Annotated in this window: 89 protein-coding genes, 2 pseudogenes and 2 riboswitches; of the genes and pseudogenes, 75 read left to right on the top strand and 16 right to left on the bottom strand. The window is 52.0% G+C overall.

Annotated elements, in window-relative coordinates; all coding sequences use genetic code 11:
- From PXY01_RS10510 to PXY01_RS10500, 3 genes are all read left to right on the top strand, one after another.
- Nucleotides 1-388: restriction endonuclease fold toxin (locus tag PXY01_RS10510; protein ID WP_281277875.1), on the top strand; the 388-nt coding region annotated here is incomplete at its 5' end.
- A 24-nt stretch (nucleotides 389-412) separates the two neighbouring features.
- The gene (locus PXY01_RS10505) at nucleotides 413-817 is read left to right on the top strand and encodes an Imm7 family immunity protein (RefSeq protein WP_127569799.1); all 405 of its coding nucleotides are present in this window, start codon (nucleotides 413-415) and stop codon (nucleotides 815-817) included.
- 466 nt (nucleotides 818-1,283) lie between these two features.
- On the top strand, nucleotides 1,284-2,144 hold the full coding sequence (locus PXY01_RS10500; RefSeq protein WP_127569798.1) for a replication initiation factor family protein: 861 nt from the start codon (nucleotides 1,284-1,286) through the stop codon (nucleotides 2,142-2,144).
- On the opposite strand, the gene PXY01_RS10495 is transcribed toward PXY01_RS10500, so the two are convergent.
- Complete coding sequence (locus PXY01_RS10495) at nucleotides 2,107-2,313, bottom strand: helix-turn-helix domain-containing protein (RefSeq protein WP_127569797.1); 207 nt, start codon at nucleotides 2,311-2,313, stop codon at nucleotides 2,107-2,109. The genes PXY01_RS10500 and PXY01_RS10495 overlap by 38 nt on opposite strands.
- 170 nt (nucleotides 2,314-2,483) lie before the next feature.
- Between PXY01_RS10495 and PXY01_RS10490 the strand changes: the two are divergent.
- The 4 genes and pseudogenes from PXY01_RS10490 (at nucleotide 2,484) to PXY01_RS10475 (ending at nucleotide 5,791) form a co-directional block, all read left to right on the top strand.
- Nucleotides 2,484-3,261: pseudogene (locus tag PXY01_RS10490) on the top strand (recombinase family protein).
- 124 nt (nucleotides 3,262-3,385) lie between these two features.
- Nucleotides 3,386-4,624, top strand: coding sequence for an IS110 family RNA-guided transposase (locus PXY01_RS10485; RefSeq protein WP_262385135.1), 1,239 nt, complete (start codon nucleotides 3,386-3,388; stop codon nucleotides 4,622-4,624).
- 142 nt (nucleotides 4,625-4,766) lie between these two features.
- Nucleotides 4,767-5,156, top strand: a complete 390-nt coding sequence (locus tag PXY01_RS10480; protein WP_127569796.1) for an ADP-ribosyltransferase family protein — start codon at nucleotides 4,767-4,769, stop codon at nucleotides 5,154-5,156.
- Nucleotides 5,157-5,167: 11 nt separating this feature from the next.
- Nucleotides 5,168-5,791 carry a pentapeptide repeat-containing protein gene (locus PXY01_RS10475; protein ID WP_127569795.1) on the top strand — a complete coding sequence of 208 codons (624 nt, stop codon included), beginning with the start codon at nucleotides 5,168-5,170 and terminating at the stop codon, nucleotides 5,789-5,791.
- Here the strand turns inward: PXY01_RS10475 and PXY01_RS10470 are convergent.
- A pseudogene (locus PXY01_RS10470) lies at nucleotides 5,739-6,482 on the bottom strand (IS256 family transposase). The gene PXY01_RS10475 and the pseudogene PXY01_RS10470 sit on opposite strands and share 53 nt — an antisense overlap.
- Before the next feature lie 548 nt (nucleotides 6,483-7,030).
- On the opposite strand from PXY01_RS10470, the gene PXY01_RS10465 reads away from it, so the two are divergent.
- The 11 genes from PXY01_RS10465 to PXY01_RS10415 all read left to right on the top strand — a co-directional run bounded on the left by PXY01_RS10465 (nucleotide 7,031) and on the right by PXY01_RS10415 (nucleotide 18,353).
- The gene (locus tag PXY01_RS10465) at nucleotides 7,031-7,510 is read left to right on the top strand and encodes a hypothetical protein (protein WP_127569794.1); all 480 of its coding nucleotides are present in this window, start codon (nucleotides 7,031-7,033) and stop codon (nucleotides 7,508-7,510) included.
- A gap of 150 nt (nucleotides 7,511-7,660) precedes the next feature.
- The gene (locus PXY01_RS10460; protein ID WP_127569793.1) at nucleotides 7,661-7,879 is read left to right on the top strand and encodes a hypothetical protein; all 219 of its coding nucleotides are present in this window, start codon (nucleotides 7,661-7,663) and stop codon (nucleotides 7,877-7,879) included.
- 85 nt (nucleotides 7,880-7,964) lie between these two features.
- Complete coding sequence (locus tag PXY01_RS10455) at nucleotides 7,965-8,312, top strand: hypothetical protein (protein WP_127569792.1); 348 nt, start codon at nucleotides 7,965-7,967, stop codon at nucleotides 8,310-8,312.
- 696 nt (nucleotides 8,313-9,008) lie between these two features.
- Nucleotides 9,009-9,365, top strand: a complete 357-nt coding sequence (locus tag PXY01_RS10450; protein WP_127569791.1) for a hypothetical protein — start codon at nucleotides 9,009-9,011, stop codon at nucleotides 9,363-9,365.
- A gap of 56 nt (nucleotides 9,366-9,421) precedes the next feature.
- Nucleotides 9,422-9,964 carry an RNA 2'-phosphotransferase gene (locus PXY01_RS10445; protein WP_127569790.1) on the top strand — a complete coding sequence of 181 codons (543 nt, stop codon included), beginning with the start codon at nucleotides 9,422-9,424 and terminating at the stop codon, nucleotides 9,962-9,964.
- A gap of 73 nt (nucleotides 9,965-10,037) precedes the next feature.
- Nucleotides 10,038-10,631 (top strand): helix-turn-helix domain-containing protein, encoded by a 594-nt coding sequence (locus PXY01_RS10440; protein ID WP_127569789.1) that lies wholly within the window; start codon nucleotides 10,038-10,040, stop codon nucleotides 10,629-10,631.
- Nucleotides 10,615-11,328: a YhfC family glutamic-type intramembrane protease gene (locus PXY01_RS10435; protein WP_127569788.1), complete on the top strand. Its 714-nt coding sequence runs from the start codon at nucleotides 10,615-10,617 to the stop codon at nucleotides 11,326-11,328. The genes PXY01_RS10440 and PXY01_RS10435 overlap by 17 nt, the downstream gene beginning before the upstream one ends.
- A gap of 30 nt (nucleotides 11,329-11,358) precedes the next feature.
- Nucleotides 11,359-12,165 (top strand): phosphotransferase family protein, encoded by an 807-nt coding sequence (locus PXY01_RS10430; protein ID WP_127569787.1) that lies wholly within the window; start codon nucleotides 11,359-11,361, stop codon nucleotides 12,163-12,165.
- Between the two features lie 162 nt (nucleotides 12,166-12,327).
- A riboswitch (ZMP/ZTP riboswitch) is annotated at nucleotides 12,328-12,406 on the top strand.
- 68 nt (nucleotides 12,407-12,474) lie between these two features.
- The gene (locus PXY01_RS10425) at nucleotides 12,475-13,056 is read left to right on the top strand and encodes a DJ-1/PfpI family protein (RefSeq protein WP_127569786.1); all 582 of its coding nucleotides are present in this window, start codon (nucleotides 12,475-12,477) and stop codon (nucleotides 13,054-13,056) included.
- 285 nt (nucleotides 13,057-13,341) lie between these two features.
- Entirely contained in the window at nucleotides 13,342-17,301 is a 3,960-nt protein-coding gene (locus PXY01_RS10420; RefSeq protein WP_127569785.1) for a hypothetical protein, read from the top strand.
- Nucleotides 17,302-17,465: 164 nt separating this feature from the next.
- Complete coding sequence (locus PXY01_RS10415) at nucleotides 17,466-18,353, top strand: DNA-3-methyladenine glycosylase family protein (RefSeq protein WP_127569784.1); 888 nt, start codon at nucleotides 17,466-17,468, stop codon at nucleotides 18,351-18,353.
- A gap of 137 nt (nucleotides 18,354-18,490) precedes the next feature.
- Here the strand turns inward: PXY01_RS10415 and PXY01_RS10410 are convergent, their stop codons facing one another.
- Complete coding sequence (locus tag PXY01_RS10410; RefSeq protein WP_127569783.1) at nucleotides 18,491-19,243, bottom strand: hypothetical protein; 753 nt, start codon at nucleotides 19,241-19,243, stop codon at nucleotides 18,491-18,493.
- Between the two features lie 190 nt (nucleotides 19,244-19,433).
- On the opposite strand from PXY01_RS10410, the gene PXY01_RS10405 reads away from it, so the two are divergent.
- Nucleotides 19,434-20,423, top strand: coding sequence for a hypothetical protein (locus tag PXY01_RS10405; protein ID WP_127569782.1), 990 nt, complete (start codon nucleotides 19,434-19,436; stop codon nucleotides 20,421-20,423).
- An 82-nt stretch (nucleotides 20,424-20,505) separates the two neighbouring features.
- On the top strand, nucleotides 20,506-20,667 hold the full coding sequence (locus PXY01_RS22330) for a hypothetical protein (RefSeq protein WP_164744377.1): 162 nt from the start codon (nucleotides 20,506-20,508) through the stop codon (nucleotides 20,665-20,667).
- A 72-nt stretch (nucleotides 20,668-20,739) separates the two neighbouring features.
- Here PXY01_RS22330 and PXY01_RS10400 read toward each other — a convergent pair whose 3' ends face one another.
- Nucleotides 20,740-20,937: a hypothetical protein gene (locus PXY01_RS10400; protein ID WP_127569781.1), complete on the bottom strand. Its 198-nt coding sequence runs from the start codon at nucleotides 20,935-20,937 to the stop codon at nucleotides 20,740-20,742.
- A gap of 254 nt (nucleotides 20,938-21,191) precedes the next feature.
- Here PXY01_RS10400 and PXY01_RS10395 point away from each other — a divergent pair, with 254 nt between their 5' ends.
- The 5 genes from PXY01_RS10395 to PXY01_RS10375 all read left to right on the top strand — a co-directional run bounded on the left by PXY01_RS10395 (nucleotide 21,192) and on the right by PXY01_RS10375 (nucleotide 27,296).
- Nucleotides 21,192-22,754: a glycoside hydrolase family 43 protein gene (locus PXY01_RS10395; RefSeq protein ID WP_127569780.1), complete on the top strand. Its 1,563-nt coding sequence runs from the start codon at nucleotides 21,192-21,194 to the stop codon at nucleotides 22,752-22,754.
- A gap of 359 nt (nucleotides 22,755-23,113) precedes the next feature.
- Nucleotides 23,114-24,355 (top strand): MFS transporter, encoded by a 1,242-nt coding sequence (locus tag PXY01_RS10390; RefSeq protein WP_127569779.1) that lies wholly within the window; start codon nucleotides 23,114-23,116, stop codon nucleotides 24,353-24,355.
- A 286-nt stretch (nucleotides 24,356-24,641) separates the two neighbouring features.
- A complete protein-coding gene (locus PXY01_RS10385; RefSeq protein ID WP_127569778.1) occupies nucleotides 24,642-25,769 on the top strand; it encodes a metallophosphoesterase in 1,128 nt (375 codons plus the stop codon).
- Between the two features lie 59 nt (nucleotides 25,770-25,828).
- On the top strand, nucleotides 25,829-26,455 hold the full coding sequence (locus tag PXY01_RS10380) for a fumarylacetoacetate hydrolase family protein (protein ID WP_127569777.1): 627 nt from the start codon (nucleotides 25,829-25,831) through the stop codon (nucleotides 26,453-26,455).
- 214 nt (nucleotides 26,456-26,669) lie between these two features.
- Nucleotides 26,670-27,296, top strand: a complete 627-nt coding sequence (locus PXY01_RS10375; protein ID WP_127569776.1) for an FMN-dependent NADH-azoreductase — start codon at nucleotides 26,670-26,672, stop codon at nucleotides 27,294-27,296.
- A 161-nt stretch (nucleotides 27,297-27,457) separates the two neighbouring features.
- Here the strand turns inward: PXY01_RS10375 and PXY01_RS10370 are convergent, their stop codons facing one another.
- Nucleotides 27,458-27,766 carry a winged helix-turn-helix transcriptional regulator gene (locus tag PXY01_RS10370; RefSeq protein WP_127569775.1) on the bottom strand — a complete coding sequence of 103 codons (309 nt, stop codon included), beginning with the start codon at nucleotides 27,764-27,766 and terminating at the stop codon, nucleotides 27,458-27,460.
- Nucleotides 27,767-27,983: 217 nt separating this feature from the next.
- Here PXY01_RS10370 and PXY01_RS10365 point away from each other — a divergent pair, with 217 nt between their 5' ends.
- The 4 genes from PXY01_RS10365 to PXY01_RS10355 all read left to right on the top strand — a co-directional run bounded on the left by PXY01_RS10365 (nucleotide 27,984) and on the right by PXY01_RS10355 (nucleotide 31,101).
- Nucleotides 27,984-28,754 carry a dioxygenase family protein gene (locus PXY01_RS10365; RefSeq protein ID WP_127569774.1) on the top strand — a complete coding sequence of 257 codons (771 nt, stop codon included), beginning with the start codon at nucleotides 27,984-27,986 and terminating at the stop codon, nucleotides 28,752-28,754.
- A 216-nt stretch (nucleotides 28,755-28,970) separates the two neighbouring features.
- Nucleotides 28,971-29,747, top strand: a complete 777-nt coding sequence (locus PXY01_RS10360) for a MerR family transcriptional regulator (RefSeq protein WP_127569773.1) — start codon at nucleotides 28,971-28,973, stop codon at nucleotides 29,745-29,747.
- Between the two features lie 293 nt (nucleotides 29,748-30,040).
- Nucleotides 30,041-30,187 carry a hypothetical protein gene (locus PXY01_RS22325; RefSeq protein ID WP_164744376.1) on the top strand — a complete coding sequence of 49 codons (147 nt, stop codon included), beginning with the start codon at nucleotides 30,041-30,043 and terminating at the stop codon, nucleotides 30,185-30,187.
- Complete coding sequence (locus PXY01_RS10355) at nucleotides 30,184-31,101, top strand: NAD(P)/FAD-dependent oxidoreductase (RefSeq protein WP_127569772.1); 918 nt, start codon at nucleotides 30,184-30,186, stop codon at nucleotides 31,099-31,101. The genes PXY01_RS22325 and PXY01_RS10355 overlap by 4 nt, the downstream gene beginning before the upstream one ends.
- 24 nt (nucleotides 31,102-31,125) lie before the next feature.
- On the opposite strand, the gene PXY01_RS10350 is transcribed toward PXY01_RS10355, so the two are convergent.
- Entirely contained in the window at nucleotides 31,126-31,902 is a 777-nt protein-coding gene (locus tag PXY01_RS10350) for an AraC family transcriptional regulator (RefSeq protein WP_127569771.1), read from the bottom strand.
- 123 nt (nucleotides 31,903-32,025) lie between these two features.
- Here PXY01_RS10350 and pyk point away from each other — a divergent pair, with 123 nt between their 5' ends.
- From pyk to PXY01_RS10170, 37 genes are all read left to right on the top strand, one after another.
- Nucleotides 32,026-33,441, top strand: a complete 1,416-nt coding sequence (gene pyk, locus PXY01_RS10345; RefSeq protein WP_127569770.1) for a pyruvate kinase — start codon at nucleotides 32,026-32,028, stop codon at nucleotides 33,439-33,441.
- A 295-nt stretch (nucleotides 33,442-33,736) separates the two neighbouring features.
- A complete protein-coding gene (locus PXY01_RS10340) occupies nucleotides 33,737-35,416 on the top strand; it encodes a sensor histidine kinase (RefSeq protein ID WP_246027865.1) in 1,680 nt (559 codons plus the stop codon).
- On the top strand, nucleotides 35,413-36,642 hold the full coding sequence (locus PXY01_RS10335; RefSeq protein ID WP_127569768.1) for a response regulator transcription factor: 1,230 nt from the start codon (nucleotides 35,413-35,415) through the stop codon (nucleotides 36,640-36,642). The genes PXY01_RS10340 and PXY01_RS10335 overlap by 4 nt, the downstream gene beginning before the upstream one ends.
- Nucleotides 36,643-36,724: 82 nt before the next feature.
- Nucleotides 36,725-37,015 carry a hypothetical protein gene (locus tag PXY01_RS10330; protein WP_127569767.1) on the top strand — a complete coding sequence of 97 codons (291 nt, stop codon included), beginning with the start codon at nucleotides 36,725-36,727 and terminating at the stop codon, nucleotides 37,013-37,015.
- A gap of 373 nt (nucleotides 37,016-37,388) precedes the next feature.
- A complete protein-coding gene (locus PXY01_RS10325) occupies nucleotides 37,389-37,859 on the top strand; it encodes a NanQ anomerase/TabA/YiaL family protein (RefSeq protein WP_127569766.1) in 471 nt (156 codons plus the stop codon).
- 58 nt (nucleotides 37,860-37,917) lie between these two features.
- Nucleotides 37,918-39,336: an ABC transporter substrate-binding protein gene (locus tag PXY01_RS10320; RefSeq protein WP_127569765.1), complete on the top strand. Its 1,419-nt coding sequence runs from the start codon at nucleotides 37,918-37,920 to the stop codon at nucleotides 39,334-39,336.
- A 119-nt stretch (nucleotides 39,337-39,455) separates the two neighbouring features.
- Entirely contained in the window at nucleotides 39,456-40,331 is an 876-nt protein-coding gene (locus PXY01_RS10315) for a carbohydrate ABC transporter permease (RefSeq protein ID WP_127569764.1), read from the top strand.
- Nucleotides 40,332-40,342: 11 nt separating this feature from the next.
- The gene (locus PXY01_RS10310) at nucleotides 40,343-41,188 is read left to right on the top strand and encodes a carbohydrate ABC transporter permease (protein WP_127569763.1); all 846 of its coding nucleotides are present in this window, start codon (nucleotides 40,343-40,345) and stop codon (nucleotides 41,186-41,188) included.
- A 20-nt stretch (nucleotides 41,189-41,208) separates the two neighbouring features.
- A complete protein-coding gene (locus tag PXY01_RS10305) occupies nucleotides 41,209-42,129 on the top strand; it encodes an ROK family protein (RefSeq protein WP_127569762.1) in 921 nt (306 codons plus the stop codon).
- The gene (locus tag PXY01_RS10300) at nucleotides 42,107-43,042 is read left to right on the top strand and encodes a dihydrodipicolinate synthase family protein (RefSeq protein WP_127569761.1); all 936 of its coding nucleotides are present in this window, start codon (nucleotides 42,107-42,109) and stop codon (nucleotides 43,040-43,042) included. Before PXY01_RS10305 ends, PXY01_RS10300 begins: the two co-directional genes overlap by 23 nt.
- Complete coding sequence (locus PXY01_RS10295; RefSeq protein WP_127569812.1) at nucleotides 43,035-43,712, top strand: N-acetylmannosamine-6-phosphate 2-epimerase; 678 nt, start codon at nucleotides 43,035-43,037, stop codon at nucleotides 43,710-43,712. Before PXY01_RS10300 ends, PXY01_RS10295 begins: the two co-directional genes overlap by 8 nt.
- A gap of 787 nt (nucleotides 43,713-44,499) precedes the next feature.
- Nucleotides 44,500-46,821, top strand: a complete 2,322-nt coding sequence (locus PXY01_RS10290) for an ATP-binding protein (protein ID WP_127569760.1) — start codon at nucleotides 44,500-44,502, stop codon at nucleotides 46,819-46,821.
- A gap of 22 nt (nucleotides 46,822-46,843) precedes the next feature.
- The gene (locus PXY01_RS10285) at nucleotides 46,844-47,428 is read left to right on the top strand and encodes a Pvc16 family protein (protein ID WP_127569759.1); all 585 of its coding nucleotides are present in this window, start codon (nucleotides 46,844-46,846) and stop codon (nucleotides 47,426-47,428) included.
- Nucleotides 47,425-48,288, top strand: coding sequence for a carboxypeptidase-like regulatory domain-containing protein (locus PXY01_RS10280; protein ID WP_127569758.1), 864 nt, complete (start codon nucleotides 47,425-47,427; stop codon nucleotides 48,286-48,288). The genes PXY01_RS10285 and PXY01_RS10280 overlap by 4 nt, the downstream gene beginning before the upstream one ends.
- Nucleotides 48,289-48,325: 37 nt before the next feature.
- Complete coding sequence (locus tag PXY01_RS22790; RefSeq protein ID WP_246027864.1) at nucleotides 48,326-48,835, top strand: hypothetical protein; 510 nt, start codon at nucleotides 48,326-48,328, stop codon at nucleotides 48,833-48,835.
- A gap of 102 nt (nucleotides 48,836-48,937) precedes the next feature.
- Entirely contained in the window at nucleotides 48,938-49,870 is a 933-nt protein-coding gene (locus PXY01_RS22785; protein ID WP_246027863.1) for a phage tail sheath family protein, read from the top strand.
- A 40-nt stretch (nucleotides 49,871-49,910) separates the two neighbouring features.
- Entirely contained in the window at nucleotides 49,911-50,348 is a 438-nt protein-coding gene (locus tag PXY01_RS10270; RefSeq protein WP_127569757.1) for a phage tail protein, read from the top strand.
- Between the two features lie 154 nt (nucleotides 50,349-50,502).
- Nucleotides 50,503-50,871, top strand: coding sequence for a phage tail assembly protein (locus PXY01_RS10265; RefSeq protein ID WP_127569756.1), 369 nt, complete (start codon nucleotides 50,503-50,505; stop codon nucleotides 50,869-50,871).
- 11 nt (nucleotides 50,872-50,882) lie between these two features.
- Nucleotides 50,883-51,047: a DUF6760 family protein gene (locus tag PXY01_RS23145; protein ID WP_307719375.1), complete on the top strand. Its 165-nt coding sequence runs from the start codon at nucleotides 50,883-50,885 to the stop codon at nucleotides 51,045-51,047.
- Between the two features lie 21 nt (nucleotides 51,048-51,068).
- Nucleotides 51,069-51,512, top strand: coding sequence for a phage tail protein (locus tag PXY01_RS10260; RefSeq protein WP_127569755.1), 444 nt, complete (start codon nucleotides 51,069-51,071; stop codon nucleotides 51,510-51,512).
- A 2,122-nt stretch (nucleotides 51,513-53,634) separates the two neighbouring features.
- Nucleotides 53,635-54,270 (top strand): CIS tube protein, encoded by a 636-nt coding sequence (locus tag PXY01_RS10250; protein WP_127569753.1) that lies wholly within the window; start codon nucleotides 53,635-53,637, stop codon nucleotides 54,268-54,270.
- Between the two features lies 1 nt (nucleotide 54,271).
- On the top strand, nucleotides 54,272-55,357 hold the full coding sequence (locus PXY01_RS10245; RefSeq protein ID WP_127569752.1) for a phage late control D family protein: 1,086 nt from the start codon (nucleotides 54,272-54,274) through the stop codon (nucleotides 55,355-55,357).
- Nucleotides 55,354-56,004, top strand: a complete 651-nt coding sequence (locus PXY01_RS10240) for a phage baseplate assembly protein V (protein WP_127569751.1) — start codon at nucleotides 55,354-55,356, stop codon at nucleotides 56,002-56,004. The genes PXY01_RS10245 and PXY01_RS10240 overlap by 4 nt, the downstream gene beginning before the upstream one ends.
- Nucleotides 56,005-56,049: 45 nt before the next feature.
- Nucleotides 56,050-56,340 carry a PAAR domain-containing protein gene (locus PXY01_RS10235; RefSeq protein WP_127569750.1) on the top strand — a complete coding sequence of 97 codons (291 nt, stop codon included), beginning with the start codon at nucleotides 56,050-56,052 and terminating at the stop codon, nucleotides 56,338-56,340.
- Nucleotides 56,341-56,397: 57 nt separating this feature from the next.
- Complete coding sequence (locus PXY01_RS10230; protein WP_127569749.1) at nucleotides 56,398-56,793, top strand: GPW/gp25 family protein; 396 nt, start codon at nucleotides 56,398-56,400, stop codon at nucleotides 56,791-56,793.
- A 19-nt stretch (nucleotides 56,794-56,812) separates the two neighbouring features.
- On the top strand, nucleotides 56,813-59,956 hold the full coding sequence (locus PXY01_RS10225) for a putative baseplate assembly protein (RefSeq protein WP_127569748.1): 3,144 nt from the start codon (nucleotides 56,813-56,815) through the stop codon (nucleotides 59,954-59,956).
- Between the two features lie 79 nt (nucleotides 59,957-60,035).
- A complete protein-coding gene (locus PXY01_RS10220) occupies nucleotides 60,036-62,144 on the top strand; it encodes a putative baseplate assembly protein (RefSeq protein ID WP_127569747.1) in 2,109 nt (702 codons plus the stop codon).
- A complete protein-coding gene (locus tag PXY01_RS10215; RefSeq protein WP_127569746.1) occupies nucleotides 62,131-64,209 on the top strand; it encodes a phage tail protein in 2,079 nt (692 codons plus the stop codon). Before PXY01_RS10220 ends, PXY01_RS10215 begins: the two co-directional genes overlap by 14 nt.
- Before the next feature lie 30 nt (nucleotides 64,210-64,239).
- Nucleotides 64,240-66,867 (top strand): hypothetical protein, encoded by a 2,628-nt coding sequence (locus PXY01_RS10210; RefSeq protein ID WP_127569745.1) that lies wholly within the window; start codon nucleotides 64,240-64,242, stop codon nucleotides 66,865-66,867.
- Nucleotides 66,868-66,890: 23 nt separating this feature from the next.
- Entirely contained in the window at nucleotides 66,891-67,976 is a 1,086-nt protein-coding gene (locus PXY01_RS10205) for a hypothetical protein (protein WP_127569744.1), read from the top strand.
- Nucleotides 67,969-68,784 (top strand): hypothetical protein, encoded by an 816-nt coding sequence (locus PXY01_RS10200; RefSeq protein ID WP_127569743.1) that lies wholly within the window; start codon nucleotides 67,969-67,971, stop codon nucleotides 68,782-68,784. The genes PXY01_RS10205 and PXY01_RS10200 overlap by 8 nt, the downstream gene beginning before the upstream one ends.
- A 144-nt stretch (nucleotides 68,785-68,928) precedes the next feature.
- Nucleotides 68,929-69,819, top strand: coding sequence for a peptidoglycan-binding protein (locus tag PXY01_RS10195; protein ID WP_127569742.1), 891 nt, complete (start codon nucleotides 68,929-68,931; stop codon nucleotides 69,817-69,819).
- Between the two features lie 196 nt (nucleotides 69,820-70,015).
- The gene (locus PXY01_RS10190) at nucleotides 70,016-71,152 is read left to right on the top strand and encodes an ABC transporter ATP-binding protein (RefSeq protein WP_127569741.1); all 1,137 of its coding nucleotides are present in this window, start codon (nucleotides 70,016-70,018) and stop codon (nucleotides 71,150-71,152) included.
- On the top strand, nucleotides 71,142-71,954 hold the full coding sequence (locus PXY01_RS10185) for an ABC transporter permease (protein ID WP_127569740.1): 813 nt from the start codon (nucleotides 71,142-71,144) through the stop codon (nucleotides 71,952-71,954). Before PXY01_RS10190 ends, PXY01_RS10185 begins: the two co-directional genes overlap by 11 nt.
- The gene (locus PXY01_RS10180; RefSeq protein WP_246027862.1) at nucleotides 71,951-72,790 is read left to right on the top strand and encodes an ABC transporter permease; all 840 of its coding nucleotides are present in this window, start codon (nucleotides 71,951-71,953) and stop codon (nucleotides 72,788-72,790) included. The genes PXY01_RS10185 and PXY01_RS10180 overlap by 4 nt, the downstream gene beginning before the upstream one ends.
- The gene (locus PXY01_RS10175; RefSeq protein WP_127569739.1) at nucleotides 72,787-73,860 is read left to right on the top strand and encodes an ABC transporter substrate-binding protein; all 1,074 of its coding nucleotides are present in this window, start codon (nucleotides 72,787-72,789) and stop codon (nucleotides 73,858-73,860) included. Before PXY01_RS10180 ends, PXY01_RS10175 begins: the two co-directional genes overlap by 4 nt.
- A gap of 241 nt (nucleotides 73,861-74,101) precedes the next feature.
- Nucleotides 74,102-74,500, top strand: coding sequence for a hypothetical protein (locus tag PXY01_RS10170; protein WP_127569738.1), 399 nt, complete (start codon nucleotides 74,102-74,104; stop codon nucleotides 74,498-74,500).
- 148 nt (nucleotides 74,501-74,648) lie between these two features.
- Here the strand turns inward: PXY01_RS10170 and PXY01_RS10165 are convergent, their stop codons facing one another.
- The 3 genes from PXY01_RS10165 to PXY01_RS10155 form a co-directional block, all read right to left on the bottom strand.
- On the bottom strand, nucleotides 74,649-75,743 hold the full coding sequence (locus PXY01_RS10165; RefSeq protein WP_127569737.1) for a matrixin family metalloprotease: 1,095 nt from the start codon (nucleotides 75,741-75,743) through the stop codon (nucleotides 74,649-74,651).
- 538 nt (nucleotides 75,744-76,281) lie between these two features.
- Entirely contained in the window at nucleotides 76,282-77,901 is a 1,620-nt protein-coding gene (locus PXY01_RS10160) for a sensor domain-containing diguanylate cyclase (RefSeq protein WP_246027861.1), read from the bottom strand.
- 205 nt (nucleotides 77,902-78,106) lie between these two features.
- A complete protein-coding gene (locus PXY01_RS10155) occupies nucleotides 78,107-78,985 on the bottom strand; it encodes an AraC family transcriptional regulator (protein ID WP_164744375.1) in 879 nt (292 codons plus the stop codon).
- A gap of 215 nt (nucleotides 78,986-79,200) precedes the next feature.
- Between PXY01_RS10155 and PXY01_RS10150 the strand changes: the two genes are divergently transcribed.
- Entirely contained in the window at nucleotides 79,201-80,592 is a 1,392-nt protein-coding gene (locus tag PXY01_RS10150) for an MATE family efflux transporter (RefSeq protein WP_127569734.1), read from the top strand.
- A gap of 226 nt (nucleotides 80,593-80,818) precedes the next feature.
- On the opposite strand, the gene PXY01_RS10145 is transcribed toward PXY01_RS10150, so the two are convergent.
- From PXY01_RS10145 to PXY01_RS10130, 4 genes are all read right to left on the bottom strand, one after another.
- Nucleotides 80,819-81,703 (bottom strand): AraC family transcriptional regulator, encoded by an 885-nt coding sequence (locus tag PXY01_RS10145; RefSeq protein ID WP_127569733.1) that lies wholly within the window; start codon nucleotides 81,701-81,703, stop codon nucleotides 80,819-80,821.
- A gap of 33 nt (nucleotides 81,704-81,736) precedes the next feature.
- On the bottom strand, nucleotides 81,737-82,759 hold the full coding sequence (locus PXY01_RS10140) for a SepM family pheromone-processing serine protease (RefSeq protein ID WP_127569732.1): 1,023 nt from the start codon (nucleotides 82,757-82,759) through the stop codon (nucleotides 81,737-81,739).
- A 207-nt stretch (nucleotides 82,760-82,966) separates the two neighbouring features.
- Nucleotides 82,967-83,464, bottom strand: coding sequence for a preQ(1) synthase (queF, locus tag PXY01_RS10135; protein WP_127569731.1), 498 nt, complete (start codon nucleotides 83,462-83,464; stop codon nucleotides 82,967-82,969).
- 20 nt (nucleotides 83,465-83,484) lie between these two features.
- Nucleotides 83,485-83,522: riboswitch (PreQ1 riboswitch) on the bottom strand.
- A 137-nt stretch (nucleotides 83,523-83,659) separates the two neighbouring features.
- Nucleotides 83,660-84,988 (bottom strand): FAD-dependent oxidoreductase, encoded by a 1,329-nt coding sequence (locus tag PXY01_RS10130; protein ID WP_127569730.1) that lies wholly within the window; start codon nucleotides 84,986-84,988, stop codon nucleotides 83,660-83,662.
- A gap of 877 nt (nucleotides 84,989-85,865) precedes the next feature.
- Here PXY01_RS10130 and PXY01_RS10125 point away from each other — a divergent pair.
- On the top strand, nucleotides 85,866-86,783 hold the full coding sequence (locus tag PXY01_RS10125) for a TauD/TfdA dioxygenase family protein (protein WP_127569729.1): 918 nt from the start codon (nucleotides 85,866-85,868) through the stop codon (nucleotides 86,781-86,783).
- 487 nt (nucleotides 86,784-87,270) lie between these two features.
- Here the strand turns inward: PXY01_RS10125 and PXY01_RS10120 are convergent, their stop codons facing one another.
- Both PXY01_RS10120 and PXY01_RS10115 read right to left on the bottom strand, forming a co-directional pair.
- Entirely contained in the window at nucleotides 87,271-88,728 is a 1,458-nt protein-coding gene (locus PXY01_RS10120; RefSeq protein WP_127569728.1) for a SulP family inorganic anion transporter, read from the bottom strand.
- A 170-nt stretch (nucleotides 88,729-88,898) separates the two neighbouring features.
- Complete coding sequence (locus tag PXY01_RS10115; protein ID WP_164744374.1) at nucleotides 88,899-89,765, bottom strand: M23 family metallopeptidase; 867 nt, start codon at nucleotides 89,763-89,765, stop codon at nucleotides 88,899-88,901.
- 191 nt (nucleotides 89,766-89,956) lie between these two features.
- Here PXY01_RS10115 and PXY01_RS10110 point away from each other — a divergent pair, with 191 nt between their 5' ends.
- The 7 genes from PXY01_RS10110 to PXY01_RS10080 all read left to right on the top strand — a co-directional run bounded on the left by PXY01_RS10110 (nucleotide 89,957) and on the right by PXY01_RS10080 (nucleotide 98,911).
- Complete coding sequence (locus PXY01_RS10110; protein ID WP_127569726.1) at nucleotides 89,957-92,125, top strand: DNA topoisomerase III; 2,169 nt, start codon at nucleotides 89,957-89,959, stop codon at nucleotides 92,123-92,125.
- 148 nt (nucleotides 92,126-92,273) lie between these two features.
- Nucleotides 92,274-93,761 (top strand): nicotinate phosphoribosyltransferase, encoded by a 1,488-nt coding sequence (locus PXY01_RS10105; RefSeq protein WP_127569725.1) that lies wholly within the window; start codon nucleotides 92,274-92,276, stop codon nucleotides 93,759-93,761.
- A gap of 362 nt (nucleotides 93,762-94,123) precedes the next feature.
- On the top strand, nucleotides 94,124-94,984 hold the full coding sequence (locus PXY01_RS10100) for a carbon-nitrogen hydrolase family protein (RefSeq protein ID WP_127569724.1): 861 nt from the start codon (nucleotides 94,124-94,126) through the stop codon (nucleotides 94,982-94,984).
- Nucleotides 94,985-94,991: 7 nt separating this feature from the next.
- A complete protein-coding gene (locus PXY01_RS10095) occupies nucleotides 94,992-95,678 on the top strand; it encodes a GNAT family N-acetyltransferase (protein ID WP_127569723.1) in 687 nt (228 codons plus the stop codon).
- 23 nt (nucleotides 95,679-95,701) lie between these two features.
- On the top strand, nucleotides 95,702-96,370 hold the full coding sequence (locus PXY01_RS10090; RefSeq protein ID WP_127569722.1) for a GNAT family N-acetyltransferase: 669 nt from the start codon (nucleotides 95,702-95,704) through the stop codon (nucleotides 96,368-96,370).
- 134 nt (nucleotides 96,371-96,504) lie between these two features.
- On the top strand, nucleotides 96,505-98,172 hold the full coding sequence (locus PXY01_RS10085) for a glycoside hydrolase family 9 protein (RefSeq protein WP_127569721.1): 1,668 nt from the start codon (nucleotides 96,505-96,507) through the stop codon (nucleotides 98,170-98,172).
- Between the two features lie 49 nt (nucleotides 98,173-98,221).
- The gene (locus tag PXY01_RS10080; RefSeq protein WP_127569720.1) at nucleotides 98,222-98,911 is read left to right on the top strand and encodes a DUF421 domain-containing protein; all 690 of its coding nucleotides are present in this window, start codon (nucleotides 98,222-98,224) and stop codon (nucleotides 98,909-98,911) included.
- 109 nt (nucleotides 98,912-99,020) lie between these two features.
- On the opposite strand, the gene PXY01_RS10075 is transcribed toward PXY01_RS10080, so the two are convergent.
- Nucleotides 99,021-99,827, bottom strand: coding sequence for a hypothetical protein (locus tag PXY01_RS10075; RefSeq protein WP_127569719.1), 807 nt, complete (start codon nucleotides 99,825-99,827; stop codon nucleotides 99,021-99,023).
- Nucleotides 99,828-100,083 lie beyond the last annotated feature (256 nt).

Here is a 100,083-nt window from a genome sequence, read left to right as displayed (position 1 = left end):
TGATGCTGCTTCTAGATTAATTAGCGGTAAAGGTATCTACACCCAGTATTCAGGTGGACTGAGGCAAGCGGCTAAAGAAGATGCAGGTGCAGATTTGCTTGCAAAAAAACTTGGTGGACAGTCTCGAATGATATTCAATAATGACCCCAAAGGTCGAGAATTTGATGTGATTTCTGACCAGTACATTGGTCAGACCAAAACTTCAATGAATAGTCTGAGTTCCCAATTTAGGGAACAGGCGAAGGCAACCATTGAAGCAGCTATTGAAACAGGTAGGCAGGCTTACTTTCATTTTGAAACTGCACCTGCTGATAAAGTAATTAGACAATTAAGGGAATACGAGAAGAGATATAATGTTGAGATTGTTATTGACATCTCGCCATTTTAATAAAGGACTAGAGAGGTGCTAAGTATGTATCAATATCACGGTTGGGCGGTCGTTTCAGAAAGTACTGGTGAAGAAACTAGTAACGAAAGAGAAAAAAATATTTTTGAATCAATCAAAAAGTTTATCGAGGATTTGCAACCGAATGTAGATGTGTTAGAGATGAAGGCGATAAATGGACAATATCATCTTTGGATGACGGGCTTATGGAATCGTGAGCCTTCATCAAAATTCCATCCAGTGGAAATAATGAAGAAGGTAGGGGATTTTGCGCCTGGCTCATATGGAATGCTCTATGTTTTTAATGATGAGCACCCAAAACATTTTAATGAATTTAAAGTTTACGTTCTTGCGAGGGGTAACATTGAAGAAAAAGACGACCCATTCTTGTCGCCATTAATACCTGTTGTAGCTGATGACTCTGAATTTTAGAATTATCAAAACTTTAAAAGTGATTAGGGTGGTCGCCAACTAATTGGGGGCTACCCAGTACCGAATGAACTCATCATTCAACCAATAACACATCTAACCCATGTAATACCCGTATAAAGATTTCATCATTTCATTTGTACGCACATAAAAGCTTGAATTTTATACCCTAAATAACGTTATTTCGTTACATTGGACAGGTCGATTATGGTCAGATACCACCATGATTGACCTGTTTTTTGTTATCTTCGTTTTCTCACAGGTTTTTCAAAATAAACGCAACTTTGCGAATATATAGGGCGATGGATATAGTGTCGGAAGGTTCGCAACGATTTACTGAGATAGCCCGACAACTATATTGTCAGGACTTAACTGAACATTTATTAACGGGAAGGTCATGTGTTAAAGGCTAGCCACCTGCCCCTCTAATATAGCCCGAAATTCATGAAAAAATCGGGAGGGGCGGCACATGAACGGGGTCACTGTCATTGACCGTATTGTCATTGACTTCACAGGAGTATACTGGGATTTCTTCAATCCCTTCATGCTCCGAATATGTCATTTCTACGGAGTCAGGATGTATACGAAGGAGAAGGGTTTTATCTATCATATCAACATCAATACCGGAGAACATTTCTTGCATATCTCCTATCAGTTGGCTTTTGCCCCCAAGTCTAGGAAGCACACTCTACGAATCGAAGCGTACCCTGAGTCATTGGCATACTTCAAGGATTGGTTGATGCAGATTCAGACAAAAGCCAAGGAAGTCCTGTTCGTTCGGTGTGATGTTGCATATGACATTCCTTACAACATCAAGGATGTGTTTACCTTGTCACTGACAGGGCGCAAGCTAAGGCTATTTCGGGGAACTCGTTACTACAACGGGGGACACCAACGTAGGGAGAACGGTTATTGTCGGGTGTACGACAAGAAACGTCAGTTGTCGGAGACAAGGCGGCAGGAAATTATAGGGGAGCAAACGAGGATAGAGATTGTATATGCTCCGAAGGGGCTTAGGATACCGATTGCTTCACTAGCCCAGTATCCGCCGCAGTTTAACAGTAAGTATCTATGTGCTGTGCTGACGGACTTGTCCAAGTTTGCCCCGAAGGTGGGGCGACTTGTTCAGGAGATTCAGCAAGGAGAACTTCTACCACAAGACACAACCCCTTACTACCGCAAGCAAATTCAGGAACAGATGAAAACGCAGGATGTTATTGACCTGAATGTACTAGCGGCGGAGCAATGGCAGGAAGCAATAACGCTTCCATGTGCCGTTCTATCAGGTAAGGTTAGTCATCTTCCATTACAAGAAGTTCGTTCAGGCTGATGTTAAGCGTTCTGCAAATCTGCTCCAACGTATCGAAGTATGCCGCATTGACTTTATCGGAGCAAAGATGACTGACCGTGCTTGGTCTTATGTTCATCCTTCGTGCAAGTTCACGTTGACTGATACCTTGTGCTTCTAGGATTTCCTTTAATCTTAACCGGATTGGCATAGTGTCCCCCCCCCCATAACGCAATGCAGTTACGAAATAATGTGGATTTCTTTCATCTTATCACCTGAAATCTCTTGTGTGCAACGGTATACCGTAATATAATCGAAGTATGTTACGGAGTACCGTTACAAAAATTGAGATTTCTGTAACGGTGGGGGGAGAGGAACGGCATGAACGTCATCGGTTATGTCAGAGTGTCAACGAGTGGACAAGCCAAGGATGGTTTCAGTTTAGCGTACCAACAGGATGAAATCCGCTCCTATTGTCAGGAGCAAGGATGGAATCTGATGAACATATACAGCGATGAAGGTATTAGTGGGGCGAAAGTCGATGAAAGAAGCCCTTGAAGTGGACAGAGCTGGCTTTCAGAGCATGCTAGCCGCCCTGTCTACCCAAACCATTGATGCAGTTGTCGTCCTCAACACAAGCCGTTTATGGCGGTCTGACATTGTGAAAGTGTTGGTACATCGTGAGTTTAAGAAGCATGGGGTTGATGTTCGGAGCATCGAACAACCGACCTACAGCATTTACAAGAAAGACCCGAATGACTTCCTAATTAACGGCTTGATGGAACTGCTTGACCAGTACCAACGGCTCGAAATCGCCCTCAAGCTAGGCAGGGGGCGGTACAAGAAAGCGGAGCAGGGCGGCTATGCCGGAGGGAGAGCCACCTTTGGTTACAAGGCAAAGAAAGGTCAGAAGTGCATCCAAGTGGACGAGAAGCAAGCCATAACCGTCCGCAGAGTGTTTCAGCTAAAGGAGCAGTATCCATCATGGACGCTGACCCAAATCGCTGAGAATTTGAATCAAGAAGGCTTTACAACGCAACAAGGTAGACTGTTTACAAAAGTGCAAATCAAGCGAATCTTGGACAAACGTGATTTTTATAGCGGCACATACCGCTATGGAAATATAGAAGCTGATGGCTTACATGAAGCCATACTGTGACAAGTATTGATTGGAGAGGCTTGCGTCCCGTTGCGAACCGAAAGGTTAACGCTTGAACTGAGGTTGCCCCCATTCATTACTCATCACGCCGACTAACAATCCGTACATAGGGGTGATTTCTTTTATGCACTACAAAATGCGTCATGTTTACGTTGGTTTAGACCTGCATAAAGCCCACCATACAGCAGTTATCATCAACTGTTGGCATGAGCGGCTAGGCGAAATCCAAATCGAGAATAAGCCATCTGCCTTTGACGACTTGATGAAGTTCGTCAAGAAGCATACGTCAAAAGAAATGACCCCTGTCTATGGATTAGAAGATACGGGCGGTAACGGCAGAGCATTAGCCGTTCACCTTGTCGAGAAGAATCAAATCGTTAAAGAAGTCAATTCCGCTCTGTCCTACAATGAACGTATGAGTAATGCAACGACCCAAAAGAGCGACAGTTGGGATGCGTTTTGCATTGCGAAGGTTCTGTTTGCAAGGCTCGATGACCTGCCGGATGCGAATCCGCAGGATATGTATTGGACAATCGGGCAACTGGTGGCAAGACGGAACTCTATCGTCAAACATGCCGCTACGCTAAAGAATCAGCTTCATCAGCAGTTAAGCTATCACTATCCGTCATACAAGAAGTTCTTCTGTGATATTGACGGTAAGGCGGCTCTTGCCTTTTGGGAGAAGTACCCTGCTCCACATCACTTAGAATCGGTGGGGGCGGAGGAACTTGCGGTCTATCTCCGTAAAGCTAGCCATAACACCTGTTCTACTCGTAAGGCAGAGGAAATCTTGGAACTGGTGAAGAAAGACGGGGAGACGAAGCGGAACTACCAAGCATCAAGAGACTTCCTTGTCGTGAACATGGTGCAGGATATGAAGCGGAGTAGAGAGTTGATTAAGCAGACGGAAGAACAGCTTCGTCAGGTACTGTCTGAAACGGACTATAAGCTTGATTCGATGGATGGAATCAGTACCGTTACAGCGGCGGAACTGATAGCCGAAATCGGAGACATACGCCGTTTCTCCAACGCTGATAAGCTAGCCCGTTTTGCAGGTGTTGCTCCTATCCGCTTTAGCTCGGGCGGCAAGGGCAAAGACCAAGCAAGCGGACAAGGAAATCGCGTACTGAACGCCATATTTCATAACCTTGCCGTTCAGCAAATCCAAGTGGCTAAAGGTGACAATAAGAAGCAAAGGAATCCCGCATTCTACGAGTATTACCAACGCAAGCTAGCAGAAGGCAAGACGAAGAAGCAAGCCCTAATATGCGTCATGAGAAGGCTTGTAAATATCATTTACAGCATGGTGAAGCACAAGACAGAGTATCGAGCGGCAACGCTAACAGAACGCCAAGCAAGCTGATATAATGGTGGTAATTGGAAAACCAGTTGCCACCTTCTTTATTCCCCAGTTTAATATTACAACTTAGGGGACGGGACAAGGTAATAAGTCTAACCTTTTTGATAAGGCTGGGAATTATACGGGTGGCAGGACGCAAAAGGAATTGGATGATTTAGCAGGCGATCCTTCACATGGCGGTAAAATTAGGGATCAAGGTTTGAAAGAAAGAGAGATAGGACCAGATTTGGAACAACAAGGAAAACTAGGGAAGATAGTACGTGACCCGCAAGGAAACGGAGGAGCAGAATTTATTGATACAACAAATAACGTTAAATGGGACGTTAAAAGTTTCGTATCTTATCCAAATGGTCATACTTCACCCAAGAAAGGCGCATTTACAGTAAATAACGGGATGAAGGCAATTAATAAAGAACTAGATAAAAATTACAATGTAATTGTGGATACAAGAGAGATGGCTCCTGAACATGTAGAACAGTTAAAAGAGGCAATTGAAAAAGCTGGAGTATCGGATAGGATTATTTGGTATCCATAGGAGGATTAGGTATGACAACTGATATCAAAGAAATTATGACTCGATTAGAATTACACCGTCTTTGGATTGAAACCATTGGAGAACAAGGCGAAAAACTCGGTATAGATGAAATTGATTTGCGAAATGTGGATTTGTCAAAATACCCATTAGACCAAGCATATATAACAGCTTGTATCTTTGATGGAATGAACTTAAACCACAAAGATTTCTCTTCATCCTTACTAAGTTCATCAACTTTTATATCTACAAATTTAGAGGGGGCAGACTTTTGTAAGTCTAATGTATCGTATGTGGACTTCACAAATGCGAATATTAAAGCTGCTAGATTTGCTGATAGTGAATGTATTGAGACGGTGTTTGTTCAAGCTGATTTATCAGATGCTAATTTAGTAGCTGGTCTTTTTGATGAAACGGATTTTCGCAATGCAATATTGTTTAATGCTGATGTGCGGCTAGCTACGTTTGAAAGAGTATTGCTAAAAGGAGCTAAATTAACAGGGATTCGGGGGCTAGAAGAGGCTTTTATAAAAAGTATCAATATTGGGACGCCAGAACAACCAAATATTTTAGTAGGTGAAGAAGCTAGAAAATGGTTACAAGATAATCAAGTAGCCCCTCCCCCTCTGTCAGAATAGTTGTCGTACCCCAAATGTAAAGGTATAGTTGGGAGAAACGAGAACGAGGTGGAGGATATGGGTCGAACTTCGAGGACTCGTTCTCACCCATCCACATGCCCAGTACGTCCTTATTTCCATCCAGATCAATGCCGATCACCATGTACGCTGCTTTGTTGACAATGGCACCCTCTTGCTTCACTTTGAAGTGGATAGCGTCGAGAAAGACAACCGCATATACGCTCTGCAGCGGCCGATTCTGCCATTCCTTAATAAGCGGCATGATCTTATTGGTGACATTGGAGATGAGTAGCCGAAACGTCGATGCCGTATAGCCCGTTCAGGTGATCTTGAATCTCCGTGTCGTTACCCCTTTGGCATAGAGCGCAATGATCTGGTCCTCAATGCCGGTTACGTTGGTCGGATGCTTCTTCACCACAAGAGGCTCGAACTCACCATTACGGTCGCGTGGAACGGAAATCTCCTGCTCACCGTATTCACTTACAACCGTCTTACGACTTTTCCCGTTTCGGCTATTGGTCGTTGCTTTGTTCTTCACCTCGTGCTTCTCGTAGCCAAGATGCGTGTCCATCTCGGCCTCCAGCATTTCCTGGATCGTCTCGGCAAAGAGATCCTTCAAAGCGTTCTGCGCATCTTGAGCCGTGACCAGTTTCTCTCTTTGATAAACGCTCGCAGCTGCTCCTTCGTCCACAGTCCCATGTGTTCTCCTCCAACCTTTCTATATATTTTCATTTTAGTAGGTTTTGGAGTTTACACAAACTATTTTACAGACTCGGAGACCTTGATTGGCTTCGTGCCTTTCAAGGTTTCTTTTTTGGAGGGGGGTGACGAATGAAATTACCATTCAGCCAATAACAAATATAACCCATGTAATACTCGTATGAAGATTTCGTCATTTTGATTGTACGCACATCAACGCTTTAATTTTATTACCTAGATAACGCTATTCCGTTACATTGAACAGGTCGATTATGGTCAGATGCCTCCATGATAGACCTGTTTTTTGTTATCTTCGTTTTCTCACAGGTTTTTGAAAATAATCGCAACTTTGCGAAAGGATATAGCGATGGATATAGTGTCAGGAACATCGCAACTAATATATCGGATAGTCCGACCACTATATTGTCAGGACATATCTGAACAAACGGGAAGGTCATGTGTGAAAGGCTAGTCACCGATTCCATCATTCCTATAATACAAGCGGCAAATCCGTCAAAAGTTTTGCCAGTGGGGGAACACATGAAAAACGTACAACTTTCCATAGATAAAATTGCAGTTGAATACCATGGTGTAACGGTCAAGTTTTACAATCAACTCGCACTTTCATTTCGAGATTGGTTTGATATTAGACCTGCAATACGACACAAAGGCTATGTATATCACTGGAATCTGGGTATTGATGATGCGTATCTGTATTTACGGTATCAACCTTGGCGGCAGAAGAAATCGAGAAAGTACAGCCTTCAAATCGAAACCCATCCCGACCACTTGGTAAAGTTTCAACGGCTGCTTGATGTTCTGTATAGTCATACGCAGAAGGTTTCCTTCTCTCGATGTGAGTTAGCCTATGATTTCCCGTATCCAATGAGCAATGTATTTATTGCATCTAATACGGGGCGGAAGTTTGAAAGCAAAGACCATGCGTTTTGTCGTAACTATGATAAAAAAGCTCAACAGGGCGGCGGCAACTCCAACAGAGCGTCAGGCAAGCTGATATAATGGTGGTAATTGGAAGAACCCAATGCCACCTTCTTTATTCCCCAGTTTAAGATTACAACTTAGGGGACGGGAAAAGTTACATCCATTAACCCCAATGAGATTAGGTTCAGTCAAAGCTCTGTAAATGGTGCTAAGGAAATAACAGATAGCATGAAAGCGAATGGTTGGCAGGGTTCTCCTATCGACGTTGTTAAAATGCCTGATGGGAAATTAACAACTGTTGATAACACTAGGGTTCTTGCCGCCAGAAACGCTGGGATTAACGTGGAAGCTGTTGGCACAATGCAAGTGACCCAATTCCGGCGAATGTTGCACAAAGATTTGTATCTAAAAGCGGTCAAGTACCAAAAACATGGGGAGAAGCAGTGATAAACAGAATAAACAACCAAAATTCTTCCTACAGAACGACGTATCCAAATGGTTCAAATATCACAAGTTGGGACGGTGAATAAATATGGATTTTAAATCTCTTTCAAAATCACCATATGATTTCAATTATCCGGAATCTCTTTTGAAAGTAGTCAGGCTAAATCTGGTTAATCTTGACCCTTGGCGTATGATGGACTGCGACCAGGTTGTTTCAAGAATAGAGGGATTAAGGAAGCGATACCCTTCAAGAGAACTAATTCCATTTGCGAGAAAGTTAGATAACGATGATTTGGCTTGTTTTGAACCGTTAAAAGGGCAAAGAGTACAAGTCATCCATGATTTTGCTTCCTCTGGTTACGAGCAAAGAAAAGAGTATGCCGATTTCTGGGATTGGTTTCGAGATGCTGTGGATGAAATGATTGAATTTGATTAAGGAAGAAGCTTATGGTGAGGAAGTAATCTATTCTATTAACGTTGATAGTCATGCATTAAGCAGTTTCATTCTTAATGTGTCGTAAAGGGTCATCAAGCTAATTGTTGAAAAACAATGGATTATGAGTGATGCTGTTTTAGAACTGAAGAAAATAATATCGTCGTAGTATTATTTCATCTAGCCTTGGAGTTTCGATACTCCAAGGCTTTTTCTATGCCATCCAGTACCAAATGAATCGGGCGGCACGCCCCACTGAGATGGAAACCTTATAACCCCCGTTTGATCATCCTGATGTTAGATTTAAAATTGGACACAGAAAACCGAGTATGGGAGCAGGAAATTTCGGATTAAAGGAAATCTATGGTATTCTTAAGGACGACTTTGATAACTCCGGCATTCCTTATGCAGTTTGGTTTACTCTAAAACAAAGAGAAGAAATTGACCTGCCACGAAATTTATTGTAAATAAAAAAGTTTATAGAGCGTAAGGGTCACCTGCATGAGTCGAACAAGCTGGATACCGAATCCAAATACTATTCTTTTGGATAAAGTAGATGATTCGTTCAGTTCTTTGCACTGGTTTAACGAATAATTCTTTAATGGAGAATTGGAACAAATGATTACAAAGATGATAAAGTTATTATTACAGAGATTGATTTGAAACATCAGAGTTAACCAAGAAGGAGAGGAGATTGTTGTGCCATTTACGCATGTTATCGTTGAAGTACATTGTTTGAATGGTTTGGATGAGGGTCTAAAAGTTGGGATTGTTCCTGAGTACTGCACATATGGAGTTAAAAATCCTGGCTATCATTGTTTGAAAAACGATTGCTCGTATGTTGGGCATACTCCTGCTCCGCATGAAATAGCCTATTCGGGTGAAAACGGAAATGTAAAAGATGATTCTTGGATAGGTTTTGGTGGGGAGATGGAGCCAGAAGTTTATGCTAAGAGCAAAGTTAATGAGCTTAAGAGACTTTGGAAAGAGGTCTGCAAAGAAAAGATACAAGAAGCATACGATGAATACATGAATAAAAAGCCAACTGAAAAGTGAAAGTTCTTAAGACCTTGAGAATCCTCAAGGCATTCTATTAAGAAAGAAGGCTAACTATGGACTATTCTAAGCTTAGTAAAGAGGTCTCTTATGCCTTAAGGCATGCTCCTTGGGAGTACGAGTTAGAGCTAGATCATGAAGGTTGGGTAGACGTAGAACAGTTGTTACAGGCATTACGCTTTGACAATCAGTGGAAGCTTGTGAACGAGCATGATTTAAGCATGATGATTAAGGTGTCGGATAAAAAGCGGCATGAGATGATGAATGGCAAGATAAGAGCATTATATGGTCACTCTGTTCCTCAAAAAATACGGAAGGACGTGGATACTCCTCCCTCAATACTTTATCATGGCACGGCGAGACATCTTGTGGAACACATTTTATTAGATGGGCTTCGACCAATGGCAAGGCAATATGTTCATTTGTCCGCTGATCTGGATACGGCTAAATTGGTGGGAAAACGTAAAGATTCAATGCCTGCTCTGTTAGTGATTCAGGCGGAGAAGGCTTCAAATGAAAGTGGCATAAGATTTTACCGAGGAAACGATGTTGTTTGGTTAGCGGATTACGTTCCTGGTCCGTATATTTCTCAGCTATAAGAACCCTTGACTTCCTTCAACACAATCGTTATCATTATCAATAACGATAACAATAGAAATAAAGGAGTTAATCATGGAACAATCACAAGCCGATCTTATTCTGAATCCGATTCGGATGCGAATCATTCAGGCGCTGCTGTCGGACAATCGGACGACGCTGCAGCTGGCAGAACGGCTGCCCAGCGTTCCGCAGGCGACGCTGTACCGGCACTTGAACACGCTGCTGAAGGCGGGACTCATTCATGTCGTTGAGGAGCGTCGAGTTCGAGGGACGAAAGAGAAGGTATATGCGCTGGCTGCCAACGCAGCCGAACTGACGCCGGATGATGTGACGGAAGCGTCCTCCGCCAAGCATATGGAGCTGTTTCTGAAGTTTGTTGCATCATTACTTGGGGATTTCGGTGCTTATGTCAATCAGGAGAAGTACAACTTGAAGGAGGATGGCATCTCGTTCCGTAAGGTCGAGCTGTATTTGACGGACGAAGAATACATTGGGCTGCTGACGGAGCAGCGGGAACGAATGAAGCAGTATGCAGACAACGGCCCGTCAGATGGCAGAAGGCTGCGGATGATTTCCACGGTCGTCATTCCGGAAGCCCGTAGTGGAACGACACAGACCAATCAACATGACCATGAAGGAGATGGAAACGATGAGCACGGCGATTGAACGGAACGAGCATTTTGATGACAAGCTTGCGAACGCATCCCGTAAGGCGATACTCAGCTTCCCGCTGTATATCGCAGTGCCTGTATTATTCGCTGTCTCATTCTGGATAGCCGGATACGAGGTGGAGTGGGGGGCATACGGTCTAGGAGCGCTGGGCTGGGTGATAGCTCTGTTCCTGCGTGGACCGATTAGCGCGCTGGTGATGAACATGCCGCAGGAGCGGGCCAAGACGATCATGGTCGCCAGCTCCGGTGTAACCGAGGAATCGGTGCGTCTTGTGCTGCTCGCGCTCACTTCTTTCGGCCCAACCTGGGCGCTCTCGGTCGGTCAAGGGTGGGCAGCGGTTGAAGTGCTGTTCGTATTGATTAATATTGTGGCGATCAGATCGCTGGCCAATCGCACGGACGAGAAAGCGATGCAGGCGAAGCAAATGCTGGAGGCTAGCGGCAATATTCAGAGCAGCCCGCTATGGGGCGTACTGGAGAGAATATGGGCATCTGCCATCCATATCGGCGCGACTTTGATCGTCGCGTACGAACCATGGACAGTCGTTGCTCTGATCCCGGTACACAGCGCCATTAATTTTATCGGGGTCCGGTTAGCGGCGAAGTCGCTCTTGAGGTCGAGTGTATTTGTTGCGGCAGTTGGCTGTGCGCTGCTATTGCTAGGTGTTTATTTCCAATTTATACTAGGTTAATAAAAGAGCCTGCAATAGAGAGGTGCTGTATTGAGCAAAGGCGCATTAATCGGCAAAGGAATGACAGCGGACGTCTACGAATGGGGAGAAGGCCGCCGCGTTGTGAAGCTGTATAACGATTGGTTCCAGACGGATTGGATTCATCAGGAAGCAAGCATAAATCAAGCGATCCAGGAAGCGGGAGTGCATGCCCCGGCTGCATTGGAATATGTAGAGGTTGAGGGCAGAAGAGGGCTGGTCTATGAGAAAATTATAGGCGTCTCTCTCCTGAAGCTGATCGAGGCTTCCCCACAGAGGATTGAGGAATATGCGGGGGCAATGGCCCGGCTGCACAGCAGCATTCACCAGTGCAGGACGACGCAGCTTCCCAGGCAGAAGGAACGACTTAAGAATTTCATCTGCCAGTCGCAATCGGTGCTCGGGGAGCGGACCGAGCGGATATGCCGCTATTTGCTCAGCCTGCCGGGAGGCGACTCGATATGCCATGGCGATTTTCATCCCGACAACATTCTGATGACGGAGGATCGGTCGTACGCGATCGATTGGGTCGATGCCAACATCGGCGATCCGATGGGAGATGTCACCCGAACGTCACTTATGATTCAGACGCCATATAATCCGACGGATATTCCGGCTGAGATGCTTAGGCAGTTGAAGGAGAAGCTGAACCGTACTTATTTGGAGGAATATTTTCGGTTGACCGGAACTAGTGAGGAGCAGCTGGAGTGTTGGATATTGCCGGTTGCGGCAGCGAGACTTAGAGAGAATATTCCCGGCGAACGTCAGTGGCTGCTTCACATGATCGACAGCAGGCTGAAGCAGCTGGAGCTAGCGTAGTAGTGCCGGGTCATAGAAGCCTCCATCCGTTTGACAGAGGACGGAGGCTTGCTGTGTGGATGACAATGTTACAATCGTCTACTCGCGCAATGGATAATTGTTTAAAAATTGTAATTTAGGTGTTGTAAATTTCCATTAATCGCTATATAGTGAGTTTAGAACTAAACGGTGTGTTACTGGCGTAAACATGGATAACCATGAGGGAGCACATCGATATTCGCCGTACGCCTGGGCAAAGTATGCGATCATACACGATCGGATGCTTTTTTTTGTTTTCATCATAATTAGGAGAGGGTATGGTGAAGCGTAATGAAAATGGTGTTCGTAATGTTTGACGGTTTGACTTCTCTGGATTTTGTCGGATTCTATGAGGTTGTAACATGGCTCGGCGTTCTAGGCGTGGATGACAACCTATCTTGGCAAATGTGCGCGGTGAGCGAGCAGGTGACGGATGACCGGGGGATGACGATCAAGGCGCATCAAGTGAAGCCGGATCTATCGCAGTTCGACCTCGTATTCGTTCCAGGCGGATTCGTAACGAGACAGCTCCGCTTCGACGAGCCGTTCATCGAGTGGATTCGTACGGCGCGCAATGCCGAGTACCATGTATCGGCCTGTACGGGAGCTTTGCTGCTTGGAGCAGCCGGGCTGCTGGAAGGACGAAGGGCGACGACGAATTCGAAAGCTTACGAGCTGCTTGAGCCATACTGTGCCGAGGTCGTGCGGGAGCGTTATGTGCGGGACGGCAATGTCTTTACGGGCGGCGGTGTGTCGGCCTCGATCGATCTGGGGCTTTACTTCATTGAATCGGTGGCGGGAGCAGACGTTGCAAGGCAGGTGCAGCAGCGGATGGAATATCCGTATTATCGCCCGGGAGCAGCAACCGATTGAATAGCTGCAATAGGTAACATTTAGCGAAAATCTATAACATCGTAAGGCTGTTCCTTGTAACAGGGGACAGCCTATTCTGTTGTTTTCATATGTAAGAATGTAGAAACGAAACCAAAGATATGGGTCGATAGACCTTGAGAACAGGCAGAGATGTTAGGGTGAATTGTGTCGAACGTAGCTTGTTGCTTTGTAAGCGCTATGATACAAAATACGTAACGCATTGCGGAGAATGCGTGTAGGACTGCGGACTCGGCAGTGCTTTATTCATCATTTAAGGAGGGTGTCATGGTTTCGATTATCAATCAGAACGCATCCGATGAGCTGCTTGAATGGGTCCGCACGGAGTACCGCAATCTTCCGATTCGAGAACTGCTGCGATTGTCACCGCATGTGCTGCTTGGTGTGAGCCAGAAGGCGGCGGACGCGCTGAAGCTGCTTGAAATCAACACGCTGTTCGATCTGGCGACGTCGAGCGTATTCGATGCCGCGTCGAAGCTGCTGAATGCGGCTTCGGATATTCATTCCGCGCTGAGTCAGCATGGAACGCCGACAGCTGATCTCGTACGGGAATCGGTAGCAGCTGGTGTGAAAGTGAACGAGCTGCAGTTCCTCCCGATCAGTGCGCTGCAAGGCGTCCCGGAGAGCGAAGCAGCTGGGCTGCAGCAGGTGCTGGATGTGTCGACGATCCGGGATTTCGCGCTGTATCCACCTTACCGGGCGGCATTGAGGCTGCTGAATGTCGTCTATTTTCCGGAGAATGCTCCGAACTACGACCCCGAGCGTCCAGCCGATCTGCTTCCGAAGACCGGGGAATATCCGACCGAGCGTGTACAATATACGACGCTTCTGATGGATCAAATTCATGACGATAATGAAAAGCTGATCGACATCGCTAGTCCCAGCTTCAAGCCGATTGATATCGGTGCGCTGGCGGCAGGCGATGCAGGGTTCAAAAAAATTGCCTTCGGCGCCCTGCTGACCTTCAATCAATCCTGGTACGCACAAGGGGTTACACTCGGTCAGCTGCTGCACAGCACGGCGCTGGCACCGGGCGAAAGCACGCGGATTGCCGTCATCGATTGGTCGCGCAGAAGCCGGGCCGGCGAGACGGAGACCATTAGCGAGGTTGACGATCTGACGAATGATACGACGCATAACCGGTCGATCAGCGAGGTGACGGAGGCGGTTGCTCGCGAGGCGCAGAGCGGGTTCTCCGAAACGAATGCGACGAGTACCTCGAGTGCAAAAGCAACTGCCTCTGCCGAAGAGCTGTCGGCGCCGCTCGGCGGCTTGTTCGGAGGACCGAGCGGCTCGGCTGGACAGACGAGCAGCACAGCCTCCACGACCTCAGCGGCGGAAAGCTACTCCACCTCATACGGTCACCGTGAAATTGGCAGCACGATGCTGCAGAACGTAAACGACAGGACGCATCAGCATGCTCATAGCAGCCGCAGCCGCCGCGCGTCGGTTGTGAAGGAAGTGTCGCAGTCGGAGCATGAAGGGGTAAGTACGCGAGTGATCGCGAACTACAACCATATGCATGCGCTGACGATCCAATATTACGAGGTCGTACAGGTGTACCGGGTTGAGACCGCTATTGTCAAAGCCGATAAGGTCGTGTTCATCCCGATTGAATTGATTGATTTTAATAAGGATGCGCTCGTCAGGCGCTTCCGGAGCATTTTGTCGCGGGCCGCTCTGACCTATTCCATACGCGAGGCGCTTATTAATCTCGATGTGCTGGAGATTGTGCCGAACCAAGATACGTTCTTCATTAATATTAATAACCGAATTAATGTACTGCTGCGCGAGGCGTCGATTTCCCGCACCGGCTATCCGGTGAAGCCAACAACTACGACCCAGCCGACGAGATCGACAACTCAGCCTGCTGTAACGCAGCAGTCAACTTCATCGACGTCGGCCAATACTCTGTCGCTGATGAAGGGCGACAGCACAGATGCACAAGCTCAGCTGAATGCGGCGATGGCCGTTAACATGCCATCGTTCAGCTTGTCGCACACGCTGCCGGTTTTCCAGCAGGTGAATGATGCGCTGTGGACGATCGAGCATTCCGCTCGTGTATCTAGACTGTTGAACCGCGCCATTCTTCGCTCGAACAGCGCATCGACGTATCTGCCGACCGATGTGACGATTGAAGGCGTCGTTGTGAATGCCGGAGGCACACCGCTCGCGCCCGTATTTCATACGCTGTCCGGCAAGGCGGTCACGACGGTCGATTCGGCGCATCCGCTCGATATGAGCGACGTGAGCCAGATTGGCGTCATCGGCAGCAGTCCGGAGGCGGATTTGTCCGTGCGGGTCGTGCTGACGCTTAACCGCAATGGCGTCCGGTTTCCGTTCGAGCTGCCGTTGTTTAAAGTGTACAAAGGCGCTGCTGGTGAGACGACCGTCGTTCAGATTAAGCTCGGCGGCGTCGACGCGAATTTGAAGGAGCATCTAAGCGAGAATCGGATGCACTACAGCCAAGCGGTTTACCGGTCGCTGGACAGCACGCAGCTTGCGTTCCTGCTTGCCGGTTATGGCGTAGAAGTGGGAGGGAAAATGGTCCCCGTCTCGCAGGTCGTAGAGCCGCGCCCGATCCGGTACATCGGCAACTACCTCGCATTCAAAATGAACACGGACAGCGTGAACGATCCAGAGTGGGCCAAGTGGCTCGACGAGCACGGCATTCATCTGGGGCATGCGAAGGAAGATATTATTCCGCTGCCGTCGGGCGGCACGTTCGCCGAAGCGGTGCTTGGGCGCTCGAACAGCGCAGAGAAGCTCGACATTACGCGGTTCTGGAACTGGCAGGACTCGCCGATTCCGCTGCAGGCGATGGAGATTGCTGCCATTCAGACGGGCAGCCGCGCGATGCCGGAGGACGTCAAGCCAGGGCAGCTTAGCAATCCAATTATCAACATCACGTCGCCAACCTCACTTCCAGATCCGACCGGAACGGCGGCGATATTGGCTGCGATTCAGAACGGCAATCTGTTCCGCGACATGAGCGGCCTTCAAGGAACGATCGGATTGGCGCAGGCCGCGCTGCAGGCGACGAGCGCTGGCGCGGCGACGGCAGGACAACAAGCGGGAGAGAACATGAACAATTTATTGAAGGCGAATACGGAACGTCAGCGCATCGCAGCCGAGATGATTACGAGCCTCGCGAAGACGGCCGCATCCGTCTATTCCGGCGGTCTTGCAGGCGGAGGCGGCGGAGGAATCAGCGGCGGCAGCAATCATTCGCAGGACGGCGCCAAAATCAACTACTTCGATAAGACGCAGGGTCAAAATGGCGCCGCGAGCGGCGGGGCATCCGGCGGAGGCGGGGGCGCCGTCGCCCCAGTTAGCGGCGGCGGTTCAAGCTCCGGCGGAACGCCAGCTGGCGGAGGCGCGGGCTATTCGCAGAATCCGGCTGCGCTTGCCGCGACATGGGGAGACAGTCAGTCGAGGTCCGGCGTTGTCAGCCAATTCCTCGATAAAGTATCGGGCGCGATTAACGGCAGCGCAGGGGACTCTCCGGCAAGCTCGCCGCTGGAAGCCCGCAAAGCGTGGCCGAAGCTCGATCCGACGCAGGTGCTGACGCGTATCGAGCAGCTGAAAAACAACGCTAACCTGTTCAATCAAGGTAGAATCGGGTTGTGCACAGCGGCGTGCTTCTATCATCATATCATCCAGAAGGAGCCGGCTAAGTTCGAATCGTTCGCCAAGGCGCTTTATGGCGGCGGCATTGGATTCCTGGGCAATTTGAAGGTTGCACCGGATTATGATCTTCGTAATGCCGACTATAATGCACTTGCCAGCCAATGGCCGAATATGCCGCCTCAGGCCGATTGGATGCTCATGTCGGCGTTGCGCGACAGCGAGAACTGGTTCTTCGATTATGAGGGCGCGCCGGATGAAGATATAGCGATGGAGACGCCGACCAAAGAATTGTGCGAATGGTATAAGAAAACGGGCTTCTATACCGACGCTGTTTTTAAAGAAGATCGGAGTATTACCGGTATTAAAGCGATCAATAAGACGGCGAACAATCATATTGTGTTGTGGATTCGCACGGCGCTGCTGCAGCCAGGCGACGGCACGCACGTCATTACGCTCGAAAGCCCGATTACAGTCGATGAGGCGAATGACAAAATTACGTTCGACTACTGGACTTGGGCGAATCCAATCAAGACGATGAGCACGTCGCTGTCGAACTTTAAGGCAAATTACTTAGGGGCGATTACGGCGACATTCTAAAAGTTGTGAAGGCACGTTCCGATCGGGGAGGGACGTGCCTTTTTGGCGCGATGATGCTTTTTCATATTGGGTTGAATGGGGGGGAATGTGGAAAGGATGAAGCGTGAGTATCGATATGCTGCGGATGTACGGGAGCCATTTGTATAAGGGGAGGAAATGACGGGATGAACGAGGCTCGGATTGAGATACCGCCGTATTTTTCGTTTGAGCAAAACTTGGGTTATCTGACTCGTTCTGCAGACGAAAGCATGTTTCAGGTAGAAGAGGGGCGGGTGTACCGTTGGATCGAAGCGGGAGATGAGAGGCATGCGGTAGAAATTACGGATGGTAATGAGGGGCATATTCGGCTACGGTTCAAGGATGAGCCTTCGACCGAAGGACGGGATAGGATCGTTCGATATGTGCGGGATTGGTTCGATACGGACACAGATTTGGCCCCGTTCTACGCAATGGCGGAGAAGGATCTGCTGCTTCAAGAAGCGGTCGTTCGTTATCGGGGGCTTCGGCTTATCGGCATCCCGGATCTGTTCGAGGCGCTGTGCTGGGGCATACTTGGGCAGCAGATCAATTTGAAATTCGCGTTCAAGCTGAAAAAAAGATTCGTCGAGCTGTTCGGCTCCCACCTGGAGTGGGAGGGGCGGACGCTTCATCTGTTTCCGACACCAGAAAGGGTGAGAGAGCTTCGCGTCGAGGATCTGACAGCTTTGCAGATTACGACGCGCAAAGCGGAATATATGATCGGGGTAGCCGAGCTTATGGCCAGCGGCGAGCTGACGAAGTCGTCGCTTCGGGCGGCTGGAAGCTTGAAGGAGGCAGAGCGGCGGCTCGTCAGCATTCGCGGCATCGGTCCGTGGACGGCTAACTATGCGTTGATGCGCTGCTTGCGGATGCCGAATGCTTTTCCGATTGACGATGCCGGCTTGCATATCGCGATTAAGCAGCGGCTGGGCCTCTCGGAGAAGCCATCCGTGAAGCAAATTCGGGAGCTGTCTGCTGGCTGGGCGGGCTGGGAGTCGTATGCGACGTTCTATATGTGGCGCACGACGTATTGAAGTAGTCTTGTTAATGTGCTGCTATCCGCGCAGTCGAGCCCGGTCCTGTAGTCTAATGCAACAGCGCCCGCAGCAGAGTACTACAACCAATAACCCATATGAAACGCGACAGCGCTGTTTCATATGGGTTATTGGCATTAGCAGAAAGCGAACAGAATCGTGAAGTCCGGGATGATGCAAGGCGTCAGCGGGAAGCAGTGGCCGATCACGAAGCCGAACAGGTTAGCGACCGGAAACATGAGGAAGACGTTGTTAAAGGTGAATATGAGCGACCAGCGGTTGTAGCAGAAGCCGGGCAATACCCGGTCCTCGTCCTCGCGAGGCCCCATTGTGCCGAATTGGGCGAATTGTACGGCTTGCTGGAGCGTCTGCGGCCGCTGGCGGATGAATGCTTGCAGCATTTGCGGATTGCTTCGCAAGTAATTGTACAGGAACAGCATTTCCGCCGGCGGCTGGCCTACTGGGCGGGGATATTGAGCGAGCACCGCAGGCAGGTTCGCTTGCGACAGCTGTGCGGGAACACCGCCGGCTCCCTGTCCTGGCACAGGCAGCACACCGCCGCCCTGTCCTGGCACGCCTTGCGGGGTAAATATGCCGCCGCCTTGGCCTGGTAATCCTGGAAAGCCCGGCAGGCCGCCTGGTGTAGGCGTAACGCCCCCGCCGATACCTGGAATCCCGCCCGGCAAAGGTAATAAGGTCCTGTCGTCTTGAACCGGCACGTTCTCGTACTGAACAGGCTGTACTGGCTGTACCGGCTGTGCCTGCTGTATCGGCTGAACGAGCTGCGGATGATAAACGAGCTGTACAGGCTGTACAGGAACTTGCATTTGGAAGTAACGCGGGTCATACACGACCGTTTGGGCGGCCGGAGCTTGACAAGAGCATCCCATTCAAGCAGCATCCTTTCGAGATGTAATAGCTCTATATCGTATGCGGCATTCGCCCAAAGGTGCGATGTCATCGAATCGACACGAACCGCGCCTCGGAATGTGACGAATGTATCATGACGCTGGCGCGCTCGGATGGTAAACTCATGGTGGTCAGGTAAAATGAGGCAATCCGCTCCGGCGAAGCAAGAGCATGCTCACCATACTTATTGCGGATCACAACCGGAATATGGAGGGATGGCATGGGGTAAAAGACTGGCTCTTGCGTATCAAATATATGCAAGCTCTATACGTCATTGGCATCGTACTCATCGTTATGCACGGTGCATGGTCGATCTGGACCTTGAAACACCCGTATGCACAACCTGCCATGCAATCCATTCCGACGATCACAAAAGCGACGCCCGCAGCAGCCGCTCCCATGCCGGCAGCGCCTGCCGTGCAGAGTACAGGTACCGGCGCAGGCAGTGAGCCTAATACGATTACGACGCTTGTAATTAAACCGATCGTGACATCGCCTGTCAATCGGGTTATTTTTCGTAGCCTGTTCTATCTGTTTGTCTGGGTGCTGCTGTTTCTGGTCGTGCCCGTTGCGTTCCTGCGACTGAAGCGGTTCAAGTTTTTTAACGTGGAATTCGAGGTCGAGGGCGAGCGTGCAGCGATTCAGCAAGCGATTATTACGACGTCCAAAGCGTCATTGATGGAATATCTGACGGGCAGAGATGCATTTATTAAAACATTGAGCTGTATGCACGGCAACGTCATCACGTTCTCTGACGTGTTGCGTGTCCTGTTAGACGATATTCAGGCGGCGTACAGAGATACGTTCAACGCCGGCTTTACGATCGAAATCTATGAGGACGAAATTCCTCCCAAATATGCGCCGATGGCACAGCACTCGAAGGAAACCGGTCACTCCTCGCTCTGGAACAGGTCGGAGACCGATCATCCGTTCAAGCCGAACCGAATGGTATATTATTATCCACTTAATGAAACAAACTTTCTGCTTACAGTACTGAGCAGCTATGCGACGCAGTTCGATGCGTTCGACAAGCATGTACTGCCCTTACTCCATAATGTCATCAGCACGAATATCGAATCCATCGAGCTGATGGTCGTTGCTACGAATCCAAATCCAACGTCGAACCCATCCCCCAACTCGTCGGAAAATCCAGAGTCCTAGAGAGTAAATTTTGTTTGCAATGGTTGACCGGCTTGTCCGGAAGCTAATACAATATGGTCCAAAAGAATGGAGGGATCGGAGCTTGAACAAGAAGAGGAAGCCCATTAATGCAGCTGAAGTCATTAGACGCGCATCCGCTGTGCTGTCCGGCCCCCGCGTTCCGGAGAAGACGGCCAAGGATGCCATGAGGAATGTGAAAGTAGAGAAAGACGACCCGCTAGTGAAACGATACGCGTCTCGATAATGAGAGTTGAACCTCCGAAGTCGCTAAGCTTGATGCGGCCGGAGGTTTTTTGTTGGATATAGGGGGACAAGGCTATCGTCGAAGCCACGGCTCGACTAACGAATGCCAGTGCTTGCGGATTATTCGTTGCAGAACAGGCGAGTTCGCAATCAGCTCGGAGGGCTGACGAATGTCCAGCTTATGACGACTCAGCTCCTGAAAGGAGCGGGCATGCAGGCTTTCGCCGTGCTGGTACTGCTGAAACAGGCTGCGCATCGTTCGATTGTGCATTTTCTTTCACCTCGACCATCCATCCTATGCACCCGCTCGAGGGAAAGCGACGGCGTAAATAGGCTGATGAAGCTCTTATTATGACTTTATCGCCATTCTATCTCTTCTTTAGACCTAGCTGTGATTAGGTCTATCCTTAATTTTATGAAGTAAAAGCTATATTTCACCGGGTTAAGCTATGCGCGCTTTCTCATTTATGATTACAATAGGGTGAGGGTTAAACACAAAACATTGTGACCGGAGGAGACGCAGTAATGAACAGTATAGCAGTTAAATACGAAAACCCGGTCATTCCGGGCTTTTTCCCGGACCCGAGTGTGATTTGGGTGGATGGCTATTACTACTTGGCGACTAGCTCTTTCGAGTATTTCCCGGCGGTCCCGATCTTTCGCAGCCGCAATCTAGTCGAATGGGAGCAGATCGGGCATGTGCTGACGAGAAGCAGCCAAGTAGACATGACGAAACGCAACAGCTCGGAAGGCATTTATGCTCCGACACTTCGGTATCATGATGGTGTGTTCTATTTGATTACGACTGATGTGTACGGCATAGGAAATTTTTACGTAACGGCTACTGATCCGGCAGGACCATGGTCGGACCCGATCCGCATTCCATACGGCAATATTGACCCATCGCTGTTCTTCGACGAGGATGGCAAAGTATATGTGACAGTTCAGAATGGCGCTGACCTGGAGTCGCATATTATCACCTACGAAATCGACATCGCGACGGGTAAAGCGTTGAGCGAGCCGGTCGTCGTATGCCGCGGAGACGGCGGCGTATGGACGGAAGGGCCGCATTTGTACCGTATTCATGGTATTTACTATTTACTCTGCGCGTGCGGAGGCACGGGTCGTGACCATCGTGTGCTGGCAGCTCGGAGCGAGTATCCGACCGGTCCGTTCGAACTGCTTGACCATCCGATTCTAACTCACAATAAGCTGCCGGATCATTCGCTGCAGAACCTCGGTCATACCGATCTGATCGAAGATGAGGCGGGTAACTGGTGGGCGCTGTTCCTTGGCGTACGTCCGGTGGACAGCCGATACAGTGTGCTTGGCAGGGAGACCTTCCTTGCGCCGGTCATTTGGACGGAGGATGGCTGGCCTATGATCGATAACAACGAGGGCACTGTTCAACCGATTATGAATGTCGAAATTCTCGCAGGAGGTGCGGGACTCGTATCGCGGCACGGCTTGTTGAGCTCAGGGGCTTACCGGGAGAGATTCGACGGCAAGTCGTTAAGTCCACGGTGGGCGGCCCTTCGTACGTTCGATGAGGAACGAATGTCGCTTACGAAGCGGCCTGGAACGCTTGCGCTGACGGGTCATTCCTACACGCTGAGCGATGCGGCCCCAACGGTGTTCGTCGGCGTTCGTCAGCAGCACGTACAGATGAAGGCGGAGACGCGTGTGGCGTTCGAACCAGTTCGAGATGGAGAGGAAGCGGGCCTGTCTGCTCGTCTTCATGAGAAAGCTCACTATGAGATCGGTATTCGCCGTGAAGGCGGCGCTGATTATATCATCGTGTCGCTTACGTCTAACGGTTCTACGACTGTTGCGGCGAAGCAATTGCTTGATTCGGTTAGTGGAGGGATCGGACTAGCGATTACGTCGGATGCCTATACGTACCGTTTCGCTTGGTCGGCCGACGGCAGTACGTGGCATGAGCTTGCACAAGCGCTCGCGGATGTGCTGTCCTCGGAAGTAAGCGGCGGCTTCACAGGCGTATGCATCGGCTTGTATGCGACAGGTAATGGAACGCCATCTACTGCGGTGGCATATGCAGAGTGGCTGGACTATACACCGCTGTCTTAGCGGAGCTTAATGAGGATTGTCCTTACGCAGCATAAATATGCGGCTTAAGGACAATCCTTTTTTGCTTTGGTTAGGATTGAGAGCAGGCGGCAGACTAAAATATTTTATCATTTTCCAAAAACCGGAATTAGATCATAGGAGTGGTTCTAGAGTGGTAATTCTTTATTTTTGATCGGAATAAGGGGGAAATTACCTATATTTGCTTTGTCGGGTTATCTCGCTTCATTTTAATTGTCGAATCGGGTATATACGGCAGATTACGGCTGAATACTGTCCCACAGGGACTTTGAATGATGCAGGGCACGGCGTTATATTGAATCTGACGTATAGAACGGATAATAGAATGAAGGTGAGCGGCAATGGAATCGTGGCGGCGGCAAATGTGGATTTTATGGTTCGGTGTATTGTTATGCAGCTCCAGCTACACGATGGTGATCCCGCTCCTCCCGCTGTTTCTGCCGGAGCTCGGTGTCACGGACGATTCCGTCTATTGGTGGGCTGGAATCGTACAATCGTCCTCGTTTCTAATTGGAGCCGTTATGGCTCCGCTGTGGGGCTCGCTGGCGGACAAATACGGCAAGCGTAAAATGGTCATCCGGGCCGGATTAAGCCTTGCGGTTGTATACTCTTTAATGGCGTTCGTTCACAATCCGTGGGAGCTGGTCGGCATCCGGCTGCTGCAAGGCTTCGTTGCCGGCTTCGTGCCAGCCTCGATGTCAATCGTCGCTTCGATTGCACCGGAGAACAAGCTCGGCTCAAGTCTTGGCACGATGCAGGCAGCTTCGATGTCCGGCAGCATTATGGGACCGCTGCTCGGCGGCTTGCTGGCGGAGACGTTCGGCCAGCGGCAGTCGTTCGTCGTAGCGGGCATATTTCTGATGCTGGCGACAGCTGCAGTATTCTTCTTCGTTCATGAAGGGAAGACGGGGACAGCGAGCAAAGGTGCGGCTGCGTCTCCGAGAACAACGATGCTCGGCGATTACCGCAATGCCCTTCATAACAAGCAGCTGCTTAATTTGCTTCTACTGCTGCTCCTGTTCCAGATGTCCGTAAGTATGGTGCAGCCGCTGCTGACGCTTCATATCGCCGATTTGCAGGGAGGCGTGGAGGATGCGGCGGCGACAGCCGGCTTCATTTTGTCGCTGATCGGCATTGCCGGCATTCTCGCATCGCCGCAGTGGGGCCGAATCGGCGAGAAACAGGGCTACACGCGCGTGTTAATCTTTTGTCTCATCGCTTCGGGGTGCGTCATTTGTACGCAATATTTTGTTCATCAGCTGTGGCTGTTCACCGTTGTCCAGTTTTGCTTCGGCTTGTTCCTCGCAGGTATCGTACCGGTCATCAACACGCTTGTCGTGCAGAACACGGACCAGTCGTTCCGCGGCCGTTCGTTCGGTATGACGACGAGCGCCAATCAACTCGGGCAGCTGTTCGGTCCGTTGATCGGCGGAGGGATGGGCATGTTCCTCGGCATTGAGTGGCTGTTCGTTACAACGGGCTTATTGCTAGCCTCCGCTGGCGTTGCCGTATCGCTTCGTTTGGCGATGAAGAAGGTTCCACGCGTACAGCCGCAACCGGGTTATTCTGATCAGCGGAGGTAATGGCGCATAGCGTTTACTTTATTGATACACAGCTCAGATCGATAAGCAGCCGCTTGCCGAAAGGCAAGCAGGCTGCTTATTTGTGTGCAGTAGCAACACGAAGACTGATTTGTTATAACATCCTCGCTGCTGCTGCATCACAAAAAGTGTCACACCAGAGAGCTACAAGAGTCTACCATGCACAGAAGCTGCACTTATTTGGTTTGGCCCGCCTGATATGTTACATTCATACTAGCAACCGGAGTAGGTTAGCTTGAAAGATTACGAGAGTAGAGGAGTCTGACATGTGTTCCTTCGACTACTGCCCTTTCTAATATTACTGGCGATCATCAATTTCTATATTGGCTGGCACGGGGATCTAGTGCTTCGCCATGCAGGCTTGGATGCCGCGCTCGGCATTTACTGGCCGTTGTTCGGTGTGCTGTCTTTCGGCTATTTGCTTGGTAGAACGCTGAAGCTAGGTCCGATCGGTCGGCTGCTTAAAGTCGTGGGCTCCTATTATGTAGCGCTTATCGAGTTCTCGCTGCTGCTGCTGCCCGTCGCGGATCTGGCGGCATGGATTATGGGAGCAGCGGGTATGGAGCGTACAGATACCGTACTGATTTTGTTCGGTATCGTAGCTGCGATTCTGCTGGTCGTTCTGCTGCGCGGTTCCTATAACGCATGGTCACCCGTTGTGCGCAAGCATGTGCTGACGGTGGACAAGCCGGCTCCAGCCGGGAAGCCTAATGAGCTGCGGGTCGCCATGGCGTCTGATCTGCATCTAGGCAATATCGTCGGCAATCGTCACCTGCGCAAATTAATTGAACGAATTAACGCGATGAATCCGGATGTTGTGCTGCTGGCGGGCGACGTGCTTGACGATTCGATTGAGCCGTTCCTGCGCAACAATATGGCTGCTACGCTTCGGCAGCTCAAAGCGAAGCATGGCGTGTATGCCGTGCTCGGCAATCATGAATATTATGGCGGCGATATTGAACAATATGTTCAGATGATGAACAGCATTGGCATTGCTGTGCTTCGGGACGAGACCATTACGGTTAATGGGATGTTTCATGTCGTCGGGCGCAAGGACAAGACGGCGGAGTCGGGCAGCGGCAGGCTGCCAATGAATGAGCTTACCGCTTCGCTGGATAAGACGCTGCCGATTCTGGCGATGGATCATCAGCCATACGGATTTACGCAGGCGGCAGAGGCGGGGGTCGATCTGCTCATGTGTGGACACACGCATCGGGGACAATTTTTTCCGAATCATTATGTTACTCGCCGGCTGTTTGAACTTGATTGGGGCTATATGCGCAAAGGACTTATGCATGTCATCGTATCGTCCGGATTCGGCTCCTGGGGTCCCCCGATTCGTCTGATGAGCCGTTCGGAGATGATTGAAATTACGCTGCAGCTTCGAAATGCGTAATGATGCACTAACCGCTTGAGCGGATACGAATACATGGTCTGAGAGAAGGGTGGAGTACAATGAATAACATCCGCAACATCTATTGTGTTGGCCGAAATTACGCGCTTCACGCCCAAGAGCTGGGCAACGACGTGCCGGAGGAGCCGATGATCTTCTCGAAGCCGACGCATGCGCTGCATCCGGCAGAAGGAGAGCTGCGCTTGCCTTCCGGCATCGGCGCCATTCATTATGAGGCAGAGCTAGTAGTTCGGATCGGGCGTACGTATGAGCCGGGGATGTCCGTTGATCAAGCGGTTGATGGTCTGGCGATCGGCATTGATTGGACAGCACGCGACGTACAGGACAAGCTGAAAGAGAAACGTCATCCGTGGCTGCTTGCCAAAGGGTTCAAAAACGCTGCCGCGCTGTCGCCGTTTCGGCCGTTCCCTGGCGCAGCAGCGTTCCAGGAGCTGACGTTCAGCTTGCTGATTAACGGTGTTGAGGTGCAGGCAGGGAGCCCCCGGGACATGATTTTTCCGCTGGAGCGGCTTGTTCGTTACATTGGTGACACCTTCGGCCTTGATGCAGGCGACATTATCTACACCGGTACGCCTGCTGGAGTCGGCGTCGTGAAGGATGGCGATGAGCTGACGCTGCTTCTCGGCAGTGAGCGATTCGGCCCGCTGCGCGTAAGGATACAGGTGTGAGACGTACGGTCGAGAATATGCTGCCAGACTGTCGAACAAGAGGCTTCTACGACTTTAGTCGTAGAAGCCTCTTTGGTATTACAGACGAAAGAAGTAGGCAAGTCTCCGACCATTCACTGAAGATTGTGCGCTGCTCCCTCGCTATAATGAGGACATAGATCACACAGTTACTTACTCATTTAGAGCAACGCAACGTATTTAGGAGGAGCAGATAATGACGAACGTATTGTTTATTAAAGCCAATGACCGTCCTGCTGATCAAGCGGTAAGCGTACAGCTGTATGACGCTTTCGTGGCAAGCTATAAGAAAGCAAACCCAGATCAGCAAATTACGGAGCTTGATCTGTACAACATGAACCTGCCGTATCTGAATAACACGATGATTACGGGGATGTTCAAAGCGGCGCGCGGCATCGAGATGACGCCAGAGGAAGCGGAAGCGGCGGCAATCGCCAACGGGTATCTCGACCAATTCATGGCGGCTGACAAGATCGTCTTCGCCTTCCCGCTCTGGAATATGACGATTCCAGCTGTTCTCCATACTTACATGGATTACTTGAACCAAGCCGGCAAAACATTCCGCTACACGGCTAACGGTCCGGAAGGTCTGCTTGGTGACAAGCAGGTTGTCATTCTGAACGCCCGCGGCAACGTGTACTCCGAGGAGCCTTTTGCAGCTTCCGAGATGGCGGTGAACTATGTCGAGAACCAACTGCGCTTCTTCGGCGTTCACAATATCGAGAAAATTATCGTAGAAGGCCATTCGAAATTCCCAGACCAAGCAGAAGCTATTATCGGTGCAGGTTTGGAGAAAGCGGCAGCAGTGGCAAGCTCGTTCTAATTAAGCGAAGTCGTCCTATAAAATTAATAAAAGAGCAGCGGTGCATGATGCACGGCTGCTCTTTGTGTACCGAGCGAAAACAAAACAGCCCTGCATGGGTCGGACGACGGAGTCCTTCCTGCACAGGGCACGGAGCTTGCTTCATATTCAAGGAAATAGCTTTACAGCCAGTTCGACGACCAAGTTCCGATCTCGCTCAGCACAGGGGAGAGCGCCCGGCCCTTGTCCGTTAACGAGTACTCGATACGAACCGGCGTTTCTGGGAATACTTCTCTTCGAACGATGCCTTCTTGCTCCAGCTCCTTCAGCCGCTCCGACAGCAGCCTGCCGCTAATATTCGGTAAGGAGGCCTCCAGAGCACAAAATCTCCGAGGTCCCGGAAGCAATTGATATACGATTAGCGAGACCCAGCGTTTGCTCAAAATTGCTACCGCTTTCTCGAAGCGAGGACATATAGCCGTCTCGTTCATCCTCATCACCTCAATGTAAATTATTATATCGCAAAGACACTAAAATAAATATAGTTGGTTTGAAAAGGAAACGGTGGACCGCATCTTATTCGGGTTGACTTCAATAAGAGGAGATCATATACTAACTTACATAAAGTAAATGATTAATATTAAGTAACTAATCGATGTGACTCGTTACTTTATCGAATACGATATATACACATAGGGAGGCCATTTTATGATGCCGGCTTTATTTATCGGCCACGGTTCACCAATGATGGCGATTGAAGATAATGAGTGCGGTCTGTTTTTATCCCGATACGGTTCGGTAATCGGTAAGCCGAAAGCGATCGTGCTGTTCACGGCGCATTGGGAAACAGACGTTCTAACCATCTCGTCCGTGAGCGGCACCTACGATACGATACACGATTTCGGCGGATTTCCCCGCGAATTATTCGAGATCCAATATCCGGCGCATGGCGCCCCGGCGCTTGCGCAAGAGGTAGGCCGCAGGCTCAGCGAGCATGGGATTCCAGTGCAGTACGACTTGCAGCGCGGACTTGATCATGGTTCATGGGTTGTTCTGAGAAGACTGTTCCCGGATGCTGATATACCGGTTGTGCAAGTGTCCGTGCAGCCATTTCAGACGAATGAGTACCAGTACCGGGTTGGCGAGGCGCTGCGCGGATTGGATGTACAAGATGTTCTAATTATTGGCAGCGGTGCGACTGTGCATAACTTCCGTCAAATGAAATGGGGCGGTGGAGAGCCGGAGCAGTGGGCGATCGATTTCGACGATTGGCTGGTGGACCGAATGACGGAGCGCGATTTGCCTTCGCTGTTCCGCTTCGAGGAGAAGGCGCCGAACGCCATGCTGGCCGTGCCGCGTCCGGAGCATTTTGTCCCCTTGTATATTGCTTATGGAAGCGGAGACCCGGAGCATAAGCCGGAAGTAATTCACCGAAGCTATGAGATGGGAACGCTCAGTTATATTTGCTTGAAATTCTAATTGAAATGAATACGAGTGTTTATAATAATGGGACCGGGGCTTGCGACAATGGCAGCCTCGGTTTTCTTTTGGGTGTAAAAGCAAAAGTTATCCCGATAGTTATCCACATTATACACAAGTTCACTTGGGGATAAAATCTGTATAACATTCTCCACAATGGAGCATTGACACTCACGTTACGTGATCCCTTACGATGATGGCAGAGGTGATGCAACGATGCACTATAAGGTGAAGGAAGTGGCCGCAATCGCGGGTGTGAGCGTTCGGACGCTGCACCATTATGACGAGATCGGGCTGCTGAAGCCGTCGGAGGTAAGAAGTAACGGTTACCGGTACTACAGCGACGAGGATTTGGAGCGGCTCCAGCAAATTTTATTTTTCAAGGAGCTTGACCTGCCGCTGCAGCAGGTACGTGCAATTCTTGATGACGAGCGGTACGATCGGCGTCGGATGCTGCTTATCCACAAGGAGCTATTGCTGAAAAAGAAGCATCGCCTCGAGCAAATTATTAAGTCGGTGGAGCAGACGCTCCAATCGATCGAAGGAGGTGTTGTAATGAGTAAGCAGGATATGTTTGAACCGTTCGACATGAAAGAGATTGAGGAGCATCAGAAAAAGTACGGACAAGAAGCGGAGCAGCGCTGGGGGAATACGGAGGCCTATAAGGAGTCGGCACGCCGAACGGCTAAGTATACAGAGGTCGATTGGAGCCGGATCAAGCAGGAAATGGCTTCGGTGTACGAGGGACTAATTGCTCGTATGGCGTATGGCCCGGATGACGAGGAGGTGCAGAGGATCATTACCGGTCATCGCCAGCATATTACGGATCACTTCTATGAATGCTCGACCGAGATTTACCGCGGGCTCGCCGATATGTACGTAAGCGACAGCCGATTCGCCGATAATATCGACAAGCACCAGCCGGGCCTTGCTGCTTTCATGAGTGAAGCGATGCTTATCCACTGCGATCGGGTCGATTCTCATAAGGCGTAACTACGGAATTGAATCGATTCGCGCACATTTTGTCCACATTATCCACAACTTAATATGTGGATAATAACTGAATAACACGCCTGCACGATGTGCAGGCTTTGTTATTTGTCGGAGCAAACGTTTCTCAATTGTGAATGTGACAAGGCATCGCGGTACAAATTAATGAAATGGACAGGATGAGCACGAAATCGAAGGTGTAACAGCAGCAGCGCAGAGATAATAGTGGATGGTGACGAATAAATAAGTCCACGAGTCCTATTTTTATTTATATGAATAAGTGTGGAGGTGCGGGAGTGGTTAAGGGGACGATGGAAGAGGTTTTGGCCGCAAAGCAGCAGGCGCAGGATGACGACAACGGGGTAAATCGAGAGCGGCTTCTTGAAGAAGATCAGAAGGCAACAGCCTACGGTGTCTTTATCTTGCGGCGGGCGGTCCGATGAGCAGTCCTTCCGTAACGAACGATGTTGTCATCGTAGGCGGCGGGCCGGCCGGCTTAAGCGCGGCACTCGTATTAGGAAGATCGCTTCGCTCGGTCGTAGTTATCGACGAAGGGAAGCCGAGAAATGCGTCGGCACGGCGGTCGCACGGCTATTTGACAAGAGACGGCATCGAACCGGAAACGCTGCGAATGCTGGCCAGAGAGGAGCTGCGGCGCTACGAGACGGTTGACCTCCGGCATGATACAGTCGTAGAGGTCAGCTTGACCGAAGGAAGGTTTCTGACTAGTATGGCAAGCGGAAGCTCGGTTATAAGCCGGGTCATCGTATTCGCTTCGGGAATGAAGGAGCAGCTGCCGTCATGGCACGGCCTGTCCGACGTATACGGCCGGTCAGTGTTTCCGTGCCCTTATTGTGACGGCTGGGAGCTGCGGGGGAAGCCTCTTGCTGTGCTTGGCGGCGGTGCGCATCTACTGTCGCATATTAAGCTGATCCATCATTGGAGCCGGGATTTGGTTGTATGCTCGGATGGACCTGCGGAGCTGAAGCGTGAGGAGCGGGAGCAACTCGTACAGCGGGACGTTGCCCTATATGAGCAGCCCATTGCGAGACTGGAATCGTCGGCGGACGGTCAGCTGACGCATATTGTGCTGGCGGACGGGATGCGAATTGCGCGCAGCGGCGCATTTCTGACAAATTCGGGCGCGCATCAAGCGACCGATATTCCTCGGCAGCTTGGCATACCGCTCGACGAAACGGGCGTATATAAGACCCATTCGCACGGGCTGACCCGTATACCCGGCCTCTATATTATCGGCGACGCGAAGCAGTCGTTCTCGGGTCTGACCGGCGCAGCGAGCGAGGGCTATGAGGCTGGCGTTGCGATTAACCGCGCTTTGGTGGAAGAGGACTGGTGATTGCCGTTAGCCGATACTAGAACGTTATTTGGTGTATGAGGCCGGCGTCCGTCCGGTCGTTCGTTTGAACACACGTTGAAAATAGGAAACGTCACGATAGCCTAGATAGTCAGATATTTCGGCTACGGTCAGCAGGGAGTCGGTAAGCATATAGATAGCCGTCTTCATTCGTGCCGCATGTACGGCCTCGCTGATCGTCTGTCCGGTTGCTCTTCGAAACAAGGAGGCGGCATAGTTCGGCGTCCGATTAATGCATGCGCCGAGCTCGACTTTCGTAATTCTCTCCCGATGATATTGCTGAATGTACTGCTTCATTTTGTCGACGAGCTTTTGAGTGCCTTGTGCCATCGGTGCCTGATCGTATTCGCGGTTCCAGAGCGCGAGCAATTCGGTTATGACGGCTGAACCGCGAATGTCGGCATAAGGGGCTTTGTCCGTCCATTCCGCATACGCCTCGCGAAGTCGTTCTAGCATCCATTCGAACCGTCCTGGCCTGCCATGGGCGAACGGCTTGGTGAGAAGCAGCGGGAGCTGCTTCTCAAGCGGCAGCTGCTCCGTCTTGAAGCGGATAACGAGCTTCTCGTGGAACACGGTCGGGACTGTCTTGCCGTAGTAGTCTGCGTCTGGCGGAATAAGGAGAACGTCGCCTTTTTCCAGAATGAGCTTGTCGCCTCCAATCCAATAGACGCATTTGCCGTAGCTGACGAGTACGAGCGAGTATGCGGCCTCTGTTTTCGTTCCTTTGGAGTTGCCGTACCAGTTCATGCTTTGGTCCATATTCATGTCGAGTAGTTTTAACATGGTTAAATCTCCTGGGCTAAAAATCGTACTATAGTATTAATAGAATACTATAGTTCATATGCGAATGAAAGTTTCAGCAGTACAATGAATACATACAGCACAATTCAGGAGGCGTCACTCATAATGCGTAGAACCAAAATCGTATGTACAATGGGCCCGGCTTGTGAATCGGTCGAAACTTTGAAGGATATGATGAAAGCAGGCATGAACGTTGCGCGTCTGAACATGGCGCACGGCGAATTGGAGGATCACAGCGCACGTATCGCATCGATCCGCGAAGCGGCAGCCGCTACCGGCTCGAACGTATCGATACTAATGGATATTAAAGGTCCGGAAATCCGGATTGGCAAGCTGAAGGAAGCTTCGTATGAGCTGAAAGCCGGACAAGCACTCACGCTCGTAACCGAAGAACAGCTCGGCGACAGCGAGAAGCTGTGGGTTAACTATGCGGATATGCCGAAGGTCATGGAGCCTGGCGGCGTCATTCTCCTCGACGACGGCTTGATCGAGCTTCGCGTCAATTCGGTTGATGAGAAGAACATCTACTGTACCGTTGTGAACGGCGGCGTCATCAAGCCTCGCAAAGGCGTGAACCTGCCAGGCGTTCGCACGACGCTTCCGGGTGTAACGGAACGTGACGTTATGCACATTAATTTCGGTATTAAGGAGAACGTCGATATCGTGGCGGCATCGTTCGTCCGTCGTGCGGAGGACATTCGCGAAATTCGTCGTCTGCTTGAAGAGGCTGGCGCAGGACATATCCAAATCGTGTCCAAAATCGAAAACCAAGAAGGCGTCGAGAATCTGGATGAAATTATCGAAGCGTCCGACGGCATCATGGTTGCCCGCGGCGACTTGGGCGTTGAGATTCCGGTCGAAGACGTGCCGCTCATTCAGAAAGTGATGATCGACAAATGTAACGCAGCCGGCAAGCCGGTAATCGTTGCAACGCAAATGCTCGACTCCATGCAAGTGAACCCTCGTCCTACGCGCGCCGAAGTAACGGACGTTGCGAACGCCGTACTGCAAGGCACGGATGCGGTTATGCTGTCGGGCGAGACCGCTGCCGGCAAATATCCGGTTGAGTCGATTCGGACGATGGCGACGATCGCTGTCAAAACGGAATCGATCATGGAATATGGCGGCAATCTGACGAAAGAAGGCTTTGGCCAATCGTCCAGTGTGACGGAAGTTATCAGTAAGTCCGTTGTAGGTTCGTCACTCGAGCTCGGTGCTAAAGCAATTCTGACACCGACGGAGAGCGGCTTTACGGCTCGCATGGTGTCCAAATACCGTCCGAAAGCGCCGATTATTGCGATTACGTCGGATGAGCGTATTAAGCGTCGTCTTGCTCTCGTATGGGGTGTAACGGTAGTAAGCGGCGAGAAGGTCGCGTCCACGGACGAGCTCTTCGACTTGTCGCTTGAAGCAGGCCGCGCAACGGGCATCCTTGAATCGGGCGACACGGTCGTCATTACGGCTGGCGTGCCGATCGGCAAGTCCGGTGCGACGAACCTGATTAAGATTGCTCAAATTTAATAAAGCTCAAGAAGCTGCTGATGGACCAAGGTCCGTCAGCAGCTTTTTTTCATTGGTTAATGCTTATCTCTACCGTAAGAATAAGAAGTCGTTCGATCGTGATGGTTGAACGGCTTCTTGCTGCGTGAATCGAGGTTATCGTGGGAATGCTAAATGTATATAGATGTATTGTAAGGGGATGAAATATATTCGATTTTCTCGGTTTTGGTATGGCCGTTGGAATTCAATTCGCAATAAAGTATTTATCTCCACATTGGTATTCCTTATTATTCCATTTATAATAACATTCAATTGGATGAACAAGACGCTGGAGAACGTCATTGAGCGTAAAATCGGCAGCTCCGCGCAGGAGTCGCTTCATCTCGTTAATCTGAATATCAATTTGTTCCTGGAGGATATGCTTCGTTCATCTGTCGATATCGCCACGAATCCCAGCATTACGAAGCTGCTTAAAGAGCCGCAGTCCTATTCGCCATATGAGAAGCTGCGTTTGAACGATACCGTGTTGAACCGGCGGCTGTACAGCTCTTACTTTACCAATACCTATACTACATTATTCGATCGGGAAGGCAACTGGCTGAGCACCAGCTTCTTGCCGGAGCAGCTTCGTGAGCAATATGTCGGTGCGAAGTGGTATCAAGACATGATGAGTAAGCCTTACCAGCAGAAATGGATGTTCAATAATAACGAGCGGCTCTATTTGGACCGCAAGCCAATCGTGACTATTGTAAAGACGATAACGGAGCTGCAATCTGCCCGTAACATCGGCATGATTGTGTTCAGTGTGACGGAGACGGATCTGCGGCGTTATCTCAGCGGGTTAACTGGCGAAGTGTACTTGGCCGATCAGGAGGGCACGATCGTATCCAGCTTGACCGAGTCGATGGTTGGCCAAAACCTCTCTGACGAAGGGTACATGAATATTGTTCAAGCCAGCGACCATGGGCAGCAGATTATAAAGATGGACGGAGACAAATGGATCGTCAATTACGGTACGATCAGCATTAACGGATGGAAGCTTGTTCAGTTAGTGCCCTATGATACTGTGTTCAAGGAGATATTCGATACCCGCTATACGAATTGGGTCGTATTCGTGCTCATTCTGATCGTTTTTCTGCTTATTACATTATCGGTGTCGTACCGCATTTCAAGGCCGCTTCTTCTGCTTCGCAAAAGAATGCAGGAGCTGGAGGAGAAAGGCTTCCACTCGACGCTGTCTGTGTCTGGACCGGAGGAGATCGCTTCGCTGATTGAGACGTACAACCGAATGGTGAAGGAGATACGCGGGTTGCTCACTCGGGTAAAGGATGAATATAAGCAGAAAGAGGACATGCGGTTTCGGGCGCTGCAGGCGCAGATCAATCCCCATTTTCTTCTGAATACCATCAATAATATTAAGTGGATGGCTTATCTTCGTCAGGATGGGGAGGTTGGGGACATGCTGTCGAATCTCGGCGGTATTCTGGAGGGCAGTATTGGGCGAGGAGGAAGCCTTATTCCGCTCCGGCAGGAGCTTGATTATATCGACAATTACGTTGGGCTCATGCGCATGAAGTTTCATGATATTGAGCTTGTCATTCAGGTGCCTGAAGAGCTGATGGAACAAGAGGTTATCCAAATTATGCTGCAGCCGGTAGTGGAGAACAGTCTCATCCATGGCATTGAGCCACTAGGCGCTGCAGGGCGTATAACGGTGGAAGCACGTGTGGAGAACGCGACTTTCGTGCTGGATATTACAGACAACGGCGTTGGTATGTCGAATGAGAGGCTGGCTGAGATTCGAGCGGGACTAGAGGCGGAAGCTGATGCCGATAAGGAAGCGCCTATGCGAATCGGCATTAAGAACGTGCATGATCGGCTGCGGCTTCAATACGGGGAAGAGTATGGGATTCGCATTTACAGCGAGGCGGGTAGAGGGACGACGGTCCGGTACGTGCTGCCGGTGCGATTCGCATCGAAGGAGGGAGCGACGTGAAGCTTAAAGTGATGCTGGTCGACGATGAACTGCTGGTGAGGCTGGGCATCAAGTCGTTGATCGATTGGGAGAAGCACAATTTTGAATTTATCGGCGACGCCGGGGACGGAGAGAAGGCACTGGAGCTGATGGAGCGGCAGGTACCGGACATTCTGCTGACTGATATCGTCATGCCGCGCATGGATGGCTTGGCTTTGATCGAGACGGTGAAGCAGCGTTATCCCCGTATGCTCGTATTCGTCCTCAGCAGTCACAATGAATTCGATTATGTACGCAAAGCGATGAAGCTTGGAGCCCGGGACTACTTGCTTAAAACCTCCTTGAAGCCAGCGGAGCTGCTGGACTTACTGGTTGAATCTTCAAGGCAGCTGGCGGAAGAGCAAGCTCAGGCAGCTTCCAGAGATCGGTCGGACCGTCCCGTAGATGATCGTAGGGCGAGATTATCCCGTATGCTGTCGCAGCTGCTGCGAGAGGAGCAAGGTTCAGAGCATGCCAGCGAGCTAACCGAGGAGCTGCCATCAGGGTGCGCGCTGCTCGTGCTGCGTGTACAGAGCAGGCATGACGGCAGCGCACTGGACAAATCGGTATTTCGGCTGCTGGAGCATCTGATCGAATCGGAGCTGGATCGTATGCTGGAGAGCCAGCCTGTAAAGGTACAGGACGGCGATATTGTCGTTATGCTTGCTGATCGGAACGGAAGCGGAGAGACTGGTCCTATGAGGGAGCGGGCAGTCGAGCAGCTGGCCAGTGCTGCAAGCCGTCTGCTTGGGCTGTCGCTACAATTGGAGATGAGCGGTGAGCTGGCGAGCTGGGCGGAGGCGAAGGCGTTCTATGCGGAAGCGCAAGCAGCGTTATCGAGCTCACGCTTGCGGGAGCCTTCCCGCGAGGACATCAAACGGCTGATCGATTATATGAGGGCGAATATCGCTCAAGAGCTGTCGCTTAAGCAGGCAGCGGAAATGATCAATATGAGTGAGAGCTATTTGAGCACAATTTTTAAGAAAGAGACGGGGTTCGGGTTTACCGATTGGATTAATGCGATGCGGGTCGAGGAGGCAGCCCGCTATTTGGAGCATTCGAGCATGCCCAGCTATGCGATCGCACAGAAGGTCGGGTACGAGAACATCAATTACTTCGGCCGGATTTTCAAAAAGCTTAAAGGCGTCAGTCCGCAGAAATATCGAGCAAAGCGGCAAGGGCAGGGTGAGAGTACGAACAATAAATAATTATATCGTTGAACGTTTGGGGTCGTCCGTCAGTTTCTATTGACTATCTGGACGTCCCTTTGTGTTGTAGAGGCATAATGAAATGATCAAAACGCTTTACATTACATACACAAGAGATATTGATACCTTTATGCTTGAACAACATAACGGGATAAATTCAGGCAATCTTGTTTATCATGATAAAGGTGAATTTGTTGAGACGAGTATGATTTGGTTTGATGATCCTTTTGAGCATATCAATATTGTGAGTCATTGGGGACCGGATAAAGCACTGAAGCTCTTTATTGTTTCTGGCTCTTCTTATGAGGAGGCAATCCGTACTCAACAGGAGATGAGACAAAGGTTTGGTTCGTCTTTTGTTCCACGTGAGTAGCGGGTGCATGAGACTGAGCTCAATATTATGGATTTCAAGAAACAGCTCCTTGGAATGGGCAGTGGTTCTACCACTTCATCCGATGGCTGTTTTTTTTCGTTAAAAAGAAAATTCGCAGCTTCCTGTCGGCTTTTACAGCACGGAGTGTTGGTGGTTCATTAGAAATGTAAGCGCATTCACAAAAAAGTGAACATTCGGCCTTAAAATCGTGAACATTCGCCTCCTATCGAAAGATGATGAACGAAACTCCCAAACTCCGTTCCTATTGATTGCGCTTTCAGCGGCCTATAATGAGCGTAGAAGCCAGCCGAGGATGATCGGCAGCCAAGATGTAATCGGCTTCAGCCACCTTAGATTAGGAGGGTAGAGCGAGATGATGGTAGGTACTGTAGACCGTTGGGGGGTTCAGCGGCAGGAGATGCATCCGGTCATCAGCCGGGCGATCGATTTTTTGGTATCCATGGATAAGGGCATACTGGAAGAAGGTCTTTACCCGATTTGGGGAGAGGACATGTATGCAAGACTAATGTCGGTGAATACGAAGCTGAAAGAAGAGCAGCCCGCCGAGAAGCATGAGCAGTACTATGACATTCATTACGTGCTTCAGGGCGAGGAATGGATAGGCTGGAAGCGGGATGACGATTCCTGCGCTCCTGTGCAGCCGTACGATGCGGGGAATGATTGTGCATTATATGGTGAGCTTCCAGGCGAGACGATGATCAAGCTTATACCGGGAATGTTCATGGTGCTGTCGCCTGACGATATTCACCGTCCCTGCCTGACCGAGAAGGCGACCTCGCAATTGAAGAAGGTCGTCGTGAAAGTAAAAGCATCGCTGCTCTAACTCGTCGTCATTGGAACGATCAGATGAATCGACATGATAATCAAGGGGGAAATGCTCCATGTTTAACAAAAGCAAACGGTTGACGACAATCACCTCACTCATGCTCGTGATCGCGCTGCTGGCAGGCTGCTCCGGAGGTAAGTCAGCTGGTACAGCTGAAGACAAGGGTACAGATGGAACAGCCAACGGCAAGAAAAAAGTTGAGCTCGCACTGTGGCTTACACCGCAATGGAAAGGCGTATTCGATGCAACGGAGCCCAAGGCGGACTATGACAGCTTCTTCAAATACGCGGCGGACAAGTTCTCCAAGCAGTATGACAAGTATGACGTGAAAGTGAATGTACAAGTCATAGCCGGCGATCAGCGGGACGAGCTGCTCAATGTCAATCTGAACGGCGGTACACCTCCTGATATTTTCTTTGAAAGCGTGTTCGCAATGGGCGATTATGCGCACCGCGGCGCTCTTGAGCCGCTGAACGACATTATTGATGACGAAGCTAAGAAAGATATTGATCAAAGCTATTGGGATAACGTCACTTACGGCACGAATAAAGATATCTACTTCTATCCGTTCTCCCATAATCCGGGTACATTCGCATACAACGCAGACATGTTCCGGGCAGCTGGTCTGGATTCGATGATCGGCGGCGAGAACGAAATTAAGACGTGGACACTTGACGAGTTCAACAACATTCTGAAGACGCTGAAGGATAAACTGCCGAAGGACCAATATCCGAACGCTTATCCGATGGGACTCTTCGCGCTGAACAATCAGGGTGATACGTGGAATCTCGCTTACCTGCGCGCGTTCGGCAGCTCGTTCTTCGACGAGAACGGCAATATCGCACTTAGCGATGAGAAGGGGATTAAAGCGGCAGAGTGGATGAAGAGCATCTATGACGCTGGATACACGAATCCGGGTGCGGAATCGGTATCGTCGAACGATGCGAACGCCATGTTCCAGAACCAGCAGCTGGCGATCAGCTTTACGAACGCGATTCTGTTTAATAACGCGAAGGCAGACATGAACGCTGGTAAAGCGCCGAAGTTCGACATCCGGCTGGCGAACATTCCGTCTGCTTCGGGCAAACCTTTGTCCTTCACGTATGTAGTCGGTGCGAGTGTATTCAAAACGGGCGATGCTGTGAAGACGGAAGCAGCTAAGGACTTCGTTAAGTTTTTCTCCAGTGATCCAGAGCTTGTGTCGGCATCGAAGAATAGTATCCCGGTTCGCAGCTCGGTTGTAGAACAATTGAAGGATCAATACCCGCTGTTCGCTGCTTATGATGCGAACGCAGAGCATATGTTCAGCTTCACCGGCAACGTGCCAGGCTACAGTGAGCTCCGCCAAGTGCTCTATCCAGAGCTGCAGGCGATGTACGTCGGAGAGAAAACGCCGGAGCAGGCCGTTAAGGATTATGAGAGCAAGGGCAATACCGTTATTCAGAAAGCACGCGAGAGCTCGGTTATTCAGTAGTCGCTCATGAATAACCACAGCAATCCGCCGGAGTACGATCCGTCCGGCAAGATCAATACTCGGTCTTCCGCCGCCTATCTTAGGCGGCGGGAACCGGATGAGAAAGGGAACGGATATCCATGAAACTACGCAATCAAGTCTGGAAGGATAACATCACAGGCTATCTGTTCATCCTGCCGCAGCTGCTCTTGTTTCTCCTGTTTATCGTTTATCCGATTATAGAAGGCATACGGCTAAGTCTTTATAAAGTCCAATATAAGCAGGAAACGTTCGTCGGCTTGGACAACTACGTGACGCTGTTCAATGATCCTGTATTTTTTAAATCGATTATTAACACCGTTATTTTCGTCGTCTTTATCGTCATTCTGACCGTCGTATTTGCTCTATTCGTATCGTCCGCTGTGTTCGACAAAAATGCGAAATATGTCTCCTTCATTCGAGGCAGCTATTATATCCCGGTTATGGTATCGATGGTTGTCATGAGTATGGTATGGGGCTTTCTGCTCAATCCGGCTAACGGACTTATATCGTTTGCAGCGCGGGAGATGGATTTCAGTACATTTAACTTACTTGGCAACAAAAATACGGTATTACCGGTTGTCATCTTCGTCACCTTCGCGACGAATGTCGGCCAGGCGATCATTCTATACATTGCATCTATGATCGGCGTTCCGAAAGACTTGTTCGAGGCAGCCGAGGTGGATGGCGCAAGCCGTCTCCGTGTTATCTTCCAAATCTTAATTCCGCTCGTGAAGCCGACGACGATCTACATCACGATCATTAACATCATCGCCGTGCTCAAAATCTTCGTCGTTATCCAGATGCTGACCGGCGGGGGACCGAACAACGCGACCGTTACGATGATGTATTATCTCTACAACAATGCGTTCAAGTACAACCAGCTTGGCGTTGCTTCCGCTGTAGGGGTGATCATGTTCATCATTACGCTGCTGCTATCGGTGCCTCAGCTTAGAGCGATGTTTAAAGAGAAGTAAGGGGGATCACGATGCAGCAACATCCGAAATCATTGAAAAAAAGAGAAACGTACGACGTTATCTCCAATATCGTCATCGTCTTCTTTGCACTTTTAAACCTATTCCCGCTCTATTGGCTGTTCACAAGCTCGCTGAAGAACAGCTCCGACGTCATCAAGATGCCGCCGGATTGGTGGCCGAAGACTTTCACGTTCGACAATTACTATGAAGTGTTCCAGAACCAGCCTGCTCTTCGCTGGACGTTCAACAGCTTATTCGTTGCAGGAGTAACGACGGTGCTCGTCGTTATCGCGAGCTCGATGGCTGCCTATGCATTCTCGAAGCTGCGTTTCAAAGGGAGAACGGTTATCTTCATCGTCTTCGTCTCCAGCATGATGGTGCCGAAGGAAGTCATGATCGTGCCGCTGTTCCGTCTTACGCAGGAGCTTGGCCTTGTTAATAATCTGTTCGGCATGATCTGGCCGAACGTTGCAATCGCTTTCGGCGTGTTCCTGCTCAAGGGCTTCTTCGACAGTGCGCCGGACGCGCTGCGTGAAGCGGCGAGAATCGACGGCGCTGGCGAAGTACGGACGTTCGTGCAGGTACTTCTGCCAATCGTGAAGCCAGGCATCGGTGCGCTGTTTATTCTGAACTTCGTTCAAGTCTGGAACGATTACCTGTGGCAGCTCGTCGTTGGGCAAGAGAAGAACAGTAAGACGCTGATGGTCGGCGTAGCGACGCTGATGCAGGATTTAAATCCGAACTTTGCTTACAAAATGGCGGGTGCGACCGTCGCGGCGATTCCGATGCTGATCATATTCGTTCTGTTCCAGCAGTATTTCACCCGCGGCATCTCGATCGGCGCCGTGAAGGAATAACGAAGAGGGCGGGATGAACGATGAGACGGTATATCGCAATCGACATCGGCGGAACCGCAATCAAATTCGCCGTCCTTGATGATGAGGCGGCAATCGTGTTCCATCATTCGGTCGCGACGCCCAAAGGGCAGGTCGATATCCGCATCCCGGAGGCGGTATACGGCATTATCGACCGATTGAGGTTCTTATTCGAAGGAGTCGCAGGGGTCGGCATTAGTACAGCTGGTGTCGTCGATCCGGCAAGCGGAGAAATTGTGTATGCAGGAGAGACGATGCCGAACTATGCGGGAACGAACCTGAAGCATCTCATCGAGAGCCGTTACGGCATACCCACCGTTGTCACGAACGACGTGAATGCGGCTGCGCTTGGCGAGCGTTGGAAGGGAGCCGCGCAGAACTGCGATCATTTCTTCTGCGTCGCAATTGGTACCGGAATTGGCGGCGCGCTGTTCAGCGGCGGCAGGCTCGTAACCGGGCACAGCAGCCGAGCAGGCGAGATTGGCCATACCTTGTACGATAAGGCGACTGACACGACGTATGAGCAGCGGGCGTCCATGTCGGCGCTGATGAAGCAGGCAGCCCATGAGCTGCCGAATTTCGTCGGCGGCGGCCGCGAGCTGTTCGAGCAGGCACGCGCAGGCGACGAAGCGTGCCTCGGCTTGATTGAGCGCTGGGCGGAGCAGATCGCCAGAGGGCTGGCTGAGGTCGTCTTGATGATCGACCCGGCGCTTATTGTTATCGGCGGAGCCGTATCGGAGCAGAGGGAGTTTTTGCTCGACCGTATACAAGCACATATGAATGATTATTTGCCGGAAGGCTTTTCGAAGACGAGGCTGACCGCGGCGGAGCTAGGCAATCGTGCCGCTCTTATGGGTGCAGTATATCCTTACTATAATGAACAATCGGAGAGTGAACATCATGACAACAGGAATTGTAGCTAAATTTCAAGGTATCTATATCGCACTGTATTCCGCTTACGATGACAATGGAGAGGTAAGCCGTGAGCGTGCGAAGAAGCTGGCTCGCTATTACGCATCAACCGGCGTGAAAGGTCTGTATGTCGGCGGCAGTTCAGGCGAAGGCATCCTGCAAAGCGTAGAAGAGCGTAAGGCAATGCTTGAAGCGGTAATGGAAGAGGTTAAAGGCGAGCTGACGATCATCGTTCACGTCGGAGCCAATTCGACTCGCGACAGCGTGGAGCTGTCTAAGCATGCCGAGCAATGCGGCGCGGATGCCATTTCGGCTGTACCGTCCATCTACTACCGATTATCTGAGGCGGCTGTCGAGAACCATTGGCAGGAGATGATCAACAGCTCGTCGCTGCCATTTATCATCTATAACATTCCGCAGACGACAGGCTTTAACTTGCCGGTGCCGCTGCTTCGCAAGCTCGCTGCTCAAGATAAAGTGGTCGGGGTCAAAATGTCCGGCGAAAGCACGTTCGACCTGCAGCAGTATAAAGAAGCCGGCGGCGACGATTTTCTCGTGTTCAACGGACCGGACGAGCAGTTTCTCGCGGGCCGAATCATGGGTGCTGACGGCGGCATCGGCGGCACGTACGGCGTAATGCCGGAGCTGTTCTGCGCGCTCAATCAATTGTTCCTGCAAGGGCGTATCCAGGAGGCGCAGTCGCTTCAGAATGTTATCAACGGCATCATTAAGAAGCTGATCGGCTATCCGTCCCTGTACGGCGCTTGCAAGGCGATTCTGCAATTGCGCGGTATCGAGACAGGACAGCCGCGCCTGCCGTTGCTGCCAGTTCGTCCCGAGCATCAAGATTCGCTTATTGAGCTGAACCAGGAGATCACTGCAGCGATTGCTCGGTACGCGCATGTGGGTGAACGCCATGCTTAAGCAGATCGCAGGCGGGCTAGTCGTATCGTGTCAGGCGCTCCCGCATGAACCGCTGCACAGCCCCTTTATTATGTCCAAGCTGGCGCTCGCGGCGATGTGGGGCGGCGCCGTGGGCATTCGTGCCAATACGAGAGAAGATATTCTCGCGATTAAGCGGGAAGTCAGCTTGCCGGTTATCGGCATCGTCAAGCGCGATTACGAGGACAGTGAAGTGTTCATTACGGCGACGAAGCGGGAAATCAACGAGCTGCTGGCAAGCGATTGCGAGATGATCGCTCTCGATGCGACGAACCGTCGGCGTCCGGGCGGTATCACAACAGCTGAGCTCGTTCAATATTGCCGGGAGCAGGCTCCTGAGGTTCAGCTGATGGCGGATATTTCGACGGTGGAGGAAGCGGTCACCGCTCAGGCGCTCGGCTTCGACTGCGTATCGACGACGCTTCACGGCTATACGCCGTACACCTCTGCTTCGAAGCTCTATGACGACGATTTCGCCTTTCTGAAGGCGGTCGTTCATCAAGTTTCAATCCCGGTCATCGCCGAAGGCAACGTACTAACGCCGGAGATGCTGAAGCGCTGCCTGGAGCTCGGCGCGACATCCGCAGTCGTCGGCGGAGCCATTACACGTCCAATGGAAATAACGAAACGTTTCATAGCGGCGATCAAATAGCGCTGGATGTACACAATGGGGCTGTTCAATCAGCCCCTATTTTTCTACCTTTTATTTATGCCGAGCAAAGTCGCACGTGTTGAATTGCCACGCGGGCCCATTCCTGCGTTAATTGCAGTAATTTAGCCATTTGCGAAAGAGTAGTTGAGGAAAGCCTGCACACTCTGCATATATTTCGCGTGAATAACTCGTTTGTAGCGAAGTCGTGCACCTGTATACGTAACTTGGTTCGCTTACTTTTGAGGCCATATTCCCTTGAAAGGGTTTTCAAATTTTGTTATTATTTAAACTACAATTCCAATCTCATTCCTCTAACGTTAAGAAGCAATGAGCAATTTGCCGCTAGATTACAGATGAACTCAACTCTACAGCTCTACTCAACTCTACTCAACTCTACTCAACTCAACTCAAATCGCAAGACTGCCTCAGATTCACAACTCATCCTTCGTTTAGACTCACACGATTGATTGACCTGTAAGTTTCACCTGTCCAATACCGCTTGATCGCTTTGCAGATTTCATGCTGCGAATTTGGCGCTCTCTATTCGAATCATAGATTCGGGATTCCTGCCCTTTTACTGCTTTAATTTTGGAAAAAATTTATACAAATGTTTAAATATTTAAACAATGTATAGGATTAGTGACATTGCCTATCAAACAACAAGATGATACAATTTTTACAATTTGTATATTTAATATAAATAGATGGGGGCGAGTGATATACGATTTGCTAGATACCTATATGGCGACATCAGCGGCCCGCCGACCATTAAGGGGACAAGAGGCGAATGACGGAAATTCGTCTGTCGGATAACGGACAAGAGCAGGCGATTGGCCAGGGAGCCGATTGCTACGGTGATCATTGGGATCATCTGCTCGATGAGCTTAGCCGGCTGAAGCTGCTTATCCGGATCGAAATCGAACGGATGGCGATTCGGGAGGAGCTGCAGGATGAGATTACCCGGACGTATCCGGGACTCGCACTCACGCGTGAGGAAATGCTCCGGCTGTTAGATGAAGGCTCGAATTCGTCGGAGATGAGAGTGATTCATGAACAAATTCGGTTGTTCGACATGGAAGAGAAGCTGCGCGAGCTGAGCGAGGCTGTTAAGCGGCGGGTGCAGGCAAGCGAGGAACAAGGCGTTCTGCTGCCGCTTCGCCGATTGGCGCAATGGTTCGGACTGACCGATTACGAATACGACTGCTTGGTGCTGGCAATAGCGCCTCAGGTGGATGCCAAATACGGCAAGCTGTTGGGCTATTTGCAGGACGATGCAACAAGTCAGCGTCCGACCGTCGCCTTAGCGCTTCGTCTGTTCCAGCCGGATGGAATGACAGCCGAGAGAAGGCTGCGATACTGGCTTCCCGGTTCGACGCTTCGGGCGCAGCAGCTCGTTGAGCTTCAGGCTCGTCCGATTGACGCGCATGCTCAATCGCTGGCAATGTCGGTTATTAAACTGGATGCAGGAGCTGCACAGTTCGTTATGGAGCCGGAGCGCCTCGATGCAAGGGTAGCTGACATCGCGGAATGGAGAGCTCCATTGCCAGCTGTGGCCTCCGCTCTTCAAGTTCAGCTGAATACAAGCTGCCTAGTCGACCCAGCATCAGAACCGCTTGTGAACCGGCTGGCTGCGGTATTCTCTGCAGCGTCAGCATCAGCAGTTAAGCTTTCGGCTTACTTAATTTATGGTCCTGCTGGGTCCGGCAAGTCGTCGCTCGCCGCTGCTGCGTGCGCGAAGGCTCATGTTCCTCTGCTCATCGCTGATTTGGACCTGCTGCCGGAGCATCATGACGCACGGGCTGCTGCGCTGAGGCTGGTATGCCGTGAAGCGGGCTTACGCAGAGCGGCGCTGGTGCTGAAGGGAGCGGAGCGGTTGAACGAAGGAGACAAGCCGGGACCGGTGCTTCTTTGGCGTATGCTGCAAGAGTACGGTGACCGAGCATCGCTCCCGCTGATTCTGCTAGGCTCTGACCGATTCGTCCCGACAGGAGGAGGCTTTCGCATGCCGATCGTTGAGCTTGAGCTTCCGCTGCCTTCCGTTCGGGAACGTGCTGCCCGATGGATGCGGCATGTGGAGCAGTCGGCTGTACGGGTGGACAAGGCGATCGATTGGCTTGCTATCGCGGAGCAATACCGACTGACGGCGGGTGCTATCGCTGAAGCATGGCAGCTGGCGGAATCGCTATCGCGTTGGCGCGCAAGCGGTGCCGACCAATCAGCCGGAGGACCGATGATTACGGCTGAAGACGTCCGCGATGCTTGCCGCCGCCAGAAGCAGCATCGGCTTGGCGATATCGCCACTCGCATCGTGCCGCAGTGCAAGGTGGAGCAGCTCGTCCTGCCGATCGATCAGATGCGCCGAATTCGCCAGATTATTAGCCAATACGAGCAGCGGCATCGCGTGCTGACAGAATGGAATTTCCACGGCAAGCTGTCCCGCGGCAAAGGAACGAACATTCTATTCGCCGGGCCTCCCGGTACGGGCAAGACGATGGCGGCGGAAGCGATCGCAGGCGAGCTTGGTCTAGATCTGTATCGAATCGACCTGTCCCAAGTTATTAGCAAATATATCGGGGAAACCGAGAAAAATTTGCGCCGTCTGTTCTACGAGGCCGAGAACAGCAATGCCGTTCTGCTGTTCGACGAAGCCGACGCGCTGTTCGGCAAACGGTCTGAGGTGAAGGACTCTCACGACCGTCATGCCAACACAGAGGTTGCTTATTTGCTTCAGAAGATGGAGGAATATGAGGGACTGTCCATTCTCGCCACGAATCTGCAGCACAACATGGATGAGGCGTTCGCACGCCGGATGGCGTATCGGATCGAATTTGCAATGCCGGAGGAGGAGCATCGATATCGCCTATGGACATCGATGTTTCCGGAGGAGGCTCCGAAGGGTGCGGATATCGATTATAGCTTCCTAGCCCGCAATATTCGGTTGTCCGGCGGCAATATCAAGAATGCAGCGCTGACGGCCGCCTATTTGGCAGCGGAGGACGGGGAGGCGATCGGTATGCGGCATCTGATTCGTGCGGTTCGGCAGGAGTTCGATAAGCTTGGCAAGCTGTGTCTGCGCGAGGATTTTGGACCTTATTACGATTGGATATGACCACTTAAAGGAGTGTATCCCATTGGCAACGGATACCGTAATTGCCGACGTCGGCGATTCCTTGCTCCGGCTGCTGCGGGAAGGGATGAGCGATTTGGTGCAGCCAAGCTCAATCGTACTGCTCTCCCCTGCTGACGTCGAAGGGCAGAACGTTAGCCTGACGCTGTTCTTGTATTACATAGCGGAGAATCCGCATCTCAAGAACGATCCGATGGCCTATTCCGGCTCTTCGGAGAAGCCGGCGCTTGCACTCGACCTGTATTATATGCTGACGGCGTATACATCGGTGCAGGATATCGGACAAAAGTCGCTGGAGGAGCAGCGCGTGCTCGGACGAGCGATGCGGCTGCTCCATGACAACAGTTTATTGTACGGTTCACGGCTGCAAGGCTCGCTCCGCGGGACGGATGAAGTGCTGCGCGTAACGATGAACCCGCTGGCTTTGACGGAGTTAACCTCTATCTGGCATGCGATACCGAAGCAGCATTATCGCCCATCGGTCGGCTATGTCGTGTCGCCCGTCATCCTTCGCTCTGATGCGGAGACGGAAGGGGCGCGCGTACACACGAGCTCGTTGCTCGTCGGACAGAGGGAGGGGCCGTTATGAGCGGAATGATGAAGCCGTCGTTCGCAGGACAGCCTGAGCTGCTGAGGACGGTTGTATCCGCTGCTGTACGCCCGTATGATACGCTGTCGCCGAGTGGCTCACTCATCGGCGACGTGACGGTACGGCTGGTGGCTGTGGAGAAGCCGCCAATCCGGAATCGGAGCGGCTGGTACGTGTATACCGGCTTGATGAGCGGGGTGTACACGGTGCAGGTAGAGTCTCAGCACTACATTAGCGTAGAGCAGACGTTGACAGTGCCTCTGTCTACTGATGCGCTGCCCGTTACGGTTGACGTGCCGCTTCTTCCGAAGCCTAGCTATCCTTTTGCGAGCCACGTAACGTTGATTCGTGCAATCGTGCGGCTGCCGTCCGATCGGGCGGTAGAAGGCGCAGATGTAAGGGCAGAGCTGTTCGAGCCGGACAGCAGTTATACTGCTGCACTGGCTTCTGCGGCTGAACCGGACACGACGAGGATCAAGCTTGCTGGCATCGGGCTTGACGGGCTGCAGTCCGGTTCCGTGCTGCTGCTGAAGAATACCCAGTCCAGTCGACTGGAGTACGTTCGTCTAGCATCGCCCATTCCGGCCAACGCCGCTGCGGAAGGCTATCCGCTCACTGCACCGATCCGTTATCCACATCCAGCGGGCACTGCCGTCTATGCCGTTAAGCTATTAAATCAATACGAGGTTCGTACTGATCTTCGCGGCGAGATCGCGATCCCATTCCTTCGGCTGCCGCTTAGCCGAGGCTTTGTCGCCTTAACGGTATCGAAGGACGGATATTCAACCATTAATCGGGATATTCAGTGCGAGGAAGGCCGGACGGCATCACTCGGCGTTCTGACACTGTTGTCTATATAGCAACCGTTAATTTATTCATGTCGAGGAGGAAATGACCATGCCGGAATATTTGTCCCCAGGCGTATATGTGGAAGAAATTGAAATCGGCAGCAAGCCCGTTGAAGGGGTATCGACGAGTACCGCGGGATTTTTGGGTGAGACGGAGCGGGGGCCGACGACGCCGGAGCTCGTAACGAGCTGGCTGGACTATCAGCGGAAGTTCGGCAGCTACAGCGACACGTCCTATTTGCCATATGCTGTTCAAGGTTTTTTCGATAATGGCGGCCAGCGCGCCTATATTGCCAGAGTCGTGAGCAAGGCGGCGAGCACCGCTAAGCTGACGCTCAAGAAAGGCGGCAACGATGCGCTCTTGGTCGAAGCGATCGGTGCAGGCTCATGGGGCGAGCGAGTAGCGGTTAAAGTCGGTAAAGGCACGGCGGCCGACACGTTCAAAATTTCAGTCTACTATTGGCGCAAGCTTCCCAAAACAGCCTATGACCCGGAGACGGATACGAAGACGCTGCCGCGTCCAGCTGCTGCCGAGCAATACGATAATGTATCGATCTAATCGGACTCCCCGGATTATTATGCGAAGAAGGTTAATGGCAGCTCCAGTCTGATCCGCCTATCTGCTGTGCCGGACCAAGCGGTGCTTCTGCCGGATGCGAGCGTGATTACTTATTTGGATGGCGGAGCCGACTATGGCACGGAGGAAGATGATGAGCAGAAGCTCGTTCTGTCGGATTTCATCCGTGATGATATCGACCAGCCAGGTCAACGCCGAGGCTTGACGGCGCTGGATGCAATCGACGATATTTCACTTCTCTATTCCCCGAATGCATTGGCGGTTAACGGACTCGCGGTGGCTCTCATCAGCCATGCTGAGAAGCTGAAGGACCGGTTCGTCGTTCTAGATTCGGAGCGGCAGAAGAAGGTTAGCGAGCTGAATCCGCGCGATACGATCGAGGATACAAAATATGCGGCGTTCTATTATCCTTGGGTGAAGGTTGTGAACCCGGATACCGGCATGCAGCAGGTCGTGCCGCCAGGCGGTCATGTGCTAGGTCTATATGCCCGCACCGATGTTGAGCGCGGCGTACATAAAGCGCCGGCCAACGATACGCTTCGCGGCGTCGTCGATCTGGAGTTCCAGATTACGAAGGGCGAGCAGGATCTGTTGAACCCGAAGGGCGTTAACGTCATTCGTGCATTTCCTGGCCGCGGTATTCGCGTATGGGGAGCCAGAACGCTGTCCAGCGATCCGCTGTGGAAGTATGTCAATGTCCGTCGTCTGTTCATCTACCTGGAGGAATCGATTTATAACGGCACGCAATGGGTCGTGTTCGAGCCGAATGACGACAAGCTGTGGGCGCGCGTAAGAAGAACGGTTAACGAGTTTTTGACGCGGATCTGGCGCGATGGTGCGCTGGTAGGCTCCAAAGCGGAGGAAGCGTTCTTCGTGAAGGTCGACCGTTCCACGATGACGCAGGACGACATTAATAACGGCCGCTTAATCGTATTAATTGGCGTAGCGCCTGTTCGTCCGGCCGAATTCGTCATCTTCCGAATCGCACAGCTGTCCGGCAGTGCTGATTCTCAATAATTTATGAACTCATTCATTATTCGTTAGGGGGAAGCAAGCGATGGCAACGGGTCAAAGAAGGGATCCTTACCGCAATTTCCGGTTCCGGGTTGAAATCGACGGCTTGCAGCAGGCAGGCTTTACGGATGTGTCTGGCTTTGATTCTACGGTTGATGTTGTCGAATATCGCGAGGGGAACGAGCCGACGACGATGCGTAAGCTAAGCGGCTTGACGAAGTACGGGAACATCAGCCTGAAGTGGGGCATTACCGATTCAATGGAGATTTATAACTGGTATAACGAAGTGACAAAGGGTAACGTACAGCGCAAAAATATTTCGATCGTACTCGTCGATGAGACGGGCAGCGACAAATCGCGCTGGAACTTTATTAATGCTTGGCCGACGAAATACGATGCGCCTGACTTCAGCGCGAAGAGCAGTGAGGTCGGCATTGAGTCGCTTGAAATTGCGCATGAGGGTATGGTTCGCGAAAGCTAGAACGGTCATGGATCACTCGATGGCGGCAGGGACCTGAGCCAAGATAGACTGCATTCTAACGGAAGCAGCATTCTAGGCGCTGGTCCCGGCTGCGGGTATTTATTCGAACGCACAGATTATGAACCTATATATTAATCGAGAGGATGAAATCATCATGGCTTTTGAGACGGAGTTTGAATTTGTGCTTCCGAAAGGGTACGTCGATCGGCAAGGGACGCTGCACCGGCATGGCATCATGAGACTGTCGACGGCTGCGGATGAGATTTTACCGTTGAAGGACCCGCGTGTTCAGCAGAACCCAGCTTATTTGACCATTATTTTATTATCACGCGTTATTACGAAGCTCGGCGATCTCCAGGTTATTAATCCGGCTGTGATCGAAGGGCTGTTCTCGTCTGATCTGGCTTATCTACAGGCTTTTTATAAACGGATCAACGAGGATGGCGGCGCATCTATTGAGGCGGAATGTCCGAAATGTGAGCATCACTTTCACTTGGAGATTGCTGCTGCGGGGGAGTATTAAGCGGCTACCCGATCGATCGTCTCTATGAAGAGGTCGCTTTTATTGCGTATTACTTCCATTGGAGTCACGACGACATTATGGGGATGGATCATCGGGAGCGGCGGCGCTGGTGCGATGAAATATCGCGGATACACCAGAAGACAAGCAAGGAGCCGAAAAATATTTTTGCAACATAAGCGGTGCAGGAGGGGCGGTACATGCCGACAGGAGCAAGGAGGGACCCGCTTGTCGGGTTCCGGTTTCTGATCGAGCTCGACGGGGTAATCGCCGGCGGGTTCAGTGAAGTGCATGGAATCGAAGCGGAGATCGAGATGGAGGAGTACCGGGAGGGCGGCGTTAATACGTACATCCATCGGCTTCCCCGAATAACGCGGCAATCGAATTTAATATTAAAGCGCGGCATTACCGATTCGGATGAGCTCTACCTTTGGTTCAAGGCTGCTTCGGAGGGCTGGCTGCCCAAGCGGCGCGAAGGCTCGATTATTTTGCTGGATGCGGACGGCAACGAGGCGTGGCGTTGGAATTTCGCCGGCGCATATCCGGTGAAGTGGTCGGGTCCAGAGCTGAGGGCGGACAGCAGCGGGGTTGCGATCGAATCGATCGAGCTCGTACACCAGGGCTTGACGGTAGACGGGATATGACAGCGCGGCTGAAGCTCGTATCCGATCCGAGCTTCGCTGCGGGGCTGATGGCGAAGCATACGGGAGAAGTGAGTCGACCCGCGGTGATGGCCGCATTAATCTATTGGATGGGTCCGGAAGAGCAGGCGCCCGCCGAGCGCATCGTGGAGCGGTGGACGGAGCGGACGCTGATCGTCAGGGAGACGGCTGTGAGCTTCCGCTCTGCGTCCGCACGGATGGAAGAGGCGGGTGCGGCGCGGAGGAGCATGAATACGCCGCTGTATCTCTTGATAGCCGAAGCTGATCGAATACCGGATGGAATGAGGATAGACCGGGCATGGCTGGAAGGAGCCGTCCCGCCGTCCCGATCCGATTTCGGCCGCAGAACGCTTCAGCCTACGAGCCCCGGTCTTGCTCCTCTGTTCGTTAGGGAGATACGGAACGTGGGGATAACGTTACGGGCTGGTCAGCTGCGGAGCCTATTATCTCCGGTTGCAAATGTTCTTTTGCAGCATGCACGGTTGGAGCCGTCCGGCGTTGGAACTGCAGAGCCAGCAGCTGTTCAACTGCCAGCGGAGGCAGGTCGGCGACTGCAGTTCCGCGAAAGCGCGAAGGGCGTAATGCCAGCCCGCAGTCAGGGGGCCGGGCGGTTATGGGGGCGCGATGTTAGACGGGACGAGCGAGCTCGAGTTCGTGAGGAGAACGCGGCTGCTGCTGTAAACCAGCCAGCGAGCGGGTTTGGACGTTCGCCAGCTGTTCTACAAGTCGATCAACCGATTCTGTTGTCCAAGTCATCCGTGCAGGCTCGGATCATTGCATCTGCTCTGCCGACGAGAGCGGTGTTGAACAAAGATGCCCTTACTCGCGTCAAGGCGATAGCGGATCTAGATGTATTCGAACGCCTGGTGCATCAGGATGCTCGCGGGGGGTTCGGCTGGATTCAAGAGCGGCCGGTCCGGACAAGCATGGACGAAGCATCTATTCACGGAATTGGTGGTAATGAGCGCTGGACGAGCAGCAGCGGGATGAACGAGAATCGCGTGACCTTCAATCGTGCACAAATGCAGGCTGCATTAGTACCAAGTATGGAGCGGGATCGTAATGAACGACTAATGCAGTCCAACCAGTTGATTAGGGATGAAGTAACATTACGTTTCGTGCGTGCTCAACCGATTCCAATCCCGCTTGTTGCTGAGGACGATGCTGCAAGCCCCTTCCATAGTTTAACAAAAGCAAGCCTAATAGCGCTGTCAGACCGGCAAGTGGATCGTTCGCGAGGGTGGCTGCCCACTCAACGAAGCTTACTACTGCTGACCGTGCTACCTAACGCGCAGTCTGTCTTGCAGACAGCCTTGCCGCTAACGGCTGGCATGCAGCAGGCCACGCTGCGGCTATCGCAGACGGCTGGCATACAGCAGCCTTCGCTGCGGCTATCGCAGACGGCTGGCATACAGCAGCCTTCGCTGCGGCTATCGCCAACGGCTGGCATGCAGCAGGCCACACTGCGGCCATCGCAGACGGCAGGCATACAGCAGGCCACGCTGCGGCTATCGCAGACGGCAGGCATACAGCAGGCCACGCTGCGGCTATCGCCAACGGCTGACATACAGCAGCCTTCGCTCCCGCTGCATGACGCCGCGTTGCGGCTTGCTGACATTCCGGCCGCGCCGCGAGCTGCTTCAGTGGAACGCAGCCGGTCCGCATCACAGCTGCTTCCGGCATTAATGACCGTTGGACCGGCAATGCAGACAGCACTACCGTCCGCAGCGTCTATAACGCCGCAGCGTCTCCCTGCCGCTCCACATACGACGCTGATGTCGGCAGAGCTGCGGCATCCGTCGGCGGGTGAAAGCGAAGCGCCAAGCCGCAGCGTGGAAGCGCCGCAGGAGAGCAGGCCGCCAAGCGGAGGCGGAGCGCTGTCAGGCGTGCAGGCAGGGCGGCCGCATCACAATGGCGCTCATCCGCCAGCACCTCTCGCCAGCGTTGGTGCGGCGATGACGGATGCCGAGCTGAAGCGGCTGACGGAGCAAGTCTATCGGCTGCTGGAGCGGAAGCTTCGCATCGCGAAGGAACGGCGAGGGCTGTAGCCTCGATAAGGAGGCACACCCGGTTATTTAGATGATTAAAGGAGAAGAGTGCGCGCATGGCATTGGAGAAGGCGATGATACAGCCGCTTGATTACGATGGCAACAAGAAAGGCGAAGCCGTGACGGTGTTGTTTAACCCAGCGGAGTATTCGATCGACAAGAGCAATCAACTGCAAAGCACGGTCATACCCGGCCTGCCGGCGCCTGTCACCCAATTTATCGGCGGCGGCGGTCAGACGCTGACGATGGACCTCTTCTTCGATACATATGAGCGAGGCGTCGACGTCCGGCAGTATACGAGTCAAGTAACAGGGCTGCTCGACATTCATCCAGATCTGCATGCGCCTCCGGTATGCATGGTGATTTGGGGCAAGCTGCAGTTCAAGGCTGTTCTTGAACGGGCCTCGCAGCGGTTTACGATGTTTCTCGATTCCGGCATTCCCGTCCGGGCGACGCTCAGCGTCACGTTCCGGGAATACCGGACGATGACGGAGCAGCAGCAGCAGACGACGAATCAGGCGGATCAGACGAAGAAGGTGACGGTTAAACGCGGGGATACATTGTGGGCAATCTCGGCACGGGAATACGGTGATCCCGGCCGGTGGCGGAGCATCGCCCGTGCGAACGGCATTGCGGACCCGAGAAAGCTGCCGGTTGGCACAACGTTAATCATTCCTCCTGTGGAGGCTTAAGATGGAGTTCGCGGAACTGGAGAAGAAATATTTCAATTTCTACGCGCCGAGGTTCGAAATTGCTCTCGAAGGCGAGGATTTGCTGCGCAAAGGGCTGGTTATTGCCGGCATTAGCGTCGAGCATTCACTGACGGAAGCGGGATATTTCTCGTTCACGGTCGAGGACGTATTCGATCCGGTACGTCAGGATTTGCGAAGTGTAACCGACTTATTCTCGTTCGGCAGCAAAATCGAAATTAAGCTCGGTTACGCCAAAGAGATGAAGCGGATGCTTGTCGGCGTCATTACGTCGGTCTCGGTCGATTTTGCCGAATCGGGCTCTCCTCATTTGACCGTCAGCGGTTATGATGCCACCTACGCGATGATGAAAGGGAACAAGGCTAGATCGTGGGACGACATCAAGCACAGCGACATTGCTTCTGCTATTGCGGGCGATTACAGCCTGCAGGCGGACTGCGAGGATACGCCGGTCACCTATCTGAAGCTGGCGAAGCAGGAAGGGGAGAGTGACTATCAATTTCTCAAAAAGCTGGCCGAACAAAACTATTACGATTTTTTTGTCTCCGGCGACAAGCTCGTTTTTAAGAAGCCTGCGATGAAAGCCGATCCGTTCGTCAAGCTGGAATGGCGCAAGTCGCTGCTCAGCTTTCGGCCCGAAGTTAATCTCACTGGTCAAGTGACCGAGGTCGAGGTGCGGGGCTGGGACTTGAAGGAGAAGAAGGAGATTGTCGGCAAGGCGCAAGCGGGCGACGAATGGGCGGCTGATACGAGCAAAGGCCGCAAAAGCGGCGGTGACTACATGAAGCAGGTGTTCGGGGGCAAAGTGGTGCAGACCGTCCGTCGTCCGGTAAGCTCCCAAGCTGAGGCAGACCAGATCGCCAAGGCGATTCTGAACAAGCAGGCGGAAGGTCTCGTAACCGGAAGCGCGGAGTCAATCGGCATCCCTGATCTGCTGCCGGGTATGCGCATCGAGCTGGCAGGTCTCGGAGCGATGTTCAGCAAGGCGTATTACATCGAGGAAACGAGCCACAGCATCGATACGTCCGGCTACCGGACTACCTTTAAGGTGAAGGGGAACACGATATGAGTATGAATCTTGAAGGCATTCTCGAGCCGAGCCAGGACAGGTCGCGCATTCAAGGAGTCATGGTCGGGATCGTGACGAACAATCAGGACCCTGATGGATTGGCGCGCGTAAAGCTCACGTTCCCGTGGCGCGGCGCAACGGATGAAAGCAATTGGGCGAGAGTGGCGGTGCCGGGCGGCGGCAAGGAGCGGGGCATTTATTTCCTGCCAGAGGTCGGCGATGAGGTGCTCGTCGCGTTCGAGAACGGTGACCTTAACCATCCATACGTGCTTGGCTCGTTATGGAACGGCAAGGATGCGCCGCCAAGCAGCAACGATGATGGCAGCAACAATAAGCGTGTCATCAAGTCGCGAAGCGGCCACGAGATCGTACTCGATGATACGGACGGGAAGGAGAATATTACGATTAAGAGCAAGGATGGCCAGACGATCACGCTCATCGATGGCTCTGGAGGGCCTAAGCTCGAATTCATGGACTCTAGCGGCAATTCCATCGTCATCGATGGAGCCGGCAGCGAAATTGCGGTCAAAAGCAGTCAGAAGGTAACTATTCAATCGAGCATGGTCCAGATTGAAGCGGATGCGTCGATGACGCTCAAATCGGGAGGCACGCTCAAAATTCAAGGCGCGGTAGTTCAGATTAATTAAGAGTAACGCAATCATTCAGACAGTGGACGAAAGGAAGGAAGCCTTATGCCCCCTGCTGCAAGAGTGGGAGACGCTACGAGCCACGGCACGCCGCTTGGCCCGGGACCGGGCAGCTCGAATGTGCTGATTGGCGGCAAACCGGCTTGGCGCGCGGGCTCCGATTTTCATGCTTGCGCGCTCGCGACACCAAATCCTCACGTCGGAGGTGTTGTTGCTGCGGGAAGCGCGACCGTATTCATTAACGGGCTGCCCGCCGTTCGAATGGGCGACAGTATTACGGAAGCTGGCGGACCGAACGCTATCGTCATGGGCGAGCCGACGGTGCTGATCGGATAGCGGCAGTGCTGCATGGCTTCCACAATGATCGCAAATGAGCGCAAGGTGGCGATAGCTATGACAAATTCTTTTTTAGGTACAGGCTGGAAGTTTCCAGTATCGCTTGATCCAGCATCAGGAGCGTTCGCACTGTCTTCGGACGAAGAGGACATTCAGGAAGCGATCCGCATTATTTTGTTCACGGCCAAGGGCGAGCGCGTCATGCGTCCTGACTTCGGCTGCGGCATTCATGACTTTATATTTGAGACGATGAGCGTATCGGTCATCGGTCAGATGGAGGCGAGCGTCCGGGATGCGCTCATACGGTGGGAGCCGCGGATTGATGCAATCGCGGTCGAGGTGACGCCGGACCGGGGGACGGTTGGCAAGCTGATGATTAACATTCGGTACCGGGTCCGGTCGACGAATAATGAATACAATCTGGTCTATCCGTTTTACTTGCGAGAAGGATAGCCGCTAGGAAGGTGAGACGATGCGCGCCCCGCTAATCGACGGAAGGGACGTTGGACGGATTATAGAGCAGCTGCTGGAGCTGGCGCCCTATTATGTGCCGGAATGGAATGCGCATAATGAACGCGATCCTGCTGCGGCTGTCATCCGCATATTCGCTGGCCAGTATGTAGATACGCTGGAGCGTCTGAATCGGGTACCGGACAAAAATTTACTGACGTTTCTTAGCATGCTGGGCGTCTCGCTGCTTCCGGCAACACAGGCGAAGGCGCCAGTCACGTTCCGGCTCAGCTCTGGCGTGAAGGATACCGTGCTTATTCCCGCCAAGACGCAAGTGGCGGCTCCGGCATCGGACGGCGGCAAGCCGATTATCTTCGAGACGAGAAAGCCGATGCTGGCCACGCCGGCTAGGATAACTGAGCTGTTGTGCGTAACGGCCGGAGCGGATGCGATCTACGCCGCTCCCCCCGCAATGACGGAGCAGCCGGTTTCGCCGCTGTGGGCGGTAATCGTATCGCCAGCTGCACAAGGTGATAGCGTGCTAATGCTCGACAATACGAAGGGGCTGCAGCCCGGCGATCTGCTGCTGGTCGGCGGAGCCGAGTATGTCCAGGTGCTGCGTGCGAAGGACTATACGGTCACGCTGACATCGTCTCTTCAAGCTGATTATACCGCCGGCACGGAAGTGAGCCGCGTTACGGTATTTAAACTGTTCGATGGTCTGAACAAGCAGGAGCATTATATCTATTTGGCTCATGAAGACCTGCTTCGCTGCGGCTCTGGCTCCGCGCTGCGAATGATACGGAGCAAAAGTGAAGAAGGAGGGGCTGCTGAAGTACAGGGGGATATCCGCATCCGTTGGCAGTACTGGGACGGTGCTTGGATTGACCTGCAGCATACGGACGACGGTTTGCGGGCGAAGCCGGGAACGAAGCTCGGCAGGACGGAAGTGAATGGCCGCCTCGGTCGCTGGCTTCGCGGCTCTGTTTCGCAGATACAGCCAGCCTCGTTGTCCTCGCCGAAGCTGGCAGCAGCGGCCGGATACTTGGATGGAGCGTGGCGAATCGCTGTTCAAGGAGACGAGGTCTCGCCGGATTTGATGTTCAGCAACAACAATCCGGTCGAAGAGGGCGAAGCCTTCTACTTGTTCGGAGCGAGTCCGCGGACGGGAGATATGCTGTATATTTCGAGCATGGATGCCCTGTCTAAAAAGAACGGGACCTTTACATTATCATTCGTCCTAGAAGAAGAGGAGCGGGAAGGGGCGGGCGCCTCGGCTTCGGTTCACGATATCGTCACCCGTGAAGTGTCCTGGGAGTATTGGAACGGAGGCGGTTGGCTGCGCTTAGAACGTATTGGAAGCGAATATGACAGCAACTCCAGGCGGTTCCGGCTGACATTCCGTAATGCCGATGACGCTGCGCCGACCGCTGTACAAGGCCAAGAGAGCTTCTGGATTCGGTGCAGGCTTTACGCGCTTCCTTCGGAGAACAAGCTGGAGGTTACCGGCAAGCTGCTGCTTATTCGGGATGTGACCATTAGCTTCGCAGCGGAGGCGACGCCAGAGCAGGCGCTGGAATACCGGAGCCTTCGTTACCGTGAAGCAGATCGCGGTGGCTGGCTGGAATCAGCCGATGCTTTGGACGACAAGCAGGCGATGTACATCGGTTTCGACCGAGCGCCGCTGCGTGGGCCGATCAGCATCTATTTGTCGCTCGTTGACCAAGTGTACGATCCTGACCTCCATCCAATCGTGGAATGGCAGTATTACTCGGAGAAGCGCGGCGGCTCCGGCTGGGCGAAGCTGGATGCTGTCGACGGCACGTATCATTTGACGCGCAGCGGCTGCTTGGAATTCGTTGGTCTGCCCGATTGGAAGGAATCCGAGCTGTTCGGCCAATCCCGGTACTGGCTGCGCGCCGTCGACACGCTTGGCGTATTCCGAACGGCGGGGTCAGCGGAGAAGGGGGCGGCCCCGGCTCCTATCGTGCAAGGGATTTACCGCAACACGACGGTTGTCGACCAGGCGGAGAGCTTCCATGATGAGATCATCGGCTCTTCCCGTGGAACGCCGGGAGCTGTCTTCGCGGTATCGAAGTCGCCGGTTATAGAGGAAGAGCTATATGTTGACGAGCTATCGTCAATTTCGGACCGTGAGCGGCAGCTGCTGCTAGATACGGGAACGGTCATCGTTGAAGAGAAGGACGACAAGGGTAACGTCATCAGGCTGTGGGTCCGCTGGTCGGCGAAGGATACGCTGACGGAGGCGGGTGCAGACGAGCGCTGCTACACGATCGACCGAACGACAGGCCAGATCCGGTTCGGCGACGGTATTCATGGGAAGGTGCCCCCGATCGGAACGAACAACGTAAAGCTGAGCTACCGAAGCGGCGGCGGCGTAAGAGGCAATGTAGAGGCCGGAGCGATCGCGATGCTGAAATCATCCATCGCCTACGTGGACGGCGTTGTCAATCCGGAGGCTGCTTGCGGCGGCTACGATACAGAAGATATCGCGGCGGCCCAACAACGCGGTCCGCTTATGATCCGTCACCGGTTCCGGGCGGTGACGGCAGCCGATTACGAGAACCTTGTTTTCGAAGCGTCCCGAGGCATCGCTCGAGTGAAATGCTTGCCGAACGTGAACGAGCAAGGACAATCGCAGACCGGCCATATTTCACTGCTCATCGTCCCGCAGTCTTCTGAGCGGCTGCCGCAGCCAAGCGCTGCACTTAAGCAGACGGTCGCAGACTATATTCGGAAGCATGCGGCGAACGTTGTTGCGGCACAGTCTCATATTCATATTCGCGGTCCGGCTTATGCGGAAGTATCGGTGCACACCGTACTGGTGACATCCGGAATTGAAGCGGTGCCGGAGGCGGAGAGGGAGTCGCTTAGCCGATTGAAGGCATTCCTTCATCCACTGTCGGGGGGACCAGACGGAACTGGATGGGAATTCGGACGGATACCGGCGCTGTCCGACCTCTACGTCCTGCTCGGAAGTGTTCCGGGCCTTGAATATGTAGACAGGCTCGAGATGACGATACGCGATGCGGAAGGACAGGAAACGATCATCAATCCGTCTCAGCAGACAACGGCCGCATTATCGCAGCATTTGCTTATTTATAGCGGGATGCATCAGGTCGTTGTTCGAACGCTGAGCCGATGAGCTGATGAATGACAGCTTGCCAGCCGCCTGGAGTAGTGGATTTTAACTGATTGTCTATCAATACGAAGAGGTGTCCGCCATGCTTCCTATTCCGAATCTGGACGATAAGACGTTTGCGCAGCTTATCGAGGATGCCAAGAAGCAAATTCCCCGTTATGCGCCGGAATGGACCGATTATAACGTCCACGATCCCGGCATTATGATGCTGGAGCTGCTCGCTTGGCTGGCCGAAGGACAGCGCTATTATCTCGATCAAGTCCGAGACGATCATATTCGCAAATATTTGAAGCTGCTCGGTACAAGTCCGGCCCCGTCCAAGCCTGCAAGAGTGGAGGTTACGTTCGTATGGAAGGCGGATAAGGAGGCGGCGAACGCTGCTTCAGGTGCAATGGCCGGCCAAGAGGCGGTTGATACGGATGCACTTGCTGGCGAGGCCGGCTCAGTAAGGGTACAGGAGGAGAGCGCTCTAGAGAATGATTCTCTGGATCAAGGGAGGCAGTATGCGACGCAGCTGCTCGTCCCTCAAGGAACGCCGCTCTTAGCGGGCGATATTCGCTTCGTGACGGAGCACGATTTATATGTGACATCCGCTTCCCTCGTCCGTATCGTAACGTTAACCGGCTCGGCGATCATCGATCAGACGGAGTCGGCAGGTCATGAAGGACTAAGCTTCAAGGCGTTCGGCGACAAGGCGGAGGCCGGCAGCTGCTTGTATCTCGGATTCGATCAGCTAATTCAGCCCGGTACGCCGATACCGGTTACGTTTCGTTTATTCGATGATTATCCGGTGTCTATTGCAGAGCCGGCCGAAGGCGAGCTGTTCGAGGCAGCGCCGTCGGCTCAGCTGGAGTGGGAGTATCTTCATGCTGACGAAGGCTGGTCGAGGCTTGAAGTACTGAGCGATGAAACGGGAATGCTGATGCGAACTGGCCGGATTATATTTGCGGCGCCGCAGAATGCAGGCGTGAAGAGGCTGTTTCAGACAGTGCCCGGCGATAACTGCTGGTTCCGCTGTACCGTTAAGACGGAAGGCTACGAGCTGGCGCCGCGCATCGACAGCATTATGCTGCACACGATTTCGGCCGTTCAGCTCGAATATGTGGAGAACGATTATATAGGCCGATCGAACGGTCTGAGCAACCAGTCAATCGAAGTATACAACGGCGGCGGCATCGTGCTTGAACCTCCGATGAGAGCAGAAGTGTTCGAGCAAGGCACGGATCGCTTATATGGCTGGTCCGGCTGGTCAGAATGGACTCGCCGGGACGATTTGGATGCTTCAGGGCCTGACGATTCCCATTTTGTATTTGATCCCAGCCTCGGTACGGTTCGTTTCGGTGACGGATTATATGGCAAAGTGCCTCCGGCATCAGTAGATCAGAACAATATCCGTCTTTCTTATTATCGAACGATGGGCAGGCAAGGTAACGTAAGCGCGGGCTCGATTACCCGCTTTGCCGATCGTGACGGCGAGCTTGCGGATAAGCTGAGCGTCATGCAGCTTGCGCCAGCAGGCGGAGGAGCAGACGCCGAAACGATTGAGGATGCTCTCGCGCGAGCAGTGAAGGAGCTGCGGCGCCTGACGCGCGCCGTAACGGACGAGGATTACGAGCAATTGGCGTGCAGGACGCCGGGACTTCGCGTTGCGCGGGCAAAGGCGATGTCCGGCGGCGAGAATGCGGTTACGGTCGTCGTCGTGCCTTACAGCGATAGGCCGAATCCGCGTCCAAGCGCCGGTTTTCTCGACACGGTGTCCCGCTACTTGAACCGGCACCGGCTGCTGACGACTCGCGTCAACGTTATCGCGCCGAAATACGTCAAGGTACAGGTAAGCGCACTTGTGACAATCAATAGCGGCCATGACGGGGATGTGGTGGCGCAAGCGGTCTCGACGGAGCTTACCCGCTATCTTCATCCGTTGGAGGGAGGGCCGCAAGGTACGGGATGGCCGTTCGGCCGAACCGTATATTTATCGGAGCTGTACGCGCTAATCGACAAGGTGAACGGCGTCGACAGTGTACAGCGCCTGCAGCTGTTCAATACGGAAGGGGGCGGACGTATAGACAGCCAAGATAATTTCGTCATGGACAGCAATGCGCTAGTGTATTCTGGCGAGCATAGGATCGAGATCGAAATGCAGCTGTTCAGCCGCCCGTTCCAGGAAGGAGTCGGTTATGTCCGTGCTTGACCGCACCGAGTTTCACTATCATATTATCCGGTCGAAGCAGCGCTGGAGCGAAGGGCTGCTTCATCAGCTCGTATGGGATGACGGTGAGAGCGGTATCCGGATTCAATCTGCGAATGATTATGCGACGGAGCTGACCATTGCTTCCGCTTCGCTTCTGCCTCCCGGAGGCATCGTCACAGATGTGGCGGAAGGGCCGCACGGGATGCTGCTTTTAATGGATGAGACGTCCCGCACGGTATATGCCTACAATCCCCTTACTAATCGGCTGGATAAACCAGAAGGTATGCTTTACCTGCAGGATACCGGAACGAAGCTGTCACGTAGTCCAGGACTGGTACATGTGCTGGAGAGGACAGGGGAGGGCGGCGTACGGCTGTGTGCTTATGCGGAGGCAACGGGCCAGCTGGTCTGGACAGCGGATGATCCTTCACCGTTCTCCGCGTCCGGGCCCCCGGCAAGCTGGTCGCCGGTCGATATTTCTTCTGCTGACAATGGCTTTAGTTACGTATCGCAGGCCCAAGGAGCGCCAATCGCCGTATTCGATCCCGGCGGTCGATTCGTTCGCTGGATTGGCGCGATGGAGGAGGATGGCGCGTCCAGCCTGAGGCTGACGTCCGCCGTGTCCGACAAGGGCAAGCTTTACGTATTGGACACGGAAGCAAAGTCGCTTACCTGCTACTCTCCTCAAGGGGAATGGAGCTGGAGCGTACCGCTGCTCGGCAATACGAACCCGATATCGATTGCCGTCGACGATTCGGATGTCATCTATGTTGGGGAACAGGCTCCCTCGGCAGGTCTGCAGATGCCGATGATCCATCAGTACCATGGCGATTCCGGGGGGCTGATCGGTCCGCTGACGACGTATCGCGGCCCGGCGGATCGTATTGTGTTCAGCCGCAGCAATTTGTACGTATTTGATCGGGAAGCGCAGACCGTAACACTGCTGCTTCGTCAACCGGCATTGTACCGCGACAGCGGATCTCCGATCTCGAAGGGTGAATACGTCTCGCGAAGCTTCGACAGCACAGAAGCAGCGATCCGGTGGCATAAGCTCGCGCTTGACCGCGACATTCCCGACAACACTCTCGTTCGGCTATCGTATCTTGTCTCCGATACCCGCGATTTTGTAATCGATCAGAAGCGTTGGAATCTTGATGAATATATTGCGGACCCGGCTATACGAGCTTCGGATAAAGCGGCTGCCCTGTCGAGCCTTCCGTGGTCAGAGCCGACTGTTAGCCCGCGGGATATGCTCATTAGGGCAGAGCCGGGCCGTTATTTGTGGGTACGGATGCAGCTGTTCGGAAGCGATAAGGAGACGCCTGTCATACGAGGCTTGCGGGTCGATTTTCCTCGACTATCTTATCTGCGATATATGCCGGCCGTGTATCAGGAAGATCCGGTGAGCCGGGATTTACTGGAGAGGTTTCTATCGCTTCTTGAGACGTTCATGACCGAGCTTGACGGGAAGATCGCGGCTTCTCAGAGGTGGCTCGATGTCGATGCGGCCTCCGGCGAGTATTTGCGCTGGCTGGCCGGTTGGATCGGCATCGCTGCGGACCCGGGATGGCCGGAGCATAAGCTGTGCAGCTTGATTAAGGGAATGCCGGACATTCACCGCAGGCGCGGAACGAAGGAAGGCTTGGAAAGCATCGTTCAGCTGTACACGGGGCAGCTTCCCATCATCCTCGAAAATTATAAGCTGCAAGATATCGTCGATCCAGAGGCGAAACAGGCTTACGTCGAGCTGTTCGGCGATGATCCTTACCGGTTCAGCGTGCTGCTGATGCCGGAGCAGCTGTCCAGCTTGAGCGAGCTTGAGACCGTGAAGCGCATGATTGCAAGCAATCAGCCTGCTCATACCGTGGCGAATGTCACCTGGCTGCAGCCATGGATTTACCTGGGGGGCTATACCTTTATGGGGGTTAATACGGTGCTGACGCATCCGTCCTCCCGGTACGACGACGAATCGATTATGGACCGGGATACGATGCTGATGGACGAAACGCCGTTCGGTCAATTAGATGTTAGATCCGGACTTGGCGCCGATACGCGGCTTATATAATGAGCGATTCGATGATAGGAGGTAATCGTGTTGTCCAACAGTCCAATACAGCTGCAGCAGTTCGAACGCAATCGTTATTTTTATGGCAAGCTGCTGTCGGTCAAAGATTTTCAGCTGGAGCAAAACTATTACATCGAGAAGCGCAGTCTGCTTAACCGGCTCATCCACGGTACGGGGGTGATCGGCGGTCTTCATCTATCGCAGATCGACGGCACGGGCATCCGCTTGACGCCGGGGACGGCGATTGATTCGAGCGGAAGAGAGATCGTCGTCGCCTCTAACCTTGACGTCGCCGACATTAGCAAGCTTGCAGGATATCCGCCTGCTTATGCTGGGGGCGTCCTCTATGCGGCCATTTCGTATGATGAAATTGCAAGGGAGCCCGTACCGCCGGTGTCTAATGCGACCGCGAGTACGGATGGCATTGAGCTGAACAAAATCCGCGAAACGTTCAAATTCACCTTGACGACGGAGAAGCCGGCCGCGTCAAGCAGTCTGGAATCGATCTACCGGCAGACGGTGACCGCGTTCGAGAACGAGCAGTTTATCGTATACCGATCAGTGCCTCGCTTTGCTAACCCAGGCGACGTGATCGAGGTGGTGCTGACTGTTCGGACGAAGCTTCAGCAAAGCGGAACGGCGCTTGTTGAGGTAGCCGAGTCGCTGCCAAGCCAGTTCACGATGTTAAGCGCCTGGAAGGATAACAAAATTCCGTTCCATCTCGGCGGTCTCGCCGGCGGCGTCGAGCGGACGCAGCGTTATTATGCGCGTGCAGGTGAGATGCCGACCAGCGGCGTCATTAGCGGCCAGCTGCTCTTCAACAGCGTGCTGCAGACCGGTGCTACAGTTGAATCCTCGCTGGCTGTAGTCGAGGACCGCTCGATCGTTCGGCTGCTGGCGGAACGCTATTTCGAGCAACAGGCGGATGCGCCGGCTTCCGATCATATCGTGCTGGCTGCCATAACGATTAACAACAAAGGCAACATTACCGCTATTGATGAATCGGTTCGTCCTTTCATATTTAATAATGAGCTGCTATTCCAGCTCATGATTGCAGATAAGCAGCGGCCTGCTCAGCTGCCGACCCATGCAGCGTCGCATGCGGACGGCGGAGCGGATGAGCTGAATGTGACGAATCTGTCCGGTGTGCTGGCTGATCCGCAGAAGGTGCTTGTGCAGGATGAGGGCTCGTCCTTGACCGTCCGTGCGAAGCTTAATTTCACCGGCGCCGGCGTCACGGCGTCGGACGATGCAACGAACGGTAGAACGAATATTCATATTCCTGGTATGACGACGCATGCCGCGTCTCATGCAAAAGGCGGGGCGGATGAGTTAAATGTAACGAATCTGTCTGGCGTGCTGGCCGATCCGCAGAAGGTGGTCGTACAGGATGAAGGCACCGCTTTACCTGCCCGCTCCAGAATTAATTTCATCGGCCCTGGCGTCACAGCGGTGGACGATGCAGCAGGCGGTCGAATTAATGTGACGATCAGTGGTGCAGCGGCCAGCCATGCGGGGACGCATGCGAAGGGCGGCACAGATGAGCTGAATGTGAACAACCTGTCGGGCACGCTGGCCGATCCGCAGAAGGTAATCGTTCAGAAGGACGGTACGGCTTTCACGGCCCGCACGAAAATTAATTTCACCGGCTCGGGAGTGTCCGTGTCCGATGATAGCTCTAACGGAAGAATTAACGTTAACATTACGGGCGGAAGTCAGACGGCCGGTGCACAAATCGCAACGGGCAGCATCGTGTTCCAATCGATGTATCCAGGGGAAGTGCGGGTATCGCCATTTATAACGCACCCGCTTCCGAACAATGTCGGCATCATTTTGTCCGTTGTACAAAGCATTGGGCTGGACGGTCTCCCCGATGAGACGTCGTTCGGCGGGCTGCCTACGTCGCTGCTGCCGAACAGGCTGGTCGAAGGGGAAGCTAAGGCCGAGACTGCATTATCGGGTGCGACGGACCAGAGTAACCCCATTTCGCAGACACCGGGCAATCAGTCGCCTCCGACGGTGCCCGACCCCATCTTTATTCCGCGGCTTAACTCGACGGTCAAAACCGGAGATGCGGCGTTGATGGAACCGGATTTGCCTTATGTCATGGCGCAATATCCGGCAGCTGGGAACGTAGGCTTCCAGGTTAAGATTCAAGACAGAAGAGATAGGATGGATATCAATGCGGTAGATTGGACGGTTCGCTGGTGGGCAGTCTCCGGTACGGTCGATACCGGAACAGTAACCGTTCCGGCGTATAGCTCAGGGAATGCCTTAACAGGCGGCGGGAAGCTTGATGATGTGCCAGCTGTTAAGCTGCCTACAGATTTTAATCCCCCGATTATTAAATTGCCGGTGGATGATCTGTCGGTCATTAAGCAGCCGAATGACGATACGCCAATCATCAAAGTGCCGACTGACGGGACGCCGATTATACGGACGTCGATTGAGCAGGCAGAGGAGCTGTCGTCGCTTCGGGTGACGGATAACACGATTAAAGGCGATATCAATAGAATTGAGAATGCGGCGGCTGAGCGGCTCACTGAATCGGAAGCTGTCAATCCGAAGCTTACGGGCGCGGCGAGCGAGACGGTGAAGAAGACCCGCCGTTCCTCCAAAGCAGCAGAGCAGCCGAATGAACCGGATGGCAAATCGTAAACCGCTGGAACGGAGTGGTGCCGGTGAACAAAAAGAAACATGACAAAAAGCCAGGGAAGAGCCAAACGAAATCCGGTGCAAAGCAGGCGAAAGGAGTCGCTTCGTCGCCCGCCCCCGTAACGGCAACTGCGACTCCTTCTACGGCGGAGCAGCTGCAGCAGACATATGGCAATAATGCGGTGCTTAAATATTTGCAGTCCGGGCTAATCGGTCAAATGTCCATTGCACCTGGTCGATACGAGGGACAGGACAGCGGAGCTAATATGTCCAAGGTCGGAGGCAAGCCGTTGTCTGTGGAGCAGGCGGAGGCGTTCGCATCTGCAGCAAGACCGCCAACGGCTGAGGAGATTCTTCTTGCGAAGCGGGAAGAGAAGAAGAAGGATGATCTCGTTGCTTGGAAGCGAATCCGTAAAGACAAGGAGATTATGGCCGCGATAGAGGAAGCATCCGAGCTGACCGGCATCGAGGCAGCGACGCTGGAGAAGATGATTATTGTGGAATCATCCGGCATTAAGAATAAGAGTAATGGCTCCTATCACGGACTGATGCAAATCGGACATAGCGCATTTAAGGATGTTCGAGATAAGGGAGCGATGAAGAAGCTGTTCGATACGCTGACGATCAAGGATGCGGATTCCGGAGAGGAGCGCGCTATAACGTGGGATGATGTTAAGACCGATGCGAGAGCGAACGTGCTGGTCGGCGCGATATATGCCAAAGGGAATTTGAATCGAATTCAAGCCCATAACAAAGAGGTGAACAAGAAACGGAGCGAGCAGTCGGTACTGGCTTGTCTACCTGATGCGCCTGCCTCTTATGCGGAAAGTGCTGCTGATCCAAGAGAGGATGGTTTCCTGCTGGAGGAAAGCGCGCAAAACCTTTATTTTGCCCATCAGCAAGGCTTCAATGGCATGCGTAATATATACAAAAATCCGGATGCGGCGATCGGGGCGAATCAGAGAGGTAATATGACTCCGTTCGACAGGGAGCATTATACACAAGCAGGTCCGGGCGAACAGATTACGAATGCTGAATTTGTGGAGGCGTGGAAAGAACGGATGAAGCGGATTGATGAATTTATGATGGAAGAGGCGAAGGAAGATGACTAAACAGTCGGCGCAGCCGGAGGGCAAGAGCAATGCTCCTAAGTTTACGCCGCAGCCGGTTCCAGGCTCCAGCCTGCCGCCTCAAAGCGAGATGGCGCCTTGGCAGCAAAGCTTCGGCAACAGCGCAGTCTTGAAATACTTGCGCGACGGCGGGGACATCGGACCTCTTATGTCAGTCGCTTCGTCGCTGCCGGGAGACAAGTACAGCGCGATGCTTGGATCGAATATGTCGAAGCTCGGTGATTCATCTCCATTAGATAAACTCATTAAGTCGCTCGGCGGGTCGGATAAGCCGGCAGTGAAAGCTGAGGTCGTCAAGAAGGTTATGGCGTTGTATGAGAAATATCCGACCTCTTCTGAGAAAGACAACTCGGGTGCTATGGTGGCGAAAATTATAAGAGGCTCCACTGAATTTAATAATCTTGTAAAAAATGATAACCCTGATATTATATTTAAAGATGAGGAGAAAAATGGCGACGACTATTTGATGACACCGCGGATGAAGGAAAAGCTTGACCGTCTTGCGGAGCTCGTCAAGGCGGAATGGCCCGATCGGAAGCTGCGCGCAACGGATGTATGGGATGACGGCAGCGAGCATGACGGAACGCGGCACGAAATCAGTCTTCATTATGAAGGGCGGGCAGCCGATCTCACCGTATCGGATGACCAGCCAGGCAATGCGCTGCTCGGGCGGCTCGGTGAGCTAGCGAAGGAAGCCGGCTTTGACTGGGTATGGTATGAGAACGCGATGCATATTCATGTATCGGTGAAGAAGGAAGAACCGGCTGCCGCTTCTGCTGAGACTCCTTAAAGCAGCTCCGGCTGCTGTACCGCCCCCGGACGCCAGTACCGTAGTTCTGAGTATGGATAAGTTATACAGATGCTTTCCTAAGTCTAGTAGAATGAACTGCTGCTTTAGGAAAGCTTCTTTTTTATATAAGAGGAGGATAACGAAATGTCCAACAATAATGCCATCCCGCCAATTCCGGACGAGGTGCTGTGCCTTAATCCCGGAATAGCAAAGCCGACGGTCAAGCAGCTGCAGGAAAGGCTTAACGCGCTTGGCTATACCGGCTCCAACGGCTCGGCACTCGTTACTGACGGCAGATTCGGACCGAATACGCTTTGGGCCGTCAATGTATTCAAGAAGGTGAATCGGCTGGGGAATTCTGGCGCCTCGGAGGGCAAGATCGGACCGCAGTCGTGGAAGGTGCTGTTCTCGCAAGGCGTGAAGCGGGCGGATGACAGCGAGGACAGAGGAGGGTCGACTGTGCCGCTTGATCGGGAGCCCTGCTATTATAGTCAGGAGGACCCGCGTTGGAAGCATACGCTGTATTCCAACCATCGTGACCCGAAGCAGACAATTGGTACTTCTGGCTGCGGACCGACCTGTATGGCTATGGCCATTACGACGTTGACTGGCAATAAGGTGGAGCCTCCGGTTACTTGCAAATTCGCTCTTGACAACGGCTTTCGAACGAGCGACAACGGTACCTCTTGGGGTTTCTTCGCTCGAATCGCCTCTGTCTATGGCCTGAAGTGCCAGCAGACGACTGACTGGAACGAAGTGCGAAGCGCGCTGTCGCAGCCAGGGCCAATCGTAATCGCGTCGATGCGTCCGGGGCATTTTACAGGCGGGGGGCATTATATTGTTCTGCACGACATATTGAAGAAGGGCGGGGACTGGTGGATTGACGTGCTGGACCCGAACATCAACAATACGCGATATACGCATTACGGAAAGGACGGACTTATTGACGAAGGTACGAAGCACGACGGCCGAGTGACGGCGAAGGAATCGCTGTTCAAGAAAGAGGCGGGTCAGTTCTGGATTATTAGCAAGTAGAACTGGCACCTATAAAGGCGGCCGCTCTCTTGGTGAGATAAATCAACGGTTATAAGAGTATTTCCTAAAGTAATTTTTGCCTGCAAATCCAAGAGTTAAGATTAAATATTGCACTAATTTCCCCATCCTATATAATGAGTGCGTATGGATATGACAGGGGTCGACAGATCCCGTTACATAAAAGGGGAAATGACTGGTGAGCGACACGAATACGATTATTCGTTTCGAGCGCGTGACGAAGCGTTACGATAACGATACGCCCGTGCTGAATGATGTCAGCTTCGAGATCGAACGCGGTAAGTTTTATACGCTGCTCGGTCCGTCTGGCTGCGGCAAAACAACAGTGCTGCGTCTTATCGCTGGCTTTATGGAGCCATCGGAGGGCACGATTTATTTTCATGGCAAACGAATTAATGAAGTACCAGCGAACCGCCGGCAGGTGAACACTGTATTTCAGGATTATGCTCTGTTCCCGCATCTTAATGTGTTCGAGAATGTAGCTTTCGGTCTGCGGATCAAGAAGCTGAAGAACGATGTCATTGCGGCGAAAGTGCATGAGGCACTCAAATTCGTCAATCTTGAGGGCTATGAGAGCCGCGAGATTACCGAGATGTCCGGGGGCCAGCGCCAGCGCGTCGCGATTGCCCGCGCAATCGTGAATGAGCCGGAGATTTTGCTGCTGGACGAGCCTCTGTCTGCGCTCGACCTGAAGCTGCGGACGGAGATGCAGTATGAGCTTCGGGAGCTGCAGCGGCGGCTTGGCATTACGTTTATATTCGTCACGCACGATCAAGAGGAAGCGCTCGCGATGTCGGACGAAATTTTCGTTCTGAACAAAGGGACGATTCAGCAAAGCGGTACGCCGATGGACATCTATGACGAGCCGATCAATCGGTTCGTTGCCGATTTTATTGGTGAGTCGAATATCGTGCCAGGCCGGATGATCGAGGACTATGTTGTAGAATTCGCTGGTCGTACGTTCGACTGCGTAGACGGCGGCTTTAACAAGAATGAGCCGGTCGAGATCGTTATTCGACCAGAGGATTTGGAGATGACAACCCCGGACAGCGGTAAGCTGAAAGTGCGCGTCGATACGGAGCTGTTCCGCGGCGTACACTACGAGATTATCGCTTATGACGAGGCGGGCAACGAATGGCTGGTTCACTCGACGAAGCGGGCGGCCGTTGGCGAGTGGATCGGGCTTGATTTTGATCCGGAAGCGATTCATGTTATGCGGTTCAATGAGACGGAAGAAGAGTTCGACCGTCGTCTGGAAGCTTATGCGGATTCAGATGCGGAATCGGACGAGGAAGAGGCTGTACATGTCCGTTAAATCGCGTAATTTCTATTTGATCCCGTATGCGGCGTGGATATTGCTGTTCGTCGTAGCGCCTATTGCGCTTGTCGTCTACTATTCGTTGTTCGATATTGAAGGTCAGTTCACTTTTCAAAACTATGTGGACTTCTTTACGCCAGTCTATATGCGAATGACGCTCAGCTCGTTCTGGTATGCGTTTCTAATTACTGCGTTCTCGCTGCTGGTTGCTTATCCGGCAGCCTATTTGCTCACGAAGACGAAGCATAAGCAGCTGTGGCTGCTGCTCATTATATTGCCAAGCTGGATTAACCTGCTGCTGAAGGCGTATGCGTTCCTCGGCTTGTTCGGCACTTACGGCTTCGCCAATGCGGTGCTGGAGACGGTCGGCATTGGCCGGCAGCAAATTTTGTTCACCGACTTCAGCTTTGTATTCGTGTCGGTCTATATTTTTATTCCATTTATGATTTTGCCGGTATTCAATGCACTTGAGAAAATGAATCCGTCGCTCATTGATGCTGCGCGCGATCTCGGCGCATCGCCGTGGACGACGTTCCGGCGCGTCGTGTTCCCGCTAACGATCAATGGCGTGAAGGCGGGCTGCCAAGCGGTATTCATCCCGGCGCTGTCGCTGTTCATGATTACTCGCCTAATTGCAGGTAACCGTGTCATTACGCTCGGCACGGCAATTGAGCAGCATTTTCTCGTGACGCAGGATTGGGGAATGGGTGCGACGATCGCCGTATTCCTCGTCATCGTCATGGCGCTCATTATGGTGCTGACGGGTAACCGGAAGAAGCGGGAGGTGAAGTCATCATGAGCACCGCAATGTCTAAGGGCGGAGCAGATCGCTCCCGCGTGAGATGGAAATGGTCCAATATTTATTTAATGGCTGTGTTCGTCGTGCTGTACTCGCCTATTTTTTATCTGATGCTATACTCGTTCAACAGCGGCGGTGCGATGCACGACTTCGAAGGCTTCACGCTGGATTGGTATAAGGAAGTGTTCGCGGATACGCGGCTTCTTATTATCGTATTGAACACGCTCGTCATTGCGCTGCTGTCGTCGGCGATCTCGACGATCCTTGGTGTGCTGGGCGCGCTTGCGATCCAGCAGGTGCGTCGCCGCCGTCCGCGCAATACGCTGCTGGCGCTGAACAATGTGCTCATTGTCAGCCCGGACGTCATTATCGGCGCGTCGTTCCTGATTTTGTTCACGATGATCGGTATTAAGCTCGGCTTCGTATCGGTGCTGCTTGCGCATATCGCGTTCAGCGTGCCGATCGTTGTCATTATGGTGCTGCCGAAGCTCGAGGAAATGAGTCCAACGTGGCTCGACGCAGCGCGCGACCTTGGAGCAAGCCGGCTCGACGTGCTGACGAAGGTTGTGCTGCCGTACATTCGTCCGGGTATATTCGCTGGCTTCTTTATGGCGCTGACGTACTCGCTTGATGATTTCGCCGTAACGTTCTTCGTCACGGGCAACGGCTACTCGACGCTGGCCGTCGAAATCTATTCGCGTGCGCGGCAGGGCATCTCGCTGTCAATCAACGCGCTGTCGACGCTTATTTTCCTGTTCACGGTGCTGCTTGTGATCGGCTATTACTTCATTAATCAGCGGGGCAACCGGCCGCCGGGAACGGAGGTGCAGCGATGAAGCAGCTTGTTCGGATGTTCATTGCTGTCTTCGCCGTCGCCTTCGGGCTTATGTACGGCGTTCATGTGCTGAATTCCTCAGAAGGCTATGCAGGCAGCAATACGCTGACGATTTATAACTGGGGCGATTATATCGACCCGGATCTGATCACTGAGTTCGAGGAAGAGAGCGGTCTGAAGGTGATCTACCAGACGTTCGATTCGAATGAAGCGATGATGACGAAGATTGAGCAAGGCGGCACGACATTTGACGTGAGCGTCCCTTCGGAATATGCGATTAGCAAGATGAAAGAAGAAGGGCTGCTGCTTCCGATTGACCACAGCAAGCTGCCGAACTTGAGCCATATCGATCCACGGTTTCTCGACTTGTCGTTCGATCCGGGCAACGAATATTCGATTCCGTATTTCTGGGGCACGGTCGGCATCGTCTACAACCCGGAAATGCTGGACGGCTGGCAGATTAAAAGCTGGAACGATCTGTGGGACAAGCGGCTTCGGAATAACATTCTTCTCGTAGACGGAGCGCGTGAAGTGATCGGCTTCGGGCTGAACAGCCTGAACTATTCGCTCAATGATACCGATGAAGCGCATCTGCAGGAGGCGAAGCGCAAGCTGAGTACGCTGACGCCGAATGTGAAGGCGATCGTTGGCGACGAGATTAAGATGCTGCTTGCGAATGAGGAGGCGGCTGCAGGCGTCGTCTGGTCGGGCGATGCGTCGGAAATTATGAGCGAGAACGAGAAGCTCGATTATGTCGTACCGGAGGAAGGCTCGAACCTGTGGTTCGATAATATGGTCATTCCGAAGACGGCGCGCAATGTCGAGGGAGCGCATCAGTTTATTAACTTTATGCTCGATCCGGAGCATGCGGCGCGAAACGCCGAGTATGTCGGCTATTCGACACCGAACAAGGATGCACTGGAGCTGCTGGATGAGGAAATCTCCGGCGATGAGCGGTTCTATCCTTCGCCGGAGATGACCGAGAAGCTCGAAGTATATCTCAATCTAGGTAAAAGAATGCTTGCTCATTACAATGAGCTGTTCTTAGAGTTTAAGATGCATCGCAAGTAGAGACGGGGAACGGAATAAAATGTTGGAACGCCCTGCTGGCTGAGGAAGCCGGCGGGGTGTTTTTGCGTTCGTTGCAAGTGCAGGTCTGATGAGGAGGAAAAAAGTAACTAGTTGTAATTAATTTCAACATTTCCTAAATTGAAGCGCGTCTGTATAGTAACCTCACGGCACAAAGAACTGCTGTGAACGAGTCTAGAAGCATCTGCTGATGAGCTTCTACTTCATTATATGAGGAGGATTAATGATGAACATTAGACTGATGCTGTCGACCGTATTTTTATTCATTCTTCTTACGGGCTGCACGAATCCATCCATTCAAGATTCTAACGTTACGGATTCGAGCTTACGAGAAATCGCGAATGCGTCTTCCGAGAGTTGGTCAGTCGACAAACTGATTAGGTTTAAAAGCATAGTTTATGTAGGATCTGATGAGAAGGTAGCGAAATCCGAAATTCAAGAGGAAATGGGGAGGATTGAACAATCTTCAGACGATGATGCGGCCGAAAATAAAGAGAGCTTCTCAAATTATTATCCGGCTGGAACAAAGCTGTATAAAATCAAAGGTCGTTCTCCTCAAGAGGCCATTGCGGTTGAGGTAGATAAAAATACTTATGTCTTAGCAACTATAAAAAAAGATTAACAATAATTTAATTGAAGAAACCGTAAGCCGAGATCGAGCTGGGCCTCACTGTCTTAAAGCTGGCGTCGTCACGACGCCAGCTTTAAATTGCTATCGTTATAACTTTAAGGGAGGCACTTGAACCGGTCGGTTCTTATTGTACAACGGTTTATTGGAGTAAATTAGCAAGCTCATTTAAGTCAATAACTTCATTAGTTTTAATATTTGTATATTCAATCGATTCTTTATCGGACGTTAATTGCTTTTTAGATAGATTATTGGTCGTTTGGAAAAGAGAATAATCTTCATTAATTAAGCGGTAGGTGCCGTCTTCATTTTTCTTCAAAAATAAGAGGACGCTTTCTCCGCTTTGCAAAAGCGTAGTATCGTCTGAGATGACAGCATGGTTGGTATCAAATCCTCCCATTTGGTTAATATCCAGTCTAGCTCCTGTAGAGATATTTTCGCCCTTCACGATGTTATCTACCACTAATTCAGATAAAGTCTCTAGAGAAACTGGACGATCTGGAGATTTAAGAAGCTTTTTATCTTTATTGCTAACTGTACCTGTTACAACAAGGTCAGCATTTTGTCCCAAGCCTTTGATGTCTTCATATTCAACGGCCCAGCTAGGCTCGACAATCGTCACTTCTCTAAATTTGCTGAGCTCCGGATTGATATCGATTTTGGACGAGTATTGAGTAGGTCCGTATTTCGTATTTAAGCCGGCTTTGTCCGCGTTTGTCGGCCAAGTATATGTCCTTTTTAGAGTGTATTCTCCCGTACTGCTGTTATAGGAAAATGTTGCGGAGTACATTACAGATGGCTCGGAGTCATTATGCTCTAGCCCGATAGCATGTCCAAACTCATGCGTGGCAATTCCTTTAATGATGTCCGTCGTATATCTGCTTAACGTCGTATATTTCTCATTCACCCAGCTGCGCGAACTCGTTACTAGCTTCGTAGATGTGTTGTAAGTCGTATTATTAATTCCGTCCCAATCTGCTGAAGATTCGTTTTTATTGCCAGCCCGGAAGTCGTTGGTCGTTCCCGTCGACATGGAAACATTATTCGTGCCGTTCCAGAGCGAGGCGGCATTAGTCCAGATACTTTGATAGAAATTGTTCGAACCATCATTATAGAACGTTGTTTTGCCATTGCTAATCTTATAAACTTTCGTGGATGTGGCGGCATATGCAGTTGCTCCGAAAGCAGACGATACTACAGTAAGCAGAATCAATGATTTCATTAGTGATTTTTTCATTTGTAAAATCCCCTCGAATTTTTATTTTCTCTATACTGTATGTTTTAGTTGATTATCTTAAAGTATGGTAGTTAGCCTACATGTCCATCACCTCAATTAATATAGAAGTATAGTGTAGATAAAGAGGGAATGTCTCATCACTACATTCATAATTTTACCATATTTATTAAATATTTGTATAATACAAAAGAACCTATTTAACGTTAGATTAGTGGCACATATGAACTTGTGTTCGATGAACTATTATTGTGGAATATAAGATGATTAGACTAGGGAAAACGGCTCAATAGTTAGGCTGTCAGTGCTCTACACTTTTCATAGGAAGTAATAAATGCGGGAGTTGAGCGATGTGCAGCATCTCTAAGTCGGCACAGCAGTGGATGGTCAAGCTGCGCAATGCATCCGACTGGGTTTCATATTAAGTTAGGATACTCTCCGCTCGTTACGGTTCTATTATTGGTACGGTGATATATTGGAAGGCCGCCTCATCAAGCTGCTCATAATAAAAGCAGCCGGCGGATAGTCGGCTGCTTTCTCCTTATTCATGCTCGTTGATTGGCTCATGCGAGTTAGCTGCTCCGGCAAGAACGGTTCGGTTACGTCCGGATTCTTTCGCTGTATAGAGCGCATCATCCGCCATTTTTAACAAAGCGCGCGGCTCGACTCCATGCACTGGATAGACGGCGGCGCCAAGCGATAAGGTGATGGTCTTCTTCGTAACGTTCTTCTCTTTCTCCATCGTCTGACGGATCCGCTCGGCGATCTGAACGGTTTCGGCGGCATTGCAGCCTGGCAGCATAACGATGAATTCCTCGCCGCCGTAACGGCAGCCAATATCGTGTGCTCTCATACAGCGCTGGATGACGCCGGCCATTTGTTTTAATATTTCATCGCCGACTTGATGACCGAACGTATCATTAATGCTTTTGAACCGATCGATATCCATAATGATTAAGCCAAAAGGCTTATTAAGCGACGTCCATTTCTCAAGCATCTCTTTCAACGCCCGACGATTGTGCAGACCGGTCAATGGGTCGACAAGCGCAGCATGGGACAGCTCTTCCGAATGCTTATGGATCTCTTCGGCAGTATTAACGACCATTCGCGTCAGTACGTTGGCCTCCAGGTTCCAATAATTCGGCTTCACAGGCGGCGGCAGGCGCGTGCCTCCCTTAGATTGGCTGAGATATTTGGTTAGGACAACGAATGGCGAGGCCAGCTTCCGCGCTACGTAAATCGCTGTAAGGACAATAATTAGAAACGGCGGTCCTGTGTATAAGCTGGTTGCAAGGATTTGATGCCGCAGCTGCTTGTTGATCGTCTCTACCGGTGTTTGAACGACGATGCCCCAGCCGTTATCGGGAACTGTTGCATAGCCCGCCAGAAATGTTTCGCTTTTCGTATTTTCTACTTTGGCTTGACCTGATCGGCCATTCATGAGCTGCTGTACCACTTGGTTATCGGTCACACGATCGTGTAGACGCGACCTCTCAGGATGATAGACCAGCGTGCCGCGTGAATCGACGACGTAAAAATAGGAGCCGGCATGATCGCTGATGTTGCTGCCGAATATGGTGCTGAGGACATTGTTATCCGCTAAGTATATGGTCCCGCCAATGATCCCTATGTAATTGCCGGTCTTATCGTACAACGGCTCTGACATCAGTACAATGAGTCGTCCTGTTGAACTGATAAAAGGCTCGGATAAGTATGAGCCGCGGGTGGCAAGCGCTTCAAGGGAAGCCGTGGCTGTCAGCGTGGTCCCTTTCAAAGATAATGCCGGCGGCGACATGTTTTGCACGACGGCATTCGTATCCGCCCAGAAAATCGAGTTGAAGTAACCGCTTACGTTGCGGGTATATTCCAAATGATCCATCACGGTTGCATCAGACAGTACATCGCTGTTTCCTAAATGTTTGGCGGTCGTCTGCAGGCTGTGGCGCATCGCTTGAAAAAGCGAGTTCATCGTAATACTCATTTTGTCCGCACTGAACGCGTTCAACTGCAAGGTTGTATCATACAGCGACTGTCGCTGGGTTTTATAAGATGCTGCAATGGTGAATATGAGAATCAGCAGGACGCTTAAAGCTGTCAAGGTGGAAAGGAGCATCGGAAGCGTAAGCTTCTGTTTGCATCGTAACGCTAAAGCCTGAAGCATAGTCATCTCCTGTCTGTGTATAAAAAATTAATAAGGTTAAAAATTCGACATAAAACGACATTTTCCTCTAGGTATTATCTGACAAATAGAATTTATCTGTATGGGAAAACGTGTGAAGTAACACACAAGGTACGCGAAAGAAGATTATCTTCTTTCGCGTACCTTGTTTATTCGTCTACAGGCTGTCCTGTTGCTGTCCTATTTGTTAACCGCCTGCTGCCTCGCGTCGGATGTCGCGCGGAGAAATGCCGCGAAGCTGACGGAAGAGCTTGGAGAAGCTGTTGATGCTGCTGCAGCCGACCTCGGCGGCGATGTCGGTAATGCTCATTGAAGAAGACCTCAGTAGATGCTCCGCCTTATTAATCCGGTTCAGGTTCGTATATTGGACGAATGTCTGGCCGGTCATTTTTTTGAACAGCCGGCAGAAGTGGTATGGGCTCATATGGACGATAGAGGCAGCTTGCTCGACTGTAATCCGTTCCATATAGTTCGTATCGAGAAAAGTTAGCAACTCCTTGAAACGATCGGTCTTGGTGCGGAACGCTTCCATTTCGCTGTCGCTGCGGCGCTTCACCGTATAATGCCGGGTCAGCCAGGTGAACAGCAGCTGGCAGTACGAACGGACGGCCAGCTCGAAGCCAGGCTGCTTCTGCTCGAATTCATGGACGAGCTGCATGAGCGTATCGCGCAGCGCGAGGTACCATTGGTCCGTCTGCTCGATCCGGTTCGCCACCATCGACAATCCTGCCGTATACGGCGCGACGAGATCGACAATATGAGGCTCCTTCAATCCCAGCATCGAAGGGTTAAAGACGACGGCGTAGACCGTGAATGTCTCGTTCGGATTCGGAGAGACAGCGGAGTGAAGCTCACCGCTGTTGACGAACAGAAGGTCGCCAGGCTTTGTCGGGAATGACTCTCCGTCAATTTGATAAATCGGCTCTCCTTTGTCGATGTAGATGAGCTCAAAATGCTCATGCCAATGCAGCCGCAGCTTACCTCCAATTTTGAAAGTGGGATGAAAGACGTTGATTGGCAGAGCCGGGTCGTTCATGATTGTGTTCTCGTATAATTCCCCGCGCATGGGCATGACTCCCCCTCTAAGTAGCGTAGCTTAGCAAGATTGGGATAATAAACGACAAAAAGTAGTAAGACTTTACTGCCAATAAGCTCTATATTGGTTATGTTATCACACCGATGAACGTAATTGGAACTATACAATGGACGATTCTACGCTGCGCGTCAGATGCAGCTTATTAGCAAAATCGTTTAACAACTCAGGGAGGCTTCTGACTGGCTATGGCTGCAACTTCAATACGGAAAGACCGATCACTTTCGTTATTTGTGCTTACTTGGCCAATCGCGATCGAGCTGCTGCTGCAATTTCTGATGGGTACGGTAGACTCGATGATGATCAGCCGTCTTGGGGATAACGCCGTCTCGGCGGTTGGCTTGTCGAATCAGGTGCTGCGGTCGCTTCTGACGGTGTTCGTGCTTATTAACGGCGGGGCGGGTATCGTCATTGCGCGCAGATGGGGAGCGGGCAAACCGGATGAAGCGAGACGAGCAGCCGCTATGGGGCTGAAGGTTTGCCTTATTGCCGGGGCGTTGATAAGCGTTCTATTCGCTGTCGGGGCCGGACAAATTGTGAGGCTGATGGGAGCTCCAGCTGAAGTGGCGCCTATGGCGACGACCTACTTGGCTATGATTGGCGCTTGCTCGATTCTAACCGAAATCAACATGATGACGACGGTAATGATCCGTAATACAGGCAACACACGTGGACCGATGATGATTGCGATAGGTATGAACGTTATTCACATTATTTTGAACTATGGCTTTATTTTCGGGGAGCTTGGCCTGCCTCAGATGGGCATCGAAGGTCTTGGGATCTCGACGATTATTAGCCGATTGCTGGCAGTGGCGGCTGGACTGTGGCTGCTGTTTCGCTCATTCCCGGATAAGTTCCGCCGGAGCGACTGGCGCGGGTATGACAAGCCGATCTTGAAGGAGATGATCGGTATCGGTCTACCGAATCTGGGAACGGCCGCTTCATGGGGGTATTCGCAAATCGTTCAGCTTGCGATCATATCGTCGCTTGGCGCGATGCAGCTGGCGGCCAACTCTTATTTCAACATCATTCAGCAGCTGCCTTGGCTGGTTGGCCAGTCCATCGGGATGGCAGTTCAGATTCAAGTCGGGCAGCTATTCGGCGCGAAGCAGTACGATGACGTATACCGGGCTCCGTACCGGGCGGCTTTGGTAGGGATATTACCAACGATTGCGTTAGCTATCTTACTGTATTCGCTGGGCGATACGACGCTTCGATGGTTTACGTCGGACGATAACATTATTGCCGCCGTTCTGCCGCTATTCTTCTGGTGTATAATCTGGCAGCCGATGCGGACGTGGACGTATGCTTTCATGCAGTCGATGAATGCGATAGGCGAGGCGAAGTTCGTTGCCCTTAATACTGTGCTTGGAATGTGGATCTTCGCGACTGGCGGCGCATACGTTTTCGGTGTTCTGCTGGACATGGGCATCATGGGGGCATTAGTCGGCTTGATGCTCGACGAGCTGTTCCGTGCCGCGATGGTTGGCTGGCGGTGGAAAGGGCGGCGGAAGCTGCCGAAACAGAGCAGAGCAGGCTTACAAGCCCAATCGGCGGACGGAGCTGCTGTTCAGTTATAGAAAAATTCTGCTGAGCAGCGAAGAAGAGGCAGTGAAGGATCGCTCATATGTAAGTTATTTGGGACAATGGAATGCGCATCGGATATGGCTCGAAGAATGGGATGACCTTTCAAGAGGGAGTGATACTTAGCTGTTAACCAAGACTGCTGATGGGGGTACATCGGCAGTCTTGGTTATTGTCTACGGGATTGTTAAGGGCCGTACGCTGCAATGCTGCATGGCGGATTTATTGGTTACGACTGACCGCTGCTTGGCGATAAGCGGATGGAGAGATGCCGGCCCAGCTGCGAAATTTTTTGGAGAAATATAGCGGGTCGTTAAATCCGGCTGAGGCGGCTACTTGATCGATCGGCATCGCGGTTTCGGTCAGCAGCTGCTGTGCTCGTTCCAATCGGATTTGCATTAGATATTGCTTCGGTGACAAGCCGGTCATCCGCTTGAACATCCGGCTTAGGTGGGTACGATGGTAGCCGAGTGTCCAGGATAGCTGCTCGATCGAGACCGGCTGTGCGTAGTGGAGCGACATGAATCGGATTGCTTGTTCGATTTGGCGGTCGATTGCAGCTGCATCAACCGGCCCGGACCGTTCGGCGCGGCTTGCTTGACCAAGGGAGCTAAGCATAAGACGCAGCCATCCGGACGATTCGAGGTTTGCGATATGCGGCTCGTCCGTCTTCGATAAGCTGCTCATCAGCGAATTGTGCAAAGAGCGAATATCCGTCAGACGGGCCCCTGCTGCGATCGGTTTGTCCGGTGTAATACCAACGGTCTCCAGCAGTATCTGAGCTCTAGCTCCTGTGAAGCTGACCCATAAATAGTGCCATGGATCGTAGGCATCCGCTTGGTAGGAGAACAGCTCTCCAGGGAAAATGATAAACGAGTCACCTGCCCGGCAAGTATAGGTTCGGCCCTTCATGGTGTAAGTCCCGCTGCCGGAAAGCACTGTATGAATCAGCACATACTCGTGTACGGCCGGCCCGATCTTGTGCAGCGGATGCGGCTTCCCCTCGCCTGCGAAGAGAACGTCCAGCTCGCCCTCGCCGGGCAGCGGATTCAGCTGGAACATCATAAATTCATGTTCATGTCTAGTATCTTGCTGCGGCTGCGGCATAGGTCCACTTCCTTTCGGTCAACAGTTGAAACGTTATGGAAGCTGGTTCAAATATTCAATCGCTTCGGCAAGTGTGCTGACCGGCACGATACGCAGGTCGTAGCCGCGCTTCTTCGCTTCGTCGATTGCGTCCTGTTCGTTGCCCTTCGTTCCTTCAGGGTCTTTCGGACAGAAGAACAATTCGACACCGGCAAGGTGAGCGGCTACTATTTTGTCGCGGATACCGCCAATCTGCCCGACATTGCCTTCTAGATCGATAGTCCCTGTTCCGGCGATCTTCATTCCGTGTGTCAAGTCTTCGCTCATCAGTTGATCCATAATTTCGAGCGCAAACATGAGGCCGGCGGAAGGGCCGCCAATCTCCGATGCGGTAAAGATGACTTGGCGCTCTGGCGTAATGGCGTACTCGGGCTCCAGCGTCAGGCCGAGCACCGGACGCGAATCAGCGCTGAGTGGTACGAGCTGTACCTGCTCGGTCAACAGCGTGCCGCCGCGCTTCACGGACAACTGTACGGTGTCGCCTGCTTTTTTGTTCGCGGATAAATATTTGCTTACCCTGTCGACGGAAGTGGCGGGCTCGTCATCGACTGACGTAATGATATCGCCGATCTGAAGCACTCCATTCGCTTTGGATCCAGGCTGAATGACGGTCACAAACAGACCGATTACTTCAGCGTCGACCTTGTGGCCGGACTGCGTAAGTGCAGATGCGATAGCTGTACGCTGAGAAGCGGACATCATATGGTTAAGAACGCGCACATATTCAGCATCGGTCAAATTCCCTTTCACATCGGACGCTTTACGAACCTCTGTATCTTGTTGGAGTATGCCGTAGATCAGCGTGGCTGCATTGGTTGCTCGGATCGACAGCACGGTCGTCAGGTTGAACGAGCCACCGCTGTCTTTATTCCCTTGGTCGACGGTAATCAAGGACGAAAGTCTCTCGACGGTGCCGGGTTGATACAAATAGTAGGGTGTCGGAATAAGGAATAATATGACAAAGCAGGCCGCTAGTGCGGCAAGCCATCGGGTTACGGTATGCTTAAGCCATTTCATAGATTCGGAGTCCTTTCACACAGTTGAATGGAAGATCATTGTTCTATTATCGATTATCGCATAATTAGCGTGGGGATGGTATTGAGGTGGGGAAGAAATCCGAAGTAACCAAGCATTACTTAATGAAATGAAGAGTCTCTGAAGGCTGCTTTATACGCAAAGCGAATAGGGAGCTTTCAGAGACTCTTCTAGTTAATCGTTAACATCCTATCGGTTGTCAACTTTCTCCGGATATAAATCATGCTGCAGCAGACGCTGCTCGGCCATTCGTTCATATTTCGTGCCTGGCTTGCCGTAGTTGCAGTACGGGTCGATCGAGATGCCCCCGCGCGGTGTGAATTTGCCCCATACTTCGATGTAGCGTGGTTCCATTAGCTTAATCAGGTCATTCATGATGATGTTGATGCAGTCCTCGTGGAAATCACCGTGATTGCGGAAGCTGAACAAATACAGCTTGAGCGATTTACTTTCGACCATTTTAATATCAGGAATGTAACTAATATAGATCGTCGCGAAGTCCGGCTGGCCCGTAATCGGGCATAGGCTCGTAAACTCCGGACAGTTAAATTTGACAAAATAGTCCCGGTAAGGATGCTTGTTGTCGAACGTTTCGAGCACGCCGGGCGCGTATTCGAACGGGTACTTCGTGCCTTGATTGCCGAGGAGCGTCAGATCGCTCATATCCTCGCGTTGTCTTCCTGCCATGAATGTAGTCTCCTTTGAAATTAGTTTTTTAGAGAGGGAGTTCGCGAACCTCTACCTTGTCTGAATGACAAGGATTTCGAACGCCAAGAAGGCGAGCGTATTCATTATAGCAGGTTCATGCGGAAGGCGCGGCATATTCGTTTATTTGACAAAAATTATTAATTAATGGTCAGCTATTGAACGATTCATGCTGCGTTACATCGCCAGCAGTCCTGCCTGATTCAGCAGATTCCATGGCTTGTTGTAATGCGGCTGGAAGAAGAAGTCGACGAAGCTCAACTCGTTCATCGTCATGCCGTTCTGGATGCAGACCGACATCGTGTTGATCGCTTGCGTAAGGTCATCCTTCGACAGCACCTGAGCTCCGACGATACGGCCGGTGTCTGCCTCATAGACTACCTTTAGCAGCACCTTCTCGTAAGTTGGCATAAACTCCGGCCGGTCATTCTCCTCTAATGTGACAGTTTTCACATTCAAGCCCGCGTCAAGCGCTGCTCGTTCGGTCATACCGGTCGATGCGATGTTCAGATCATAGATTTTGATGCCCGACGTGCCTTGTGTTCCCATATAACGGATCGTCGGCTTCAGCAGGTTGCGGGCGACGAGCGTACCCATTCGTACAGCATTCGTAGCGAGTGGGATGTAGGCGTGCTGATGAGTCGGGTTATATATTACAGCGCAGCTGTCGCCTGCGGCAAAAACGTCAGGATGGCTCGTGCGCATATATTCATCGACAATGATCGCGCCATTGTCGAGCATGTCAACCTGTCCTTTGAGAAGGTCGGTGTTCGGACGGAAGCCGATGCACAAGACGACAAGATCCGTTGCATATTCCCCGGCTGTCGTAACGACCTTAGCGACGCGTCCATTGTCACCGCGGAAGCCGGTAACAGTCTGGCCGAGCTGCAGCTCGATGCTGCGCTCCATCAGCACTTGCTCCGTTGCGTCTGTAAATTCGCGGTCGAGATATTTGAACAATATGCGGTCCATATTGTCGATTAGTGTAACCTGCTTGCCGAGCTGCTCGAACGCTTCGACAAGCTCGATGCCGATATAGCCTGCGCCGATGACCGTGATGCGATCAGCGTGTCTCGCTTTATCGATAATGGTCTGCGCATGGCCGTAGTTTTTGCATAGAAGAATGTTGTCGAGCTCCATGCCGTCAAGCTTCGGAACGATCGGCCACGAGCCGGTCGTCATAATAACTTTATCGAACGTATCGATCAATTCTTCGCCGGTCGTTAAGTTCAGCGCACGGATCGTTTTCTGTTGGGTGTCGACTTTAAGCACATCGTGGCACATGTTCATTGTGACTCCCATATCTGCGAGCTGCTGAGGCGAAGCGTAGAACAGCTTATCGACATCCTGAACGACGCCACCGACATGAAGCGCAATGCCACACGAGAGGAACGATACGTTATTATTCCGTTCATATACAGTAATCTGTGCTTCCGGATATAGCTTAGCCATTTGAGTAACAGCAGCGGTACCTGCATGTGTGCATCCAATAACAGCGATCTTCATCGTGAATCCTCCTCGATTACAACTGTGAAATATTTCACAACCAATAGTGCGGCAAAAAAATGTTAGCGAAAGCTAAGCTATTCGGCTGCGGCGAGCTGTTACAGCTGCAGGTCATCCAAGCTTTGTTCACGTCAGTTCGTTAGGTCTACTAGAGTAACGGTCCAGTGGTTGTTCATACTGTTCCAGCAGCGATACATACCGTAGAACTAGTTGTGATTAATTTCACAATTCTTTTGTTGCTCTTATCATATGTCATGTGGTGTCAGCTTGACAAGGGGTTGTGATTAATTTCACATTTCGATCACAACTTAAGTGTGAGCCTCATGACCATATTAGATTTTGGCCCCATACCTCCAGCATGAATGAGTCGAATACCGAATGAGTGGCTCCGTTTGGTCAGCAGGTGGATAAGATTTTTTAAGACATATAGATGTAGGAGGAGCTGCTATCGCTTCCTTGTGCCCATAAATAGAAAAATAAGGGTTGACAATCGTAAGAGGCTGTTGCTAATATTTAGCCACAAGGCTGCTAATGCAGTATGGCAGCAGCGGATGAACGATGATCCGAATAGAGTAATATCGACTGGTTAACCAGAGATTTGTACTAGAACAGTCCAGCGCAAGAGACGGACTGGGGTAGGACAAATCTTTTTTTATTATCTAATCCCGATTAAACAGATGAGTTAAATTTGTTAATGAATAACGATGCTGTACGATCACATTGCTCCGATCGCGTTCAAAGACGCCATGAACGAAGGGTTCGTCATGGGGCTTTGAAATATATGGCACCTGGTACCGGCACATTCCGCGCGCACCATATGGCAGCGGCGGTCCATCGATGGATCTGGCAACCAAACTATATGCGGGAGGAATTGAAGATGAGCGAATTGACGAAGAGCAAACGAGTAGTGGAAATTAAGCCGGTGGCAGGCCGTATTGGGGCCGAGGTGAAAGGAATCCGGTTGTCTGGCGACCTTGATCGCGAAGAGGTGGAAGTGATTCAGCAGGCCCTTCTCGCGCACAAAGTATTGTTCTTCCGCGGCCAGCAGCATCTAGATGACGAAGAGCAGGAGCGGTTCGCGCAGCTGTTCGGCGAACTGTACGCTCATCCGACGGTACCGGTGAAGGAAGGCACAAGCTCAATTCTGGAGCTGAACTCTTACCATGGCGGGCGCGCTAATTCTTGGCATACGGATGTGACGTTCGTCGACGCTTATCCGAAAGCCTCGATTCTTCGCGGAGTCGTAATTCCGGAAGCAGGCGGCGACACAGTATGGGCGAATACAGCTTCGGCGTATGAGGACTTGAGCCCTGAACTGAGGGAGTTGGCTGACAAGCTGCGCGCCATACATTCGAACGCTTACGACTACGCGACGAATATCCGCAAGGAAGTGTCTGAGGAGCTGGCGAAGAAGAAGCAGGAGCAGTTCCAATCGACGATCTACGAGACGGAGCATCCGGTTGTACACGTCCATCCGGAGACAGGTGAGCGCCATCTGCTGCTGGGACATTTCGTGAAACGGATTGTCGGCTTCCGCTCGCCGGATTCCGAACGGGTCTTCAACATCCTGCAGGAGCATGTTACACGTCTGGAGAATACGGTGCGTTGGCGTTGGGCAGAAGGTGATGTAGCGATCTGGGACAACCGCGCGACTCAGCATTATGCGGTCAACGATTATGGTCATCAGCATCGCGTTGTCCGCCGCGTAACGCTCGCAGGCAGCGTGCCGGTCGGTGTCGATGGACGTAAAAGCCGCGTGATTAAACCAGAGCAGCAACAGCAACAGCAGCAATAGAGAGAGAAGAGGGGCAGTCCTGAACGATAGGTGGATTAATATTTTCTCCTTGAATGGACAACGGCATCCCATAGGGATGCCGTTTGAAATTGCTATATTTAACCGGTGCGCCAGACGATTGCGCGAGATTCCCCGGTTCTTCGTAACGTGGTGATTCTTGATGTAATACTGCCAGTTCTCCGCTATATACTTGCGAAGCTATAACTAATACAACGAAAGCCCTACCTCTCTTCCGTCCTTGCGGCTCCGATGACCGCGCCAGTGTGAATCAGCGAATGGTGTTAGGCGAGTGAACATCCAACCTTCGCCAGCGTGCGGAAACGGGCATGAACGAGAAGCTATTTGCCAGGAAAAATATCTTCTTAAGAGGAATCTTATGGGGTTAAATATAGACATGCAGTCTACATTATACACGGACATGCGTGAATGTGCAATGCTTTAAGAAAAATAGGCCGCCCCTGGAAATAGAAAGGGGCGGCCTGGCGGATTAATGCCCGCTGCCGGAAACGCCAAGTCCAATTCGATCAATCAAAGATTGGCTTTCTTTATTGAGGCCGATGCAGGTGACCGATGCGCCAAGTTCGGCGTATTTGGCCATGACCTTGCCGATCGCTGCGACGGCTGACTGATCCCATACATGCGAACGGGAGAAGTCGATGCGGATATTTCCTTTGTCCTGCTTATAGTCGAACAAGCTGTTGAACTGCGTTGCCGTAGCGAAGAACAAAGGACCTTGAATCACATATAAAATCGAATCGTTTGAATCTCCTGCCTTGCGTTCGGCACGAATACGGGCTGCGCGCCAAGCGAATACGACGGCGCTGATAATGACGCCCGCTAGCACCCCTTTGGACAAGTCGTGCGTCGCGACGACGATAGCGACGGTCACAAGCATGACAAGTGCATCGGAACGCGGCACTCGATGCAGGCTGCGAAGGGATCTCCAATCGAACGTACCAATGCATACCATGAACATGACGCCGACGAGCGCGGCCATTGGAATCTGTTCGACGACGCCACTTAGCACCATAATAAGAATAATCAGGAATACGCCGGCAACAAGTGTCGAGAGACGTTGGCGCCCGCCAGACTTCGTATTGATAACGGATTGTCCGATCATCGCACAGCCCGCCATACCGCCGAATAGGCCAGTGACGACGTTGGCGATGCCTTGGCCGCGGATCTCACGGTTTTTGTCGCTGGATGTTGCCGTCATTTCATCGAGCAGCGATGCGGTCAGCAGTGATTCGGTAATGCCGACGATCGCAAGCGAGAGCGAGTAAGGGAAGATCGTCTGCAGCATGTCCCAGGAAAGTGTCACATCCGGCAGGTGGAACGAAGGCAGCGTGCTGGTAATATGACCCAGGTCACCGACCGTCCGAACGTCGATGCCGAAGGCGAACGTTATAATCGATACAATGATGATGGCGGCCAGTGCTGATGGGATTGCTTTTGTTAGTCTTGGCAACCCATAAATGATCACGAGCGTGACGCCAACAAGCACGTACATCATCCAGCCGGCATCGTTGAAATGAACGAGCTGCGCCATAAAAATAAGAATGGCAAGCGCATTGACGAAGCCCGTCATGACCGGCTGCGGAATAAAGGTTACGAGCCGGCCGAATTTCAACAGCCCGAGTATGAATTGCAATATACCAGTTAGGATGGTCGCTGCGAATAAATATTCAAGGCCGTAATCCTTGACGAGTGTAACCATAAGCAGCGCCATGGCGCCGGTTGCGGCGGATATCATACCGGGACGTCCGCCAGCGAAGGCGATTACGATCGCGATCGTAAACGATGCATACAGCCCGACCATCGGGTTGACGCCTGCGATAATAGAGAAGGCGATAGCTTCCGGAATGAGTGCAAGCGCAACTGTCATGCCGGACAGCACATCGGCGCGCGTGTTGCCAAGCCATGAAGATTTGATTGCATTAAGCATGAAGTGAAAGCTCCTTTGGGCGAAAATAATGTCCGTTGGACATTATACCCCAATCCGAGCTTAAGCAGGTATTTGTTTCTTTGACTTATCTTTCGCAATTCCTGCACCGGATGCATAAAACTGACCTCGCTGCTGATTGAAACGAGCTCGTACGCGGCATTCGCCATACGTTAGCCGAGCTCCCACCACTTCAGGAAGAGGAAGGGATCAACGGATGTGTATGGACTTATTTTGTAAATGCCAAAGTGAAGATGCGGATCGAACATGCCCTTCGTGCCTTCTGGACCGTAGCCGGTGCTGCCGACATAACCGATCAGCTGTCCCTTCTGGACGACAGAGCCTTTCTTGATACCTGGCGCGTACCTAGACATATGCGCGTAATAAAAATCGGTCGTCGAGTCGACACGGATCGTCAGCCGCCAGCCTCCGAGCTCCGACCAGCCGTATTGCACTACGGTACCGCCAAGTGCGCTGTAAATCGGCGTGCCTTCGGCTGCCATAATATCTACGCCTTCATGAGACCGGGCCGTCTCGCCGCTCGATGACCAAGTGCGAGCATCTGCGTATGTGTTGCTAAAAGGCGAGTAAGCTTTGGCTTTCAACGGAAACACGCCATCGCGAAAGCCTGCCGGACGTTTCGGGATGTTAATCGTAAGACCTTTCCAGACGACATTCGGATTGGTGAGCTGAGTATTGGCTGCAAGCAGCTTGTTCAGCGGAATGCTGTATCGGTTGCTGATGATCCACATCGTGTCGTTTGCCTGTACGTTATAAGAAGTATAGTAAGAGGGAGATGGAACCTGAAGCGTCTGGCCGGTTAACAGCATGTCCGATTTCAGGTTATTTAGCTTTTTGAGATTATCGACAGTTGTGCTGGATTGAGTGGCAATGGACCAGAGGGTGTCTCCCGGCTTCACCGTATAGGATGCGGCGTAGACGCTTGCTGGAGCGGACAATAGGCCGAGTACGGCTGTGCTTAACAGGCTTGTGCGTATAGCTTTTTTTATTCGCTGGCGGATCGGTAGATGTCTGTTCATCGATAGTTCTCCTCGCTTCGCGTATAGTATATTGAATGGCTGTAACCCTTTACATTTCATTAAAAGGGGAACAGCATCGAATGTGAAGAGGTAAATGATGGAAGCTAATCGATGCGCTCTTTGACTTCTTTTCACGAAATGACCGATAATGAAGCGAGGAAGCTTGGATGGGGAGGCTTTAAATTTTACATATGAAATCACTCGTATTGGCAGAGAAGCCGAGCGTAGCACGGGAGATCGCGCGCGTGCTCGGCTGTACGAATAAAAACAAAAGCTACATAGAAGGGCCGTCTTATGTTGTAACATGGGCGCTCGGCCATCTCGTCGGGCTGTCGGAGCCGGAGGATTACGATCCGAAATATAAAACATGGAATTTGGATGATTTGCCGATTATGCCGGAGACGATGACGCTGAAGCCGCTAAAGGAGACGTCCGGCCAGTTCAAAGCGGTTGCAGCGCTGTGTCGGCGGCCGGATATTGGCGAGCTTATCATTGCAACCGATGCAGGACGTGAAGGCGAGCTGGTCGCTCGCTGGATTATGGAGCTTGTACGCTGGAAGAAGCCGTTCAAGCGGTTGTGGATTTCGTCTCAGACCGATAAGGCGATTAAGGACGGCTTTGCGTCGCTGAAGCCAGGGCGTGAATACGACCGGCTGTACGCATCGGCTGTATGCCGCGCGGAGGCGGACTGGCTGATCGGGCTGAACGTGACGCGCGCGCTGACGAGCAAATATAATGCCCAGCTGTCAGCGGGCCGGGTTCAGACGCCAACGCTCGGCATGCTGATGGAGCGGGAACGAGAAATTAACAGCTTCCAGCCGAAGCCGTATTGGACTGTATCGGCTGAATTTGGCGGCTTTCAAGCGAATTGGCGCAATGCTGAAGATCATGATGGACGGATCTGGGAGCGCGAAGAGGCGGAAGCGGTCGTTGCCCGCTTGAGCGGCAAGCAAGCGACCGTGGAGAAGCTCCGCACTTCGGAGCGGAGCGAGCCGCATCCGCTTGCTTATGATTTGACGGAGCTGCAGCGGGATGCGAATAAGCGGCTTGGCTTCTCCGCCAAGCAGACGTCGAACGTGCTACAGCGGCTGTATGAGCAGCATAAGCTCGTGACGTATCCGCGGACTGATTCGCGTTACTTATCGTCCGATATGGTGCCGACGCTGAAGGGCCGGCTGGAAAGCGTAGCGGTAGGTCCGTATGCGGCGCTTGCGCGGAAGCTGCTGAAGTCGCCGCTTCCAGTGACGAAGCGGGTGGTCGACGACAGTAGGGTAAGTGATCACCATGCTATCATTCCGACAGAACAGTACGTCAATCTGTCGGCGCTCAGCCCAGAGGAGCGAAAGCTTCATGAGCTGATTGTACGGCGGTTTCTTGCGCTGTTCAGTCCGCCTTGCCGTTATGACGAGACGAGCGCCGTTATCCGGGTAGGCGATGACAGGCTGTATGCACGCGGCAATGTGCTGAAGGACGCAGGCTGGAAGGAAGCATACGGCGGCGTTCAGGGGGCTGATCTTGCCGGAGAGGATGACGGCTTAGAGGAAGCGGCAAGCGATACGCGCAGCAGCAGCGGTGGACAATTGCTCCCTCCGCTTACTTCAGGTCAGACGCTAGCGGTGAAACAGACGAAGCTTCGCGAGTCGAAGACACAGCCGCCGGCACGCTATACGGAAGCGGGATTGCTGGGTAAGATGGAGAAGTACGGGCTTGGAACGCCAGCGACGCGTGCAGATATTATTGAGAAGCTGCTGTCAACGCAAACTATCGAACGTCAAGGTAATCGGCTTGTTCCGACGGGGAAAGGCAAGCAGCTGATCGAGCTTGCCGCACCGGAGCTGCGCAGTCCTGAGCTCACCGCCGATTGGGAGCGAGAGCTTGAGCGTATCGCTAAAGGTCAAGGCGACGCGAAGAAGTTTATGGCGGGCATTCGTCTTAAAGCCGCAGCCTGGGTTCAAGAGGTGAAGGCGGAGACGAGGGAATATAAGCCGCACAATCTGTCCCATTCGCGCTGTCCGGATTGCGGCAAGCCGATGATAGAGATTAACGGTAAGCGAGGTAAGATGCTCGTCTGCCAGGATCGGGAGTGCGGCTATCGCCGAGCCGCAGAGCCGACGTTATCGAACAAGCGCTGTCCGCAGTGCCGCAAGAAGATGGAAATCCACACGGGCAAGGCGGGCAAATACGCTCAGTGCCGCCGATGCAACGTGATTGAGATGCTGGAGGACAAAGCGGGCGGTGGCCGAGTCAGCAAGCATCAGCAGAAGCGGCTTGTTGAGAAGTATAGCGATAAAGTATCGCTAAATAGCGGCTTGGCCGATGCGCTTAAGGCTGCGCTAGAAGGCAAGGGCGACGCGAAGTAGCATCGAGCAGCAGGCAAATTATTCAGAGCAGCATTCTGAGGCGAATAATGGAGCATGCTAGTCCCATAGGCACTTCAATAGCCGAACCAGAAGGTTCGGCTTCTTTATATCATACCAATTGGACAAGCACGAGCTGGAGGGAACGGGCATGACGATACATTTTGACGGAACGGAAGGCCGTGAATACGGCCATATGGCACTGCATACGGACAAATATCAGATTAATATGATGTATGCGCATTGGAAGAATGGCACGCATAATCGGAAAGTTGTGTTCGAGGCTTATTTCCGCAAGCTGCCGTTCGGCAATGGATATGCCGTGTTTGCAGGATTGGAGCGGATCGTTGATTACATCCGGTCGCTTCGGTTTCATGAGCATGAAATTTCTTTTCTGCAAGAGCAGGAAGAACAATATGATGAAGAGTTTCTGGCGGAGCTTCGTCAATTCCGGTTCAGCGGGAACGTGCTGGCAGTGCCGGAAGGAACGCTAGTCTTTCCGAATGAGCCGCTCGTTCGAGTGGAGGCGCGTGTGTTCGAAGCTCAGCTGGTAGAAACGGCGCTTCTTAATTTCATGAACTATCAGACGCTCATTGCGACGAAGGCAGCGCGCATTCGGCGAGCAGCAGAGAAGGACGTGCTGATGGAGTTCGGCACCCGGCGAGCGCAGGAGGCGGAAGCGGCGGTATGGGGGGCGAGAGCGTCATATATCGCAGGGTTCGATGCAACGTCGAACATGCGGGCTGCGATGCTGTTCGGTATCCCGGCCAAAGGAACGCATGCGCACGCCTGGGTGCAGGCGCATGACAGTGAGCAGGAGGCCTTCGACCGTTATGCTGAGGCACTGCCCGATAATGTGACGCTGCTCGTCGACACTTATGATACACTGGGCAGCGGCGTACCGAATGCGATCCACACGGCTCGTATGCTGGCTGCCCGAGGTAAGCGGATGAGTGCAATTCGAATCGACAGCGGCGACCTTGCCCTCACATCCAAGGAAGCGCGGCGGCAGCTCGATGAAGCAGGGTTCGAGGATGTTGGCATCGTAGCCTCCAACGATCTGGATGAGTCGATTATAGCAGAGCTGAAGGCACAAGGAGCGAGAATCGATTCATGGGGCGTCGGGACGCAGCTTATTACGGCGGCCGATCAGCCGGCGCTTGGCGGCGTATATAAGCTGGTAGCGCGTGAAACGGTTCAGGGCGGCGAGTTGAAACCGGTCATTAAGCTGTCCGGTAACCCAGAGAAGGTGTCGACACCAGGCAGCAAGGATGTGTACCGAATCGTGAATCGGCGGACAGGCAAGGCGGAAGCGGATTATTTGGCTTTTCCTTGGGAGACGGACATTCGGGAAGGGAAGCGGGTAAGATTAATTGATCCGACGCAGCCTTATCGGAACAAGTTTTTGTCCGATTATGAGGCGATTCCGCTGCTTAAGCCTGTTATTATGGAGGGAGAGCTGGTTGACAAGCTGCCGACATTGTCCGTTATTCGGGACTATCACCGCCGGCAACTGGAGCTGTTCCCGCCTGAAGTGCTGCGCAAAGTGAATCCGCAGACGTATCCAATCGACCTTAGCGTCGAGGTATGGGAGCAGAAAATGAAGCTTATCGAACAATACAGTCCGAAGAGCGAATAAGGCGTCTAGTCGAGCTGATGAAGTCATTCGCCCGGCTGCGGATGAACGAAGAGATCAATCTGTACGTGGACGGGAGCGCGTAATGCAGGCGGAATTCCAACTGTGTAACCCTGACAATATAATTGGTATTGCTGTGAAGGATGTCGGCAGCGAAATTACGGTATGGTCGTCCAGTAAGTCACGATGTTCGATTGGACTAACGATACGAATACCTTCTTTTGGGGCTATTCATGTACTAGGATTATAGCAGCTCTGATATCCTTTTACGAAATTGGAATAATGATCAGGCGATGCCATTCGTACTCTTGTTGCGCCAGCATTTTTGCGTCACAATAAGAGGATGAAATATTTGGAGGTGTGAGATGAGATTAAGGGTTTCTGCCGTACAGTATCATTTGCATACTATCGATTCCTTCGAGGCGTTCGCCGCGCAGGTTGAGCATTACATACGCACCGCAGACGAATTTGGCTCTGAATACGTGCTGTTCCCGGAGTTTATGACGACACAGCTGATGTCTATTCCGGATGAGAGTGGTAAAGCGCGCAGCATTGATGCATTGCCTGAATTTACAGATGCCTATCTCGAATTGTTCAAAGGGCTGGCCGCCCGGTATAACATGTACATTATCGGCGGCACGCATGTCATCCGGACGAGCGAAGGTAAGCTGTTGAACGCAGCCCATCTATTCATGCCGGACGGCACAGTTGGTGTGCAGCCGAAGCTGCATATTACGCCGACAGAAGTAACGGAGTGGAATATGGGCGCTGGTGACGGATTGGCCGTATTCGATACGCCCAAAGGCCGGATCGCGATGCTGACCTGCTACGACATCGAGTTTCCCGAGATTGTTCGGATGGCGCGGGCGAAAGGGGCAGACATTATTTTCTGTCCGTCGTGCACCGATGACCGCCAAGGCTTCTATCGCGTTCGTTACTGCGCGCATGCGCGAACGATCGAGAACCAGATATATATCGTCACAACAGGCACGGTCGGCTCGCTGCCGACAGTCGACTTCATGCGGCTGAATTATGGGCAAGCTGCCGTACTGACGCCGAATGACATTCCTTTTCCACCGCGCGGCATTATGGTTGAGGGGGAAATTAACGGGGATATGATTGTTACGGCCGATCTCGACCTGTCGCTTCTTTATGAAGTGAGGGAGCGGGGCTCGGTGACAACCTGGCGGGATCGCCGGACTGATCTATATACGGATTGGAAGTGAACGATCCATGTCGATCCCCTACTATAAATCGTTCTATGTAATGAACGACGGCAAGCCTGTTCCAGCTGTCGTACGCAGCTATACAGAAGCCGATTTCGATGAACTGATTCAAATTCAGGCCGAGTGCTTTCCTCCGCCTTATCCGCCTGAGCAATGGTGGAACCGCGAGCAGCTGGCCAGCCATATTGAACGGTTCCCCGAAGGTGCGCTGTGCATCGAGGTGGATGGCAGATTGGCCGGCTCGATGACGGGACTGATCGTTCAATTCGACCCAGCGCATCCCGAGCACAGCTGGGAGGAAATAACGGATAACGGCTATATCCGTAATCATGACCCATCCGGCGATACTCTATATGTCGTCGACCTCTGTGTCCGGCCGCAGTATCGTAAGCTTAGGCTTGGACAATGGCTTATGTTCTCCATGTACGATGTTGTCGTTCATCATAGGCTGACTCGTCTGCTGGGCGGGGGCCGACTGTCAGGCTATCATCTTGTGGCGGATCGGATGTCGCCGGAGCAGTATTTGGACGCTGTCATTCGCGCCGAGCTGAACGATCCGGTTATTAGCTTCATGCTGCGTGTCGGCCGAACGCCGATCGGCGTCGTTCGTAACTATCTGAATGATGAAGAGTCCGGCAATAATGCAGCGCTGATGGAATGGCGCAATCCATTTCTTCATACGAAGAGCCAATGAATATTGAAGGAGTTGGGCGGTTAATGGAATATATCCGAATTACGAATATCGCAGATCCGCTGTTTGCGGCCATGCATAAACTGATGGGCGAAGTGTTTCCTCCGGAGGAGGTGCTTGCGTTCGACTTGTGGAAGGAGCCGCTCGAGGACCCCGGTATTCGAGTGTTCGTTGCCGTTCATGAGGGTGAGGTAGTCGGAACGACCGAGTACCGTTATTATCCGGACTTTAATGTTGCGATGACTGACTTTACGATCGTTGGTCGTCCAGGGCTTGGCGTCGGCCCGTTCCTTTGGAATGAGCGCCAGCGGGATCTGGATGCGTTAGCTGCTTCGTTCGGACAGAAGCTTGACGGCATGTTCGCCGAAATATACGATCCGTATCGGGCGGCTAATCATGATTTCGGCGGTTTAATGACGATGAATCCGTATGTTCGCCGGGAAGTATTGTCCCATATGGGCTACAAGCGGATCGATATGCCATACGTACATCCTTCTTGGCAGAATGATGGAGAGGCCGTCGAGGAGCTGGACCTGGGCTTTCTTCCTTATGACGGACGGGATAAGATCGATGCCTCGTTAGTTGCGAAGTTTTTGCGTCGTTATTACGCCGTGCTGCCGAACAAGCCTGCCGCTTGGGAAGCGATGGTCGCTGCGCTTGATTCGAAGGATAAGATTGCACTTTTACCTCTATAATCGTAAGGACATGACAATTGAGCATAAAGATTGCACAAGAAAGAGCGGGGTTATCCGCTCTTTTGTTCATGTATAATCATGGTATTGAATGAAGTTATTGCGATTCATATTGTATTGATGAGGGGGCAATGTATATGACTACACGGAAACAGTGGAACGAGCCGGCAATCCGAATGAACCAGCTTGGTTTTACGTTAGGACAAACGAAAGCGTTTACAAGTCAATTGGCCAATGGACGCTTTGAAGTCGTTAACGTGGATACGGATGAGACCGTATATAAAGGAAAGACCGGACCCTTAACGGACGATGCTTCTGCTGGTATTCCGGTCAGCCGCACAAGCTTGGACGGATTGGATGAAGCGGGACGTTATCGTATCGTTATGGAGGGCGGTATCGAATCCGAGACGTTCACGATCTCGCCGCGTCCTTATCAACAGATTAAGCTGGCGTTGCTCAAAAACTTCTACTATATGCGCTGCGGTATGGAGCTGACAGAGGAGTTCGCCGGTCCGTGGAAGCACGGTGCTTGCCATCTTGCGCATGGCGAAGTGCATGGAGATACGGATACGCTGCTTCCATCAGCTGGCGGCTGGCACGATGCAGGTGATTATGGAAAATATATGGTAGCGGCTGCAAAGGCCGTTGCGGATCTCATGCTTGCATACGAGCGATATCCTGAGGCGTTCGAAGAGCTGACGGTAATTCCGGAAAGCGGCAACGGAATCCCGGATATTCTGAACGAGACACGTTATGAGCTCGATTGGATGCTGCTTAATCAGCGTCAGGACGGCGCTGTCTACCATAAGCTGACGACCTATGCCTTCACGGGACTGAATGTCATGCCAGAGGACGATCTTGCCGATCTCGTGTTCTCGCCGGTATCGTTCACCGCTGCCGGTACGTTCGCAGCTTCGATGGCGATGGCTGCTCGCGTCTATGCGCCGTTCGACGCCGCTTTCGCGCGTGTATGTCAAGAAGCGGCGGAACGTTCGTGGCAGTGGCTTGAGCAAGCGGATGAGCAGGAGAGGACGGGCTTTCGCAATCCGTCCGATGTTACGACCGGGGAATATGGCGATGAGACTGTCGTGGACGAGCTTTATTGGGCAGCGGCCGAGCTGTATCGGCTGACTGGTGAAGCTGTGTATTTGAACAGATCAGAGCAGCTGGCCAAGAGCGGCAGCTTCCCGCTTTGTCCGTTTGGCTGGGCCGATGTTGGCGGTTATGGAACAACAGCGCTTATAGCCGCTTTGCGGGAGCGGGGAGAGAATCGAGCGCTTCTGGATGATTTGCAACGAGCCTGGCTTGACCGCGCCGATGAACTGCTCACCGCCTCGCTGCGCGATGGCTTCGGCGTCGCGCTTCCATCCGACGGCTACATTTGGGGCAGCAATATGATCGTTATGAATGACGGAATGCACTTGCTCATGGCGGCTGATTTGACGGAGGATGCAGCCAAGCGTGAAGCATACTGCCGTGCAGCTCAATATCAATGGGACTACTTGCTCGGAAACAACGTACTAGGTATTTGCTACGTCACGGGCTTCGGTTCTTATTCCGTCATGCACCCGCATCATCGACCGTCTGTGGCTGACGGCGTAACAGATCCGGTACCGGGCATTGTGGCGGGCGGTCCGAATGCAGGGCTCCAGGATGAGATTGCTGCTTCGAGGCTAAAGGATCTTCCTCCTGCTGCATGCTACATCGATCATGAGGAGAGTTACTCGACGAACGAGAATACCATATATTGGAACTCCCCGGCTGTATACGTTGCAGCAGCGCTCGATATGCAGCATCAGGCATAATTAACCGTATTCAGCGGCATCCTAAACTTAAGAGGGAGGGGTGTTTGCTGTGCCAACCTGGTTAGAAGTTGCGCTGCGTACATTGTCTGGCGTAGTAATATTGTTCACGATGACCAAGATCCTTGGAAAGCGGCAAATATCGCAGCTATCGCTGTTCGAATACATTACAGGTATTACGATCGGCAATATTGCGGCGTATTTATCGCTCGACACAGACAGCCAGTGGTATTTAGGGCTCGTGGCGATGTCGGTTTGGGTGCTTGTATCTGTAGTCATGGAATTTGCGACAATGAAGAGTAGAGTGCTGCGTAATTGGGTAGATGGCAAAGGGCGTATTCTTATCGAAAAAGGAACGCTGATAGAAAAAAATCTATTCAAGGAGAGAGTCACGCTCGATGAGTTCTTGGAGAAAATGCGAAGCAAGAACATCCATCGGGTGGCGGACGTGGAGTTCGCAGTCATGGAATCGAACGGAGACATTACGTTCATGCTGAAGAAAGAACAGCAGCCGCTAACCGCTCAAGCGCTTGGCTGGGCAGTTAAGGAGGAGCGGCAGCCGGAGAGCGTCATTATGGACGGCGTTATTATAGAGGAAGCGCTTCGCAAATCAGGCTACGACAGCAAGTGGCTTCATCAACAACTAGCTAATAAAGGCGTTCGACTTGAAGAAGTATTCTTGGCTCAGGTGGACGATGCCGGCGACATTACGATTCAGACAGGGGAGCGCTCTATTCCATAAAGCGCTCCCCTTGTTCATTGCAAAGAGGCGCTTGAAGGGAAAGCGCCTCTTATATAGTTCTTACATGCCCTATATATAATAGAAGATAAATTTTCAGAAAATATTGGAATTACCGCGTATCACCGTTATCAGCGCCGCTTTTCGGCTCTCCGTTAGGCCCGTCCTTGTCACCTGTATTGCGGTCCACACCCGTCGTCTTCGGAGAGATGCGGCGGATACTGGCCGGACGTTTATCGCTGCCGGCAAATTGGTGGGCCACGAGCGCATTGAAGTCTTCAAGATACGGTTTAAGTGATTCATTCATCCATGATTTCTTCGCATATTCGATCAGCCGGTTTACGAATTCGCGGTTCGCCGAAATGTGAACCTCCTTCACGCGGGGAGCAAGCTTGCGGACGCGGAGCGCGATGGCTTGCTTTAATCCGTCCGGAAGCTCATTATGATCGTTTACTGTTAATGCAGGGCCATATGGCGTCGCCAGCTCTCGTCCGTCCCAGAACGGGCTGCCGGTTGTATGGTTGTATACACCTTCGTTGGCTCCGCTAAGGTTTTGCTCTTTCTTATCGCGACCTCCGGACTTCGTTCGCATTGCATTACCATGGAAGACAATTCCAACATAAGCATTCTTGTCAGTCAGCATGACGTTCGCATATGAGATGCCGTCGATTTTGGTTATCTCTTTCGAGATGTAGGAGCTGTACTCAAAATACTGATTCTGGTGATTGTCCTGTCCAATGGACAAGGCTCCGAATTGCCGCTCGCCCAGCTCTCTCTGCTGACCAGCGTTGCGCGTGCTGTACGTGTTTGATTTATAGCCATGCGGCTCATACTTATAGCTGCTGCAGCCGCTGGACATGACCGAAATACCTAGAAGCAGAACAAGACTGCGGGCAAGTCTTGAATAGTTGGTCCTCATCCATAAGTACCTCCTTCATAAATGCACTACGGATAGCGTTCGCCGCGCAGGCGGAAATATACGTTGAAACTTCGATACATAATTGACCATTCATTAGGTGCACAATGTACATAAAGCAGTTTTCGCAAGCAGTGGAAATTGATGTCGAGTGAGGTGTCGGATCAGGTCGAAAGAGGTGCTCGCAAACCGGTTAAAAGCGAGTGGAAGAAATGTTAAAAAGCCCGTTATCATCGCATTTTTGACGGTTTTGAGAACA

It is taken from the genome of Paenibacillus xylaniclasticus (assembly GCF_004001065.1).
In the GTDB taxonomy this organism is placed as follows: Bacteria; Bacillota; Bacilli; order Paenibacillales; family Paenibacillaceae; genus Paenibacillus_T; species Paenibacillus_T xylaniclasticus.
Note: the sequence above shows the minus strand (reverse complement) of the source record. Positions and strands in the feature narration are given on the sequence as shown.

Bases quoted from the DNA above. Each gene is read 5' to 3' on its own strand.
- PXY01_RS10505 (WP_127569799.1), top strand. From the start codon at position 413: ATGTATCAATATCACGGTTGGGCGGTCGTTTCAGAAAGTACTGGTGAA.
- PXY01_RS10500 (WP_127569798.1), top strand. From the start codon at position 1,284: ATGAACGGGGTCACTGTCATTGACCGTATTGTCATTGACTTCACAGGA.
- PXY01_RS10495 (WP_127569797.1), bottom strand. From the start codon at position 2,313: ATGCCAATCCGGTTAAGATTAAAGGAAATCCTAGAAGCACAAGGTATC.
- PXY01_RS10485 (WP_262385135.1), top strand. From the start codon at position 3,386: ATGCACTACAAAATGCGTCATGTTTACGTTGGTTTAGACCTGCATAAA.
- PXY01_RS10475 (WP_127569795.1), top strand. From the start codon at position 5,168: ATGACAACTGATATCAAAGAAATTATGACTCGATTAGAATTACACCGT.
- PXY01_RS10465 (WP_127569794.1), top strand. From the start codon at position 7,031: ATGAAAAACGTACAACTTTCCATAGATAAAATTGCAGTTGAATACCAT.
- PXY01_RS10460 (WP_127569793.1), top strand. From the start codon at position 7,661: ATGAAAGCGAATGGTTGGCAGGGTTCTCCTATCGACGTTGTTAAAATG.
- PXY01_RS10455 (WP_127569792.1), top strand. From the start codon at position 7,965: ATGGATTTTAAATCTCTTTCAAAATCACCATATGATTTCAATTATCCG.
- PXY01_RS10445 (WP_127569790.1), top strand. From the start codon at position 9,422: ATGGACTATTCTAAGCTTAGTAAAGAGGTCTCTTATGCCTTAAGGCAT.
- PXY01_RS10440 (WP_127569789.1), top strand. From the start codon at position 10,038: ATGGAACAATCACAAGCCGATCTTATTCTGAATCCGATTCGGATGCGA.
- PXY01_RS10435 (WP_127569788.1), top strand. From the start codon at position 10,615: ATGAGCACGGCGATTGAACGGAACGAGCATTTTGATGACAAGCTTGCG.
- PXY01_RS10425 (WP_127569786.1), top strand. From the start codon at position 12,475: ATGAAAATGGTGTTCGTAATGTTTGACGGTTTGACTTCTCTGGATTTT.
- PXY01_RS10420 (WP_127569785.1), top strand. From the start codon at position 13,342: ATGGTTTCGATTATCAATCAGAACGCATCCGATGAGCTGCTTGAATGG.
- PXY01_RS10415 (WP_127569784.1), top strand. From the start codon at position 17,466: ATGAACGAGGCTCGGATTGAGATACCGCCGTATTTTTCGTTTGAGCAA.
- PXY01_RS10410 (WP_127569783.1), bottom strand. From the start codon at position 19,243: ATGGGATGCTCTTGTCAAGCTCCGGCCGCCCAAACGGTCGTGTATGAC.
- PXY01_RS10405 (WP_127569782.1), top strand. From the start codon at position 19,434: ATGCTCACCATACTTATTGCGGATCACAACCGGAATATGGAGGGATGG.
- PXY01_RS10400 (WP_127569781.1), bottom strand. From the start codon at position 20,937: ATGCACAATCGAACGATGCGCAGCCTGTTTCAGCAGTACCAGCACGGC.
- PXY01_RS10395 (WP_127569780.1), top strand. From the start codon at position 21,192: ATGAACAGTATAGCAGTTAAATACGAAAACCCGGTCATTCCGGGCTTT.
- PXY01_RS10390 (WP_127569779.1), top strand. From the start codon at position 23,114: ATGGAATCGTGGCGGCGGCAAATGTGGATTTTATGGTTCGGTGTATTG.
- PXY01_RS10380 (WP_127569777.1), top strand. From the start codon at position 25,829: ATGAATAACATCCGCAACATCTATTGTGTTGGCCGAAATTACGCGCTT.
- PXY01_RS10375 (WP_127569776.1), top strand. From the start codon at position 26,670: ATGACGAACGTATTGTTTATTAAAGCCAATGACCGTCCTGCTGATCAA.
- PXY01_RS10370 (WP_127569775.1), bottom strand. From the start codon at position 27,766: ATGAACGAGACGGCTATATGTCCTCGCTTCGAGAAAGCGGTAGCAATT.
- PXY01_RS10365 (WP_127569774.1), top strand. From the start codon at position 27,984: ATGATGCCGGCTTTATTTATCGGCCACGGTTCACCAATGATGGCGATT.
- PXY01_RS10360 (WP_127569773.1), top strand. From the start codon at position 28,971: ATGCACTATAAGGTGAAGGAAGTGGCCGCAATCGCGGGTGTGAGCGTT.
- PXY01_RS10355 (WP_127569772.1), top strand. From the start codon at position 30,184: ATGAGCAGTCCTTCCGTAACGAACGATGTTGTCATCGTAGGCGGCGGG.
- PXY01_RS10350 (WP_127569771.1), bottom strand. From the start codon at position 31,902: ATGTTAAAACTACTCGACATGAATATGGACCAAAGCATGAACTGGTAC.
- pyk (WP_127569770.1), top strand. From the start codon at position 32,026: ATGCGTAGAACCAAAATCGTATGTACAATGGGCCCGGCTTGTGAATCG.
- PXY01_RS10340 (WP_246027865.1), top strand. From the start codon at position 33,737: ATGAACAAGACGCTGGAGAACGTCATTGAGCGTAAAATCGGCAGCTCC.
- PXY01_RS10330 (WP_127569767.1), top strand. From the start codon at position 36,725: ATGATCAAAACGCTTTACATTACATACACAAGAGATATTGATACCTTT.
- PXY01_RS10325 (WP_127569766.1), top strand. From the start codon at position 37,389: ATGATGGTAGGTACTGTAGACCGTTGGGGGGTTCAGCGGCAGGAGATG.
- PXY01_RS10320 (WP_127569765.1), top strand. From the start codon at position 37,918: ATGTTTAACAAAAGCAAACGGTTGACGACAATCACCTCACTCATGCTC.
- PXY01_RS10315 (WP_127569764.1), top strand. From the start codon at position 39,456: ATGAAACTACGCAATCAAGTCTGGAAGGATAACATCACAGGCTATCTG.
- PXY01_RS10310 (WP_127569763.1), top strand. From the start codon at position 40,343: ATGCAGCAACATCCGAAATCATTGAAAAAAAGAGAAACGTACGACGTT.
- PXY01_RS10305 (WP_127569762.1), top strand. From the start codon at position 41,209: ATGAGACGGTATATCGCAATCGACATCGGCGGAACCGCAATCAAATTC.
- PXY01_RS10300 (WP_127569761.1), top strand. From the start codon at position 42,107: ATGACAACAGGAATTGTAGCTAAATTTCAAGGTATCTATATCGCACTG.
- PXY01_RS10295 (WP_127569812.1), top strand. From the start codon at position 43,035: ATGCTTAAGCAGATCGCAGGCGGGCTAGTCGTATCGTGTCAGGCGCTC.
- PXY01_RS10290 (WP_127569760.1), top strand. From the start codon at position 44,500: ATGACGGAAATTCGTCTGTCGGATAACGGACAAGAGCAGGCGATTGGC.
- PXY01_RS10280 (WP_127569758.1), top strand. From the start codon at position 47,425: ATGAGCGGAATGATGAAGCCGTCGTTCGCAGGACAGCCTGAGCTGCTG.
- PXY01_RS22790 (WP_246027864.1), top strand. From the start codon at position 48,326: ATGCCGGAATATTTGTCCCCAGGCGTATATGTGGAAGAAATTGAAATC.
- PXY01_RS10270 (WP_127569757.1), top strand. From the start codon at position 49,911: ATGGCAACGGGTCAAAGAAGGGATCCTTACCGCAATTTCCGGTTCCGG.
- PXY01_RS10265 (WP_127569756.1), top strand. From the start codon at position 50,503: ATGGCTTTTGAGACGGAGTTTGAATTTGTGCTTCCGAAAGGGTACGTC.
- PXY01_RS10260 (WP_127569755.1), top strand. From the start codon at position 51,069: ATGCCGACAGGAGCAAGGAGGGACCCGCTTGTCGGGTTCCGGTTTCTG.
- PXY01_RS10250 (WP_127569753.1), top strand. From the start codon at position 53,635: ATGGCATTGGAGAAGGCGATGATACAGCCGCTTGATTACGATGGCAAC.
- PXY01_RS10245 (WP_127569752.1), top strand. From the start codon at position 54,272: ATGGAGTTCGCGGAACTGGAGAAGAAATATTTCAATTTCTACGCGCCG.
- PXY01_RS10240 (WP_127569751.1), top strand. From the start codon at position 55,354: ATGAGTATGAATCTTGAAGGCATTCTCGAGCCGAGCCAGGACAGGTCG.
- PXY01_RS10235 (WP_127569750.1), top strand. From the start codon at position 56,050: ATGCCCCCTGCTGCAAGAGTGGGAGACGCTACGAGCCACGGCACGCCG.
- PXY01_RS10230 (WP_127569749.1), top strand. From the start codon at position 56,398: ATGACAAATTCTTTTTTAGGTACAGGCTGGAAGTTTCCAGTATCGCTT.
- PXY01_RS10225 (WP_127569748.1), top strand. From the start codon at position 56,813: ATGCGCGCCCCGCTAATCGACGGAAGGGACGTTGGACGGATTATAGAG.
- PXY01_RS10220 (WP_127569747.1), top strand. From the start codon at position 60,036: ATGCTTCCTATTCCGAATCTGGACGATAAGACGTTTGCGCAGCTTATC.
- PXY01_RS10215 (WP_127569746.1), top strand. From the start codon at position 62,131: ATGTCCGTGCTTGACCGCACCGAGTTTCACTATCATATTATCCGGTCG.
- PXY01_RS10200 (WP_127569743.1), top strand. From the start codon at position 67,969: ATGACTAAACAGTCGGCGCAGCCGGAGGGCAAGAGCAATGCTCCTAAG.
- PXY01_RS10195 (WP_127569742.1), top strand. From the start codon at position 68,929: ATGTCCAACAATAATGCCATCCCGCCAATTCCGGACGAGGTGCTGTGC.
- PXY01_RS10185 (WP_127569740.1), top strand. From the start codon at position 71,142: ATGTCCGTTAAATCGCGTAATTTCTATTTGATCCCGTATGCGGCGTGG.
- PXY01_RS10180 (WP_246027862.1), top strand. From the start codon at position 71,951: ATGAGCACCGCAATGTCTAAGGGCGGAGCAGATCGCTCCCGCGTGAGA.
- PXY01_RS10175 (WP_127569739.1), top strand. From the start codon at position 72,787: ATGAAGCAGCTTGTTCGGATGTTCATTGCTGTCTTCGCCGTCGCCTTC.
- PXY01_RS10170 (WP_127569738.1), top strand. From the start codon at position 74,102: ATGATGAACATTAGACTGATGCTGTCGACCGTATTTTTATTCATTCTT.
- PXY01_RS10165 (WP_127569737.1), bottom strand. From the start codon at position 75,743: ATGAAAAAATCACTAATGAAATCATTGATTCTGCTTACTGTAGTATCG.
- PXY01_RS10160 (WP_246027861.1), bottom strand. From the start codon at position 77,901: ATGCTTCAGGCTTTAGCGTTACGATGCAAACAGAAGCTTACGCTTCCG.
- PXY01_RS10155 (WP_164744375.1), bottom strand. From the start codon at position 78,985: ATGCGCGGGGAATTATACGAGAACACAATCATGAACGACCCGGCTCTG.
- PXY01_RS10150 (WP_127569734.1), top strand. From the start codon at position 79,201: ATGGCTGCAACTTCAATACGGAAAGACCGATCACTTTCGTTATTTGTG.
- PXY01_RS10145 (WP_127569733.1), bottom strand. From the start codon at position 81,703: ATGCCGCAGCCGCAGCAAGATACTAGACATGAACATGAATTTATGATG.
- PXY01_RS10140 (WP_127569732.1), bottom strand. From the start codon at position 82,759: ATGAAATGGCTTAAGCATACCGTAACCCGATGGCTTGCCGCACTAGCG.
- queF (WP_127569731.1), bottom strand. From the start codon at position 83,464: ATGGCAGGAAGACAACGCGAGGATATGAGCGATCTGACGCTCCTCGGC.
- PXY01_RS10130 (WP_127569730.1), bottom strand. From the start codon at position 84,988: ATGAAGATCGCTGTTATTGGATGCACACATGCAGGTACCGCTGCTGTT.
- PXY01_RS10125 (WP_127569729.1), top strand. From the start codon at position 85,866: ATGAGCGAATTGACGAAGAGCAAACGAGTAGTGGAAATTAAGCCGGTG.
- PXY01_RS10120 (WP_127569728.1), bottom strand. From the start codon at position 88,728: ATGCTTAATGCAATCAAATCTTCATGGCTTGGCAACACGCGCGCCGAT.
- PXY01_RS10115 (WP_164744374.1), bottom strand. From the start codon at position 89,765: ATGAACAGACATCTACCGATCCGCCAGCGAATAAAAAAAGCTATACGC.
- PXY01_RS10110 (WP_127569726.1), top strand. From the start codon at position 89,957: ATGAAATCACTCGTATTGGCAGAGAAGCCGAGCGTAGCACGGGAGATC.
- PXY01_RS10105 (WP_127569725.1), top strand. From the start codon at position 92,274: ATGACGATACATTTTGACGGAACGGAAGGCCGTGAATACGGCCATATG.
- PXY01_RS10100 (WP_127569724.1), top strand. From the start codon at position 94,124: ATGAGATTAAGGGTTTCTGCCGTACAGTATCATTTGCATACTATCGAT.
- PXY01_RS10095 (WP_127569723.1), top strand. From the start codon at position 94,992: ATGTCGATCCCCTACTATAAATCGTTCTATGTAATGAACGACGGCAAG.
- PXY01_RS10090 (WP_127569722.1), top strand. From the start codon at position 95,702: ATGGAATATATCCGAATTACGAATATCGCAGATCCGCTGTTTGCGGCC.
- PXY01_RS10085 (WP_127569721.1), top strand. From the start codon at position 96,505: ATGACTACACGGAAACAGTGGAACGAGCCGGCAATCCGAATGAACCAG.
- PXY01_RS10075 (WP_127569719.1), bottom strand. From the start codon at position 99,827: ATGAGGACCAACTATTCAAGACTTGCCCGCAGTCTTGTTCTGCTTCTA.